This is a genomic window from Streptomyces sp. NPDC023541 (assembly GCF_055559995.1).
The window spans coordinates 448,494-561,624 of the sequence record NZ_JBVHJO010000003.1 but is presented as its reverse complement, the minus strand read 5'-3'; the positions used below and the strand labels follow the sequence as shown (position 1 = coordinate 561,624).

Below are 113,131 nucleotides of genomic sequence, written 5' to 3'. Positions count from 1 at the left end.
GTCCGCCCTCTCGATGCTAGGGGGTGTCCCGCCGCTCGGGCCGGATCAGGGAGCGGTGTGCGGTGCCGTGCATCGCAAGGCGGACGAAGGAGCCGACGCGGAGCGTCGCCGACCGAGGACAACGCGGCGAGGCGCGACGCCGCACACCGCGAGCCCGGCCGGGTCGGCGGGACACGCCCTCAGGGGTGTCCCGCCGATCGGGCCGGATGACGGGGGATCAGGACGTCGGGACCGTCAGGTCGTAGAAGGCGGCTCCGCCGACCGTGGACTCCTTGAACGTGGCCTTGACCCAGTTCTCGATCTCCGAGCTGGTACCGCCGCCCGGGCCTCCGGGACCGCCGCCGCCGCGGCGTCCGCCGTCCTCGCCGGTGCCGGTGCCGGTGCCGCCCTGGCCGATGAACCAGTGGATCTTTCCGTCCCGGACGTACTCCTTGAACTGCTCCAGGGTCGGCGAGGGGTCGCTGCCGTTGAAGCCGCCGACCGGCATGACGGGTACGCCGGAGGCCAGCTGGTAACTGGCCGCGTTCTGCGAGCCGATGGCCGCCGCCGCCCAGGTGTAGCGGTCGGCGTCGGCGGTGAGGGCCGCCTTCGCCTCGGCACTGACCCGGGCGCCGTTGAGCAGACCGCCGGCGCCGCCGCCGAGGGCGCCGCCCGTGGTGCCGCCGGGGAAGCCGCCCGCGCGCTCGGCTCCGCGGCCGTCCGCACCGGGCATGCCGCCCTGGCCCTGGCCCGGCGGTACGGCGCCCTGCGGCAGCGCGCCGCCCGGTCCGCCACCCGGACCACCCTGGCGCAGTTCACCGAAGCCGACCGGGCCGCCCGGGCCGCCCGGGCCGCCCGGGCCGCCCATCATCGCGCCGGGTCCGCCCCGGCCTCCCGCCACCGCCGGCCCGGCGGTCACGATGGACCCGGTGTGCCCGGTGCTCACGGTGGTCAGGCAGTACGCGAGCGGCCCTGCCAGGGCCGCCGCCACCCCGAGCCCCGCCGTGACCCGCAGCACCCGCCGCCCGGCCCGCCCCGCGAACGGCAGCGCGACCGCGGCGAGCAGCCCGCCCACCAGCACTGCCCAGCGCAGCCACGGCAGGTAGCCGGTGGCGCGGCCGAGCAGGACGTACGACCAGACCGCCGTCAGGGCGAGCGTGCCGGACAGGGTGACAGCGGCCGCCGCGCTGCCCCGCTCCTCCCACAGCACGGCGACGCCCATGCCGATCAGCGCGGCCACGAAGGGTGCCAGCGCCACGGTGTAGTACTCGTGGAAGATGCCCTGCATGTAGCTGAAGACCACCGCAGTGATCAGTAGCGAGCCGCCCCAGGCCAGGAAGGCCGCCCGCGCCATGCCGTCCACGGAGTCGGTGGCCCGGCGGGCCCGCCAGGTGATCACCAGCCCTGCCACGAGCAGTACCAGTGCCGCGGGCAGCAGCCACGAGATCTGTCCGCTGATGTTGCCGGAGAACAGCCGGTCGATCCCGCTCTCCCCCCAGCGTCCGCCGCCGCCTCCGCCGCTGGGGCCACCCGCAGCGCCGCCGCCGACACTGCCGGTCTCGTTGCCGTTGATCCGGCCGAGGCCGTTGTACCCGAGGGTCAGCTCCAGGAAGGAGTTGTTCTGCGAGCCGCCGATGTACGGGCGGGAGGAGGCGGGCCACAGTTCGACGACCGCGACCCACCAGCCGCCCGCCACCACCATCGCGCTCCCTGCGAGCAGCAGCTGCCCGAACCGGCGGCGCAGCCCGGTGGGCGCGCAGACGGCGTACAGCACGGCGAGCGGCGGCAGGATCACGAAGGCCTGCAGCGTCTTGGTCAGGAAGGCGCAGCCGACCGCGACGCCGGCCCAGAGCAGCCAGCGGGTCTGCGCCCCTTCGAGGGCCCGCAGCAGGCAGTACACGGTGACGGTCAGCAGCAGGGTCAGCAGCGCGTCGGGGTTGTTGAAGCGGAACATCAGGGCGGCGACGGGCGTCAGCGCGAAGGCGGCGCCGCTCAGCAGCGCGGCTCCCGGACCGAACTGGCGGCGTACGGAGGCGTACAGCACACCGGTGGTCGCCACCCCCATCAGTGCCTGCGGGACGAGGATCTGCCAGGAGCCCAGCCCGAAGAGCCGGACCGACAGCATCATCGGCCACAGGGCGGCCGGGGGCTTGTCGACGGTGATGGAGTTGCCCGCGTCGGAGGAGCCGAAGAAGAAGGCCTTCCAGCTCTCGCTGCCGGCCTGAACGGCGGCCGAGTAGAAGGAGTTGGCGTAGCCGGAGGCCCCCAGGTCCCACAGGAGGAGGGCTGCGGTGGCGATCAGCAGCCCGGCGAGTGCGGGCCGTTCCCAGCGGGGCCGGACGGTACGGGCGCCGGCCACGGCGGCCGGGAAGATCGGGAGTGCTGCCGTGGTCATCGGCCCTCCTTGGAAGTGGATGTGCGGGGATCGGTGCCGCGCCGCTCGGGGAAGACCCAGGCGCGCAGGAGCAGGAAGCGCAGCATGGTGGCTGCGAGATTCGCGGTGATCAGGACGGCCAGCTCGGTGCCGTGTGCGGGGTGGGGCGTGGCCGCTGTGAGGGCGGCGAGGGAGCCGCTGGTGAGGGCCAGGCCGATGCCGAACACCACCAGTCCCTGGGCCTGGTGGCGTACGGCCCGTTCCCTGCCGCGGACGCCGAAGGTGAGCCGGCGGTTGGCCGCCGTGTTGGCCACGGCGGAGAGCAGCAGGGCGACGCCGTTGGCGAGCTGCGGTCCGGCGCCGCCCCGGAAGGCGGAGTACAGCACCAGGTAGAGCAGCGTGGAGAGGGCTCCGACAGTGCAGAAGCCGATGAGCTGGCGCGCCAGTCCGCCGTCCACCCCGGGCACTGCGGTGCGGTCGCGCGGGTCGTCGCCGAAGGGGCGGGCGAGCCGGTCGAGCGGGAGTGCTCCGACGGCCAGCGCCCGGCCCACGCGCCAGACGCCCTTGAGATCCTCGGTGGCGGTCTTGACGATGTGCACGGTGGAGTCGGGGTCGTCGACCCAGTCCACGGGCACTTCGTGGATCCGCAGCCCGGCCCGCTCGGCGAGCACCAGCAGTTCGGTGTCGAAGAACCAGCCCGTGTCCTCCACCAGCGGCAGCAGCCGCTCGGCGACCTCGCGCCGGATGGCCTTGAAGCCGCACTGGGCATCGCTGAACCGGGCGGCGAGGGAGGACCGCAGCAGGAGGTTGTAGGCGCGGGAGACGAACTCCCGCTTTGCTCCCCGCACCACCCGCGAGGACCGGGCCAGGCGGGTGCCGATGGCGAGGTCGGAGTGGCCGGAGATCAGGGGGGCGACCAGCGGCAGCAGCGCATTCAGGTCGGTGGAGAGGTCCACGTCCATGTAGGCGAGGACGGGGGCGTCGGAACCGGACCAGACCGTACGCAGGGCCCTGCCCCGGCCCTTCTCCTCCAGGCGGGCGCTGCGTACGCAGTCCAGCGCCGCGGCGAGCCCGGCCGCGACCTCGGGGGTGCGGTCGGTGCTCGCGTTGTCGGCGACCGTGATCCGGAAGGGATAGGGGAAGGACCGTGTCAGGTGTTCGTGCAGCCGGCGCACGCACGGCCCGAGGTCCTTCTCCTCGTTGAAGACCGGGATCACCACGTCGAGGACGGGCTCGCCGGGTACGGGCGCGAGGGGCGCCCGTACCGGAAGGGCCCCGGGAGAGGTGTCGGTTGGCATCCTCCGACCCTCGTGGAGCCGCCTGTCACCTCAGTGTGCTGCGCCTGTGGCCCGTCTGTGAGTCCGGATCTGCCGTTCCGGGGGCCCCGGCCAGCGGCAGAACGACCTCGAAGCGGGTTCGCCCCGGCTCGCTCTGCACGCCGACGCTCCCGCCGTGGGCGGTGACCACGGCCTGGACGATGGCCAGGCCCAGCCCCGTGGAACCGGCGGCACGGGAACGGGAGGCGTCACCGCGGGCGAAGCGCTCGAAGACGCGGGGGAGCAGTTCGGGCGCGATACCGGGGCCGTCGTCCTCGACGCGCAGCCGGACGGTGGTGGTTTCACGTGAAACATGGGCGGTGATGGTGGTGCCGGGCGGCGTGTGCGTACGGGCGTTGCCGAGCAGGTTGACCAGCACCTGCTGGATGCGGGCCGCGTCGGCACGTACGGGGGCGGGCTCCTCGGGCAGGTTCAGACGCCAGTGGTGCTCGGGCCCGGCGGCGCGGGCGTCACTGACGGCGTCGACCACGAGCGGGGCGAGGTCGGTGTCGGTGTCGGCTGCTGACAGCGGACGGCCGGCGTCGAGCCGGGCCAGCAGGAGCAGGTCCTCGACCAGGCCGGTCATCCTGGTGGCCTCGGATTCGATCCGCCCCAGGGCGTGCCGGGTGTCGGGGCCTGGCTCCTCACGGCCCCGGCGGGTGAGTTCGGCATAGCCGCGGATGGAGGCGAGCGGCGTGCGCAGCTCATGACTGGCGTCGGCGACGAACTGCCGTACCCGCATCTCACTCTGCTGGCGTGCTGTGAGGGCGGAGGAGACATGACCGAGCATCCGGTTGATGGCGGCGCCGACCTGGCCCACCTCGGTGCGGGGGTCGGCCTCGGCGTCCGGGACCCGTTCGTGAAGGGCGGGCTCGCCCTTGTGCAGGGGGAGTTCGGAGACCCGCGTGGCGGTGGCGGCGACCCGGCGCAGCGGGCGCAGGGCGACCCCGACCAGCGCCTGCCCGGCGAGCGAGGCAGCGATCAGCCCGGCGAGGGTCACGCACACCTCGACCCCGACCAGGGTGCGCACCGTGGAGTCGACCTCGTGGAGCGGGAAGGCGAGGACGAGGCCCCGGTCGGGGGACACGCGTACCCGGTAGCTTCCGAGGCCCGGCAGGTCCGCGCCCACCGCCCGCCCGGGCGCGGCCTGTGCGGCCTCCAGGGCGGCCCGGGTGAGGGCCGTGGTCTGGGATCCGGTGAGGGCCGGCGGCACCTGGTCGGGCGACCAGCCCTCGCCGCGGGTGTTGCGGGCGCTCCCGAGGACCGCTCCGCCGGGGTCCAGGCGGATCCCCGCGGCGTCCAGCGGGCTGCCGGGGGGCATCGGGAAGCCCGTGCCGCTCTCCCGGGCCGCTTTCCCACCGGGTACCCGGGCGGCCATCTTCATGGACGTGCCCAGCCGCTCGTCGAGCTGGGTGACCAGGTACGAGCGCAGCGCGAGGGTGGTGACGGTTCCGATGGCCGTACCCACCACGGCGATCAGGGCCACCGCCGAGACGACGAGCCGGGTCCGCAGCGACCAGGGCCGGCGCCCGCCCGGTCGCCGTCGCCCGCGCGGTGTCACTACTCGGCCGGCTTGATCAGGTAGCCGGCGCCGCGCCGTGTGTGGATCATCGACGGCAGGCCGAGGCCGCTCTCCAGCTTGCGGCGCAGGTAGGAGATGTAGAGCTCGACCACGTTGGCCTGGCCGCCGAAGTCGTAGGACCAGACCCGGTCCAGGATCTGCGCCTTGCTCAGCACGCGCCGCGGGTTGCGCATCAGGTAGCGCAGCAGTTCGAACTCGGTGGCGGTGAGGTGGACCTCCCGGCCGTCCCGCACCACCTCGTGGCTGTCCTCGTCGAGGCGCAGGTCCCCGACGGTCAGGACCGAGCCGCCGCGCGCCGCCTGTGCCGCGCCCGAACGCCGTACCAGGCCGCGCAGCCGGGCCACGACCTCCTCCAGGCTGAAGGGCTTGGTGACGTAGTCGTCGCCGCCCGCGGTGAGGCCGGCGATCCGGTCCTCCACGGAGTCCTTGGCGGTCAGGAACAGGACGGGGACCTGCGGGATCTCCCGGCGCAGCTGCCCGAGGACGGCGAGGCCGTCCATGTCGGGGAGCATGACGTCGAGGACCACCACGTCCGGGCGGAAGCGGCGCGCGGCCCGCAACGCCCCGGCCCCGTCGCCGGCGCTGCGGACCTCGCAGCCTTCGTAGCGCAGGGCCATGGACAGCAGCTCGGAGAGCGAGGCCTCGTCGTCGACGACGAGCACCCGGCAGGGCCCGCCGTCGGGCCGTACCAGGGCCGTGTGGTTGCTGGTGGACGTGGACGCATGGGAGGTGGTCGCCGCAGTCATACGGACACGCTCCCCGGTGCCTCTGAGAGCGTTCTTGCCCCAACCTGTGAATTTCCTGAGAAAGGGTCGGTCAGCCGTCGAGGCCGAACAGCCGGGCGCCGTTGTCGTGGCAGACCGCCCTCAGCCAGTCGTCTCCCAGGCCCAGCCGTTCCAGGGCGACCAGTTGGTGCTCGTAGGGGTAGGGGATGTTCGGGAAATCGGTCCCCAGCAGGATCCGGTCGCCGAGGTCCGCGAGCCGTCCGAGGTCACCGGACGGGAATCCGCTCAGCCGTTCGGAGAAGTCGGTGAAGGCCATGGTCGTGTCGAGACGCACCGCGGTGTGGCGGTCGGCGAGGTCGAGGAAGTCCGTGTACTCGGGCATGCCCATGTGGGCGATGATCAACGGCAGCCGCGGATGGCGGGCCAGCAGCCGGGCGATCGGGGCGGGACCGGTGTACTTGCCGGGGGCCGGCCCGGAACCGCAGTGGATCACGGTGGGGACGCCGGCCTCGGCCAGCAGCCCCCAGACGGGGTCGAGCAGGTCGTCGTTCGGGTCGTAGCCGCCGACCTGGAGGTGTGCCTTGAAGATCCGGGCCCCGGAGGTGACGGCCTGAAGGACATACGCGGCCACGCCCTCCTCCGGGTAGAAGGTCGCGGTGTGCAGGCAGTCGGGGGTGCGGGCCGCGAAATCGGCGGACCAGGTATTGAGCCAGGCGGCCATCTCCGCTTTGTGCGGGTAGAGCATGGAGGTGAAGGCCCGGACCCCGAACTCCCGCAGGAGCACGACGCGCTGCTCCTCCTCGTGGCGGTAGGTGATGGGCCACTCGACGCCGGTCAGCGGACCGACCGCGTCGAAGTAGTCCCACACCTTCTCCAGAACACGCTCGGGCATGAAGTGCGTATGGACGTCGACCAGTCCGGGCAGCCCGAGCCGCTCCCGGAAGGCGCGCACCGCATCAGTCGTTGCGGACAAAGCCGTGGCTCCGCTCGACGGTGCCGACGTGCAGGGTGTAGCTCTCGTACCAGTCGGCGCGGCCCTTCTTCATGGCCGCCTGGTGCTCCATGTCCTCACGCCACGCCGTGAGGGCTTCGTGGTCCCGGAAGTAGGCGACGGTGATGCCCAGGCCGCCGGGATTGCGCGCGGACTCGTAGCCGAGGTACCCGGGGATCGCCTGGACGATCTCCTCCATCCGGTCGTTGCGCTCGTCGAACCCGGTGTCGTCCGCAGTGCGGATGCTGGTGAAAACGGCCATGACGTAGGGCGGTTCAAAGGCCGCCACCGGCTGAGTGGTCATGCCCTCCACCCTCGGTGGAGGGCCCCCGGGATGTCCACCCGGATCGGCCCCGGACGGCCAAAGGGATCCAAAGTTTGACCTGGCACACAGGGCACCCGTGATCCCCGTGGACCGTCATGATCCCTCGCGGTCGCCGCCGTCCGCAACGTCAGAACAGCCCGTCCTGTTCGGCGGAAGGGACGGCCGCGGACGGGATCTGCGCCACCGGCACCGAGGTCACCGCCGCCCCCTCGCCCGGAGCGGCCAGCTCCCAGCCGGCCAGCAGCCGGGTGTCGACCACGAGCCCGTCCTCGAAGTGCAGGTCGGGCCCGGCGGCGCCGACCAGCCGCCCCGCGACGGCCCTGTCGGGCGCCATCTCCGCGACCACCCGGTCCGGAGCCGGCAGCCCCGCCCAACCGTCCATCCCGAACACCGCCGCGTGGTCGGTGGCTTCACACCCCAGCCGCTCCAGGGACTCCGGCCACCCGGCCAGCGCCGCCGCCCGGCCATGCACCTCGGCCACCTCCCGCGCCCGCTCCGCCGCATCCGGCAGGTGCGCCCGTACGGCGCGCTTACGGGCGTACGCGATCCGGTCGGGCACCCCGAGCGCCGCCCGCAACAGCTCCTCGGTGCGCCGGGTCGCCATCAGCGGCCCACGCCCCAGCCAGGTCCACGACATCGCCCCCTGCTCCAGCAGCCGGGCGGAGCCGCGCTCCTCGGCGGTGATCCCGACCTTGACCATGCCGGGCCCGAACCAGGCCAGATAGACCCGGTAGGTCCGCGGATCGGCGGCGTTGGTGTCGGCCGCCACGGAGAACGACCGGTCGAGGCGGGCGCACTCGGGGCACTGCGCACTCCCTCCGCGGCCGGGCACGGTGGCGGAGGCGGGGCAGGCCGTCCGCTTCCCGGCCCTCCGGACGCCGAGGCAGTGCCGCTCCCCGCGTGCGACGAAGGCCAGCCGCTGCCCGTACGCCAGTGCGCTGCACCGCTCGCCGCGCCCTTGGCCGTACCACCCGATGACGGGGACGGAGCCCTTCCACCGGATCCCGGTGCACCACCAGGTCACAGCGGCAGCGGCCGCTCGAAGAAGGTGTCCAGGACGACGGTCGCATGGGTACCGCTGACGCCGTTGATGGCGTAGAGACGACGCAGGACGTCCTGTAGCTGCTCGGTCGAGGCCGTGCGCACCTTCACCAGCACCGACGCGCTGCCCGCGATGATGTGCGCCTCCTGGATCTCCGGGATGGCGGCGAAGTCCTCTGCGGACTCGCCCATCCACGCGTTGGAGTCGACCATCACGTAGGCGAGGACCCCGCTGCCGACAGCGGCCGGGTCGACGTCGACGGTGGTCCGCCGGATCACCCCGCGCTCGCGCAGCTTGCGTACGCGCTCGTGGGTGGCCCCGGCCGAAAGCCCGACGGCCGTACCGAGAGCCGCGTAGGACTGCCCGGCATCCTGCTGCAGGCGCAGGACGAGCGCCCGGTCGATGTCGTCCACGCAATCTTCCTCTCATGGGCCTGAGAACCCTTGCGAAGACGGTACCTGATCCTGCAATCTCACCATCGGACCGAACAAAATTCGGTAATCTTCTCTCAGGGGGAATCATGTCTGCCATAGCCGACCTCACCTTGTACGAGATCCTGGATGAGCGCTTCAAGACCGGCCGCTGCGCCAACGGCGACGCCCGGTTGGAGCGGCTCTACGGCGACTGCCGCTGGGCGGAAGGCCCGCTGTACCTGCCGGCCTGGCGGCAACTGGTGTGGAGCGACATCCCCAACGACCGGATGCTCCGCTGGGACGAGGCGACCGGGGCGGTCTCCGTCTTCCGCTCACCCGCCGGCCACTCCAACGGCAACACCCTCGACCGCGAAGGCCGTCTGATCTCCTGTGAACAGGGCAACCGCCGCGTGACCAGGACCGAACCCGACGGCAGCATCACCGTGATCGCCGACCGTTTCGACGGCAAGCGGCTCAACAGCCCGAACGACGCGGTGGTCCGCTCGGACGGCTCCATCTGGTTCTCCGACCCGGACTTCGGCATCACCAACGACTACGAGGGGCACCGCGCGCCCAGCGAGATCGGAGCCTGCAACCTCTACCGGGCCGACCCCTCGACCGGAGACGTGCGCCTGGCCGCCGACGGCTTCCTCGGCCCCAACGGCCTCGTCTTCTCCCCAGACGAGAGCGAGCTGTACGCGGCGGACACCCGGGCGGGCCACATCCGCGCCTTCAAGGTCGCCGACGGCGGCACCCTCGTCGGCGACCGGGTCTTCACGACCTGCCCCGGCGTCGACAACATCCGCTTCGACGACGAGGGCCGGCTCTGGGCGGCCGCGATGGAGAACGGCGTCCAGTGCTACGCCGCGGACGGCACTCTCATCGGCCGCCTGCGCGTCCCCGAGCCCGTCTCGAACATCGCCTTCGGCGGCCCCAAGAACAACCGCCTCTTCATCACCGCCACCACCTCCCTCTACTCACTGGTGATGTCGGTGACCGGCCTCCCCCGCGTCCTCTGAGACCGGCCGGACGTCCGGCTACCGGGCGACGAACTGCGTCAGGATCGCCTGCACCTCGTAGATGTCGACGCCCTTGGTGAAGGTCTTCTCGATCGGCGTCGAGCTGCCGGATATCCAGATCTTCAGCTCGGCGTCGAGATCGAAGTGGCCCGCGGTCTCCACGGAGAAGTGCGTGATGCTCCGGTACGGGACGGAGTGGTACTCCACCTTCTTGCCCGTGATCCCCTGCTTGTCGACGAGCACCAGCCGCCGGTCGGTGAACAGGATCGTGTCCCGGATCAGCAGGAAGGCGGCGTGCACCTGCTCCCCCCGCCCCAGCAGCCGTGCGTAGTCCCGCTGCGCCGACACGGGGTCGACGGTGTGCGCATTCCCGAACAGTCCCATGAGGGCCCCCGTTTTCCAGCGTCGGACGATCTTCAAGAACCGTACCGACGCCGCCGGGTGGCCGGCGTCCCCCGCCAGAGCCATCCCGTCCCTGACATCTTCCGGGGGACCTCTCCCCAACAAGGAGGAGATCCCGCCCGGAACATCCGGGACATACGCCAGAGGCCCCGGACTTTCGTCCGGGGCCTCTGGCTCGCTGTGCACTCGGCAGGATTCGAACCTGCAACCTTCTGATCCGTAGGCGGGTGCTACTCCCACACAAAGTGGCGCCGCCCTCGGCAGGCGCCACGTCCGGAGTTTGATCGAGGTTGCGCAACGTCCGCGAACGTCCGCCGATGTGTGCCGACGTTGATGTCAGCTATTGATGTCACGCGGGAACAAACTCGCTTCACCGGCCCCTGTTGCAGTGTGCGGCGACTGCGCCTCCACCCCCGAAAAGGAGGGTGGCGACTGAGGCAGCGTCTGCGTACGCCCCCACAGCATCATTCGCTGCCGGGTACAGAACCAGAAGGATGACGATCACCGTGATCGCCCATCCGGTAGGAACGGCGTTTGACAAGTCCTGGGGATTGGGGGACACACTCATCATGGAGTCTCCAAGGCTTCAGGCCCACCCGACTGTGCATGCCGCCAAGCCGTGCAGTCGAGGTGGGCTCTCTTCGTGGTGGGAACCATGGTGGCCCTTCCCCGCCCGATTCATGCAACGCGAGCTTGTGCATCTTGGAGAGGTACTTCGCCTTGTTCAACGCTGTGCTTGATGCGGAGAGCACTGCGAGTTCCAGGGCGCGGACCTGCGAAGACACTTCCTCACACCCCCCTCATAGCACACGCTACGGACAACGAAAGCGCTGTGCTGAGCAGATATCTACGCTAAGGCCCATTCGCCCCATTTTCGCATTTACCAGATCTTTCCCAAACAGCGTAGAAAGCCTACGCCGTCTTCAGCAGGCTTGGTCATTTTCTGCAACCTGGTGCAGGAAAACCACACGCTCCCGTCAGGCCATGCGGACCGATGTCGGGGCCGGGGTCATGTCGCTCAAGCCATGGCCCGGGTCGAGTCGGGCTGGACGCTGGGCAAGCCACCCCGAGACGCGCGGTCCGCCGTTCACGGCCCCGCCTTCTGTGACAGTGCGGACGTACTCGAATCCATGGCGCAGGTAGTAGCGCTGTAGCCCCGTGTTCGTCGTCCACGCGTCAAGGCGGAGCCAGGAGGCGCCGGAACGATACGCCCGGTCGCCAGCCCAATCGAGCAGTCGCCCACCAAGGTCCAGTCCCGCATGTGTCCTTGCGACCGTCAGCTTGTTCACGAACATGGATGGCTCGGCAAGTTCCTCCCTCGACCACAAGCCGTCTTCGGCATCGGGCGTCAGCGTTATCGTCGCGGCAGTCTCGTCTCCGTCGCGGACCATGAAGACCGTCCCGGCCTCGATGGCGGCCAGGAGTCGGTCTGCCGGGTACGGGCGGCGCCACTGGTCGGACCCAAGCTCGCTCAGCCAGGCCGCCGCCTCCTCACGGAAGGCGAGCAGCTTGGCCACGTCGGCGGCAGTCGCGCTCTCGATGATCACTTCGGCTCGTTCTCCGGTCGGGCGGACAGGTCACCGATCTCGTAGTTCATCCGGTTGAGGTCACCCCGGAAGGTAGTGATCGTGCATCGGATGGGCCTCTCGTTCGAGTAACCCGTGCGGGTCCAAAGCAGCACAGGGATACCGGCCCCTATGTCCAGGAGGCGGGCTTCATCGGGCGTCGGCATCCGAGTGGCGATCTCATCGAAGTAGCCGATCTGTTCGATGCCAGCGGCTGCGAGGTACCGCGTCGTCCCCTCCGCGATGTCGCCCGGCTCGGCGAGTCGTGGCGCCTCCTTGGCGAGCCAATCGGGGTAGTACGTCGCCTGCGTCGACCACGGCACGTCATCCACGAAACGGTGACAGAAGCGAAGAACCGTGGTTGAGCTGTCGTCAACCTTCAACCGCTCAGCTACGTACTGACTGGCCGGCGTCATCTCCACCCGGAACGTCTGACTCGGTCGCCGTCCGGCGTTGGTGACGTCCGTGCTGTAGGCGTCGCCGTTCTGCTCGAAGGTCAGATTCTCGAAGCGCGACGCGTTCAGCTCGAACACCTCGTGCTTGCGAACCTCGTACCCAAGCCCCTGACTGGACGAGATCAATCCCTCGCTGACCAGTTGATTCAGCCCCGACCGCACGGTGTTCCGCGACGCGTCGAAGCGGACCGAGAGTTCGCTCTCAGAGGGCAGGCGAGATCCCGGCGGGTAAATGCCGCTGTCGATCTCCCGGCGGAGCGCGTCGGCGACCTGCCGGTACTTCGGCTGCTTGTTCATCCGCCCATCATGACGCACTCGCTCAACTTGTTGGTACATGTGGGCCCCAATGGCTTGACGACTCACTGTCCGTGGGTGCAACATCACTGCATCAGCTTGTACCAACAAGTTGAGCAAGCAGTGCAGCAGGATCAAGTATGCCCCTGAACTGCGCTTATCAACACGAATCAACACCAGCCGGAAGAACTGGGCAGGCGACCGCGTCGCTCGCCGACGGGCCGGTGGTCGTTCCTTGAGAACTGAATAGTGATCGTGCGGGGCTGACGCGAGTCGGCGGTCGCGGTAGGTGCCTAGGGCGAGGGTCCGGGGGCAAACCGCCGTGGTGGACGCCTGCTCCCCCTATGCGCTTGGCTGCGCCACCCGGGCTCGGGTGTGGGGATGGACAGCGGGGCCCCAACGCACGTGGCGGCAAGAGTGAGACCGCCCCCGAGACGACCGGGTGATGTCGTCGGCGGCACGCCAACCTGCACCGACTCGTGCAGGCCGCCTGCTGGCGTCAGAGCAGTGACGATGACGCACCCGATCCGTGGGCTCGGGACCGGACTGCCGTGGCAACGGCACGCCGGCGAAGCCCCCACACCCCATCCGACCCGGCATTCGGGAGCTTTCGTGATCCGGTTAAGACCCTTGGCCGTCGCCCTGCTGGACCGGCAAGCCGACGTCGCCCTTCGCGTCTCCCCGATCCGCCGCGTGAGCGCACCGGAAACGCCGGTGATCCGCGGAATCGGGGCCCCTGTGCGGCTGTAGCCGCCGGCTGCCTCCTCTGCCCGTCTGCCGCTTCGGCGTCGTACGGGCGGGGTTGCAGGGAGCCGAGTACGTCCGCTCCATCCACCACGCAGTGCAGCCCCCGGCGTTCCCGCGCCGAGGGCTGCTGAGCCGTACACCTGCTAGGGAGAACACGACTCATGAAGCACATCGCTGCACTTCAGGACGTTGTTACGCCGTGGTCCGACGGTTTGGAGCCGTCGGACGCGGAGCTGGACGCGATCGAGTGGGAGATGCCGCTCATCGAGGCGCGCGTGGAGTTGCTCGACGCGCAGATCACGGTGTTGGACCGTACGCCGTCGGTGCTGGACGAGCGGCGGATCCGCCGGGCCCGCCGCAAGGTGCTCGCCGTCCGGCGGACGCTGACCAACCAGGCCGCGGCCGCTGCGGGCATGCCGGGCGGTGCCGCATGACGAACCCGACGCTGCCGCTGTCGGCCATGGGCGCGCCGCTGATGGCGCTGCGCCTCTTCGCCGACCGCTACCGGCACCTGCCGGCGCCGTGCGTGTCGATCTCCACCGTGTACCCGAACCTGCTGGAGCTGTCCTTCCACGACGACCCCGAGGGGTTCGAGATGTGGCGCCAGGCCCTCGGCATCCGCCGCCGGACGGTGCAGCACAGCGTTCACCGCGACGGGCGCACGGCGGTCATGAAGGCCGAGACGAACTACTCCGGCGGCTTCGTGAAGCTGGTCTGCTTCACCGCGATCGCCGCCCCGTCGGGGGAGCGTTCACGGGCGGAGGCCGGGTTGTGAACCGTGTTCAGATCCGTTCATCCGAGCGTGCCCTGTCGGTCGGTACCTGGCTGATCGTCGGCGGAGCGATGCTCTACTCCGTCCTCACCGTCACCCCGCTCATGGCCGCGCACACGGCGGCCGGATGGCGGTGGACGGCCCCGATCCTGCCCCTCGTGGTCGACGCCGCGGTGGTCATCGTCGTCCGCCTCGACTCCGTCCTGGCCCGTCTGGGCGGGCACGGCGGGCCGTGGCCGGTGGCGCTGCGGTGGATGACCGGCACCATGACCCTCGCCCTGAACATCGGCGTGTCCGCGCTGGCCGGGGACTTGGTCGGCGTTGCCGTGCACGCAGTCGCACCCCTCCTTCTCATCGTCACTGCGGAAGCGGGGCTCGCCTACCGGCGGGCCCTGACCGCCGCCGTCCTGGCGGTGGAGGCCCGCAAGCGCGCCGAGCAGGACGCCCGGGACCGGGCGGCGGCGGAGCGGGAGGAGAACCGGCTCCGTGCCGTACGTGAACAGCGCGAGCACGAGGCCGCCATTGCCCGTGAACAGCGTGAACACGAGGCCGCCCTCGCTCGCGAGGAGGCCGAGCGGCAGGACCGCATCCGGCGCGAGGCAGCCGAGCAGGCGGAGGCTGCGGCCCGGGCGGAGAGGGAAGCGGCTGAACGCCGTGAACAGATCCGTGAACAGCAGCAGGCCGAGCGTGAACGCCTTGAACGCCAGGCCGCTCAGCAGCGCGAGTTGGAGGCGCAGCAGCGGGCCGAGCGTGAACGCCGTGAACAGGCTCGTGAACAGGAGCGCATCGAGCGTGAACGCGCCGCGCTCCTGGCCGCCGGGCCGCCGGCCGAGAAGCTCGGCGAGGACCGCGCACGGCAGGTCGTGCAGGCCGCGTTCGCGGCCGGCCTGCCGGTGCGGGTCGCCGCGGAACTGTCCGGCTGGTCCGTCGGCTGGGCCTCCGCCCGCTACCAGGAACTGCGCGAACTCACCGCCCCCATTCCGCGTCCGGCACTCGAAGGAGCCGCATCGTGAAGCTCTCCCCGCGCACCGCTCCCGCCGAGCCGGACGGCCTGCTGATCCGGATGCACAACCAGGTTGGCGCCGCCGTCGACGTCACGGGCACCGTTAACCGGGCCCGCTGGTCCTGCCACGGGTGCGGCGAGAGTCACGTCGACTACCACCTGAGCATCACTCGTGACGACGCCAACGGACACGCTGCGGCCTGCCGGGCCGCCTACCACCGCCTCCGCTGATGGCCAGCCTGCCCGTCTACTCCTGGCGCCTCGCCCCCGACGGCCTCGCCACCCGCCGACAGCTGCGGGCCCTCGGCCTGCGCCCCGGCGGACAGGACGTCGTCGCCCAGGTCGAGCGGCCCCGCCGACGGCGCGGCCCGCTGGTCGCCTACCTCTACCGGATCGACCTCGCCCGGCCCGTCCGACCAATGACCGCCCGCCGGGCCGTAGCCCTGGCAAAGGCCAATGCCGCTCGCCGCTGGTGCCCGTCCTGCCGCCGTGATGCCGGGTACGTGATCCCGGCCTCGCTCGGCATGTGCACCCCGTGCGCGTACCCGGATGAACAGCGCGTCGCCTGATCAGAACGAGAGCCCGGCCGCCTCGCCTGCACAGCGTCGGCCGGGCTCTCTCTCCCGTGAAGGAGCACGTTCAGCATGACCGAGACCATCACCGAACCGCAGGCTCCCCCCGAAACAGCCACCCCCACCCCGCCCCCTGCCGACACCGGCAGCCCGAAGGCTGGCAAGGATGTGGAGCACACCCCGGGCGGCTTCCCCGTGGTGCCGCTGTCCCTGACGGGGACCAACACCGCCGCCGGGCTGTTCGCGACAGCTGCGATCGCGGGCGGCCCCGTGGCCGCCGTGGTCGCGATGACCGGGGCCGCCGTCCTCGGCACTGCCGCCGCCCACCGCCGCAACAGCAAGGACAGCAAGGACAGCAAGAAGAAGGCCCCGGCCGCGAAGAACACGAGCGGCGGGGGACGCAACACTTCGGGCCGGATCCCCACACAGCCCCGGACCAGCACTCGGCTGGCTGGCGGCGCGGGAGGTGGCAAGTCCGCAGGGGGCCGCACCGGTAGCCGTCCCGGACGCCCCGTCGCTGGTAGCCGTTCCGGCGGGTCGGGCGGCAAGCACAGCAGCAAGTCCGGCAAGCCGTCGCTGCGGCAGCGCGCCGCACACGCCGCGGGCGGCCTGGCCGGTGGCCGGGCAGGTCAGGTTCAGGCGCTGCGCCAGCAGGCCCGCACCCAGACACCCACCCGGGCGGCGGCGCGTACGGCGGCGGTGCAGGCGCGCCGGCAGGTCGCCGACACCCGCCGCGCCGCCAAGGCCGCCGAGCGTACGGCCACCGCCGCCGGTTCCAAGGCCCGTGGTCCTGCTGCCCGCACGCTGGCCAAGGGCATGAGCAAGGCCGCGGCTGTCCGCGACAAGGCCGCCACCGCCACCCGCGGCTCGCGGGACCGGGCCGCCGGGCGGGCCGTCTCGAACGGTCGGGCGGGCGTCCGCGAGGCCGCGCACCGGGCGCGGGTCGCGCAGCTCAAAGCCCCTGCGCAGAAGGCGGCCCGGAAGGCACTGCTGCGTTCCGCGGCCCGCTTCCAGGCTCGTCGGGCCCTGGCCGCCGCGCTCGGCGGTGCGCTCGGACTGCTCGGGATGGTGACCACGCCGCTGGGCCGGAAGCTCGGCTGGGCGTGGCTGCAGCACCCCGGCCGCCGCCTCTACCGCTACCTGATCGGCCGGGCCCGTGCCGAGCGCGAGGACCGGGATGCCGGCATCCGCAACGGGCTGGAGGACGCCGAGCGGGCGGCCGAGGAGCAGGCGGACGCCGAGCTTGAGCAGGACATCGAGGGTGAGCGGCTGGGGGACACGGCCGCTCGTCCGACCACGCACGTTCCCGCAGCACCGACCAGCCAAGGAGTCGCAGTGAGCAACGCTTCCGGGTTCAGGTTCGAGGAACTGGCCGCCGAGATGGAGCAGGCCGCGCAGGCCTACGAGCCGGACAACGCCATGGAGATCCTCGCCATGGTCGAGGGCCTGCCCGAGGCTCTCGGGTCGATCGCGAACATCATGCGGATCCTCGCCGAGCGCTCCGACTCCGAGTTCCCGCTGGAGAAGGAGGTCGCGGACGGGTTCGCCGACATCTACGGCGCCCTCAACAGCGCGACCGCGGTCGCGGAGGACTTGGGGCCGGTGTTCCGGCAGGCTCACGAGGCCGACATCGCCCGCCACGAAGACCCCCGCAACGGCCCCGACGCCGAGAAGGGATGGAACGTCTGATGGCCACCAAAACCAAGACCAAGGCGGTCGAGCACCGGGGCCTGGCCCTGGACTGGGCCGCCGGACATGGCCCCGTCACCGGGGCGCTGTCCGCGACCACCGGCGCGTACGCGGTGGCCACGGTCGGCACGCTGGCCCACATGCCGCCCGGCTGGGCCCTCGCTGTCGGCACCGTCGGTGCGATCGGGCACACCGCGTCGGGGCTGCGGCAGAAACTGGCCGGCCGCACCATCACCTCCCGCGCCGCCTCCTGGCTCCTCGGCTCCGGCTGGACCACCTGGGCGCTCGCCACCGGCCCCCTGGAGTGGACCAAGCTCGGCGCCCTCGCCGTCCTCGGCGTCGGCATGGGCGCCGCCGCCCGCTCCGTCGGCTTCTACGAGGAGGCCCGGGAGCTGGAGGCCATCGCCGCCGCCGAACGGCAGGTCGCCCGCGAACTCTCCGCCGAGCGGCGGGCGATCGCCGCGGAGTGGGTGGACCGGGTGCAGCGGGTCTGCGGGATCACCCTGCATGTCCTGGCGGTGGAGATGTGGCCGACCGGGACAGGGTTCACGATCGACGCCGAACTCCCGGCCGGCGGCATCACCTACGACCGGATCGCCAAGGACAACTCCCGTCTCTCGGCGGATGCCCGGCTGCCGCACGGCTGCACGGCCGCCGCGTCGCCGGGGATCGATCAGGGGCGGGTGCTGATCGACGTCACCACCGTCAACGTCCTCGCCGCCGAGGTCCCCTACCCGGCCGACTACAGCCCCCTGTCGATCCACACAGGGATCCCCTGGGGCTACCGGACCAACGCGGACGAGATCTGCGCCTACCTGCGCGAGCAGTGCGCCCTCGTCGTCGGACCGACCGGATCCGGGAAGACGAACATGGTCCACGTCATTCTGGCCGGGTTCGCCCGCGCCGAGGACATCCTGACCTGGGTCATCGACCTCAACGCCGGATCCGCCGGCCTGCCGTGGCTCCGCCCCGCCATGGAATCCGGCGACGGCCAGCAGGCGGTACGGCCGGGCATCGACTGGCTCGCCGCCTCACACGATGAGGCGATCAAGATGCTCGATGCCGCCCTGCGGATCGGGGACTACCGCAAGCGCGCCTACCAGGACCTCATGGCCAAGGCCAACACCGACAAGCTGCCCATCACTCACGACATCCCGCAGATCATGCTCCTGATCGACGAGGGCGCGGAGATCCTGGTCAGCCGCGACCCGCAGAAGCGGGAGCTGGCGAAGAAGATCCTGGAAGTGATCCGGATGCTCCGCGCGATGGGCATCCGCACCGTCCTCACCGCCCTCGGCGCAACCAGCTCCATCCTGGGCGACCTGATGATCCGTCGCGAGGCCAAGACCCGCGTCGCCCTCACCGGCGGCGCCACCGAGGGCATGGACCTGGCCAAGCTGTTCCCCGGTGCACAAGGCCTGCGGATCGAGCAGGCTCCCTACAAGGGGTCCGGGTTCATGGGCACGCCCGAATCCCCGGCCGCGCTGTTCGGGACGTGGCGGATCCTGCCCGCCCAGATCCGGGACATCGTCCACGCCACGAGCGACCGGCACCCCTACCTCGACAGCGTCTCCGCCAAGGCCGCCGGGCCCGACTACGCCCGCCGCTGGGACGCCGACCGCACCGCATGGATCACCACCCACACACCCTCTGAACCCGCCGACCACACCCCGACGGCAGCCGCCCCGGCAAGCGGGCTGAACCTCAGCGCCCATCGGCAGAGCACCGCAACCGCGTCGGACGAGGACCGGCTGGCCGAAGCGTTCCGCGCACAGATCGACGCCCAGTTCGCCACCACCCCCGACCCCGAACCGGAATCCACCCCGGCACCCAAGACTGTGCCGGGCGGGTTGAACCTGTCCGCCCTGCGGGGAGAGCAGGACAACGCCGCCCGCGAGGCCGCCCTCGCCGCCCTGGAAGCCGCCGGGCCCGAGGGCACCGGAGCGTCCGCGATCGCCCGCGCCCTCGCTGACACCTACGGCACCAACCGGCAGACCATCAGCGGATGGCTCCAGGAATGGGCGGACGAGGGGCTCGCGGTGCGGGTCGGGGCGGGCACGAAGACCCGCTACGTCCACCACGCCCACACCCCCGACGCGTGACCCCTTGTCGCTTGTCGCCTTCCCGTCGACAAGGCCTCTCCCCAGCCCTCTGGAGGGCTTGAAACCGGCTTTGACCTCGGGGGCGACAAGCGACAAGACAAGCGACAAGACAAGGCACGCGACAAGCGGGACGACAAGCCACACGACAAGCACGCGACAAGCCGTACGGGCGCCACACCTCGACGTTTAGGTGTGGTGCCCGTCCCGTTGAAGGGACCGCGTTGTGCCCACCGAACCCCACCAGCCGCTCACCCCCGCCACCCGCTATGGCGACCCCGTCCACCGGCCCCGGCCGGTCGAGCCGCACACCGTCCTGCTGCCGTCCGAGGTCCCGCCGGGCGTGGACTGGGTGACCCTCCCCAACGGGGTCCGCACCCTCGCGTACACCCACCCCAACCCGGCCCCGGCCGCAGAACCGGAACCGGTCCGAGAGTCGATTCCGCGGTGGGCCAGGACGACCGCGCTCCTCGCGCCGACGCTCGGCGGCGGGATCGCCGCGGCCGGGTTCGGGATCTCCTACGCCGCCCCCGGAGTCCTCGCCATGGCCGAAGCCCTCTGGGCCACTGTCGCCCTCATCGCCGCCAGCGCCCTCGCCCCACTCCTCCTCCGCGCCAGCCGCGGCAGGGGCGGCCGGGGTGCGAAGCCGGTGCAGCACATCACCCAGAACATCACCGCGACCGGAGTCTTCGGCCGCGCCACCGGAACCCTCAACAACCGCTGAAAGGACAGCCCGTGAAGCAGCCCCTGCCCGAGCGCGTCGCCGACGCGGCCGCGCTCCTCACCGGCATGCGCACCGTCCGCTGCCCGCACCCCGGCTGCCGAGTCTCGGTTCGCTACCGCCACGTCACCCCCGACGAGACCAAACGGCTGACCGACCTGGCTACCGACCACACCCGCCACTGAACACAACGAGGGCGGCCCCCTCTCGCCAAAGACCGGGCCGCCCTCATCCACAACCCATCAACAGACCTGTGGAGGACTCCAGCATGACCCACCCCGCCCACATCCGGCAGGACCACACCGACGATCGGCCGTTACTCCTGGACCTGTTCTGCTGCGCCGGCGGCGCAGCCATGGGCTACCACCGCGCCGGATTCACGGTCGTAGGTATCGACGTGATCGATAGGTCCGACCACTACCCGTTCGCGTTCCGACAGGGCGACGCCCTGACCCTCCTCGCCGAACTCATCGCCTCCGGTGAGATCCACCGCTACTCGGTGATCCACGCTTCGCCGCCGTGCCAGAAGCGGTGTGCGCTGACCGTGGGCACCAACCGGTCCCGCGGCTGGGGCGGCCGGCACGTCGACCTTGTTGCCCCGACCCGCGAACTCCTCGACGCGTCTGGTCTGCCGTACGTGATCGAGCAGCCCGACGGAAAGGCCGACGTCCGCAAGGACATCACCTTGTGCGGGGAGATGTTCGGACTCGGAGTACTCCGGCACCGCAACTTCGAACTCGGCGGCTGGAGCACACCCAAGCCCAAGCACGTCCGGCACCGCGGCTACGTCCGCGGCTGGCGCCACGGCGAATACCGCGACGGCCCGTACGTCGCCGCCTACGGCAAGGGCGGCGGCAAGGCCACCGTCGCGGAGATGCAGCAGGCGATGGGCATCGACTGGACCGACGTCCACGAGGAACTCACCGAGGCCATCCCGCCGGCCTTCTCGGAGTGGCTCGGCCGGGCCTTCCTCGCCCGCACCCCGGCCGGGGCGGTGGCGGCATGAGGGCTACGACCGGTCACCTGCGTACCGCCCTGTGGCTCGCCGGGATCGCCCTGCCCGTCCTGCCCCTGCGCGCGAGCAAGCTCCCCGTCGGGAACTGTGCCGCCTGCACCAGCAGCAAAGGCGCCGGGCCCTGCCGGTGCGGGGACCGCCCGAACATGAAGTTCGCCGGACCCTGCCAGTGTCCCGCTCCCTGCCACGCCTGGGCCGCCGCCACCACCGCCCCGGCAGTCCTCACCTCCCCGGCATGGGCCCGCGCCTGGCGGCAGGCCGGAGGGGTCGCCTACCACCCCGGCGGAGCCGGGCTCACCGTCGTGGACCTCGACAACGCCGAAGCGGTCGCCTGGGCCCGCCAGGCCCTCCCCGCGACGAAGACCGTGGCTACCACCCGGGGTGAGCACTGGATCTACCGAGGAGCCATGCAGTCCGCCAACGGGGTCCGGCCCGGCGTGGACATCAAGTCTCTGATGTCCTACGCCCGCTGGATCAACACCGGGACCGGCACCATGACCGCCCTGCCGGACGCCGTCCGCGCCCTGGTCGGCAGGGAAGAGTCCACATCCACCCGCTCCCGGGGAGGGTCGGTGGACTCTTCCTCACCGGCCCGCGCCACCTGGGACCGATCCGTCGCCACCGGCTGCCGCCACAACGACACCTTCGTCCGCACCGGCCTGGAGCGCGGGCTGGCAAGGATTACCGCCTGCCGGGAGGAGGGCGCCGGGTCCAAGGCCTACGGCGTTGCCCGGTTCCTCGCCAAGCAGCACACCGCATGCCCCGGCCCCTGCGGTCTGGAGATCCTCGCCCGGCACATCATCGACGCGGCCGTGTCCGTAGACGTCCCCGAGGCCTACGCCGAGCGGGCCGTCACCAACGGATTCGGCGCCGCGCTGGTGAAGGCGCCATGACCGCCCGCCCCAGCCCCGCCCAACCGGCCCCCACTCCGGACGGCAGTAGCGCGCTGAAAGTCGTCGCCGAAGGCGTCCCTACATCTGTTCGCTCTGACCCGCACGCCGACGACGGACGCCGGCCCGTGGCGTGGCTCCACATCGTCGCCCCCGGCCGCGGCATCACCCCCTCCGCCCGGTCCTGGTGCCAGTGCGGGCGGGACCTGTTCGCCGCCGGCCAGACCCGCGTGCTCGCCCTGATTGCCGACCACAAGCAGCACCGCACCGTGTGCCCCCTCCTCGCCTCTTCTGAAGGGAAAGCCGCTGATGAGCGACCCGACCACGCCCGCCGCACCGATCGACGGCGCCGCGCTGCTTGACGAGGTGGAGGCCTTCCACCGCAGGTTCAACATCTTCCCGCGTGAGGCGGCGTACGTGGCCGTGACGTTGTGGGACGCACACGCGCACCTGCTCGACGCCTTCGACGCCACCCCCCGGATCGCGTTCCTCTCGCCCGAGCCCGGGTCCGGCAAGAGCCGTGCCCTGGACGTGATCGAAACCCTGGTGCCGAACTCCATGGCCGCGGTGGACGCCTCGCAGTCCGCGCTGTTCCGGTCCGTGGCCGGAGTCGAAGGAAGCAGGCCCACAATCCTCTTCGACGAGATCGACACCATCTTCGGCCCCAAGGCCGCGGGCGATGAGAACCTGCGCAAGTTCCTCAACGCCGGTCACAGCCGCGGCCGGAAGATGTACCGATGTGTCGGGGACGGCGCCAACCAGACCGTGGAAGGGTTCCCCGCCTTCAGCGCCGTGGCCCTCGCCGGGCTCGGCTCCCTGCCCGACACCGTCTTCACCCGCTCCGTCATCATCCGCATGCGCAAGAAGGCACCCAACGAGAAGTGCGAGCCCTGGCGCGAGCGCATCCACAAGAAGCAGGGCAACGCCCTGCGCGACCGCCTCGCCGCCTGGGCCGAGTCCGTCCGCAAGCGGGTCACCGAGTCCTGGCCGACCATGCCCGACGGAATCACCGACCGGCCGGCGGACGTATGGGAGCCGCTCCTCTCCGTCGCCGAAGCAGCAGGAGGTGACTGGCCGCAGCGGGCCAGCGCCGCCTGCCTGGAACTCGTCGCCGCCGCCAAGGAGAACGACGCCTCCTCGCTCGGCATCCGGCTCCTGACGGATCTTCGTGATCAGGTCTTCCGCGGAGAGGAGCGGATGCCGACCGCGGCCATCCTCGAATGCCTCCTGCGCATGGACGACGCCCCCTGGGCCGACATGGACGGCAAGCCCCTCAGCTCCCGGATGCTGTCGCAGATGCTCGGCCAGTACGTCACCGCCACCAACAAGCCCATCAAGCCCCGCGGGATCCGAGTCGGCTCCGCCACCCCCAAGGGCTACTACGCCGAGGACCTGGCGGACGCCTGGGCCCGCTACTGCCCCCCGCACCCCCAGAAGTCCGCAACATCCGCCACAGCCGCCACACCGCAGGTCAGCGGGGGTGAATCTGTGGCGGAAGCCGCCACAGCCATCCGCCACATGCACGCGGAAACCGCCACACCGCTCTTCCCCGTCGCCGGATAGCCACCCGCGACCCCAGGTGCCGCCACGTCCACGCGTGGCGGCACCGATCCGCCACAAAACCGGGATCCGCCACAAACTCACGCCCCTGACCAGCCCTGTTGCGGCGTGGCGGATGTTGCGGATTCCCCAGAGCGACGAACGAGGCACCGACGACCGGAGGTCGCAGTGAGTTCGACTCTGCCCACCACCCACCAAGCCCTGACAGTCCCCGAGGTCATGGCCGCTCTCCGGCTCAGCCGTTTCACCGTCTACAACCTGATCCGCTCCGGCGCATTGCCCAGCTACACCGAAGGACGCGCCCGCCGCATCCCCGCCGACTCACTGCACACGTACATCCGTAACCGACTTGAGGAGGCTGCCTGATGGCCAAGCGACGCGCCAACGGCGAAGGCACCATCACGAAGCGCAGCGACGGCCGCTATCAGGCTGCGGCCTACGTCTTCCGGCCCGACGGCACCCGCGTTCGGAAGTTCGCCTACGGCAAGACCCGTGACGAGGTCAGCGTCAAGCTCATCGAGATGCAGGACAAGACCCACAAGGGGATCCCTGCCGCCACGTCCACGATGGCCCTTGGCGACTACCTCACGTACTGGCTCGCTGCCGTCGCTCCGAACCGCCTGAAGCCCGCGACCTTGAACAGCTACGAGGGGCTGACCCGCCTATACATCCGGCCGGCGCTCGCGAAGAAGCGTCTCAACCGGCTGTCCCCCGCCGACATCCGACTCTTCCTGACCGACTTCAAGAGCGGGTGCCTCTGCTGCCTGCGAGGAGCGGACGCGGCGCGGGCTGAGGGCGACCGGAACTGCTGCGCCGTGAACCGGTGCTGCAAGCGCAGCCCATCCGCCCGGACCGTCCAGTACGTCCACGCAGTTCTGCGCTCCGCTCTTCAGCAGGCAGTCCGGGAAGAACTCATCGCGCGCAACGTCGCCGGGATCGTGGAGACCCCCACAGTGAAGAGGGAAGAAGTGCACCCGCTGACCGCCGGAGAAACCCGGATGCTCCTCAAGGCTGCTCGCCCGCACCGCCTCTCCGCGCTGTGGCTGCTACTGGTATCCACTGGGCTCCGACGAGGCGAGGCCCTAGCCCTCACCTGGTCTGACATCGACCTGGCCGCCGGGCAGCTCCGGGTGCGGAGGAACCTCCAGAGGATCCGACGTGAGCTGATCTTCGGCACGCCCAAGACCGCCCGGTCCCTGCGAACGATCTCCCTGCCGAAGCGCTGCGTGGAAGCCCTGAAGGCTCACAAGACGGCGCAGGACGAGGAGCGGCTGATCGCGGGCAAGAAGTGGCAGCCGCTCGACCACCAGCCGAGCGGGCTGATCTTCACCACCGCCACGGGGCGCCCGACCGACCCGCGCAGCCTGAATCGCATGCTCACGCTCCTGTGCTCCAAGGCCAAGGTCCGGCGGGTGCGGGTGCACGACCTGCGCCACACCTGCGCCTCACTGCTGCTCGCTCAGGGCGTCGACGCGCGCACGATCATGGAGACGCTCGGCCACAGCACGATCACGATGACGCTCGACACCTACGCCCATGTCATGGAGTCGACCCTGCGCGCTGCCGCCGAGCGGATGGAGGACGCACTCGGGATCGAGGATTCACTCGAAGAGGAGGGTGAGGCTCCCGGCGAGCCGCCGGCCGCCTGATGGAGTTCCGGAGACGTTGATGTCACCCGCTGATGTCAGAAGCCCCCTGGAGAATCTCCAGGGGGCTTCTGGCCTGTGTGCACTCGGCAGGATTCGAACCTGCAACCTTCTGATCCGTAGTCAGATGCTCTATCCGTTAAGCTACGAGTGCTTGGGCTTCCCGGGGTTTTTCGCCCCGTTGGCCTTGCGAGAACAACAATACATGGAGCTCGCCGGGACGCGAAATCCATTACCCGGACCCATCCTGACCTGCGGAAACACTCCGGACGAAGATCGTCCGCAAGGGTTCGCGCAATGGTTGGGCCGAGCCGGAACGCCCTGTCCGCCACGCAAGCCCGGGCCGGCGCGCACGTCCTGGAACGCTCGGAACGCGTCGAAGCCCCGGTCCTGATGGACCGGGGCTTCGATGAACTGCGGAGGCGGAGGGATTTGAACCCTCGATGGGTGGTAAGACCCAAACCGCATTAGCAGTGCGGCGCCATAGACCGGACTAGGCGACGCCTCCAGCACACCCCCGCGTACGAGGGTGCGTGCAGATGATGACACAGGCGCAGGGCCCCTCACCAATCCGCTCCCACGGTACTAGGCGGAACGGGCCGAGGGCAAAGCCTTAAAGGACCGCCGCACGCAACATCGGCGCGCTCGCGTCGTTGGTCAGGCGTATGACGTACGGACGACCTGGAGTGCCCATGCTGCGTCTCGCCGCCTTCGCCGTCACCTCGGCCCTGGCCACCGCGGCCGCCGGGCCGCTGCCCCCTCTGCCCCTGGGACAGCTGCTGGCCCCGCCCGACCGGCTGACCATGACCATGACCGACACCGGCAACCGCCAGCTGGACCGGGAGTACAAGCTCGAATGCGGCCCCGTCGGCGGTGACCACCCCGAGGCGGAGGGCGCCTGCGCGCGGCTCGACCGCTTCGCCGAGGAGGGGCGCAACCCCTTCGCCCCCGTACCCCCGGACCAGATCTGCACCAAGCAGTACGGGGGGCCCGCTACCGCGCGCGTCACCGGAACATGGAACGGACACAAGGTGAACGCCACCTTCCGCAGGACGGACGGATGCGAAATCAAGCGCTGGGACGAGTTGGAACCTCTGCTTCCGAGTGGGCGTTCCTGACCTGGGAGGATGCCCGGAAGGGGAGTCGCCGGCCCCACATCGGCCACCCCGCCGCGAGCCTGTGGCCTTAGACTCCTCCCGTGACTTGCCGGTAGTCGTTGGTCAGGGAGGAAGCTCGTCGTGAGCAGCAGGCCATCCCGAGGCGCTGCTCGCCTCGCAGCAATACTCGACGCCCTTCCGGACGCGCTGTTGCTCGTCAACGCCAACGGCACGGTCGTCAACGCCAATTCGATCGCCCTCGAGGTCATGGAGAGCCCCGGCACCGGGCTCGTCGGCCGGGGCGTGCTCGACCTCCTGCCCGAGTTCGACTCCAAGCTGATCCCCGGCTCCATGCGCCGGCCAGGCGAGGACGAAGGCGGCCGGACCAAGCCCAAGCGGATGGTCGCCCGCCGCACCGACGGGTCGGAGTTCCCCGTCGAGGTCACCAGCGCCCACCTCGACGGCCGCGACGCCTACCGCGAGCCGCAACCCTCATACACCGGTGACGAGCTGCTGATGCTCGTGGTCCGTGACCTCTCGCAGACCGTCGACACCGAGGCCGAGCTGGCCCGCTCCCAGCGGCAGACCGAGATGATCCTGCGCGCCGCCGCCGAGGGCGTCGTGGGCACCGACACCGACGGACGGGTGGTGCTCGTCAACCCGGCGGCCGCCCAGATCCTCGGCTACCGCGCCACCGACCTGGGCAACCGCGAACTCCACGGCCTGGTCCAGCACTCCCGCGCCGACGGCTCGCCCTTCCCCTTCGAGGAGTCCCCGCTCGCCGACACCCTGCGCAGCGGGCGCAAGCACCGCGTACGCGGGCAGGTGCTGTGGAACAAGGCCGGGCAGCCGGTCGCCGTCGACCTGACCACCTCTCCCGTACGGGACGGGGAGCAGCTCGTGGGCGCCGTCATGACCTTCACCGACCGCCGGCCCTACGACGCCCTCGCAGCGCGGCACGCGCAGCTGCTCGCCGTCCTCGGGGACTCGCTTCGCGGCCCGCTGGACGAGCTGCGCGGCGAGCTGGCGACCCTGGCCGCCGACGACGCCGGACAGCTGTGGCCCGAGGCCAACCAGCTGCTGCACCACCTGGCCGCCGGCTACGCGCGGATGACCACCCTGGTGGACAACGTGCTCGGCTTCCAGCGCCTGGACGCCGGCCGCGAGAAGCTCGCCAAGAAAAAGGTCCTGATCAACGGCGTGGTCACGGCCGGCGTCGACGGCGCGGTCGAGCTGATCGGGCCCGGTCGCGCGCAGTTCGCCGTCCACGCGCCGACCATCGAGGCCGAGGTGGACGCCGAGCGGATCTCGACCGCCCTCGCACACCTGGTCGCGGACGTCGCCGGCGTGGACGCCACCGGCAAGACCCGTCAGGGCAGCGGGTACAGCGACTCGACGATCGTGGTGGCCGCCGCGCAGCGAGGCGATGTCGTACGGATCGAGGTGCGCGGCCCCTACGAGGGCGGCAGCCCGGTCCACGAGCCGATCGTCCGGGGCATCGTCGCCGCGCACGGCGGCGTGCTGCAGACGGTGGAGGTCCCGGGCGCGCCCGGCGGCGCCTACGTGCTGGAACTGCCGCTCGGCTCGGGTGCCGGGACGGTGACCCTGCCCGAGTCGGCGCAGGCGCCCCCGGCTGGCACCGGCCCGGACGGCGCCGGGACGGAAGCGGGCGCCGCTCCCGGCAAGGTCTCCGGCGGCCGGCGGGGCCGGCGCGGAGTGGACGCCTTCCTGGAGGACGAGATCGCGGGGCCCGAGGCCGCGCAGGCCGGCCAAGGCGGGGGCGCACTGGCGCTGCCGTCGGGCCGGCGGCGGGCGGGCGAGGCCGGCCCGCCCGCGGGGCCCGAGCTCGCCCAGTCCCCGGTGAACCCGGCGGGCCTCGGAACCGGCCGCAGGCGCGGCCGGGCCGGTGACGACAACGGCGGCGGTGCCGAGGGCCAGGGCGGCGCCGGTCGCCCCGCGCAGCCGCAGGGCACCGCGATGCCCGCGCTCCCGCCCGTGCCCACGGTGCCCCCGGTGCCGGTGGCCGAGCACCCGGCCGGCCGACGGCGGGCGCTGGGTCCGGCCGGTCCGCCGCACCCCGGCGGTCCCGTACCGGCGACGGGGCTCGGTCCGACGCCCGCTCCGGCGCGGCCCATCGCCCCGGAGGGCGGCTTCGCGCTGCCGGCCGGTCCGGCCCCCGCTCCGTCGGCCCCCGCGGGCCCCGCCGCAGCCGTCCCCGCGGGCCCCGGTGCAGCCGCCCCCGCGGGCCCCGGTGCAGCCGCCCCCGCGGGCGAGGCCGGCCCCGACGCCGAGGCACCGGCCGGGCGGCGTGGCCGCCGGGCGCTGGGCGCCCCCGGAGCGGAGCCCGAGGCGCCGGCCGCACCGTCCGACGCACCCGCCGAGAACCCCACCGGGCGGCGGCGCGCGCTGGCCGGCGCCCCCGCGTGGCCGGTTCCGGCTGCCCGCACCTCTTCCGAGGGCGACGGGGCCACCGGCCACGTCGCGGTCCCCGGAGCACGCCAGTCGCAGGACGTGCCCGCGCAGGGGCAGGCCGCACAGCCGATCAGTGTGCGCGCTCTGGGCACCCTCGGCCAGGGCATCGCCGTCGACCCCTCCGCCGCGGCCCCCGCTGCGGCTTCCGGGTCCGGCCGACGCCGCCGACTCGCCGAGCCCAGCCCGCAGGGCCGAGCCTTCGCCATAGGCGCCCCCGAGGCGGGCGCCGACGAGGGTCCCGAGCCGCTGGACGGCCCGGGCGGTGCGGTCGAGGTGGTCAACCGGCCCGTGCCGCAGCCCGTGGACGACGAACTCCCGCCGGAGCCCCTGGACAACCCGCGCCGGCTCCTGGTGTGGCCGGCGCCCGACGTGCAGACGCAGCAGGCGCTCAGCGACCGCGGCTACCGCCCGGTGGTCGTGCACTCCCGCGAGGAAGTGGACGCGCAGATCGCCGCGTTCCCCGCCGCGCTGTTCGTCGACCCGCTGACCGGGCCGATCACCCGGACCGCCCTGCAGTCGCTGCGACAGGCCGCCGTGGCCGCAGAGGTACCCGTACTGGTCACGGCCGGGCTGGGGCACGCCACGCGCGAAGCGGCGTACGGAGCCGATCCGGCCGTGCTGCTCAAGGCGCTGGCTCCGCGCGACAGCGAGCAGCACCCCTCCCGGGTCCTGCTGATCGAGGAGCACGACGAGATCGCGACCGCGCTGACCGCGGCCCTGGAGCGGCGCGGCATGCAGGTCGCCCGGGCCGGTGCGGACACCGACGCGGTGGAGCTGGCGACGCGGATGCGGCCGAACCTGGTGGTCATGGACCTGATGCAGGTGCGCCGCCGGCGAGCCGGGATCGTGGACTGGCTGCGGGCGAACGGGCAGCTGAACCGGACCCCGCTGGTCGTCTACACGGCGACCGGCATCGATCCGGCCGAACTGCCGCGCCTGGCCTCGGGCGAGAGCGTGCTCTTCCTCGCGGAGCGGGCCACCACGACGGACGTCCAGGGCCGCATCGTGGACCTGCTGGCCAAGATCGGCACCAACTAGCGATCCTGGACCGATGGCCATCACCCACACGACCGAGCACACCGTCCCCGCCGACAACGGGGAGGTGAACCTGCTCATCGCGCGACAGGTGGAGCCGGGGCACGAGGAGGCGTTCGAGGCCTGGGCCCACGGGATCCTGGAGACGGCCGCCGGTTTTCCGGACCACCTGGGCTACGGGCTCTTCCGGCCGGCGACGGAGGGCGGTCCGTGGTTCCTGGTCCACCGCTTCCGCAACCAGGCCGCCTTCCAGCGCTGGCAGGACTCCCCGGAGCGGGCGCAGTGGTTCTCCAACTGCCTGGGCCACCACCACACGGAGATAGCCCGGCGGGAACTGCACGGCATGGAGACCTGGTTCGCCCAGCCGGGTACGACCCGTCCCGCGCCGCCGCGGTGGAAGATGGCGATCAGCTCGGGGCTGGCCATCTTCCCGATCTCGCTCGTCGGCAACGCGGTGCTCGGGCCGTACCTGGTGGACCTGCACTTCGTACTGCGGACGGCCGCCTTCGCCGTCGTGTTCAGCACGCTGATGACCTACGTGGCCATGCCCGCCGTCAGCAGGCTGCTGCGGCCATGGCTCACGCGGGGTTAGGCCCCTTCGGGGCCCGGGGCGTCAGGCGAGCTTGGTGACGTCCAGTGCGCCGTCCGCGTACTGCTGGCGGATCACCTTCTTGTCGAACTTGCCGACGCTGGTCTTCGGTACGGCCTCGATGATCGTCCAGCGCTCCGGCAGCTGCCACTTGGCGATCGACTGCGAGAGGAACTCGCGCAGCCCCGTGTAGTCCACGGTCGCGCCCTCCTTGAGGACGACCGTCGCCAGCGGCCGCTCGCCCCACTTCTCGTCGGGTACGGCGACCACCGCGGCCTCGGCGACCTCGGGGTGCGCCATCAGCGCATTCTCCAGCTCGACGCTGGAGATCCACTCGCCGCCGGACTTGATGACGTCCTTGGCGCGGTCGGTGAGGGTGAGGTAGCCGTCGGGGCTGATGACGCCGACGTCCCCGGTCTTGAGCCAGCCGTCGGCGCTGAACTTGTCCTCGGGCTTGAAGGGTTCGCCGGCCGCACCGCCGTAATAGGCGCTCGCGATCCAGTTGCCGCGCACCTCGAGCTCACCGGCCGACGCCCCGTCCCAGGGCAGAAGGTCCCCGCCGGGACCGACGAGACGGGCTTCGACGCCCGCGGGGAAGCGGCCCTGCGTGATCCGGTAGGGCCACTCCTCCTCGGCGCTCAGACCGGCCGGCGGGTGCGCCATCGTGCCCAGCGGGGAGGTCTCCGTCATGCCCCAGGCGTGGCAGACGCGGACCCCGAGCTTGTCGTAGGCCTCCATCAGGGAGGGCGGACAGGCCGCGCCGCCGATGGTGACCTGCTTCATCGATGTCAGGTCACGCGGGTTGGCGGTGACCTCGGCCAGCAGCCCCTGCCAGATGGTCGGGACGGCCGCGGCGTGCGAGGGCTTCTCCCGCTCGATCATCTCGGCGAGCGGGGCGGGCTGGAGGAAGCGGTCCGGCATCAGCATGTTGATGCCGGTCATGAAGGTGGCGTGCGGCAGGCCCCAGGCGTTCACGTGGAACTGCGGAACGACCACGAGAGTGGTGTCCTTGTCGGTCAGCCCCATCGACTCGGCCATATTGACCTGCATGGAGTGCAGGTAGAGCGAGCGGTGGGAGTAGACGACGCCCTTCGGGTCCCCGGTCGTGCCGGAGGTGTAGCACATCGCGGCCGCCTGGCGCTCGTCCAGCTCGGGCCAGTCGTAGCTGTCGGAGCGGCCTTCGAGGAGCTCCTCGTACTCGTGCACGCGCACGTTCAGGCCGTCGAGCACGGAGCGGTCGCCCATACCGGTCACGACGACGTGCTCGATGGTGGGCAGGTGCGGCAGCAGAGGTGCGAGCAGCGGCAGCAGCGTGCCGTTGACCAGGACGACCCGGTCGGCGGCGTGGTTGACGATGAAGACCAGCTGCTCCGGGGGGAGCCGCAGGTTCAGCGTGTGCAGGACGGCGCCCATGGAGGGGATCGCGAAGTACGCCTCGACATGCTCGGCGTTGTTCCACATGAGGGTCGCGACCCGGTCGTCCTGCTGCACTCCGAGCTCGTCGCGCAGGGCGCCGGCGAGGCGGGTGGCCCGGACGCCGATCTCGGCGAAACTCCGGCGGTGCGGCTCTGCCTCCCCGGTCCAGGTCGTGACCTGGGACTTCCCATGGATCGTCATCCCGTGACGGAGTATGCGGGTGACGAGGAGCGGTACGTCCTGCATGGTGCTGAGCAAAGCGTCCTCCCGGTGAGCGCTGCGGCGCTGCGGCGGCTACGGATGCTGCCGATTCTGCGCACGTACCGGTCGGTCTGTCACTACCCGGGGGTAGAACCCGCTCGTGTTTCACGTGAAACATCCCCTTGTTTCACGTGAAACATCGCCTGTCTCAACGGACGGGGGCGAGCTCCGGGTCCTCACGGAGCTTGCCCAGCGCGCGGGAGACGGCACTCTTGACCGTGCCGACCGAGACCCCCAACAGCTCGGCGGTCTGCACCTCGCTCAAGTCCTCGTAGTAGCGCAGGACGACCATGGCACGCTGCCGGTCGGGCAGCCGGGTCACCGCACGCCACATCGCGTCGCGCAGCGCCTGCGCCTCGGCGGGGTCGGAGGAGGGAGCCGGCTCGGTCTCCGGGAGCTCGTCGCACACGAACTCGTCGACCTTGCGCTTGCGCCACTGGGAGGTACGGGTGTTGACCAGGGTCCGCCGGACGTAGCCGTCCAGTGCGCGGTGGTCCTCGATACGGTCCCAAGCCACGTACGTCTTCGCGAGGGCGGTCTGGAGCAGGTCCTCCGCATCACACGGATTGGCGGTGAGGGAGCGCGCGGTGCGCAGTAGGACGGTGCCGCGGGTCCGGACGTACGCCGAGAACGACGGGTACGGCGTCGGGGTCGAGGCGAGCGTGCAAACAGGCGGGGTCATGTCTCCACGCTAGGAGCGCCCGCCACCCCTGGAATCGCCCGTAGGTGCCGATGGGGGATCCATCTCAGGTTGTAGGAGTAGGGCCATCCCCACCCCCTGAAGGTGGAGGGGCGGGGCCGGCACGGACCGGGGTCTCAGCCGTCGGCGCCGAGGATCAGCCCGGACGTCGGCACTCCCGTGCCGGCCGTGACGAGTGCGTGCGAGGCTCCCGCCACCTGGTTGACGGAGGTGCCGCGCAGCTGGCGGACGGCCTCGGCGATGCCGTTCATGCCGTGCAGGTACGCCTCGCCGAGCTGGCCGCCGTGGGTGTTGAGCGCAAGCGCGTCCGCGGCCACGAAGTCGGCGGCCTCGCCCGGCTTGCAGAAGCCGAACGCCTCCAGCTGCATCAGCACGAAGGGGGTGAAGTGGTCGTAGAGGATGCCGACGTCGATGTCGGAGGGTCGCAGCCCGCTGGTGCGCCACAGCTGGCGCGCGACCACGTCCATCTCCGGGAGGCCGGTCAGGTCGTCGCGGTAGAAGGAGGTCATGCCCTCCTGGCGGCGTCCGGCGCCTTGCGCTGCCGCGGTGATCACGGCGGGCGCGTGCCGCAGGGCGCGGGCCCGTTCGGTCGTGGTGACGACGAGGGCCTGGCCACCGTCGGTCTCCTGGCAGCAATCCAGCAGCCGCAGCGGTTCGACGATCCAGCGTGAGGCGGCGTGGTCGGCGAGGGTGACCGGCTTGCCGTGGAAATAGGCGGCCGGGTTGTTCGCGGCGTGCCGCCGGTCGGTGACCGCGACGTGCCCGAAGGCTTCGGGAGTGAGGTGGTAGGTGTGCAGGTAGCGCTGGGCGGCCATGGCCACCCAGGAGGCAGGGGTCAGCAGCCCCCAGGGCAGCGACCAGCCCAGTGCCGCGCCCTCTGCCGATGGCTCGCGCTGCTGGACGCCGGAGCCGAAGCGTCGTCCGGAGCGCTCGTTGAACGCGCGGTAGCAGACCACGACCTCCGCGACCCCGGTGGCGACGGCGAGGGCGGCCTGCTGGACGGTGGCGCAGGCCGCGCCCCCGCCGTAGTGGATGCGGGAGAAGAAGGACAGCTCCCCGATGCCCGCCGCCTGCGCGACGGTGATCTCGGGGCTGGTGTCCATGGTGAAGGTGACCAGGCCGTCGACATCGGCCGGGGTGAGCCCGGCGTCGTCGAGGGCCGCGTGCACGGCTTCGACGGCGAGCTTGAGCTCGCTGCGGCCGGAGTCCTTGGAGAACTCGGTAGCGCCGATGCCGGCGATCGCGGCCCGGCCGCCGAGCTGGTCCCGGGTGCGGACGCTCATTCCGCCACCTCCGCGGTGGCCGTTCCCGACACGTGCTGGCCGATGCCGTTGGTTCCGACGACGCGGATCTCGACGGTGTTGCCGAACACGGCGGTGACGGTGCCCGTGAGGGTCATGGTGTCCCCCGGGTAATTGGGGACGCCGAGGCGGATGGCCACCTTGCGCAACACGGCCCGCGACCCGAGGTGGTCGGTGATGTAGCGGCCGACCAGTCCGTTGGTGGTCAGGATGTTCATGAAGATGTCCGGGGAGCCCTTCTCCCGCGCGAGCGCCGTGTCGTGGTGCACGTCCTGGTAGTCGCGGGAGGCGATCGCGCCCGCGACGATCAGGGTGCGGGTGACCGCGATCTCCAGCGGCGGCAGGGTGTCGCCGACGTTCATGCCTGTTCTCCCTCGGCTATCGAAGCTCCCAGCTCGGCCAGCAGCTCGCTGCCGCAGCCCAGGTAGGCGTCCAGCTGTCGTCCCCACAGGAAGTGCCGGTGCACCGGGTGGTCCAGGTCGGCGCCCATGCCGCCGTGCAGGTGCTGGCCCGCGTGCACGACCCGCTTGCCCGCCTCCGAGGCCCACCAGGCGGCCGTCAGCGCGTGCTCGTGCGCCGCGAGCCCCTGGTCGATGCGCCAGGCGGCCTCGTACGTGGTGACCCGGATCGCCTCGGTGTCCATGTGGGCGTCTGCCGCGCGCAGCATGACCCCCTGGTTGGTGGAGAGCGGCCGGCCGAACTGCTCGCGGGTGGAGGTGTACTCCACGGCGCGGGCGAGCGAGCCCGCGCAGACGCCCGCCTGGAGCCCGGCGAAGGCGGTGCGCGCGGCGGCGAGGGTGTGCTCGTAGGCGTCGTCGGACCCGATGGGTTCGGCCTCGGCCCCGCTCAGGACCAGCCGGCCGGCCGACCAGGGGGCGGTGGTCTCGACGGGGGACGTCCGTACGCCGGGCGCGTCGGTTCGTACGAGCCACAGCGCCCGCTCGGCATCCGGGACCAGTACGTGCGTGGCGTCGCGCAGCCAGGGGACGGTGGGGGCGGTGCCGGTGAGCCGGCCGCCCTCGGCGGTGATCCGGCCGCGGGCCGGGAAGGCTCCGGTGGCCACCGCGTCCCCGCTGCCGAGTGCGGGCAGCAGGCGGGCGCGTTGCTCCGCACTGCCGTGGGCGGCCACGGGGAGGATCCCGTACGCGCACGTGGCGGCGTAGGGAACCTGTGCGGTGGTGCGGCCCTGTTCCTCCAGCAGCAGGACCAGTCCGAGCAGGCCGATCTCCTCGACGGCCGCGGTCAGTCCGGCGGCGGTGAGGGCCTTCCACAGTTCGGCGTCACTGCCGGTGCCGGCGGCGGCGAGGCGCTCGTGGGTGGCGAGGTCCGAGAAGATCCGGGCGGCGAGGCCGGCCGCGGCGGCCTGTTCCTCGGTGGGGTGGAAGTCCATCAGCCCTCGCTCCCGCGGAAGACGGGGAGTTCGAGGTCGTCGTCCACGCGCAGGAACTCCAGGTGCACGGGCAGGCCGATGCGCACTTTGTCGTACGGGACACCGGTGATGTTGCTGATCATGCGGACCCCTTCGGCGAGCTCGACGAGCGCGACCGCGTAGGGCGGATCGAAGGCCGGGAACGGCGGGTGGTGCATGACGACGTAGCTGAACACGGTGCCGGTGCCGGAGGCCTCGACCGTGTCCCATCCGGGGCTGGCGCAGGCGTTGCAGCCGGGGAGCCAGGGGAAGCGGAGGGTGGCGCAGGAGGTACAGCGCTGGATCAGCAGTCTGTGGTCCCGGACCCCGTCCCAGAACCCCTGGTTGTCGCGGTTGACCACGGGGCGCGGGCGTCGCGCGGCGGTCTTCGGGCGGGACTCGGGCTCCTTGGCCGGCCTTCCGCCAGGTGCGTACTTGAGGATCCGGAAGCGGTGGGTGCCGGCGGGCTGCCCGCCCGCTCGGACGTCCATCCGGGTCGTCACGAAGTGGCCGGTGCCCAGCTTGGTCGTCTTGCGCGGCGACACGGACTCGATGACGGCGTCGAAGGTGATCGTGTCGCCGGGACGCAGCGGACGGAGGTACTCCTGCTCGCAGTCGGTGGCGACGACGGAGGTGAAGCCGGCACCGTCGAGGAGCCCGAAGAGCTCGTCGTAGGCGGAGGAGCGGTCGGAGTGACCGGAGAGCCCGCCCATGGTCCAGGCCTGGAGCATGGTGGGGGGAGCGATCGCGTCCGGCCCGGAGTAGGCGGGGTTGGTGTCGCCCATCGCCTCGCACCAGTGGCGGATCATCGGTTCGTTGACCGCGTCCTTGCCCCGGCCGGCGGTGGCGGCCGGCTGCCCCTCGAAGGCCGCGAGCAGCGCGTGGAACCGGGCCGCCTCCTCGGCCGTGCCGGGTGCGTCCGCCGTCATCGCTTCCTCCCCTTCATGCCGAGCCGCATCATGGCGACGATCTCCCGCTGGACCTCGCTCACCCCGCCGCCGAAGGTGTTGATCTGCGCGGCCCGGTTCATCCGCTCGAGCTCGCCGCCCGCGAAGGCCGCGGGCCCCCGTACGAGCGCCTCCTCACCCACCACCTCCTGGCACATGCGGTACACCTCGACGGCGGACTCGGTGCCGAGGAACTTCACGCCGCTGGCGTCGCCGGGGGCCAGGCTGCCGCTGCCCACGTCTTGGACGAGGCGCCAGTTGAGGAGGCGTACGGCGGCCAGCCGGGCATGGGCCTCGGCGAGGCGGGACCGTACCCAGGGCAGGTCGGCGGGGCGCTCTCCGGTGACCGGGTCCGCGGTGCGGGCGTGCCGGAGCGCGTGCTCGTAGAAGTCCTCGGCCTGCATGCCGATGGCGGCGAGGGCCACGCGCTCGTGGTTCAGTTGGTTGGTGATCAGTCCCCAGCCGCCGTGCTCGGGGCCGACGAGGTTTCCGGCCGGCACCCGGACGGAGTCGTAGTACGTCGCCGTGGTCGTGAGCCCGCCGACGGTGTCGATCGGGGTCCACGAGAAACCGGGGTCGTCGGTGGGGACGAGGATGATCGAGATGCCCTTGTGCTTCGGGGCCCCGGGGTCGGTCCGGCAGGCCAGCCAGATCCAGTCCGCGTTCTGGGCGTTGGAGGTGAAGATCTTCTGTCCGTCGACCAGCCAGTCGGCTCCGTCGCGGACCGCCCGGGTGCGCAGTGAGGCGAGGTCGGTGCCGGCTTCGGGCTCCGAATAGCCGATGGCGAAGACGATCTCGCCCGCGAGGATCCGGGGGAGGAAGTAGTCCTTCTGCTCCCGCGTCCCGTACTTCATCAGGGTCGGGCCGACCGTGTTGAGCGTGACCATGGACACGGGGGCGCCGGCCCGGTAGGCCTCGTCGAAGAAGACGAACTGCTCGTCTGCGCCGCGGCCCTGCCCGCCGTACTCGACGGGCCAGCCGAGGCCCAGCCGTCCGTCGGCGCCGATGCGGCGCAGAAGTGCGCGCTGGCGGGCCGGATCCTCGGGGACCCCGTCGGGCAGCAGTTCCTTGAAGTACGCGCGCAGTTCGGCACGGAGCCGCGACTGGCCTTCGGACGGGGCGAGGTGCACGGCGCAGGCCTCCCGGCATCGCATCATCGAGGTAACTGACTGTCCGTCAGATTCACCTGTGGTGTCAAGGCCGAGACGGGGAGGGGGAGCCGGGCCTGCGCGAGGGCGCCCGCGCTACCTGACCCCAGCCGGTCCGGCCGCACGGGCGCCTTCAAGATTCGGAGCGACTGATGCCTCTGTTACCAGCAACGGCGGAAGTTGACCGCCACGTTCGAGTTGGACTGGTGGAGCGCCGTGAAGGCCGAGCCGCTGACCTCCGCGGTGTTGTTCTGGTTGGAGGCACCGGAGCCGGTGGCCACCTGCCGCGAGGTGAACGAGTTGCCGTTGTTGTCGCCACCCACGCCGCTGCCGATGATGCGGCCGACAACGGCTCTTTCGCGTTTCCGCTGTGCTGACGAGGGAGCGTTCCACCAAACCGCCGCACCCGGACATGCCGAAAAGGGCCGCGCCGTCCGGGAACCCCACCGTCTCCCGGGCCTGCGGCCCTGCAATGCCAAGCTTCACGCCCCCGGCACGCTCCCCGGCGCACGCCGGGGTGATCCATCCGTGCCCCGCTACGGGGACACCGCGCGGCGCGATCCGCGGTCACGACCGACCGGGCTCCAGCGCCTGCCTGCGCTCCTGCTTCTGCGTGCCGTGCTTCCGTCTGTCTGTGGTCCTGGTCCTGCTGACGTACCTGTGCTGCCGACATGCCTGTGCTGCTGACGTAGCTGTGATCCTGCCTGCCGTCCTGCCTTCGGTCCTGCTTCGTGCGGACTTGCTCGTACGGGACTACGCGGCGAGCGCCAGCGCCTCGCGGGCGGCGGGTTCCGCGGTGGGAGTCAGGACGCGGGCGGCGGGTTCTCCGACAGGGGCCAGGATGCGGGCGGCGGTTCCCGGGGCGGCACCCATGGCTGCGGCGGTGGTCGAGCGGCGGACACCGGGAGTCTTGCCGTGGGCCTCGGCCCGGATGCGCTGCTTCAGCGTCGGCGGGAGCGAACCGCCCCGCATCATCTCCCGCCAGCTCCGCGGGGCCGTGACGACCGGCCGGCGCACGGGGGCGGTGACGGTTGCCGCGGCGGCGCCACCGACGGTGGATGCGGCGGCCGGAGCCGTCTTGCCGCCGAAGCCGAGGGCGGAGAGGACGGCCACGAGGGCGGCGAGGACGGAGGTCCAGATCGACGTGAGGATGGTGCGGTCAGTCATGACGGAGTGCCTCGATTCACGATGTTCCAACGGGCGGATCTGAATACATTCGTCATGATGTGGGGGCAACCGCACTGCGTTCATCACACGCGCCGATCTTCCGACAAACACCACTCGGAAGAACCAATGCGGCTTTTCGCCCACTCCCCCAACCCCTTGCGGCCAGACCTTCGGGGCCGTCTCGCACCAGGCCTGGCCTGCGCCGTTGCCCCGGCACACCGGCAGCCGGCCCGCAATCCGAGATTCCCCCCGCACGCCTTACGGCAGACGGGACGACGCCGCGCCGGCCAAGGAGGGGCAGATGGCGGGGTTCTTCGGCTGCCTGTATTACGCGGCGAGGCGGCTTGCGAGATCGCCGCGCTGCGCAAGGCCGACTGCCGACTGCCGGAGACGGGATGGGGGCGAACTCGTTCTCGGCGGTAGTCACCCCGAGGTCGGCGCCGGGTGGACTGATGGCGGGCAGCCCTGCGACCAGCGCGCCCTGAGCAGTTCAGAGTGGACGCCGTCCGCCGGTCCCCCGGTGTACTGCGAACCCAGAACCGGAACAGGACCGTCAGGTGTGCCCGGCCCGGTGGGCCACGTCCACCGGTCCGACCCCCAAGCCTCCGGCACCGTGTGCCGGACATGGGGGATACGTTGCGCGGTGTCCCCGGCGTGCCTGCCGTGCACGGCTCCGACCAGGTACGCAGGGCCGAGCAGGATGAGTAGGCGTACTCAGGTGGCGGTCCTCGGCAGCTTCGAGACTGGGTGCAGGTCGAACGAAGCGGAACGTGGAATCGGAACGGGGAACGCCATGGTGCGGCGCTGGTCGAAGGCTGAAATGTGGGTGCCTGGCGCGTACCTGGCACTGGTGGTCGCGATGCTGGTCTACGTCGCGGTCGGCAGCCGGATCGGGGACATCGGGTTCTTCGGAGTCTGGCCGATCCTGGCCACGGCGCCGGTCAGCCTCTTGCTGCTGGGCGCCTTCGGACCCGCGGTGGACGCCCTGGACTCGGCCCCGCCCATGGATCCCCATCCCCAGTACGGCTCTGAGCCGCCCACGAAGCTGCCCACGGACTACCCCTCGGAGTCGGACCCGCTCCCCGCAGACTGGGTACCGGACACGTCCGTGGCCGCTGAGCCCTCGATGTGGGACGGACTCGGCTTCTACGTTCCGGTCCTGGTCGGCGCTCTGGTCAACGCCGCGGCGATCTGGGCCCTGCTCCGCTATGTGGCACGGCGGCGCGACGCCAGGAGCGCGCAGGCCTAGCCATGATCCGGGCCCACAGACAGCCCATACTCGCTGGTCAAGTGAGGCCGGGTGAGCGGGGAGGGCGGGCACCCGGATCGGGTGCCCGCCCTGTGACCTGCTACTTCTCTGACCTGGCGGTGGGTGTGGGATTTGAACCCACGGTGACATCGCTGCCACGACGGTTTTCAAGACCGTTCCCTTAGGCCGCTCGGGCAACCCACCTGGCCGGTACAGAGTACCGGCCGGGCGGGGGTGGCGGGCGACTGTGAGGTCAGGAGGCCTGAGCCTTGTCGTAGGCGGCCTTCGCCTCGTTGCCGAGGTACGGGCCGTACATCCGGTTCGGCAGGAAGGTGTAGCCGAAGCTGTTCACCGAGACCTGCGTGCCCAGGCCCGTGGCCTCGTTGAAGTCCTGGAACCAGGGCCCGCCGCTGGAGCCGCCGGTCATGTTGCAGCCCAGGCCGTGGTCCTTGGTGAGCAGGAAGTCCTTGCCGCTGTTGCCGCTGCAGTAGACCAGCTTCGTGCCGTCGTACGGGGCCGCAGCGGGGAAGCCGAAGGAGTACATCTTCTTGTTGTAGCCGCCGTTGAAGAGGACCCCCTGGGCGCCGACGGCCTGGCTGAGGGTCTGGCCGTTCAGCGGGGCGACGACGGCAAGGCCGACGTCCATGTTCATGTCCTCGCTCGCCGCCCACTGGTCGGTGGCGAAGGTCTTGGTGGCCGACCACTGGCCGTAGGGCGCCGACCCGTTGTTGTAGGCGGGCACGAAGACCCAGTTGGTGTGCCAGGCGCCCTGGTACTTCACGCAGTGGCCGGCCGTCATCACCGTGCTGCCGTTGGCACTGGTGATCGAGTTGCCGGAACAGGAGGCGGTGCGGCCGCCCATCGTGAAGAAGACCCGGCCCGACGTCTTCACGACCGCGCCTCCGCCCGTCCAGGCCCCGCCCGCTTGCGGAAACGCCGTGGGTGCTGCGGTAGACACCGCGGCGGTCGGGGCGATGGCGGTGGGTGCGGCGGACGTGGCCACCGGGGTGCGGGCAGCGCCGGGGACCGCCGTCACGTCGAGCGGGGTGGCCTCCCGCATCCGCTCGGCGGTCCAGAAGCCCTGGGTGTGCTGCTGCCGGAAGGATGCCGGGGCGTCCGCCGCGATCGAGGGGGTGGCCGCCGTCAGGACGCCCGCGACCAGGGCGCCTGCCGAGAGCAGGACGGACAAGGCCGTGCGATGACGATTCACGCATGACTCCTTCTGCCGTGCCCGGACCGGTCGGAGCCGGGCAGGGTGGGGGTGAAGAGCGGTCGGTGCGGATCGGCTGTGCGTGGTGCGTCGTACGTGGTGCGGCTTGCCGGGGCAGAGTGGCACGGCCCCGCGTCAAAGTCAGCGGCCAGTCGGAACGTTCGGTCGGATCCGGCCAGGAAATGGCCAACTCCCGGCCGTTGCAGCGTCATACGGTGAGCATCACGCCCACGTACGAGACACCGGCGACGACCACCCACGCGCAGAGCCCCAGCGCCGCCGCCCGCCCTCCGGTCCGCGCCAGCGTCGGCAGGTGGACCGCGCTCCCCAGGCCGAACAGGGCCGCCGCCAACAGGGCCTCCTGCGCGCTGTGCGCCCACTCCAGCGCTACGTCCGGCAGCACGCCGGTGGCGCGCAGCGCGGCCGCGGCCAGGAATCCGGCCACGAACAGCGGCACGGGGGCCGGCCGGCGACCCGAGGGGGTGCGAACACCGCGCCGCCGGGCCCGTACCGAGAGGGCGACCGCCGCCACCAGCGGAGCGAGCAGGGCCACCCGCATCAGCTTGACCAGCACCGCCTCGCCGAGAGCGTCCGGGCCCGCGGTCTGCGCGGTCGCCACCACCTGGCCGACATCGTGGACACCGGCGCCGACCCACCGCCCGAAGGCCGGGTCGGAGAGCGCCAACGGACCCTGGAGGAGAGGGAGTACGGCTATGGCGAGGGTCCCGCACAGAGTGACCAGTGCCACGGAGGCTGCCACGTCCTCCTCGTCGCTGCCCGACACCTCGCTCACCGCGCCGATCGCCGAGGCCCCGCAGATCGAGTATCCGGTGGCGATCAGCAGCGGCTGATCGCCCGGAAGCCCGAGCCGGCGGCCCAGCCAGAGGGTGCCGAAGAAGGTGGCCGCGACCACCCCCACCACCATGGCCACCGTGGTCCAGCCGAGCCGGAGCACCTGGTCCAGCCCCAGGCCGAGGCCCAGCAGGACGATGCCGATCCGCATCAGCCGCCGGCCGGCCAGGGAGAGACCGGGGCGCGCGGCTCCTCGTACGAAGGTCCGCGGCCCCGGGACGTGCGCCACCGCGATGCCCAGCACCACCGACGCGGTCAGCATCGGTACGGCCGGCACGAGGCGGTGGATGCACCAGGCGACCAGGGCTCCGCCCGCCGCCAGCGCCAACCCCGGCCAGGGAGTGGATGTTTCACGTGAAACATGCCGAACCGCCGTGCTCTGGGGGCGGTGGAGGAGGGCCATCAGTCGACGGGGAGCTTGTAGACGCGACGGATGCTGGTGCCCAGCCGGGACACATCGGCGCCGTACACGTGCACGGATATCGCCTTGGTGGAACAGGAGTTACGGACCTTGTGGATGTCTCCGGGCGGCGCGAAACCGCATACCTCACCCTGGGCGTTGACCACGTCCTCCGTCGCCACCAGGCGGGCGGGGCCGGCACCGGGTGCGAGCCGGAAGCGGCGTTCGCTCTCCTCGCCCTGGTGCACCCCGGCCACGCACCACGACACGTGGTCGTGGATACAGGTCTCCTGCCCGGGGAGCCACACCAGTGCCACCACGGAGAAGCTGCCGTCGGACTCCGCGTGCAGGATGTGCTGCCGGTAGCGCTCCGGGTCGCCCTCCTGCTGCGTCGGCGTCAGCAGGTCGGGCGCCCCGAGGTGCGGGGCGAGCCGTTCGCCCACCAGGTAGGCGGTGAGGTCGGGAGCCAGCCCCCGCTCCACAACCGTGCGGATCTCACTGACGAGGGCGGCCATCCTCGTGGTGGTACGGGCCGGTGTGGTGGTGGTCATACGGGCAGCGTGCGGGCGTCGTTCCATCGCGTCCAACGACAGTTGTGACCGTAAAACCCAAGCAGCGTTTATGGATTGCTCAGCAGCCGACCCGGTTCGCGGCCACCTGCTTCAGCGCGTTCAGCACCACGGCCGTCGCAGGGATCCGCAGATGGTCCCTGTAGACGTACGCGGCGATGTGCCGGCGCGCGGCGGGCTGGAGCGCCCTTCCGCAGACCCGGTTCAGCGAGAGCGAGGGCAGGACCAGCGCGGGCATCATCGCCACGCCCAGACCCTGGGCCACCAGGCTCTGCACCACCAGGTTGTCGTCGGTGGCGAAGCGGATGTCGGGCACGAAGCCCAGCTCGGCGCACTCGTGCAGCAGGTTCGCCCGGCAGCGCGGGCAGCCCGCGATCCACCGTTCCTCGGCGAGGTCGGCCAGGTGCACGGCGCGGCGCCGGGCCAGCGGATGCCCGGTCGGCAGCAGCACCGTCAGCTGGTCCTCCAGCAGCCTGACCTCGGCGACCTCCTCCGGTATCTCCTCGTGCAGGCCGGGATAGGTGAAGGCCAGGGTGATGTCGCACTCACCGCGCTCCAGCCGGCGCAGCGACTCCGGAGGCTCTCCCTCCAGCAGTTCCACCTGTACGCCGGGATGGTCCTTGGCCAGGCCGCTCAGGGCTTCCGGGACGAGGGTGACGTTGGCGCTGGGGAAGCCGCACAGCCTGACGCGGCCGGTCCGCAGGCGCGCGTACGCCCGCAGCTGGGCCTCGGCGGCGGAGAGGTTGCCGAGGATGGTCTCGGCGTGCCGGGAAAGGGACTCACCGGCCTCGGTGAGCTGCATCTTGCGTCCCACGCGGGTGAACAACGGGGTGCCGACGGCGCGTTCGAGCGCCTTCATCTGCTGGGTGATGGCGGGCTGGGTGTAGCCCAGCACGCGGGCGGCCGCCGAGTACGAACCGGAGGCGACCACCGTGTGGAACGTCCGTATGTGCCGAGAATCGAACACCAGCGAAGCATAAGCGGACATTGGAGGGGCCGTGGGCGGAATCCCGCCCACGGCCCATCGTCGCCGGGCCACTGGCGTGGCCGGTGGTGCTACTTGTCGCCGACCCGTGAGCCGAGCGTGATGTCGACGGTGTTCGGCTTGCCGTCGCGCAGGTAGGTCAGCTTCACCGTGTCGCCGGGCTTGTACGTCCAGATCATGCTGATCAGGGTCGGGCCGCTGTCCACCGGCTTGCCGCCGAAGTCCGTGATGATGTCGCCCGGCTTGAGGCCCGCCTTGCCGGCCGGACCGTTGGGGTCGACGAGCTCGTTGGCGGCCGCGCCCTGGTCGGAAATCTTCGCGCCCTCGGCCTTGGCCTGGAGGTCCACGGAGACCGAGATCACCGGGTAGACCGGCTTGCCCGTCTTGATCAGCGATTCGGCCACGTTCTTGGCCTGGTTGATCGGGATGGCGAAGCCGAGGCCGATGGAGCCGGCCTGGCCGCCGCCGAAGCCGCCGTTCCCGGCCGACTGGATCGCGGAGTTGATGCCGATGACCGCGCCGCGGCCGTCGAGCAGCGGACCGCCGGAGTTGCCCGGGTTGATCGAAGCGTCCGTCTGCAGCGCGCTCATGTACGAGTTCTTGCTGCCGGTGCCGTCACCGGAGGCGACCGGGCGGTTCTTGGCGCTGACGATGCCGGTGGTGACCGTGTTGGACAGGCCGAACGGTGCGCCGATCGCGATCGTGGCGTCGCCCACCGCGACCTTGTCGGAGTCGCCGAGCGCCAGCGGCTTGAGGCCGGCCGGCGGGTTCTTCAGCTTGAGCACGGCGACGTCGTAGCCCTGGGCGCGGCCCACCACCTCGGCGTCGTACCGCTTGCCGTCGGAGAAGGTCGCGAAGAGCTTGCCGCCGTTCGCGGCGGAGGCCACCACGTGGTTGTTGGTGAGGATGTGGCCCTGCTGGTCGTAGACGAACCCGGTGCCGGTGCCGCCCTCGCCGTCGCCGGCCGAGGCCTCGATGGTGACCACGCTGGGCAGGGCGCCCGCGGCGAGTCCGGCGATGGAGCCGGCGTCGCGCTTGAGGTCCTTCGGGGTGTTGGTCGCGCTGATGGTGGTCGAGCCGCTGCCGTTGCTGCTGCGTTCGGCGGCCCAGTAGCCGACGCTTCCGCCGATGCCACCTGCGACGAGGGCCGCCACGAGCACGGCTGCGATCATGCCGCCCCTGCCCTTGGACTTGGGCCCGGGGGCGCCGTCGGCGGTCGGGTGGGCGCCCCAGACGGGGCCGCCGCCCGCACCGCCGGCGCCGTACGCCGGCACGGTGGGGGGCGGGGGCGGCCAGCCCTCCGCTCCGTACGCGGCCGTGGCGGGGGCCTGGGCATAGGGCTGGCCGTACCCGGGATCCTGGCCGTAGGCGGGCGCCTGGGCCGCGGGCGCGGGCGGGATCTGCTGGGTCGGCTCGGTGCCCGGCGCGGGCGTCGGCGGAAGCTGCTGGGTCACCTGCTCACCGGCGGGCGCCGGAGCGGCGGCGGGTGCCGCAGGCGGGGCGGCCGGGGCGGTGGGGGCAGTCGGGGCGGTGGGGGCAGTCGGGGCGGTGGGGGCAGTCGGGGCGGTGGGGGCAGTCGGGGCGGCGTCCTGCGGGGCGTGGTCCGGCCGCGGAGCGGGCGCGGGGGCCGCCGCCGTCTCGGAGCCCTGAGCAGGGGTTACGGACGGGGCCGCGGGGGGTGTGGGGGCCGCGGTGCCCTCGTTCTCGGTGCTCACAGCTCTCTCTCCTCGTCACACACAGCTGCAGAATCTGGCGATATCGATCCGGCTGAACGTTCGACGTGCCGTACAAGTTCCAGAGCAAAGCCTTTCCCATGCCCCGTCAGAGCACTGTAAGCCGGACCTGTGCATCTCCCCCCATTCTTTATGTCCGGCATTTCGGATGCACTCGCGGGGCCGGACCTGGACCGCCGGGGGGCTGACGGTGGCACCATGACCCGGTGACCCACGCAATGCCGCGCACCATCCAGGTCGTCGCCCACCGCGGCGCTTCGGAAGAAGCCCCCGAGCACACCCTGGCCGCCTACCGCAAGGCCATCGAGGACGGCGCCGACGCCCTCGAATGTGATGTCAGGCTCACCGCCGACGGTCATCTGGTCCTGGTCCACGACCGCCGGGTGAACCGCACCTCGAACGGCCGCGGCGCCGTCTCCGCCCTGGAGCTGGCCGATCTCGCCGCCCTGGACTTCGGCTCCTGGAAGGACCGCGAGGAGTCCCCCGACTGGGACGCGGACCCCGAGCGCACCTCCGTCCTCACCCTGGAACGCCTTCTGGAGCTGGTCGCGGACACCGGACGGCCGGTACAGCTCGCGATCGAGACGAAGCACCCGACCCGCTGGGCCGGACAGGTGGAGGAGCGCCTCCTGTTCCTCCTCAAGCGCTTCGGCCTGGACGCCCCGCCACCCGGCGGACCCCACCCTGTCCGGGTCATGAGCTTCTCCGCGCGCTCCCTACACCGGGTGCGGGCCGCCGCGCCGACGGTCCCGACCGTGTACCTGATGCAGTTCATCTCGCCCCGGATGCGCGACGGGCGGCTCCCGGCCGGGGTGACGATCGCCGGCCCCGGGATGCGGATCGTCCGCAACCATCCCGGCTTCATCCGCAAGCTCCAGGGCGCCGGTCATCCCGTGCATGTATGGACAGTGAACGAGCCGGAAGATGTTCAGCTCTGCGCTGATATGGGCGTGGAAGCGATCATCACGAACAGACCCCGCCAAGTTCTGTCCCAACTGGGGCGCTGACGTCCCCATTTGCGCAGTCGCCACCCCCGCCCCGCCGGTCACAGGGTGTGCTCCGGCGCATCCGCTCCGCATTCGACCGGCGCGAATGCGTCAGAGCGGCCCGCTTCGGCGGTTTCCGGTCCAGGCCAAGGGGGCATCCAGACCATGCGTGGGGCTAAGGAGGTTCCGGGGGTGGCGTTGGTGGTGGCACAAGAAGTGCCCACGTCGTCGTGCATGGACGTACGCCATGGTCCTGCGGGCGTGGGTGAGGCCAGGCACCGGATGCGCGAACAATTGCGTATCAGCGGGGTGGCCGAAACGGTCGTGGACGATGCCGTACTGATCCTTTCCGAACTGCTCAGCAACGCTTGCCGACACGGCAGGCCGCTGGGGGCGCGGGAAGTCGGGGACGGGGAGATACGCGCCGCATGGCGCGTCGACAGGGCGGGGCGGCTGACGGTCGAGGTCACGGACGGGGGTGGGCCGACGCGGCCTGTTCCTTCCACGCCCTCGGTCACCGCACGCGGCGGCCGGGGGCTGAACATCATCAGCGCCCTTGCCCAGGACTGGGGTGTCCGGGACGGAGCGGCAGGTGAGGTCACCGTCTGGGTGGTCGTCGCCTGTGGGCCCCGGCACGACGATTTCGCTACGCGCGTTGCGCCCCCGGCGATCGACTTCAGTACGGCATTCGACGATCTCGATGTCTGAACCCGTGGATCCGCAGCCCAGGACACCCGGGCGCCGGGATCCCTGACCGCACAACAGCTCGACATCAGCACAGCAGTACCGGTCATCCGTACAGGCGGCCGTCCGGGAGCGCACGCCGACCGTGCTCCCGGGCCGCACCCCACCGGTTCCGGCGGTACGAGCGGCTAGGCTCGCGCCCAGACACGACGCCGTACCGCCGCAACCGGGAGACACGCACGATGGCCAAGAAGCGCCCCGCAGCCAAGTCTGCAAAGCCGCAGCTCACCAACGGTGAGATCCCCGTTGTCGGCGCACGCGAGCCCTGCCCCTGCGGATCCGGGCGCCGCTACAAGGCCTGCCACGGCGCAGCCGCCGCGCACGCCGTCACCGAGCACGTCCAGCGCCCCTTCGAGGGCCTCCCGGGCGAGTGCGACTGGGTCGCGCTGCGCGAGCTGGTGCCCGCGGCCACCATCCCGCTGTCGCTGAAGGGCGGTCTGCCCGAGGGCGTCCCCTCCGTCACGCTGGTGACCGTACTGCCCATGGCCTGGCCGGCGCTGCGTCGCGAGGACGGGTCCGTCCTGCTCGGTCTGCAGAACGAGACGTCCACCGGGGACCTGAGCCGCGACATGGCCGACACCCTGGAGCGGGCGCTCGTGGCGGAGCCGGGAACTCCGGTCGCTGCCCGCCGGGTCCCCGCCGAGGGTCCCCGACTTCAGGATCTCCTGGACGCCGACGGCGGTTTCGAGCCGGTTGTTCACACCGGTTTCGAATTCTGGATTCCGGAATCCGAGGGCGGCCCGAACGCGTCCCCGGAGATCGCCGCCTCGCTGGAGCGCGCCAACGCGGCCGCCATCCCCACCGTCAAGCTGACCGGCGTAGACGCCGCCTACTGGTGCGAGACCCCGGACAAGAACCACCTGCGCTGGGTCATGCCGCACCCCGAGGAGAAGCTGCTCGACGCCCTCGCACGACTGCACGCGGCCGGCACGTCCTCGCTCGGCGAGGGCACGAAGCTCGTCGGGTCCTTCCGCGCCCACGGGCTGGTGGTCCCGGTCTGGGACCTGCCGACCGGAGTGACGGCCGACGACGTCGAGAAGCCGGCTGCGGAGTTCGCTGAGCGGCTGGCCAAGGCGCTTGCCGCGGACGCTCCGCTGACCCCGGAGGAGCGCCGGGCGCGCGGCGGTCTCACCAACCGCCAGGTGACCCTCAGCTGACACCCACGCGCATGCGCGGAGCCGGTGACCGGAGTCACAACTCCCGCTAATCGTCTGCAAATCGGTGTCTGAATATCAGAGATCGAATTTGCGAACAGGCGATCTCTTGTTACCGTTCTTGTAGCCCGGTCGCTGGTGCATCCCCCGTCGCCAGCGACCGGGCCCTTCCATTTAGGGCGGTACTCAACCGTCGCCCGGTGCCGGTGAGTTGCTTCCGGACCGCAAGAGCAGCTGCCCTTCATCATCCGGAACTGCAAACTCCGCAACTGCGGAGTAACTCTCCGGTTCTCCGGCCGAGTCCTCCTTGGGTGTCTCGCACAGACCGGGTTCGTCACCGGCACCGACCGCACAGGCGATCCGTACCGTGCGCCCGGCCGGCCCCATCACCGTCAGCACGACATCCAGCGCGCGGCCACTCGTGTTCCGGTAGTAACTCCTGCCCCACGTCCGGCCTTCGGCCACCAGCACGCACGTCTGCGCCTCCACTCCGTGGGGCGAGGACAGCTCGGGGCCGCAATGGGAATCCGTACGCGGCTGCTCCGCCGGGCCGGACCGCTCGGCCGTGGCGGGCGCCGCCGGGCGGGCAGCCGGCGCGGGGGCGGTTCGAGCGGGCTCCGAAAGACCGAGGGTCGTGAACAGACCGCCGCCCTTTCCGTCATCTTGACCGGCGAAATCAGGCCCGGCGATCGCGCCGGCGAGCGGGAGCGACAAGATGATCAGCACACCGGCGCCGATACCGATCAGGCGGAGATTCATTCGCCGAAGATAGCGACGGGGGAAAGGGGCGCGGAGATCCCCGCGCCCAATTCCCTTGGAAACTCGTCCCGCTGGCACCCGTACGAGTGACCCTGCGGGACCTCGCAGGTCAGTACGCGAGCCGACTGCCGCCGCCCGGCGCTCCGCTGCTCGCCTCGACCAACGCGTCCACGACCGCCTCGACGTCGGGCAGCCAGAGTTCGGTCGCCGAGGCCTGCGACGCCCGTGCGCCAGGGGACTTCGGATCCACCGGACGCGGGGGCACCGGACGCGGTTCGCGCTGCCAGCGCACTTGGCCGCCGCTGGAAGCGGCGGACGGCGGCAGCAGCAGGTAGCCGCCCTCGCCGTGGAACCGCAGCGAGGAGGGCACGTGGTCCTTCGCGTACAGGAGCTCCCCGAGCCGCTCCAGCGAGTACGGCGCCACGAGCACCGCCCAGCGGGTGGGCGTGGCGACGACCGGCCCGAGGCGCATGCCCTGCGCGTCGAGTCGTACGAGGGCCCGTGCGGCCGCACCGGCCGGAAGGCTCACCGCACACGGGGCGGATCCGCCGGTCGCCATCAGGACGGGTGCGGTGGGCCGGTTGGTCCACCACCAGGCCACCATCCGGGGGTCGGTGGAGGCTGCGAGCAGACCGGGATCGAAGGGATGTGCGCCGGGGACGGCGCAGTCGGGGTCGGGGCAGGCGCAGCGCGCACCGTCCGTACCGGACCGGCCTACCCCGGGCAGGACGGGCCACTGGAACGTGGTCGCGCAGGTGAGCGCCGCTTCGAGGAGAGAGGAAGTGCTGCCGCTCTGTACCCGGTCGGGGCGTAGGGATTGAAAGCGATCGCGGAGCCGCTGGAGACGCCTTCCGAGGATCTCGCGCATGAGCGCTCGTTCCTTTCCGTTGAACGCCGAGGGCCACATCACACCATGTAACCGGAAACTCACCACACGTACAGGTTTCGCGTCACTGTCCGCCAGAGGCAGGTTCACGCGGTTCGTGCAGTTTCTTACGGGTCCATCAAACGTCCGGCGGGGATGGAGCGCGACCCGCGCCGACTGCCGAGACCAGCTGCCGAGACCGACTGCCGCCGCTTAGGACGACGACCCGCGACCGAGCGGTTCCCGGTACGCCAACTGACCTCGGCCAACACCGAGTACGTACCCGAGCCCCCTGCGGAGCTCGTCCAGTCGACCTCAAAAACCGATCGCTTCCAGCTTTTTCCGGCCAAGTTCTAGCCTTGGCCCGACAGTGAGTTGCCGCCTCACGGACACCAGGATCCCCACCGGGGCAATGCTGGACATGCATCCATGTGTGCGTGTAGATGTGGATTCCTTGATGGCGGCGCAGCACGATCTGGGGGTTTGCGATGCTATTCGGCGAATCGCACCAGGTGGAAAGGCGGACGCCATGAGCGCCCCGCATCTGCCGAAAGTGGCTGGAATCGATCCAGCAGTCACCGCGTCACCGCACACTGCGGCACCCGCGCCCGCCCGGACCGCCCCCGCACCGGCCCCCGCGCCGGCCGCGGGCAGCCTCATCCAGGATCGCCTGGCGGGCATGGTCTCGGACCTCACCACCCTGCACGAGCTCACCGAACGTCTCGCCCGCGCAGGCGACCTCGACACCTCCCTCCACGAGTTCCTGCGCGCCGGAGCCGCACTCGTCGGCGCCCGCCGCGGCCTGATCGTCCTGGAGCCCTCCGACGGGCTCGGCCCCACCACCACGATCGGCCTCGGCCTCGGCCACGCCGAACTGGGCCACATCGAGACCGTGCCGCGCAGCGCGACCTCCTACGGGCGGATCCTCGACGGACTGCCCGACGCACAGGGCGGCTCCGAATTCCTCCCCGAACCGGACGCGCCCCCCGGCACCGGCGGATTCGCCGCCCCGGTGGACCCCCGCCACCGCGAGGTCGCCGCCCGCCTCGGCTACGCCGCCAGCTACGCGCTCCCGCTGACCGCCGAGGCCACCGGCCGGCTCGGCGCCGCAGTATGGCTCTACGACGAGCAGGCCGAGCCGAACGACCGCCAGCGCGAGCTGGCCGGGCTGTACGTGCGGCACGCCGCCGAACACCTGGCCCGGATGCTGGAGGTGGAACGATCCCGCACCCACTTGGCCACCGTCGCGGAGGAACTGCTGCCCAGCAGACTCCCCCGGATCCCCGGGGTGCAGCTCGCGGCCCGCCACCACACTGGACCGCGCGGCGGAGGCGACTGGTACGACGCGCTGCCGCTGCCCGAAGGCGCCCTGGGACTGGCCGTGGGATCCGTCACCGGAGCAGGCCCGAGCGCCGTCGCCGCCATGGGACGCCTGCGCGCGTCACTACGCGCCTACGCCGTCATGGAGGGCGAGGACCCCGTAGCCGTCCTGTCGGACCTGGAACTGCTGCTGCGGCTGACCGAGCCCGCCCGCTGCGCCACCGCGCTCTTCGCCCACTGCGAGCCCGCCGGAGGACCGCAGACCGACGGCCGGGGCAGCAAGATCATCCTGGCGGGGGCCGGACACACCCCGCCGCTCCTCATCGGCGAGCACCGCACGGAGTACGTCGAGACCTCGCTGTCCGCTCCCCTGGGCATGCTGTCCTGCTGGGAGGCGCCGAGCACGGAGATCGAACCCGCGCCCGGAGAAACGGTGCTGCTGTACACCGACGGGCTGCTGCGCCACACCGGCGACCCGACGGACCGGGCGTACGCGCGGCTCCACGCGGCAGCCGCAGGGGTGCCCCGCGCCGCGCGGGAGGACCCGGAGGCCCTGTGCGACCACATCCTGCGGACCGTGCTGCCCGACGGGCGGCCGGCCGACGCCCCTGAGGACATCGTGCTGCTCGCAGCCCGGTTCGAGTGATCCGCCGTGGGTCCCGGACCGTGACAACCCGCACGATCCGGACCACGCCTTCCCCGTACACGCATACGATGGATGAGGTCCACACCCAGGTCCGTACCGTCGTAGCTGAGGAGAAGACGTGGCTGACGAGCTCACCCCGGAGACCCCGGAAGAAGAGCAGCCCAAGAAGACGCACAAGCAGCGCAAGAACGGTCTGTACCCGGGCGTCAGCGACGAACTCGCCGAGAACATGCGCACCGGCTGGGCGGACACCGAGTTGCACGGTCTGGAGCCGATCGCGCAGGCCGCGCACACCGCTGCCCGGCGTGCGGCGCTGTCCGAGCGCTTCCCCGGTGAGCGCCTGGTCGTCCCCGCGGGGCGCCTGAAGACCCGCTCGAACGACACCGAGTACCCCTTCCGCGCCTCGACCGAGTACGCGTACCTCACCGGTGACCAGACCGAGAACGGCGTGCTGGTCCTGGAGCCGGCGGGCCCGACCGGGCACACCGCGACCATCTACCTGCTGCCGCGATCCGACCGGGAGAACGGCGAGTTCTGGCTGTCCGGCCAGGGCGAGCTGTGGGTCGGCCGCCGCCACTCCCTCACCGAGGCCGAGCAGCTCCTGGGCATCCCCGCCAAGGACGTCCGCGAACTCGCCGAGGCCCTCACCGAGGCCGAGGGCCCGGTGCGCAACGTGCGCGGCCACGACTCGGTCATCGAGTCGGCCCTCACCGACAAGGTGACCAAGGAGCGCGACGAGGAGCTGCGCGTCTACCTCTCCGAGGCCCGCGCCGTGAAGGACGAGTTCGAGATCGGCGAGCTGCAGAAGGCCGTCGACTCCACCGTCCGCGGTTTCGAGGACGTCGTGAAGGTCCTCGACAAGGCCGAGGCCACGTCCGAGCGCTACATCGAGGGCACCTTCTTCCTGCGCGCCCGCGTCGAGGGCAACGACGTCGGCTACGGCTCGATCTGCGCCGCCGGCCCGCACGCCTGCACCCTGCACTGGGTCCGCAACGACGGCGACGTCCGCTCCGGCGACCTGCTGCTGCTCGACGCCGGTGTGGAGACCCACTCCCTCTACACCGCCGACGTCACGCGCACGCTGCCGATCAGCGGCACGTACACCGACATCCAGCGCAAGATCTACGACGCGGTCTACGAGTCCCAGGAAGCCGGCATCGCCGCGGTGAAGCCGGGTGCGAAGTTCCGCGACTTCCACGACGCCTCCCAGCACGTGCTGGCCGAGAAGCTCGTCGAATGGGGTCTGCTGGAGGGTCCGGTCGAGCGGGTGCTGGAGCTCGGCCTGCAGCGCCGCTGGACCCTGCACGGCACCGGCCACATGCTCGGCATGGACGTCCACGACTGCGCCGCCGCGCGCACCGAGGCGTACGTGGAGGGGACGCTGGAGCCGGGCATGTGCCTCACCGTCGAGCCGGGTCTCTATTTCCAGGCCGATGACCTGACCGTGCCCGAGGAGTACCGGGGCATCGGCGTCCGGATCGAGGACGACATCCTCGTCACCGAGGACGGCAACCGGAACCTGTCGGCCGGGCTGCCCCGCACCTCGACCGACGTCGAGGCCTGGATGGCGCGCCTGAAGGGCTGACGTCCGCACGACCGGCATCGCCCCGAGGACCGGCGCCGGAGGTGCCGGTGGGCGGGATCCCGAACGGGATCCCGCCCACCGGCGTTCTACGACGCCTTCTGCAGCGCGTCGTCGCGCCACTTCAGCATCTTGTCGAAGCTCACCACGGCGCCGCGGCCCGGCCGGTTGCGGAAACGGACGTGGTCGGACAGCTCGGCGATCAGGTGCAGGCCCCGGCCGTGCTCGGCCAGAGCGGGTCTGCAACGGGCCACCGTGGCGGGCGGGAACCCCGGACCGGAGTCGGTCACCTCGATACGGCAGCAGTCCCCGTCCAGATAGGCCGTGACGTGGTACGCCTCGGTCTCGTCCGGGATGTCGCCGCCCCCGCCGTGCTCGACCGCGTTCGCACAGGCCTCGCTCAGCGCCACCGAGAGATCGAAGGAGATGTCCGGGTCCACCCCCGCGGTCTCCATCGTCCCCAGCAGCAGTCGCCTGGCGAGCGGCACGCTCGCGGCGTCGCGCCTCAAGTGGAGAGACCACCAGATGCTCATACGGGTACCTATTGCCGCCCGCGAGGGCCCGTAAGCGCCCTTGGGCCGTACGGGACCTCATTGCGCCCGTCCGGCGGATGCGGCTCGCCCACAGGGCGGTGTATGCGTCGGCATGCGGCCCGTACCGCGCCGGCGGGAGGGCCGGACCACATCCGCAGCGGGACCGGACCTGTCGGGACCCCCTTCGCAGAGCGGGCTCATGCGGACCTTCCGGACCTGCCGTATGGAGGACATCAGCGCAGTGCGATGATGACCCGGCCATGTCTGACCCCCACGCGACGCACGCCGGAGCCGGCCTCCGGCTGATCCGGGCCGCGGTGTTCACCGCGGTCTGTGTCGTGCTGTCCGCGTCCGGGCACGCCCTGGCCTCCTGCGCCACCGTGCCCTGGTGGTCCCTGTGCATCGGCTTCCTCGCCGTCTTCGCGGTGGCTGCCCCGCTCGCGGGACGCCGCCGGACCCTGCCCGGGCTCGCCGCCGGGCTCGCCGCCGGACAGCTCTCCCTGCACGCGCTGTTCGGTCTCGGCCAGCACAGCACCGCGGCCGCTCAGGGCCCGGGGGGCGCGTCAGACGGCTCGCTCGCGGAACTCGCCGCCCGGTTGGTGTGCGGGGGCAACTCCGTCCCGCTGAGCCCCGCCGACGCCCGCCGGATCCTGGAGGCCGCAGGCCTGGACCCGGCCGCCCTGACAGCACAGGCCGGGCAGGTCGCGGAGCAGGGCCACGGGGCGCACGCCCACGCGGCCCGGGCCGTCACCACCGCACCCGAGACCGGTCTGTTCAGCCCGGCCATGCTGCTGGGGCACCTGCTGGCCGCGCTCGTCGCCGGCTGGTTGCTCGGCCGCGGCGACGCCGCGCTCTTCCGGCTCGTCGAACTGTCCCGGCTCACCACCGAGGCGGCCCGGGTCCGCCCGCTGCGCGCCGCACTGGCCTTCGTCCGGGCCCTCGGCACCGGACTCGGCGCGCCGGCCCGCACCCCGCGGACCGGTCGCCGGACCGAAGACGACCACGCGGCCCTCACGGGCCGGGAGGCACTCCAGCACACGGTGGTCCGCCGTGGGCCGCCCGCGGCGTTCGCCCTCGCAGCCTGACGCGGCACCCGCCTCCCCGGGACACACATCGGGGGCACCGGTGCCGCGCACTCCGCGCGCGCCCGTGCGCGGAGCAACCGCCACCACTGCTTCCGTGGAGTGTTTCTGCCATGAAGACCTCTCGCGTCTCCTTCGCCGCCGCCCTCGCCGCCGGCTCCGTGCTCGTCCTCTCCGGCACCGCCTTCGCGCACGTCGGCGTGCAGCCGGTCGGCGAGGCCGCCAAGGGCGGGTACGCGACGCTCAACTTCAAGGTCCCCAACGAGCGCGACAACGCCTCGACCACTCAGCTCGAGGTCAACTTCCCCGTCGACCAGCCCCTCACGTCCGTCATGCCGCAGGACGTCCCCGGCTGGACCGTGAACGTCGAGAAGACGAAGCTCGACAAGCCGCTGGCCGTGCACGGCAAGCAGGTCAACGAGGTCGTCACCAAGGTGACCTGGTCCGGCGGAAAGATCGGCCCGGGCATGTTCCAGCAGTTCCCGGTCTCCGTCGGCAAGCTCCCCGAGAACGCCGACCAGATGGTCTTCAAGGCGATCCAGACCTACGACAACAACGAGGTCGTGCGCTGGATCGAAGAGGCCAAGGAAGGCGCCGCGGAGCCGCAGACCCCGGCACCGGTGCTGAAGCTGACCGCCGCGAAGGGCGACGACCACCACGCCGGCGCCAAGACCGACGGGGCGAAGAACGCGGAGAAGGATGCGGAGAAGGGCGTCGATGCCGGACACGGCCACGACAAGGCCGCCGACGACCACGGCTCCGACACCACTGCGCGCGCCCTCGGCATCGCGGGCATCGTCATCGGACTCGGCGGTGTCGCCTTCGGCGTCGCATCGCGCCGACGCTCCGTCTGACCTGCCACGCCCCGGGGCGCTGTCGCTCGTACCGCCCAGCATCCCTACATCCCCGATCCCAGGGACATCTCTCCATGCGCACCACACGTACGACGGCTGCCGCGCTCCTCGCCGCGGCCGTACTGACCCTTACCGCCTGCGGCGACGCTGAACCCGTCAAGAGCAGCGGGGTCACCCAGATCGCCGGCGGTCAGAGCGGCGGCAAGGCCGCCACCGTTCTGGACCGCCCCTTCAACAAGCCGGAGCTCGTCCTGACGGACACCACCGGCAAGCCGTGGAACCTCCGCGAGCAGACCAAGGGCAAGCCGACGCTCATTTACTTCGGCTACACCAACTGCCCCGACGTGTGCCCGCTGACGATGAGCAACATCGCCGTCGCCAAGAAGAACCTCCCGAAGGAGGACCAGGACAACCTCCGGGTCGTCTTCGTCACCACGGACCCCGAACGGGACACCCCCGAGTCCCTCGGCTCCTGGCTCAAGGCGCAGGACCCGTCCTTCATCGGACTCACCGGGGACTTCGCGACCATCCAGGCCGCCGCCCGAACCCTCGGCATCGGCATCGATCCCGCCAAGAAGGAGGCCGACGGCGGCGTCGTCTCCATGCACGGCGCGCAGGTCATCGCGTTCTCGCCCAAGACCGACGAGGGCTACGTCCTCTACGGCGAGGGCACGACCGTCGACAACTACGCCAAGGACCTGCCGAAGCTCATCAAGGGGGAGAACCCGTGAACACCCGCACCATCCGCACCCTCGCCGCCGCCCTCTCCCTGACGTCAGCGCTCGCCATATCCGGCTGCTCCGGCGCCAGCGAGCCGCAGATGACCGTCAGCGGCGCCTTCATGCCGCAGCCGGTCAACGACAAGATGGCCGGAGCCTTCATGGTCATCAGCAACCCCACCGAGACCCCCGACAAGCTCACCGGTGCCACCTCCCCGCTCTCCGACGACCTCCAGATCCACGAGACCATGGACCAGAAGATGCAGCAGGTCCAGTCGATGGACGTGCCGGCGGACGGCGAGCTCCGGCTGGAGCGCGGCGGCAACCACATCATGTTCATGGGGCTCAAGAGCACTCCCAAGGTCGGCGACAAGGTCACCGTCGAGCTCCGCTTCGAGAAGGCCGGCTCCGTCAAGGTCGAGCTGGACGTGAAGGAACGCACGTACAACGCGCAGGCCCCGACATCGACGGCCCACAGCGGCCACTGACGGACCGAGGACTGACACGCCATGACGGCCGCCGCCCCCGCCCCCTCCACGGCCCGCGCCCGTGCCACGGCATTGCTGCCACGGCTCGCGCTGGTCCTCGCAGCCCTGCTGGCGACCCTGTTCACCGCGGCCACACCGGCCACGGCGCACGCCGCACTCACCGCGAGCGACCCCACGGACGGGGCGGTGGTCGCCACGGCGCCCGCCCAGGTCACCCTCTCCTTTTCGGAGCAGGTCGCCATGGGCGACGACTCGATCCGCGTCCTTGACCCCCAGGGCAGGCGGGTGGACACCGGTGAGCTCCGCGACATGTGCAGCGGGAACACCGTCCGCTACGGCACCGCCCTGCACTCCGGCCTGCCCAACGGCACTTACACCGTCGCCTGGCAGGCCGTCTCCGCCGACAGCCACCCGATCTCCGGCGCGTTCACCTTCTCCATCGGCGCGCCTTCGGCCACCGAGGTCTCCCTCCCCACCACGACGGCGGGCGGCGGACCGGTCGGGATCGCCTACGGCATCACCCGCTACGCCGCCTACGCCGGCTTCACCGTTCTGGTGGGCGGCGCGGCCTTCATCCTGCTGTGCTGGCGCCGGGGCGCCGCGGAGCGGCCGCTCCAGAAGCTCGTCGTGCGGGCGTGGGTGACCCTGACCGCCGCCACCCTGGCGATGCTGGTGCTCCGGACTCCGTACACAGGGTCCGGCCGGTTCGCCGACGCCTTCGACCTGGACGGGCTCAGGGCGGTCCTGGAGACCAAGACGGGCGCGTCGCTCGTGTCCCGTCTGCTCCTGCTGGGCGCGGCCGCCCTCTTCGTCGCGGTCCTCTTCGGGGTGTACGCACGCCGCCAGCTGAACCCCGGGGGCGCGGAAGAGGACAAGGACACAGGCGACCTCACCTTCGGCCTCGCCATCGGCGGCGCCGTGGTCGCCGGCGGCATCGCTGCCACCTGGGCCCTCTCCGAGCACGCGTCCACCGGTATCCAGCCCGGCCTCGCCATGCCGGCCGACATCCTGCACATGCTGGCCGTCGCCACCTGGCTCGGCGGGCTCTCCGCGCTGCTCGTCGCCCTGCACCAGGTCCCCGGGATCGAGCGCCGGGCGGTGCAGCGGTTCTCCCGGGTCGCCTTCGTCAGCGTCGTGGTCCTGGCCGTCACCGGCGTCTACCAGGCCTGGCGTCAGACCGGCAGCTGGCCCGCCCTCACGGGTACCGAGTACGGGCGGCTGCTGATCCTCAAGGTCGCCCTGGTCGCTGTCCTCCTCGGCGTCGCCCACCTGTCCCGCAAGTGGACCGCCCGGCTCGCGCAGGCTCCGGAGGCCCCAGACGAGGCTGCCTCGGAGGCGGGCGGGCAGGCGGCCGCGGGCGTCGATGTTTCACGTGAAACATCGCCCGTCGCCGCGACCGTCCCCGCGGACCCGGAGCGTGCCGCCCAGCTCGCCCGGCAGCGTGCCGCCCTGGAGAGCGCACGCGAGAAGCGGGCGCGTGACGCGGACCCGGGCCGTGCCGGTCTGCGGCGCTCGGTCCTGGTAGAGGCGGCGATCGCCGTGGTCCTGCTCGTCGTGACCACTGTCCTGACGAGCACCGAGCCCGGGCGCGCCGTCGAGCAGGAGGTGGCCCGCGGCTCCACCGCGGTCCCCGACCGCGCGGTGAAGATCACCCTGCCGTTCGACACCGGCGGCCAGAACGGCAAGGGGTCGGTCCGGCTCGAACTCGATCCGGGCCGGGTCGGCGCCAACACCCTGCACCTCTGGGCGGACAGGGGCGACGGACAGCCCTTCGACCTCCCCGAGATCAAGGTCGCGTTCACCCTGCCGGCCAAGGACATCGGCCCCCTGCCGGTCGTGCCCGACCAGGCCGCCCCCGGGCACTGGACCGCATCCGGCGTGCAACTGCCGCTCGCCGGCGAATGGCGCATCGACGTGACCGTCCGTACGTCCGACATCGACCAGACCACCGTCCAGAAGACCGTGAAGATCGGCTGACCAGCGTGACCGAGAGCAACCCCGACATCGAGATCTCCCGGCGCCGGCTGCTGGGCACCGTCGGCGCCGCGGGCGCCGCCGGACTGGCCCTCGGCGGCGCGAGCGGCGCCCTCGCGCACTCCGCGCTCGCCGGCTCCGGGCGCGGCTCCGCCCCCGGAGCGGCCGGGAACCTCTCCTCCCTCGGAGCCACCCAGGTAGCGTTCCACGGGGACCATCAGGCCGGCATCACCACACCCCTCCAGGCCAAGGGGCACGTCGTCGCCTTCGATCTGGCCCCGGGAGCGGGCCGCACCGAGGCTGCCGCGCTGCTGCGACGCTGGTCCGACACCGCACGGCGGCTCATGGCGGGCGAGACCGCCCCGACCGCCGACAGCGGTATCGCCCTCGACGCCGGGCCGTCCTCCCTCACCGTCACCTTCGGGTTCGGGCACTCCTTCTTCGAGCGCACGGGCCTCAGCGCCCGCCGGCCCACCGCCCTCGACCCGCTGCCCGACTTCTCGTCCGACCGGCTCGACGCCCAGCGCAGCAACGGCGACCTGTGGGTCCAGATCGGCGCGAACGACGGACTCGTCGCCTTCCACGCCCTGCGCGCACTCCAGAAGGACGCCGGGGACGCCGCGCGCGTCCGCTGGCAGATGAACGGTTTCAACCGGTCCCCCGGTGCCACCGGCACGCCGATGACCGCCCGCAACCTCATGGGCCAGGTCGACGGCACCGGCAACCCCAAGCCCTCCGAGCCCGACTTCGACAAGCGGATCTTCGTACCCGCGGCGGGTCCGGGGCCCGCGGAGCACGCCTGGATGGGCGGGGGCTCGTACGCCGTCGTGCGGCGCATCCGGATGCTCCTCGACGACTGGGACAAGCAGTCCCTCGCGCAGCAGGAGCAGGTCATCGGCCGGACGAAGGCCACCGGCGCCCCGCTGACGGGTGGTGGGGAGACCACCGAGATGGCGCTCGACAAGATCGGCGCCGACGGCAAGCCCGTCATCCCGTCCAACGCCCACGCCCGTATCTCGGCCCCTGAGCAGAACGGCGGGGCGGCCATGCTGCGGCGTCCCTTCTCCTTCCATGACGGGATCGGCCCCGACGGCGCTCCCGACGCGGGGCTGCTGTTCATCTGCTGGCAGGCCGACCCGCTGCGCGGGTTCGTGCCCGTACAGCGCAAGCTCGACCGCGGCGACGCGCTGTCGGCGTTCATCCGGCACGAATCGAGCGGGCTGTACGCGGTTCCGCCCGGCCCGCGCAGCGGCGAGTACGTGGGCCAGCGGCTGCTCGAAGGGTGAACAGCACCGCGGTGGCCGGCACCCCGGCATTAGGCTGATCGCATGTCAGCCACCCGCTTCACGTATCTCGGTCCCGAGGGCACCTTCACGGAGGCCGCCCTGCGCACCCTGCCGGAAGCCGCGACCCGGGAACTCGTCCCGATGGTGTCGGTCCCGGCTGCCCTGGACGCCGTGCGGGGCGGCGAGGCAGCGGCCGCGCTCGTCCCGATCGAGAACTCGGTGGAGGGCGGGGTCACGGCCACCCTCGACGAGCTGGCTTCGGGCGAGCCGCTGATGATCTACCGCGAGGTGCTGCTGCCCATCGCGTTCGCCCTGCTCGTACGGCCGGGGACCGCCCTGTCGGACGTGAAGACCGTCACCGGGCACCCGGTCGCCCAGCCCCAGGTACGGAACTGGCTGCGGGCTAACCTGCCCGATGCGGTGTGGGAGTCGGCGGCGTCGAACGCCGACGGTGCCCGGCTGGTCCAGGAGGGGCGTTTCGACGCCGCCTTCGCGGGCGAGTTCGCCGCCGCCACCTACGGCCTGGTCCCGCTGGTCACCGAGATCCACGACGCGGAGAACGCCGAGACGCGGTTCGTGCTGGTGGGGCGCCCCGCGCGGCCGGCCGCACCGACGGGCGCGGACAAGACGTCCGTGGTGCTGTGGCTCGGCGACGACCATCCCGGTGCGCTGCTGGAGCTCCTCCAGGAGTTCGCGGTCCGCGGGGTGAACCTGATGCTGATCCAGTCCCGTCCGACCGGACAGGGCATCGGCAACTACTGCTTCGCCGTCGACGCGGAGGGCCACATCTCGGACCGGCGGGTCAGCGAGGCGCTCATGGGTCTCAAGCGGACCTGTCCGCAGGTCCGCTTCCTCGGCTCCTACCCGCGTGCCGGTGTCGCTCAGAGTGACGTCCGCTCTCCGCGGGCCGGAACCTCCGATGGCGACTTCACGGCCGCCTCCGACTGGTTGGCGCGCTGCCTCGACGGCCGGGCGTAGCACCGTCCCTTGTCCACAGAGTTATCCACAGGCAGAGATGCGGACCTGGGGACAAGTCGACAGAGCGGCGCGACAGGTCGACATATCGGTCTGGGAGTCAGGTTTCACGCGGGGAAGCGGTAGGTGAACGCCGTCACCTCCGCATAGCCGTTCAACTCTTTGGAGCGAGTCATTCCCACCCGAATGAGTGTGTGAGGGTGGTTTGGACCCTGATTCGCCTCGGACATCCGCCGATCAGGAATGATCTATTCCTGTGTCCACAGAGGCAACCCACAGCCTGTGGATAAGCTCCGGACGGTCACAATTCCTGTGGACAAGAACCCTCTCCCGTCCTGCTCAGGGTCCGCCCCGGAGCCGGCAGTGTGCCCCATTTCGGGGAATGGGCCCGCTTTTATTGACACCCCGAGAAGAGTCACTTCCGGTCAGCGATCAAGACTTATCTATTCGTTGCAATTGGGACATAGCGACACGCAGCGTGATATCGGTGTGATCCCAGGAAGCCCAGCCCGGTAGCCTGGTGGGGTGATTGACCTCCGGCTGCTCCGTGAAGACCCTGACCGTGTCCGCGCCTCGCAGCGCGCTCGTGGAGAGGACGTCGAACTCGTCGACGCCCTGCTCTCCGCGGACGAGCGCCGCAGGTCCTCCGGCATGCGCTTCGACGAACTGCGCAATGAGCAGAAGTCGCTCGGCAAGCTCATCCCGAAGGCCTCCCCGGAGGAGCGGGCGGAACTGCTGAAGAAGGCCGAGCAGCTCAAGCAGGACGTCAAGGCCGCCGAGGCCGAGCAGAACGAGGCCGACGAAGCCGCCAAGCGCCTTCTGCTCCAGCTCGGCAACATCGTCCACGAGGACGTGCCGGTCGGCGGCGAGGAGGACTTCACCGTCCTGGAGACGCACGGCACCATCCGCGATTTCGCCGCCGAGGGCTTCGAGCCCAAGGACCACCTGGAACTCGGCGAACTGCTGGGCGCCATCGACGTCGAGCGCGGCGCCAAGGTCTCGGGCTCGCGGTTCTACTACCTGACCGGTGTCGGCGCCCTGCTGGAGCTGGCGCTGGTCAACGCCGCCATCGCCCAGGCCACCGAGGCCGGTTTCATCCCGATGCTGACCCCGGCGCTGGTCCGCCCGCGAGCCATGGAGGGCACCGGCTTCCTCGGCCAGGCCGCCGAGAACGTCTACCACCTGGAGAAGGACGACTACTACCTGGTCGGCACCTCCGAGGTCCCGCTCGCCGCGTACCACATGGACGAGATCATCGAGGGCGACAAGCTGCCGCTGCGGTACGCCGGCTTCTCCCCGTGCTTCCGTCGTGAGGCAGGGACGTACGGCAAGGACACCCGCGGCATCTTCCGCGTTCACCAGTTCGACAAGGTCGAGATGTTCTCGTACGTCGCGCCGGAGGACGCCGAGGCCGAGCACCAGCGGCTCCTGGAATGGGAGAAGCAGTGGCTGACCAGCCTGGAGCTGCCGTTCCAGGTGATCGACGTCGCCACCGGTGACCTGGGCGCCTCCGCCTCGCGCAAGTTCGACTGCGAGGCGTGGATCCCCACCCAGGGCAAGTACCGCGAGCTGACCTCCGCGTCGAATTGCGACAGCTTCCAGGCCCGCCGCCTGTCGATCCGCTACCGCGACGGCAAGAAGACCCAGCCGCTGTCCACGCTGAACGGCACCCTGTGCGCGGTGCCGCGCACGATCGTCGCCATCCTCGAGAACCACCAGCTGGCCGACGGTTCCGTGCGGGTGCCCCAGGCGCTCCGTCCGTACCTCGGCGGTCGCGAGGTCCTGGAGCCGATCAACAAGTGAGCCCGGCCCCGTTCCCGTACAAACTCGTCGCTACCGACCTCGACGGCACGCTGCTGCGTGGCGACGACACCGTCTCGGAACGCACCCGTGAAGCGCTCGCCGCGGCCACCGCGGCGGGCGCGGCCCACATCATCGTCACCGGCCGCGCGGTGCCCTGGACCCGGCACGTACTGGACGATCTCGGCTACAAGGGGATCGCCGTCTGCGGACAAGGGGCCCAGGTCTACGACGCGGGTGCGCACCGGCTGCTGACCTCGGTGACGCTGGACCGGCAGCTGGCCGGGCTGGCGCTCTCGAAGCTGGAGGCAGAGGTCGGTCCGCTGGCCCTCGCCGCCAGCCGGGACGGGGTCGACGGGGAAGTCCTGGCCGGGCCCGGCTACCAGGTGCAGGAGGGCCTTCCGGCCCTCTACCTGGAGGACACCGCCACGGTGTGGACTGCTCCGCTCAACAAGCTCTACATCCAGCACCCGGAGCTGGACGACGACCAGCTCGTCAAGGTGGCCCGGGGGGCCGTGGGCAGCCTGGTCGACGTGGTCATGGCGGGTCCCGGCATAGTCGAGATACTGCCCCTGGGCCTGACGAAGGCCACCGGCCTGTCCCTAGCCGCGCGCCGGCTCGGGGTGAAGGCGGCGGAGACGATCGCCTTCGGCGACATGCCGAACGACATCCCGATGTTCGGCTGGGCCGCTCGCGGAGTGGCCATGGCCAATGCGCATCCGGAGCTCAAGGCGGTGGCCGACGAGGTGACGACCTCCAACGAGGAGGACGGGATCGCGGTCGTGCTGGAGCGTCTGATGGGCGCCGCATAGCGCGCAGGACGTACGAGAGGTCCGGGGCAGCCCGCGCCAGAAGGCGCGCTCGAAGTGGCTGCCCCGGACCTTTTGTTGCTCCCCGCACGACTCACTCTGCCCCGGCCGCATGGCCCCTTACCAGCGAATTTCCGCGCATCAGCCGTGAACCCGGCGGCGCCTCCAGTAGGCGACGGCGAGCACGCCCAGCAACGGCCCCCACAACAGCAGTGGTGCGTAGCTCAGGTTGAAGATCCACAGGGCGAGTCCGGTGGGCGCGTCGGGGTTCGCGGCGTTGACCTCGTTCCACGTCACGGCGCCGAGGCAGGTGATGGCGGTGAGCGCGAGTGCGCCCAGCGCTGCGGGAACCACCGCCACCAGCGGGTGGATCCGGCGGCCGCCCAGCAGGGGGAGCCGGCGGGGCAGCTCCTCGCCCCAGCGCCGGACCAGACCGAGGCTCAACAGGCCCAGGGCTTCCTGCAGGCCGGTGACGAGGACGAGGACCAGGGATTCCCGGCCCGGGTAGTACGAATGGTGCAGATCGCTGCCCGGACCCCAGCCCATGGGGACGCCGGCCGCGATCGCGAGCCGCCACACACAGCTGGGGAGGACGGTCAGCGAGGCGAGCGTGGCCAGCCGGCGCAGCCACGGGGAGACCCCGGGTACGGCGTCCAGTGCCCGTGCGGCGGATGTGGCGGTCGGTGTCATCGTCCAAGTCCTGTCCGGGAGGGTGGGTTTGGCGGCTCCAGCCTCGTCGGCCCCCGCTGCGCGAGCCATCCGCCGATCAGCAGGCCGGGCGGCGCCGCCGGGCGGGGCGGATCTGCCGAACGGCGGATGGCCGGCCATCGGCGTGCGCTCGTAGGGTCGGGCCATGAGCGTCAACCTCCGTGCCATATGGGCCCCGTTGCTGGCTTCGGCCGCGCTCGCAGGCATCACCGCCACCGTCCTTGGCGTGCCCGCGACGTGGCTGCTCGTCTGGGCGGGCTTGCTGCTCCTGCTGCTCGCCCTGGCGGCCCGCTGGTCACCGGTGCGTTCGGGGGCCATCGCGGGAGGGCTGGGCGTGGTCGCGGTCTCGGTGTGGCCGGTGCCGCTGGTGTGGGAGACCGGTTCGTGGCTGGATCTCTGCGGCGTGGCCGGCTTCTGGGCCGTCCCTGCGCTCGGAGCCGCACTGGCCGGCGGTTACCTGCGCCGCCAGGCGACCCGGATGGAGCAGGCCGTACGGGATGCCCGGCGCGACCAGCAGCTGGAACTGGCCCGGGACCTGCACGACTTCGTGGCGCATGACGTGAGCGCCATCGTGGTGCAGGCGCAGGCCGCGAGGTTCGTGGCCGAGCAGGACCCCGGGCAGGCGGTCCGCGCGCTGGAGCGGATCGAGGCGGCGGGGCTGAGCGCGCTGGCGTCGATGGACCGCACCGTGCACGCGCTGCAGGAGGCCGCGGGCGGACCGACGGCTCCCGTTCCGGGGCTGGCACAGCTGCCGGAGCTGGTGGCGCGGTTCGAGGGCGGAGCCCTGGACGCCGACCCCGTCGCGATGAGGGAGCTGTCGAGGGAGGCGGACACCACCGCCTACCGGGTGGCCGTCGAGGCGCTGACGAACGTACGCCGGCACGCGCCCGGAGCGGCCGTGGTCCGGGTCGCCGTACGCCGGGCCGGCGCGGGCACCGAGCTGAGCGTGACCAACTCCGCGGCTGCCCGCGGCGGGGTCGTGTTGATGGCCCGCCGCCGGCGGGGCGGTACCGGGCTGGCCGGTCTGCGCGCGCGGGTGGAGGCGGCGGGCGGAACCCTGAGGGCCGGAGCGGACGAGAACGGCGGGTGGCGGGTTTGCGCCGTCTTCCCGGCGCAGGAGAACACCCCCGGGTGATCATGGCGGCGTGACCACACGCATCCTGATAGCCGACGACCAAGAGGACATCCGCAGCGGCTTCCGGCTGATCCTCGACTCGCAGCCGGACATGACCGTCGTGGGGGAGGCGGCGGACGGCGAGAGCGCGGTGGCGCTGGCCCGCCAGCTGCGGCCCGACGTGGTGCTCGCCGACATCCGGATGCCGCGGCTCGACGGGCTGGAGGTGACCCGTCTGCTAACGCCCGAGACGCGGGTGGTGGTCGTGACCACCTTCGACCTCGACGAGTACGTGCACACCGCGCTGCGCAACGGGGCCTGCGGCTTCCTGCTGAAGCGGTCCGGACCGGCGCTGCTGATCGAGGGCGTACGGGCCGCTATGGCGGGGGACACCCTGATCAGTCCACAAATCACGGTGCGACTGCTGAGTCGGCTGACGCAGCCCGCTCCGGCCGCACGGCCGAGGGCCCATCCGCTGACGGAGCGGGAGCTGGACATCGTACGGCTGGTGGCGCGGGGGCTCACCAATGCCGAAATCGGCGCGGAACTGTTCATCACCGCGGGCACCGCCAAAACCCACATCGCGAACGTCCAGGCAAAGACCGGGGCTCGGAACCGGGTGGGGATCGCCGCATGGGCATGGGAGCACGGCGTCGTGAAAGCGGAGGCCCACTAGTCACGTTTCACGTGAAACGGGGCCTTGTTTCGTGAAACGGGGCCTTGTTTCACGTGAAACAACGTGGCGGGTGAGAGGCCAGGACAGCAGTCCGACGGCGAGCGCGATGGCGTGGCCGAGGTCGGTGAAGGTACCGCCGGTGGCGAGGGGAATCCCGAAGAAGGCGATCGCGCCGACCAGGTAGATCCATCTCCAGGGGCTGGGGAGCCGGTAGGTGAGGACACCGATGGAGGCCGCGAGTCCATAGCTGACGCCGATGTCGACGACATGGGTCATGCTGCGCGGGGCGCGGTGGTCCTGGATGGCCGTCAGAAGGACCTTCTGACTGATCAGCGTGGCGACGACATGGGCGGTGACCACGATCACGAACCAGCGCAGGGTTCCGATCCAGCGTTCGACGGAAGCGTGGAACACCTCGAAGAGCACGGCGTAGAGAGCCAGTGAGGCAGGGTTCACGATCCAGAACGCGCTGCTGATGAGTGCTCGAACGGGATGCTGGACGAGCTGGTGGATGTTGCTGCTGTTGCGATGGAGCAGGACGCGATCCACCTGGTCGGGGGCTATCGCCACGATGACGCTGGTCACGGCGATGATCAGAAGCCAGATGTGCGTTCCGGGCGAGGAACGTATCCAGGACCGCAGGGGCCGGGAAGGCTCCGGGTCGGTTCTCTCGCTCATGCACCGATGATGACCCGCAAAGCGGTGCCCCGCCTGGCCGATGGGCCGGGCGGGGCACGGTTGCGCGAGTGAAGCGGCTGGGCCTACTCCTCGCCGGCCAGCGTGAGGCGGCGCAGCTTCTGGCCCGCGTAGACCGTGGCTCCGACGGTGACCACGACGAGCAGCACCGAGGCGGTGGGCAGGCCCACCGTGGCGTCGACGTAGCCCTGTCCGGCCACCTTTTCGGCCAGGGCCAGGGCCCACTGCTGAACGCTGAGGGTCTTGGCGCCCGAGACGAGGCTGCCGAAGAGCGACTCCCAGATCAGGGCGTAGACCAGGCCGAAGACGACCGCGTGCCGGCTGACCGTGCCCAGCAGCAGGAACAGCGCGCTGTAGGCGATCGAGGCCACGAGCGCGGCGATCGTGTAGGCGACGGCGATCTGCTGGCCGTTGCCGTTCAGGATGAATCCGGCGATCAGGGTGGGGATCGCGGAGAAGGCCATGGTGACGGCGATGGCCACGATCAGCTTGGTCATGATGATCGTCGGCCGCTTCACCGGCTTCGCCAGCAGGTAGACGATGGAGCCGTCGTCGATCTCGGGACCGATGGCGCCGGTGCCGGCGATTACACCGATCAGCGGGACCATGGTGGCGAGGGCGAAGCCTCCGAGCAGGTCCGCCGCGACCTTGTCGTCCACCCCCGTGAAGGCGCGGACGGCGATGGCGATGACGATCAGCAGGGCGGGGAGCGCGAAGAGGATCAGTGCGCGGCGCCGGCCGAGCAGGGCCCGGTAGGTGAGCCGGGCGACGGTGGGGTTGTACATGGGTGCCAGCTCCTTTCAGGCCGTGACGAGGTAGGAGAAGACCGACTCGAGGGACTCGTCGGAGGGCGAGACCGTCAGCAGCCGAATGTCGTGCTGTCGGGCCACCACGGGCAGCAGTTCCGTGAAGCGGCCGAAGTCGACGGCCTGGATGCGCAGGGCGCCCTCCTTCAGGTCGACCTCGATGCCGGCCGTGGAGGGGTCGGCGATCAGGGCCGCTGCGAGGGCCCGGTCGTCGGAGGAGCGGACGAGGTAGCGGTGCGGGCGGTCCGTCATCAGGCGGCGGATCTTGCGGAAGTCGCCGGAGGCGGCGTGCCGTCCGGCCACGACCACCTCGATGTGCGAGGCGAGCTGCTCGACCTCCTCCAGGATGTGGGAGGAGAACAGGACGGTGCGTCCTTCGGCCCCCATGCGGCGCAGCAGGTCCATCAGCTGCATCCGCTGCCGGGGGTCCATTCCGTTGAACGGCTCGTCCAGGAGCAGCACGGACGGGTCGTGGACGAGGGCGGACGCCATCTTCACGCGCTGGCGCATGCCCTTGGAGTAGGTGGAGATCTTGCGGTCCTGCGCGTACTCCATTTCGACGGTGGCCAGTGCGCGCTGCGCGGCCGCGTCGTCGAGGCCGTGGAGCTCGGCGTTGGCGACGACGAACTCACGGCCGGTGAGGAAGTCGTACATCGCCTCGCGCTCGGGCACGACGCCCACGTGCTTGTAGATCTGCTCGTTGCGCCAGATCGGAGCGCCGTCGAGGGTGACGGTGCCCGTGGAGGGGGCGAGGAAGCCGCCCATCATGTTGATGAGCGTGGACTTGCCCGCGCCGTTGGGGCCCAGCAGTCCCGTGACGCCGGGGCCGATGCGCATGGTCACGTCGTTGACGGCGACGACGTTCCCGAACCAGCGGGAGGTGTGGTCGATGTCGATGGTGGTCACAGCCCGGCCTTCCGGTAGCGGGCCATCAGGGCGGCGTAGGAGCCGGCGATCAGGCCGAGGGCGACGAGCAGGTAGACGAAGCCGATGCCGGCCGAGGGGCCCTCACCGCCGGGGAAGGCGGAGGTGGCGCCGAGGAACGCGGTCTGAACACCGTCGATCAGGGTGATCGGGGAGAACAGGCCCAGCCAGTCGATGGCTCCCGTGTTTCCGGTGCTGTAGGCGATGCCCTGTACCGCGGTGACCGCCCCGTACGGGATCAGGAGCACCGCGATGATCGCCGCGACGCCGAACCCGCGCCGCGGGGTCAGCGCGGCCATCACCAGGCCGATCCCGGAGAAGAGCAGCGACAGCAGCACAACCGACACCAGTCCTTGCCCGAATCCCTTGGTCTGGTCGGCGAAGTCGAACTTCGCCAGGAGCGCGCCGATCCACATGATCAGCAGCGGGGTCGCGGTGAGGATGAACATCGCCGTGGCCATGGCCGCGTACTTGGCGACGACATAGTCGACGCGCTCGATGGGCCGCGAGAAGTAGAGCGGTACCGTCTTGAAGCGCAGGTCACGCGAGACGGACTGCGGGGCCTGGGAGGCGAGGTAGAGGCCGATGACCACCTGGGTGGTCAGGGCGTACGTCGTGTACTTGATCGGCAGGTCCGTGGAGCCGGGCACCGCGATGGCCACCGCGACGATGATCAGCGCCGGAACGCACATCACCGCGAAGAGCAGCATCGGGAGGACCTTGGACTTGGCGGACCGGCCGAGCCCGTAGGCGCCGCGCAGAGACTGCGAGAACAGCGACTTGCGGGCGTAGGCACGGCCGAGCCGCGGTCCGTCGTAGGACCGGTAGCCGATGTTGTGGATCTGTGTCGACGTCTCAGGCGCCATCGGAACCGGCTCCCTTCTGCTGAGCGGTGTACGCGGGCTGGTCGTTGTCGCGGAAGACCTCCGCGATGTGGTGGCGGCGCTGTTCCATGCGGACCAGGCCGATGCCCAGCTCGGCGACGGTGTCGCGGATGGTGTCGTAGGTGTGCTCGCCGGTGGCCTCGACGAGGAGGATGTGGCCGGCTCCGGGCAGGCCCTGCTCCGCGCCGACGTGCAGGGCGATGCCCGCCTCGGCGAGTGCCTTGCGCAGGGCGGCGGTGCCGTCCGGGTGGGCGTCGGAGTCGGTGACCTCGACCGCGAGGGTCGTGGTGGTCTGGGTGAAGTCGCTGGTGGAGCTGGAGCGCAGCAGCTTGCCGCCGTCGACGACCACGACGTGGTCGCAGGTCCGCTCGAGCTCGCCGAGGAGGTGCGAGGTGACCAGGACGGAGATGCCGAAGTCGGTGTAGACGCGGCGGATCAGGCCGAGCATCTCGTCGCGCCCGACCGGGTCCAGGCCGTTGGTCGGCTCGTCGAGGAGGACCAGCTGGGGGTCGTGGACGAGTGCCTGGGCGAGCTTGACGCGCTGCTTCATGCCCGTGGAGTAGCCGCCGATGGGGCGGTAGCGCTCCTCGTACAGCCCGACGTGGCGCAGGGTGTCGGCGGTGCGCTCGCGGGCCGCGGTCGGCGGCAGCCCGGACATGCGCGCCATGTGGACGACGAACTCGGTGGCCGAGACGTCGGGTGGCAGACAGTCGTGCTCGGGCATGTACCCGACGCGTTCACGGATGGCGCTGCCATGCGTATTGACGTCGAGGCCGAGCACGGCGGCGCTGCCCTCGGTGGCGGGGGACAGTCCCAGCAGAATCTTGATCAGCGTGGACTTGCCGGCTCCGTTGGCGCCCACGAGCCCGGTCACGCCGGGTCCGATGTCCAGGGAGAGCCGGTCGAGGGCGGTCACTCGGGGGTACCGCTTGCTCAGGCTTTCAGTCGCGATGACAGTCACGGCTCAGACGTTAGTGGCATGGCTCTTGCCAGGCGTCAGACCTGGAGCTGGATCCCGTCTCCGCCTTCCGGCGTACATACCCGTACTGGAGGCTGATGTGGACCGGACAACTTTGTCCACAGGTCCGTGCATGACCCTTGACGTGATCTCCGCTCATTGTCACATTCATCAGTGTCAACTTACGGGCGCGTACGGCTCTACGGATGGACGGCTGACATGGCTGGGGACACCAGGCAACGCACCGCGCGACACCCGGGACGGCAATCCGGGCGGCCCTCCGCCGAGCTGAGCGGGTTCAGAGAGGTGCAGCGCCTCTCGTACGAGTGCGCCGAGGCGGTCGCGGCCCAGCTGCGGCCCGGGGTGACCGAGCGCGAGGCCGCGCGCATGCAGCGGGAGTGGCTGCGCGACCGCGGGGTCCGGGACTGGTTCCACCTGCCGTTCGCCTGGTTCGGGGACCGCACCGCCTTCGCGAACTTCCGCATCCCGCTGCAGTTCTTCCCGACGAACCGGCGGCTGGAGCCGGGGATGCCGTTCATCCTGGACATGGCGCCGGTCTACAAGGGCTTCTCGGCGGACATCGGCTACTCGGGCAGCCTCGGCCTGAATCCGGTACAGGACCGGCTCATGTCCGATCTTCGGGAGCACCGGACACTGATCCTGGAGCAGGTGCGGGAGCGCCGCTCCCTGCGCGAGATCTACGAGGACGTCGAGCGGCTGATGAACCGGCAGGGGTACGCCAACCGGCACCGCGCCTACCCCTTCGGCGTGATCGCCCACAAGATCGACCGGGTCAAGGAGCGGCGCTGGTCGCCGACGGCGTTCGGTTTCGGCACGCAGTCCCTCAAGGGGCTGGCCAGTGACGCCCTGCACGGGCACCGTGAGGGCTGGTCCCCGCTGTGGAGCCCCTACCAGTTCTCCGACCACCCGCCGCAGCCCGGCCTGTGGGCGGTGGAGCCGCACCTGGGCTTCCGGGGCACCGGCGCGAAGTTCGAGGAGATCCTCGTGGTCACCGACTCCCGGGACCCCGAGGAGAGCGCCTTCTGGCTGGACGACGATCTGCCGCACGTGCGGCGCTGGGCCGAGGAGGAGAAGGCAGCATGAGCGGCGTGAGCGGAGCAGGAGCGGCGGAACTCGCGGGTGCGCGGGAGCACTGGGTGCGCACCGGCGGGATCGAGTTGTGCGTGGTCGAGCTCGGCGAGAGGGGCCGCCCGACCGTACTGCTGGTGCACGGCTACCCCGACAGCAAGGAAGTCTGGACGGAGGTCGCCGAGCGGCTCGCGTCGCGCTTCCACGTGGTGCTCTATGACGTGCGCGGCCACGGGCGCTCCACCGCGCCGCAGCCGTTGCGCGGCGGCTTCACCCTGGAGAAGCTGACCGACGACTTCCTGGCGGTGGCGGACGCGGTCAGTCCGGACCGTCCGGTGCACCTGGTGGGCCACGACTGGGGGTCCGTACAGGGCTGGGAGTTCGCGACGGTCGGCCGTACGGAGGGGCGGATCGCGTCCTTCACCTCGATGTCGGGGCCCTCGCTGGACCACCTCGGGCACTGGATCAAGAAGCGCATGTCGCGGCCGACCCCGCGGGCGGCGGCGCAGCTCCTCGCCCAGGGCGCCAAGTCCTGGTACGTCTACATGCTGCACACCCCCGTGCTGCCGGAGCTCGCCTGGCGCGGGCCTCTCGGCAAGCGGTGGCCCAAGGTGCTGCAACGCGTCGAGAAGGTGCCGGCCGGCTCCTACCCGACGGCCTCGCTTCCCTCGGACGCGGCGCACGGCGCCTGGCTCTACCGCGACAATGTGCGGCCGCGGCTGCGCCGGCCGCGCTCCGACGCCTACGCCCACGTACCGGTGCAGCTGATCACTCCGACCGGGGACGCGTTCCTGTCCGAGCGGCTCTACGACGGTCTGGAGCGGTGGGCCCCGGACCTGCTGCGGCGGACCCTGCCGGCCAAGCACTGGATCCCCCGGACCCGGCCCGACCAGCTGGCCTCCTGGATCGCGGAATTCGTCATGTCCCGTCAGGAGCCGGCCGCCCGGGCACCTCAGCAGAAGGCCCCGGCCAAGTATGCCGACCGCTTCGGCGGCCAGCTGGTCCTGGTCACCGGCGCGGCCAGCGGCATCGGCCGGGCCACCGCCTTCGCCTTCGCCGAGGCGGGAGCACGGGTGGTGGCCGTGGACCGCGACGCGGAGGGCGCGGCGCGCACGGCCGACATGGCCCGACTCGTCGGCGCCTCCGAGGCGTGGGCCGAGTGCGTCGACGTCAGCGACGAGCAGGCGATGGAGAAACTGGCGGCGAAGGTCGCCGCCGAGTACGGAATCGTCGACGTCCTGGTCAACAACGCCGGCATCGGTCTGTCCGGCGCCTTCCTCGACACCACCGCCGAGGACTGGAGGAAGGTCTTGGACGTCAATCTGTGGGGTGTCATCCACGGCTGCCGGATCTTCGGGAAGCTGATGGCGGAGCGCGGCCAGGGCGGGCACATCGTCAACACGGCGTCCGCCGCGGCCTATCTGCCCTCCCGCACCCTGCCCGCCTACAGCACCTCGAAGGCCGCGGTGCTGATGCTGTCGCAGTGCCTGCGCGCGGAGCTCGCCTCGAAGTCCATCGGGGTCTCCGCGATCTGCCCCGGCATCGTCAACACCAACATCACCGCCACCTCGCGCTTCGCCGGTGTGGACGAGGCGGAGGAGAAGCGCCGCCAGGAACGCTCCTCACGGCTCTATGGCCTGCGCAACTTCCCGCCGGAGAAGGTGGCCGACGCGATCCTGCGCGCCGTGGTCCGCAACGAGGCGGTCGTACCGGTCACGCCCGAGTCCAAGGGCGCCCTGTGGATGTCCCGTTTCGCGCCGCGCGCCCTGCGGCGCATCGCACGAGTGGAGCCCAAGTTGTGAGCGGGGGCCCGTATCCGGCCTCGCCCACGTGGAGAGAGCCCGGCACGGCCATATCCCGCTACTTCCGGCGGTCGTACCATCCCTCGCAGGAGGGCTCGCTGCGCAGGGCGGTCGAGTACCTTGCGGCTTCACCTGCCGCCCGGGCCGCAGCCGGCGCGGTCGGCCGAGCCGCCATGTCGTAGGGAGCCGGGATTGTCCGATCAGGCGGTAGCCGAGTACCGGATCGAGGATCTGGCGCACCACAGCGGAGCGACGGTGCGCACGATCCGCGCGTACCAGGACCGCGGGCTGCTGCCCAAGCCGGAGCGGCGGGGCCGCTCCAACGTCTACCGGGACACGCATCTGGCGCGGCTGCGGCAGATCGCCGACCTGCTGGACCGGGGCTACACCCTGGCCTCCATCAAGGAGCTGCTGGAGGCCTGGGACGCGGGGCGCGGCCTGGGCGGCGTACTGGGGCTGGTCGCCGAGGTGCACGGGCCGTGGACCGACGAGGAGGCGGCCCGGATCAGCCGGGACGAGCTGAACGAACGGTTCGGCGGCCTGCCGGACGACGACGCGGTGGGCGAAGCCTGCGAGCTGGGCGTGCTGGAGCGGATCCCGGGGCGCCCGGACCAGTTCCTGGTGCCGTCCCCGCAGGAGCTGGCGGTAGCCGCCGAGCTGTACGCGGCCGGGGTGCCGCTCGCGGCGATCACCGGTCACCTGCGGGAACTGCGCGGCCAAGTGGAGCACATCGCCTCGCGGTTCCTGGAGTTCACCACCGAGCACGTCTTCGCGCGCTACCTCGGGCAGGTGCCGCCCACGGACGCCGACGCAGCGGAGGCGGCGACGATGGTGCGGCGGCTGCGGCCGCTTGCGCAGCAGACCGTGGACGCGGAGCTGGCGCGGGCGATGCGGCTCTTCGCCACCCGGCACCTCCAGCGGCACCTCGGAGCGGCCGCCACCCCGCAGCCGACGGGGGCCTCGCCGGTCGCGCTGCCGGCCGGGACGGTACGGGCGGTGCAGGAACTGGTCGGCGCCGAACACGTGGCGGAGTTCGTACGGGCCGCGACGGAGCGGGAGCTCCAGGCCCGGACGATGAACGACCTGGCGAGCCGGGCGGGCCGGTAGCGCCTGAACGGAATTGGTCCACAGGTTCCACAGGGCGGATCACGCGTTTGCCGTCAAAACCCGCCCAAACGGCTGTGGACAAGTGCCCTTTTCCTGTGGGTAACTGAGACGGCGTCTCAGCCTACGGTCCGGTACGCGGCCCTGCTGGGACCCTCGCCGTCCGCCGCGGCGACCCCGGGGAGCGCGGCCGGCACGGCCGCTGCGCCCGGCTTCGGCTCGGCCTCAGGGCCTTCGCCGCCGTCCCCCCGGCCGCCCGCGCCGTCCTTCACCCCGGTCCCGTAGAGGAGGGCGGCCAGGGCCAGACCGAGGATCCCGCCGGTCAGCTGGGCGGCGACGAAGCCGGGCAGCGACCCGGGCGCTATGCCGGTGAAGGAGTCGCTGAAGCTGCGCCCGATGGTGCCGGCCGGGTTGGCGAAGGAACCCGAGGAGGTGAACCAGATCGCGGCCGCGATGTAGGCCGCCACCGCCGCCGGTATCAGCCCGCCGCGCCCGATGCGCCCCAGCCCCTGGATCACGAGGACAAGACCGGCGGTGGCGATCACCTCACCGACGAGCAGGTGGCCCCCGTCGCGCACCTGGGTGGCGAAGGTTCCGGGGGTCCGGCCGAACATGGCTTCCGCGAGGACGGCGCCGCCGATGGCACCGGCCGTCTGGGCGACGACGTAGACGGACACCTCACGGCCGCCGAGTCCCGTACCGCCGGTGCGGCGGGCCCACCAAGAGGTGAGGGTCACCACCGGGTTGAGGTGGGCGCCGGACAGCGGCCCGAAGAGCGTGATGATCAGCCCGAGGCCGATCGCCGACACGAACGAGTTGGCGATGAGGGCGACACCGGTGTCGGTGCTGAGCTCCGCGGCCTTGAGCCCGGAGCCGATGACGACCACGAGCAGGCCGGCCGTCCCGATCAGCTCGGCAGCCGCACGGCGTGGCAGAGAGGTATGGGCTGTCATGGGTTCTCCCCCTGGGTGAGTGTTAGTGGAAAATATATTCCGCATCTTGGAATGTCGACAGGGGGTGTCCAGTGCTGCGCGGCCGTCGAAAATCGCTGCCGCGGGGCCTGCAGAGCGGGCACGCTGGGATTCATGGATGAAAGACGCACCGTAAAGGTGTCGAAGTACGTCTCGAAACACCTGCGGCACCAGCCGGAACGGATCGGACTGGTGCTCGATCCCCACGGCTGGGTGGAGATCGACGACCTGCTGCGCGCCGCCGCCGCGCACGGTTTCCACTTCAGCCGCGCCGAACTCGACCATGTCGTTGCCGCCAACGACAAGCAGCGGTTCGCCGTCGACGGCACGCGCATCCGCGCCAGCCAGGGGCACACCGTGGCCGTGGACCTGGACCTGCCGGAGGCCGAACCGCCGGCGTACCTCTACCACGGCACCGTAGCCGCCGCCCTCGACTCGATCCGCGCCGAGGGCCTACGCCCGATGGCCCGCCACCACGTGCACCTGTCCCCCGACCGGGAGACCGCGACCCGGGTCGGCGCGCGCCGCGGCCGGCCCGTCGTGCTCAGCGTGGACGCCGGGGCGATGCGTGCGGCCGGGCACGTCTTCCGGATCAGCGCCAACGGGGTGTGGCTGGTGGACACCGTGCCCCCGCAGTTCCTGCGCTTCCAGTAGCCCGGACGGCGGCCCTTCCCCTGACTGGCCTGGCGGCCGAGCGCGACGACATTCTGGCGGGGCGAATCTGATGTGCGCCGGGTAGCCGCACCGCATGCCCGCCTCCTCGCTGCTGCCACTGCCACTGCCGCTGCTGCTGCGGCCCGGCCGGACCGACGAGGCGCGGTCGCACCACCTGCGCGGCTACCGCATGGCCTGCGGCAACGAGAGCCTGCTGCCCTGGGTCGGCAAGCGCATCGGGTTCTGCGTGCTCACCGGCAACACCTCGCGCGGCTTGGGGATCCTGGCCGAACACGTCGCCCGCGTGGCGCCGCTCGCGAACCTCGACGACCGGCCCGGCCTTCCACGGGCGACATCCTCATCCTGCTGCACCGCCTGCGGGAACTGGCCCACGGGGACCTCCCGGCCGCCTCCGAGCTGTATGAGGTGCTCCACCCCGGCTGCCTCGACACCGCCCGGGTCTCGCAGCGGTTCCTGCTGGGGCGGCCGTGCGCCGCCGGCGGCGGACCTGCCGCTGGGGTGCGCGGTGCCGGGCTGCCCCGGCACGCCTCCGGCACCGCCGACGCCGCCTCCGGGCCGGGAGCACTCGGACCTGAGCCATCCCAGCCCGACGGGCGCGCTGCGCCGGGGCTGCGGACTGGCTCCTGTCCTCCGCCGAGCGGCTGCTGGAGCAGTTGAAGGGCCGGGGGGCCGGGTAACGGTCGGTGGATCAGCTGTCGAGCTGTGCCAGGGCCTCGGTGGCGATCTTCTCGAAGACGGCCTCGTCGGCGGCGAAGTCGGAGTCCGGGATCGGTGCGTGGATGACCAGCTCCGTGAAGCCCAGGTCGCGGTGCCGGCCCGCGAAGTCGACGAACGCGTCCACGGACTCCAGCACGGTGTTGGCCTCGGGCGTGAAGCCGGTCAGCAGGATCTTCTCCATGGGCTCGGGAGCCCGGCCGATCTCCACGAAGGCCTTGTCGAGCCGTTCGAGCTGCGCTCGCAGGGCCTCCAGCGACTGCTCGGGCGTGCCGCTCTCGAAGAGCTTGGGGTCACCCGTGGTCACCCACGCCTGCCCGTACCGGGCGGCGAGCCGCAGACCGCGCGGGCCGGTCGCGGCCACCGCGAACGGCAGCCGCGGCCCCTGCACGCAGCCGGGGATGTTGCGGGCCTCCTCCGCCGAGTAGAAGGTGCCTTCATGGCTCACGGAACCTTCGGTCAGCAGCCGGTCCAGCAACGGCACGAACTCGGCGAAGCGGTCGGCGCGCTCACGCGGGGACCAGGCCTCCTGGCCCAGCGCCGTCGCGTCGAACCCGTTGCCGCCGGCGCCGATGCCGAGGGTGATACGGCCGCCCGAGATGTCGTCCAAGGTCATGAGCTCCTTGGCCAAGGTCACCGGATGACGGAAGTTCGGCGAGGTGACGAGCGTGCCCAGGCGCAGCCGCTCGGTGGCGGCGGCCGCCGCGGTGAGGGTAGGCACCGCACCGAACCAGGGGCCGTCGCGGAAGGTGCGCCACGACAAGTGGTCGTAGGTGTAGGCCGTGTGGAACCCGAGCTGCTCGGCTCGCAGCCACTGGTCTCGACCCCCCTCGTGCCATCGACGTACCGGAAGGATCACCGTGCTCAGACGCAGACTCATGCGTCGAGCCTACGGCGGGCCGATGTTTCACGTGAAACATTGCGTTTCACGTGAAACATCGGCCCGACCCCAGCCTGGCTTGATCATGGTCCGGTCCTCCGCTCACATGGGCGAAGATGGAGCCGTGACCTCGGCTCCTCAGCGCCCGGACGGGCCAATCCCCATGCCCCGGCTCATCGCCACCGACCTCGACGGCACCCTGCTGCATGACGACAAGTCCGTCTCGCCGCGTACCGTCGCCGCACTGGCCGCTGCCGAGGAGGCCGGGATCGAGGTCTTCTTCGTCACCGGCCGCCCCGCCCGGTGGATGGATGTGGTCGCCGACCATGTCCACGGACACGGCCTCGCGATCTGCGCCAATGGCGCGGCGGTCGTCGACCTGCACGCCGGGCGAGAGTTCGTACAGGTCAGGGCCCTCCCCAGGGAGGCCGCACTCTCCGTCGTCGAAGCCCTGCGCGCGGCGGCGCCCGGCACGTCCTTCGCAGTCGAGCTGACCACCGGCATCAACTACGAGCCGGAGTACCCGCCCTTCTTCAAGGACCCGGGCGCCAAGCTCGCGACCGCCGAGGAGCTGCTCCACGAGGAGGCGAACGAGAGCGTCGCGCCCGTGCTCAAGCTGCTGGCGCACCACTCGGAGATCACCCCGGACGAGTTCCTCGCACTGGCCCGCACCGCCGCGGGCGAGTACGCATCGATCACCCGGTCCAGCCCCACCTCCCTGCTGGAGATCAGTGGACACGGCGTGTCGAAGGCGAGCACTCTGGCGCTGTGCTGCGCCGAACGGGGCATCGTCCCCGAGGAGGTCGTCGCGTTCGGGGACATGCCGAACGATGTGGAGATGCTCAGCTGGGCCGGCACCTCTTACGCGATGGGCAATGCCCACCCCGATGTGATCACGGCCGCGTCCGGCCGGACCGTCGCCAACAACGAGGACGGGGTCGCCCTCGTCATCGAGCGCATCCTGGCCGAACGCCTCGCACGCCACCAGGCGTAGGCCGCAGCCCTACTGGAGTGGGGCCTCCCACACCAGGGTGGTCCCGCCGCCGTCGTCCCCGATGCCGGGACCGTAGGAACTGGTGCCGCCGAGCGACTCCGCCCTCCGCCGCAGGTTGCGCAGGCCGCTGCGCCGACCGCTCTCGGGGATGCCCACTCCATCGTCGGCGACTTCCAGCCGGACTCCGGCCCTGCCGCCGGGCAGCGTGACGGTGCAGTCCAGCACCACCTCGATCCGGGACGCCTCGGCGTGCCGGAAGGCGTTGGACAGCGCCTCGCGCAGCGCGGCGATCAGGTTCTTGCCCGCCAGCTCTCCGACGACCGTGTCAATCGGTCCGAGGAAGCGGTGGGCGGGTTTGAAGCCCAGCGGGACCGCTGCCATGTTGATCTCCCGCAGGACACGGGTACGCAGCCCGGACGGGGCTTCCGCGGGCCCCTGCTGGAGGGCGAAGATCGCCGTGCGGATCTCCTGGATCGTCACGTCCAGTTCGTCCACGGCCTTGCCCACGCCGTCGCGCACCTCGGGGACGATCGACCGGCGCTGGGCGCCCTCCAGCATCATTCCGGTGGCGAACAGTCGCTGGATGACGAGGTCGTGCAGGTCACGGGCGATCCGGTCACGGTCCTCGAAGACCGCCAGCCGCTCCCGGTCGCGTTGCGCTTCGGCCATCATCAGCGCGAGCGCCGCCTGTGAGGCGAACTGGGTGGCCAGGGTCCGCTCGGCTTCGGTGAAGGGCCGCTTGTCGCGGGCGCGCGGGGTGACCAGCGCTCCCAGCACCCGCCCCCCGCTGTGCAGGGGCAGCATCATGCAGGGGCCGTACGGGCTGGTGAGCCGGCTGATCATGCGGGGGTCCGACGAGGCGTCGTCGGTGAAGACCGGCTCCCCCCGCAGCAGGTGGTCGACCACCGGGCTCTCGGCCGGTATCACCACGCCGAGCGACGTGGCGGGGTTCTCCGCCGATACCGCGACGATCTCCATCCCGCCCTCTTCGGCGGGCAGCAGGACGATCCCGGCGGCGGAGTCGGCCAGTCGGCGGGCCTGCTCGGCCACCACCGAGAGGGCGTCGTCGGCGTCCCCGCCGGACAGCAGGGCGGTGGTGACGGCGACCGACCCGTCGATCCAGCGCTCGCGCTGGGTGGCGGCCTCGTACAGGCGGGCGTTGCCGATGGCGATACCCGCCTCGGTGGCCAGGACCCGGACCATGTGGAGGTCATAGTCGTTGAACTCGACGCCGCCGTTCTTCTCGGCCAGGTACAGGTTGCCGAAGATCTCCCCCTGCACCCGGATCGGGACGCCGAGGAACGTCTTCATGGGCGGATGGTGCGCCGGGAAGCCCGCCGAGCGCGGATCCTTCGTCAGGTCGGCGAGCCGCACGGTGTCGGAGTGCGAGATCAACGCTCCGAGCAGGCCCCGCTTCCCGTCCGGACGGTGTCCGATCTTCCGGGCCAGTTCGGGGCTGATCCCGTGGGTGACGAAGTCCGAGAGCCCGCGGCCCTCCGTGTCGACGACACCGATCGCCGCGTAGTGGGCGTCCGCCAGCTCGGCCGCAGTCTCGCAGATGCGGTCGAGCGTGGAATGGAGCTCAAGGCCGGTACCGACCGACCGCATGGCCTCCAGCAGCTGCGGCACCCGGGCCGTGAGCTCGGTGGACAGGCCGTGCAGGCTCTTGGTTGCCTGGGTGGCTGCCACCAAGGGGTCCGGTGTTCCCTGCGATGGATCCGACAGCGGATCCGGTGATTCGTGCGGTGGCTGCGCTGACATGATCCTGAGCCTAGTTAGTCCCCATTAGAGGGGAAAATTGGCCAAACCTCCCGTCAGTTTCCCGTTCGCGCTCCAGCATCCGGCGCAGCGGCCCCTCGACGGCGGCCAACTCCGCGTACCCGCCGCGCTGCACGACCTCGCCGCGGTCCAGCACGAGCACCTCGTCGACCGCCTCCAGGCCCGCCAGCCGGTGCGTGATCAGCACGGTGGTCCGGCCCTCCGTCGCGGCCAGCAGGTCCGCGGTCAGGGCGTCCGCCGTGGCCAGGTCCAGATGTTCGGCCGGCTCGTCCAGGACCAGTACGGGGAAGTCCGCCAGCAGCGCCCGGGCCAAGGCCAGGCGCTGGCGCTGGCCGCCCGAGATCCGCTCGCCGTGCTCACCGACGAGCGTGTCCAGCCCGTCCGGCAGGCCGTCCGCCCAGTCCAACAGCCGGGCCGCGGCCAAGGCGTCCCGCAGCTGCTCCTCGCTCGCCCCGGTCCGGGCCAGCCGGAGGTTCTCCCGGACCGAACTGTCGAAGAGGTGCGCGTCCTGGGCGCACAGGCCCACGAGCGCGCGTACGTCGTCACCGTCGAGCGTGCGCGCGTCGGCGCCGCCCAGACCGTAGGAGCCTTCGGCCGGGTCCAGGAAGCGGAGCATGACCTGGGCCAGCGTGGTCTTGCCGGAGCCCGAGGGGCCGACGACGGCGATACGGCGGCCCGCTTCCAGGGTGAGGTCCAGCCCGCGCAACGCGTCCCGCTCCTGGCCCGCGTGGCGGGCAGTGAGCCCGATCAGCCTGAGCGGGAAGGGGGAGGCGGGAGATGCGGCGGGCTCCTCCGGCTCGGCGACGGGCACCGGGGCGTCGATGACCTCGTAGACCCGTTCGGCGCTACGGCGTACCCGCTGGCGGTACTGGACGGCGAGGGGGAGTCCGCTCACCGCTTCGAAGGCGGCGAGGGGCGTCAGGACCGCGACGGCCATGGCGACCCCGGACAGCCGTCCGTCGTGGACCGCGTTCGCGCCGACGGCCGCGGCGGCCACGACCGTGAGCCCGCAGACGAGGGCGGACAGCCCGCCGCCCAGCCCTCCCGCGGCGGCGCCCCGGGCGGCGATGCGCGTCAGGACGCCGTCGCTCTCCCGGGCCCGACCCTTGCGGTCCTCCAGCGCGCCGGCCACGGTCAGCTCCGCGGTGCCGGTCAGCAGGTCGGCCACCCGGGTGGCGAGCTCGCCCCGGGCGGGCGCGAGCCGGCGCTCCGCACGGCGGGCGCAGGCACCGCTGACCAGCGGCACCCCGACACCCGCGGCGAGGAGGCCGACGGCGAGCACCGCTCCGGCCTCGGGCAGCAGCCAGGTGGTGAAGGCCACGGAACCCGTTCCGACGAGCACCGCGGTGCCGACGGGCAGCAGCCAGCGCAGCCAGTAGTCCTGCAGGGCATCGGCGTCGGCGACCAGGCGGGCGAGCAGGTCCCCGCGGCGGTGCTCGCGCAGCCCGGCGGGCGCGATGCGCTCCAGCCGCCGGTACACCGACACGCGCAGGTCGGCGAGCATCCGCAGGACGGCGTCGTGCGAGACGAGCCGCTCCGCGTACCGGAAGACGGCGCGGCCCAGTCCGAAGGCCCGGGTCGCGGTGACGGCCACCATCAGATAGAGGACGGGGGGCTGTTCGGAGGCCCTGGAGATCAGCCAGCCCGACACGGCCATCAGGCCGACGCTGCAGCCGACGGCCAGTGCCCCGAGCAGCAGGCCCAGCCTGAACCGTCCCTGCCATGCGCTGGCCACCGCCCGCACCCGGCGCAGCGGATCGGCCCCGCCCGCGTCGGAGGTGCCGCCGGGCCTCACCCGCTCGGGGGCGGCCCCGAGGATCCACTCTCCGGCGTCCGCGTCGAGACCACCGGGGGAGGGCTCCTCGGCCACGGCCCCGGACACTCCGGGGCGGGGGAGCGGCCCGGCGGGCAGGGCGGTTCCGGGGCGGGCAACCTCGGGGACGGGACCGGCCGTCATCCGGACCACCCGGTCCGCGACGGCGAGCAGGGCCGGCCGGTGCACGACCAGGAGCACCGTCCGCCCTGCGGAGAGCCGCCGGACCGCGTCCACGATCCCCGCCTCGGTCTCGCCGTCCAGCGCCGCCGTCGGCTCGTCCAGCAGCAGCACCGGCCGGTCCGCCAGGAAGGCCCGGGCCAGCGCCAGGCGCTGCCGCTGCCCGGCGGAGAGTCCCACACCGCCTTCGCCCAGCAGGGTCTCGGCCCCGCGCGGCAGCGCGGACACGAAGTCCCAGGCCCCGGCGTCCTTCAGCGCGGTGGCCACCTCGCCGTCACGGGCTTCCGGGCGGGCCAGCCGTACGTTCTCGGCGACGGTCCCGGCGAAGAGGTGCGGCCGCTGCGGCACCCACGCGATCTGCTCCCGCCAGTGCTCCGGAGACAGTTCGTCCAGGTCCGTACCCGCGATCCGTACCCGCCCGGCGGTCGGCCGCACGAATCCCAGCAGCACCTGGAGCAAGGTGGACTTGCCGGCTCCGCTCGGGCCGGTGAGGGCCACGCACTCCCCCGGTCCGACGGTCAGCGAGACGGGACGGGGCGAGTCCTCGTCGCGGCCCTCGTAGCGCACGGCGACGCCGTCGATCTCGATCCGCAGGGGGGCGCCGCCCGGCAGGTGCGCCGTACCGGCCGGGCCGGCCGTGGGGGCCTCCAGGACCTCGAAGATCTCCTCGGCGGCCGCCAGCCCTTCCGCGGCCGCGTGGTACTGCGCTCCCACCTGCCGCAGCGGCAGATAGGCCTCGGGGGCGAGGATCAGGATGACCAGGCCGGTGTACAGGTCCAGTTCGCCGTGGACCAGCCGCATGCCGATGGTCACGGCCACCAGTGCGACCGACAGGGTCGCCAGCAGTTCCAGGGCGAAGGACGACAGGAACGCAATGCGCAGCGTCCGCATCGTCGCCCGCCGATAGTCGTCGGTGATCTTGCGGATCGACTCGGCCTGCGCCTTCGCCCGGCCGAAGACCTTCAGCGTGGGAAGACCGGCCACCACGTCGAGGAAGTGCCCCGACAGCCGCGAGAGGAGCCGCCACTGGCGGTCCATCCGGGACTGGGTGGCCATCCCGATGAGGACCATGAACGCCGGGATCAGGGGGAGCGTGACCACGATGATGGCCGCCGACACCCAGTCCTCGGTGACGATGCGGGCGAGCACGGCCACCGGCACCACGACCGCGAGCCCCAACTGGGGCAGGTAGCGGGAGAAGTAGTCGTCGAGCGCGTCCACGCCCCGGGTGGCCAGCGACACCAGCGACCCGGTCCGCTGTCCGCCCGGACGCCCCGGCCCGAGCTCCGCGGCCCGGTCCAGCAGCCGCCGCCGCAGCTCCGACTTGACCGCCGCGCCGGCACGGTGCGCGGCCAGCTCCGTCAGCCACGCGATCAGCGCCCGGCCGAGCGCCACCGCCGCGAGGAGCAACAACGGCGTACGGAGCGCCGCGCCGTCGAGACCCGCCTCGAAGGCGCCGACGACGATCTCGGCGACGAGCATCGCCTGCCCGACGACCAGCCCCGCCCCGGCAAGCCCCAGGGCCACCACCGCCCCCAGGAAGAGGCGGGTGGAACGGGCGTACCGGAGCAGGCGCGGGTCGATCGGTTTCACGTGAAACATCCCTCCAGGGTCAGTGGGCGTCGACGATGTGCTGCGTCCCGATCCGCTTGCGGAACACCCAGTACGTCCAGCCCTGGTAGAGCAGCACGAGCGGGGTGGCCACCGCGGCCAGCCAGGTCATGATCTTCAGGGTGTACGGGCTGGACGAGGCGTTGGTGACCGTGAGGTTCCAGGCCGCGTCGAGCGAGGAGGGCATCACATTCGGGAAGAGCGTCAGGAACAGCATTGCCACGGCCGCCGCGATGGTGATCCCGGACAGTGCGAACGACCAGCCCTCGCGGCCCGCCAGGTTGAAGCCGAGCGCCCCGAGCAGGGCCAGCACCGCCACGGCCATCGCGACCAGGCTCTTGCCGTCGCCGCGCGAGACCTGGGTCCAGATCAGGAAGACCAGTGCCAGCACGGCGGCGACGAGGCCCAGCACGGTCGCCGTCCCCCGCGCGCGGTCCCGGATGTCACCGACGGTCTTGAGCGAGGCGAAGACCGCGCCGTGGAAGGTGAACAGGGTGAGGGTGACCAGCCCGCCGAGGAGCGAGTAGACGTTGAGCAGGTCGAGGAGACTGCCGACGTATTCCTTGTTCTGGTCGATCTTCACTCCGCGCACGATGTTGGCGAAGACCACGCCCCACAGGAAGGCGGGGACCAGCGAGGTCCAGAAGATCGCGTGTTCCCAGTTGGCCTGCCAGCTGTCCTCGGGGCGCTTGTGGCGGTACTCGAAGGCCACGCCGCGGATGATCAGGCAGATCAGGATGAGCAGCAGCGGCAGGTAGAAGCCTGAGAAGAGGGTGGCGTACCACTCGGGGAAGGCAGCGAAGGTCGCACCGCCGGCCGTGAGCAGCCACACTTCGTTGCCGTCCCACACGGGCCCGATCGTGTTGATCAGGACGCGCTTCTCCACACGGTCGCGGGCGAGCAGCTTGGTCAGTACCCCGATGCCGAAGTCGAAGCCCTCCAGGAAGAAGTAGCCGATCCACAGGACGGCGATCAGCACGAACCAGACGTCGTGGAGCTCCATGGTGCGTTCTCCTCAGCCTCAGTACGAGAAGGCCATCGGCCGGTCGGGGTTCTTGTCGTCCCCGCCGATCTTGGTGGGCGGGTTGAGGTCGGCCTCGGTGAGCTCCGGCGGGCCGAGCTTGACGTACTTGACCAGGAGCCTGACCTCGATCACGGCCAGCACGGCGTAGAGCAGGGTGAAGCCGATCATCGAGGTGAGCACCTCACCCTGGGAGACGTGCGGCGAGACCGCGTCCCGGGTGCGCAGGACTCCGTAGACCACCCACGGCTGGCGGCCCATCTCGGTGAAGATCCAGCCCCAGGAGTTGGCGATGAGCGGGAAGCCCATGGTCCAGAGGGCGACGATCCAGTAGAGGTTGCCGAACTTGGGGCTCAGCGCCTTCTTGAAGAGCACCAGGTTCGGGACCTCGTCCTCCCCTGTGCGCAGCCCCGGCGGGAGCAGGAACTTCCGGCGGGTGAGCCAGAGCCCCAGCATGCCCACCCCGAGCGAGGCCATGCCGAAGCCGATCATCCAGCGGAAGCCCCAGTAGGCGACCGGGATGTTGGGCCGGTAGTCGCCCGGCCCGAACCTCTCCTGCTCGGCCTTGTTGACGTCGTTGATGCCCGGGACGAAGGAGGTGAAGTCGTCGTTGGCGAGGAAGGACAGCAGGCCAGGGATCTCGATGGCCACCTTGTTGTGGCCCTTCTCGACGTCTCCGTAGGCGAAGACGGAGAAGGGCGCGGGCGCCTCGCCGTCCCAGAGGGCCTCGGCGGCGGCCATCTTCATGGGCTGCTGCTTGAACATGACCTTGCCGAGGAGGTCACCGCTGATCGCCGTGCCCATGCCAGCGATGATCAGGACGACGAGGCCCAGGCGCAGCGAGCTGCGCATCACGGGGACGTGCTTCTTGCGCGCCAGGTGGTAGGCGGAGACGCCGGCCATGAACGCACCGCCGACGAGGAAGGCGGCCGTGATGGTGTGGAAGAACTGGGTGAGCGCGGTGTTCTGGGTGAGCACCAGCCAGAAGTCGGTGAGCTCCGCCCGGCCGCGCTCCTCGTTGATCCGGTACCCGACCGGGTGCTGCATCCAGGAGTTGGCCGCCAGGATGAAGTAGGCGGACAGGATGGTGCCCATGGACACCATCCATATGCAGGCCAGGTGGATCTTCTTGGGCAGCTTGTCCCAGCCGAAGATCCACAGCCCGATGAAGGTGGACTCGAAGAAGAAGGCGATCAGCGCTTCGAAGGCGAGAGGGGCACCGAAGATGTCACCCACGAACCGCGAGTAGTCGGACCAGTTCATGCCGAACTGAAACTCCTGGACGATGCCGGTGACGACACCCATCGCGATATTGATCAAGAAAAGCTTGCCCCAGAACTTGGTGGCCCTGAGGTACTTCTCCTTCTGTGTGCGCACCCAAGCGGTCTGCAGGCCGGCCGTGAGCGCGGCGAGCGAGATCGTGAGGGGCACGAAGAGGAAGTGATAGACGGTGGTGATGCCGAACTGCCATCGCGCCAGGGTTTCTGGCGCCAGAGCCAGGTCCACGTCTCGTCTCCTTCGTGTCGCCGCGATCACAAGGAAGTCCGCCTCCCAAACGCACTCAAGCCAGGAGGAAGCAGACGCGCTTGTGAACGCGTTCACATTCACAAGCATTATGGCGCACGGCTTTTTGCGACCTTCACGCGGGGTACCCCTCTAGCCAATCCATTCAACAGATTGTTGAATGCGGCTCATGCAGATTCGAATCTCCTGGCCTTCGGGCCAGCTCACCGCAACCCTGGACGAGACCCCGACCAGCAAGGTGCTGGCCGAGGCCCTTCCCATCTCCGCCTCCGCCCATACCTGGGGCGAGGAGGTCTACTTCGACACCGGCGTCTCCGCTGCCCTGGAGGACGACGCCCGCCAGGTCGTCGAGCCCGGCACCGTCGCGTTCTGGACCGAGGGCGACGCACTCGCGCTGCCCTACGGCCCGACGCCCATCTCGCGCGGAGGCGAGAGCCGCCTGGCGAGCCCGTGCAACGTGCTCGGCTCGTTCGACGGCGACCCCCGCCTGCTTTCCACCGTTCGCGACGGCGATCCCGTCCGCGTGGAACTGGCCTGAGCCTCCCCGGCCCGGCCGTCCGCGCCCGCGGACCCCAGAGCTGCCGTCCGCGCCCGCGGCCGTAGAGCTGCCGTCCGCGCCCGCGGACCCTAGAGCTCCTTGAAGAACGCCTCCGCCGTGTGCAGGAAGAGGTCGTTCGCCTCGGGCTCACCGATCGTGACCCGAAGGCCCTCGCCCGCGAAGGGCCGGACCACCACACCGGCCTTCTCGCAGGCGGCCGCGAACTCCACGGTCCGCTCGCCGAGGCGCAGCCACACGAAGTTCGCCTGGGTGTCCGGCACGGTCCAGCCCTGCGCCAGCAGCGTCTCGTGGACCCGCGCGCGCTCGCCCACCAGCGCCCCGACCCGGCCCATCAGCTCGTCCTCGGCCCGCAGCGAGGCCACCGCCGCGTCCTGCGCGAGCTGGCTGACACCGAAGGGCACCGCCGTCTTGCGCAGCGCCGCCGCCACCCGCTCGTGCGCGACCGCGAAGCCGACCCGCAGGCCGGCGAGCCCGTACGCCTTGGAGAACGTACGCAGCACGGCGACGTTGGGGCGGTCGCGGTACAGCTCTATGCCGTCCGGGATGTCCGTGTCGCGCACGAACTCGCGGTACGCCTCGTCCAGGACCACCAGGACGTCCGAGGGCACCCGGTCCAGGAAGCGCTCCAGCTCGGCCCGGCGCACGGCGGTGCCGGTCGGGTTGTTCGGGTTGCAGACGAAGATCAGCCGGGTCCGCTCGGTGATCGCCTCGGCCATGGCGTCCAGGTCGTGCACGTCCCCCTCGGTCAGCGGGACCTGCACCGGGGTCGCGCCCGAGATCTGCGTGATGATCGGGTACGCCTCGAAGGAGCGCCAGGCGTACATGACCTCGTCGCCCGGCCCGGCCGTGGACTGGATCAGCGACTGGGCCACGCCCACCGAGCCGGTGCCCGTGGCCACGTGCTCGACCGGCACGCCGAACCGCTCGGCGATCTCGTTCACCAGGCCGGTGCAGGCCATGTCGGGGTAGCGGTTGAAGGTCCCCGCCGCCGTGACGGCGCTCTCCAGCACCCCCGGCAGCGGCGGGTACGGGTTTTCGTTGGAGGACAGCTTGTACGCGACGGGCCCGCCCGCGGCAGCCGGTTTGCCAGGCTTGTATGTCGGAATGCCGTCCAGCTCGGCGCGCAGCTTCGGGCTGTTCTCGCTCACCGCAGGTCCTCCTCGACCGTCCCGTACGACGTCGCCGTCGACTCAATACTGCTCACCTTATGAGGATTCCGCCCTTCCGAGAATGGGGGCGCCTGGAATGCGGGGGAGCGCACGCATATATGCGCGCGCCGGTGGCCTGCGCCGTGGCGCGCATCCCTCGTGCAGGTGAGTTGCGACCGACCCGAGACCGCGCCGTTTTGGCATGCCCGGTCCCGCCGACAAGCGCCACCCTCAGCCTGCGCGCTTAGAAGCCTTTATTTCCAAGGTCATTGGGGGTGGCGAACCATGCAGAAACGTGCCTGTCAACGCGTGCATATGCACTCGGACCGCCCACCCCGCCGAGCCCTACTATCGGCTCGCCATGACAGCAGCAGGGAAGCATCAGGTGAGCCGGACCGAGACCACCCGGCGGGCCGCCGGCCGACAGGGCCGGGCCGGCATCAGGGACGTGGCCGCCGCGGCGGGCGTCTCCATCACGACCGTCTCCGACGCGCTCAATGGCAAGGGACGGCTGCCCGACGCCACCCGCCGCCACGTTCGCGAGGTCGCCGACCGGCTCGGCTACCGCCCGTCGGCCGCCGCCCGCACGCTCCGTACCGGCAAGTCCGGCCTCATCGGCCTGACCGTGACCACGTACGGGGATGAACCTTTCACCTTCACCGAATTCGCCTACTTCGCCGAGATGGCCAGGGCCGCCACCTCCGCCGCGCTCGCCCGCGGCTACGCCCTCGTCATCCTCCCCGCCACCTCACGCCACGACGTGTGGTCCAACGTCGCCCTCGACGGCACCGTCGTGATCGACCCCTCCGACCACGATCCCGTCGTCACCGAGCTGGTCCGCCAGGGCCTGCCCGTGGTCTCCGACGGCCGGCCCGCCGGCTCCCTCCCGGTCACCGCCTGGGTCGACAACGACCACGAGGCCGCCGTGCTCGGCCTCCTCGACCACCTCGCCGCCGCCGGCGCCCGCCGGATCGGGCTGCTGACCGGCACCACCACCGACACCTACACCCGCCTGTCCACGACCGCGTACCTCAACTGGTGCGAACGCGTCGGCCAGGACCCCGTCTACGAGTCCTACCCCGCCCACGACCCGTGCGCGGGCGCCGTGGCCGCCGACCGGCTCCTCGCCCGCCCCGACCGCCCCGACGCCGTCTACGGGCTCTTCGACCCCAACGGCACCGACCTGCTCGCCGCCGCCCGCCGTTACGGCCTGCGCGTCCCCGAGGACCTGCTGCTCGTCTGCTGCAGCGAGTCCACCGTCTACGCCAACACCGAGCCGCCCATCACCACCCTGTCCCTCAAACCGCGCCGCATCGGCACCGCCGTCGTGCAGCTGCTCATCGACGCGATCGAGGGCGTGGACACGGGACGCCCGGTCGAACAGGTCGTCCCGACCGAGCTGATCGTCCGCACCTCGTCGCAGCGCAGGCAGCCCCGCACGACCGTCAGCTCGCCCCGATCTCCGGCCCAGGACTGACCGCCAGACCGTCCGGTCGGCCTGATCGGCGGTCGGTCAAGGATTTCAGCAACGCCAATATCGGGCAAAAACGGTAGGAACGATACGCTCCGCAAAGGATTCACCACCCCTGGTGCGTCACACAGTGCGAGCCGCATTCCTATGATGGGCGCACGACATCACGGACCCTCCTCCCCGGAGGTCAGGAGGGTCCGCAGGTGTACGGCAGCGCGACGGTGGTGGAGGGGTCGATGACTCAGGGGGCCGGTCAGGGACCCGCGGTGCGGACGGAAACGCTGCGGGACTTCCGGGTGCCAGTCACCGAACCCGCCGCACCGTACGCCGTATCCACCGGTATGCCCGACGAGGCCCCCGTGTACGGCGAGTACCCCGCGTACTACGAGGACGGCGCACCGGCCGCCGTGCCGCGGCATCCCGGCTACGCGCCGCAGCCGCCCGCGCCGCCCGCGCCGCCGGTCCCGCACCACGATCCGCGCCAGGATCCGCGTCAGGCCCCCCGGCACGACCCGCGCCGGGAAGAGCACCTGCAGGCGCCTTCCCAGGGCCACCCGCACCCGCACCCCCAGACGCACGCCGACACCGACGCCGACGCCGAGCCGGTGCACGCGATGAGCCGGATGAGCCAGGGCCCCGACGAGGACGAACCCGACGGCTACACCCCGACCTACCGGGACCTCCCCGTCATCGGCTCCGGCGCGCTCGGCGGTCCCGGCGACACCGTCCAGGTCCAGTACGTCCCGCAGGACGTCGCCGGGCCCGGCCCGCTGTACGTCGTCGGCGACGTCCACGGCTACCTCGACGAGCTCGTCACCGAACTGCACGCCCAGGGTCTGATCGACTCGGAGGGCCGCTGGTCCGCGGGCAACGCCCGGCTCTGGTTCCTCGGCGACTTCACCGACCGCGGCCCCGACGGCATCGGCGTCATCGACCTCGTCATGCGGCTGTCCGCCGAGGCGGCAGCCGCCGGCGGCTACTGCAAGGCCCTGATGGGCAACCACGAACTGCTGCTCATCGGCGCCAAGCGGTTCGGCGACACCCCCGTCGTCTCCGGTGCCGGCACCGCCACCTTCCAGGCCGCCTGGCTGCTCAACGGCGGACAGCGCACCGACATGGAGCGCCTGCAGGACGTGCACCTCCAGTGGATGTCACGGCTGGACGCGGCCGTCCTGGAGGAGGGCCACCTGCTGCTGCACTCCGACACGACGGCCTACCTCGACTACGGCGACTCCATCGAGGACGTCAACGACACCATCCACGAGCTCCTCAACCGGGGCGACGTCGACATCACCTGGGACCTCTTCCGGAAGTTCACCAAGCGGTTCGCCTTCCGCGACGAGGAGACCGGCCCCCAAGCCGTCCGCGAACTCCTCGACACCTACGGCGGCAGCCGCGTCGTGCACGGCCACAGCCCCATCCCGTACCTGCTCGGCGAAGTGGGCACCGAGGACGGCGACGACTCGCGCGGACCGGAGGCCGTGGACGGCCCGCACGTCTACGCGGACGGTCTCGCCATCGCGATGGACGGCGGCGTGACGATGGCGGGCAAACTGCTCGTCGTTCGACTTCCACTGAGCGACTGAGAGCTCACGCAGAGAGGTATTTCCAGAAAGCCCCTGTCACGGCGTGGTGTGGGCGCTCTACCATCGCTCTATCCGTAGCAGGCTCTCCTCCGTTTCAGCCGGCACCCGGGTCTACGCGCGGCAAACCGGCTTCTACGGAGCATCGGGGGATGCACATGACCAGCGCTCCGCACCTGCTGACCGAAGACCGACCGGAGTTCGAGCGGCTCATCGACGAGGCACTGCGCGCCGCGAGCGAACGGCCCGAACTCGCCACTCTGGGCGAACGGCTGAACGCCGAACAGCTGCGCACGATGGCCCAGGGCGCCAGCGCCCTGCTGGCGGCCGCGGCCGCCGCCGAGTACGTCCACTACGTGAAGGTCCGCGAGGAACGACGCGACGAGGTCCTCTCCGCTCCCGCTGCGACGGGGGACGAGGACGGCGACCGGGGCAGCGGCGGCGGCGCGGGCGTCAGCGCCGTGGTCGCGGTCCTCGCACCGGTCCTGGCCGGCACCGCCATGCTGATCTTCCTGCTCGTCGGCTACATCCTGAAGATGATCGAGCCCGAACCCGCCTTCGCGCAGACCATGCTGACGACGGGTTGGCTCTTCGGGGCGCTCACCGCGGCCGCCCTGCTCTTCGCCGTGATCGGCCTGCTGGTCACGGCCGTCCGCAACAGCGCGACCGAGGTGGTGGCGGACGAGACCGAGTCGGTACCCGACGAGGTGGCGCGGGCCCGCGAGGCCTGGCGCCACGCCCTGCTGGAGCGCGGCATCATCCCGTTCCTGCGGGACGCGCTGGCCGATCCGAGCGCGGGCCCGGGCTTTCCGACCCCCCGCACGCCAGGGGCCGGGCGCATCCCCAGTCTGGGGTACACCCGGCCCGACTTCACCAGTCCGGGAGCCCCTGCGCAGGGCTCCCCTCCCGGCTACACACCACCGGACTTCACCAGCCCGGACTTCGGCGGCCCGGACCACCGGCCGGAGTAGGGGCTCCGGCCGGCGACGGGACCTACTTCAGGGTCTTCGGCAGGTGGTTGGGGTCCATGGGGCGGATCGGCTGGGTGTGGGTACGCAGCGGTGCCGGCGGGTCGCCCGGGTTGGGCTGGGGTACCGTTTCGTTCCACACCCCGTTACAGGTGAGCGTGTCGGGAGTACCCGTGGTCACGTCGCAGAACGTCTCCCAGATCTCGCCAGCCGTGGTGATCACTTCGATGGCGAGCCGGTTGGCCTGGTGGTCGATGGAAACCCCACAGGCGCCGGCCGGATAGTCGCCGTCCTCGTTGGTGGTGAGGTCGTACCAGGTCCAGGGGCCCACCGTGGTGTTCTGGATCTCGCGAACGCCGGCGTAGGTGATGCCGTCAGGCGTGAGTGCCGCCTTGAACTCACGGTCGTTGTTGTCCCGGACGGCGTCGACGTCCACGCAGGCGCCCGCGCCGGTGGCACCGGTCGCACCCGTGGCGCCCGTCGCACCCGTGGCACCGGTCGCGCCGTCCTGGCCGTCCTCACCCGGCTCGCCCTGCGGGCCACGCGGACCCGTGGGGCCCGTCGGACCCCGCTGGCCCTCACACTCGTCGCCGCCGCGGGGGCCCGCCTGGGCGCCCACAGCTCGCGGGTTCCAGCTCGAATCCTCCTTCGACTCGCAGTCGCCGCCGGTCGGGCTCGCCGACCGGACCGTCCCGGTCGCCTGGATGCTCTGCGCGGTGGCGAACGCCGGGCTGGCGATTCCCACCACCACCAGGGCGAGGGAGGCCAGCGCACCTCCCTTCACCACAGCACTCCGCCGGCGGGTTACCGGGCCAAGGGGTGACCTGGTCCTGTTCACGGGGCTCATGTACGCCGCTCCTTCTCGAAACCGGATCGAACGATGTGCGATCGGCCCGGGCGGGCCGCCTCGGCAATAGTGGGGAAATCGGGTTGGAAACACCGGACGCCTCGCTCGGCAGTCATCTCATCGGCCCAGCAACAAGGCCCCAATGGCGGCTCTCACCGTGGCTTCCTTGCACCCCATTGGCCGGATCCCTACGGTCGCCTCACGATCGTCTTCACCACCACCGTGGACGGGATCCTTGAAAGCAAAAATCTGTCTGAACATGATCGTGAAGAACGAGGCCGCGGTGATCAGGCGCTGTCTCGAATCCGTACGTCCTCTGATCGACACCTGGGTGATCGTGGACACCGGGTCGACGGACGGCACCCAGGAGATCATCCGGGAATTCTTCGACGATCTCCCCGGTGTCCTGCACGAACGCCCCTGGAAGGGATTCGACGGCAGCCGCAGCGAGGCGATCGACCTGGCCCGCTCCAGCGCCGACTACCTGCTGTTCCTCGACGCGGACGACGTGATCGAGGTGGACCCCGGATTCCGGATGCCGGAGCTCACTTTCGATTCGTACGGCGTCGCGGTGCACCACCGGCCCGTCATCCACTGGCGGCCCGCGCTCGTCTCCACCCGATTGCCCTGGAAATACGTCGGCGTTCTGCACGAGTACCTCGATTGCGACGCGCCGTTCACCCGGGGGGTCGTCGAAGGCTTCCACATCCGCATCGTCGGCGGCGGAGCCCGCCAGGGCGAAGGGGGCAACCGGGAGAAGTACCTCCGGGATGCCGCGATCCTCGAAAAAGGCCTGCGCGACGAACCCGGCAATGCGCGCTACGCCTTTTATCTCGCCCAGAGCTGGCGCGACGCGGGCGAGCCGGAGAAGTCCCTGGCCGCCTACGACCACCGGGCCACCATGGGCGGCTTCGCCGAGGAGGCCTTCTGCGCCCAGCTCTACGCGGCGCGACTCGCGGCGGGACTCAAGCGCCCGCCGGCCGAGGTGATGGACCGCTACCTCCGCGCCCACGAGAACCGCCCCGGGCGGGCGGAGGCGCTGGGCGATCTGGCGCGCCTGTGCCGGCTCGAAGGCCGCTTCCAGCTGGCGTACCTGTTCGCCCGCCAGGCGGCGCGGATCCCGCGCCCCGACGACATCCTGTTCGTCGAGTTCGACTGGTACGAGTGGCGCGCGCTCGACGAGCTCGCGGTGGCCGCCTACTGGGTCGGCGCGTACGAGGAGTCGCTGGAGTGCTGCGACCGCCTCCTTCGGGAGGGCGGGCTTCCGGAGAGCCAGCGCGAACGGGTCGGTGAGAACCGCGCCTTCGCGCTGTCCAAGCTGGGGCCGGAGTACCAGGTGGTGGCCTGAGGCCCCGCCGCCGTCGAACGGCCGAGGGGCCGGACGCATCCGCGACGATCCGGGATGCGTCCGGCCCCTCTGCGCGAGCCTTCCTAGCTCAGGCGGTTCAAGGGAGCTCCACGCAGCGTGTCCCCCTTGAAGGACTTGCCGCGGAGGACTCCGGTCGGGCCGGGGGTCAGTTCGAACCACCCCTCGTCCCATACGAAGTTGTCCAGGTTGGTGTCACCGTGTGTCTGGTAGACCCGGTTGTCCGTGGTCAGGACCTGGATGTAGGCATTGTTGCCCTGGTCGATGATCGAGATTCCGCAGGCCCGGCCGAACGGGAATCCCGGGTTGTCCTCGTCCGTGAGGTTTTGCCAGACCGGCACACCTCCGGTCGTGGTCGCGCGACCGGCGTAGGCGATGCCGTTCGTGAGGGCGGCACTGAACGACTCGGTGCTCGAAGGCGCGAAGCTGTCGATGTCGCTGCAGGGACCGGTGGCACCCGTGGCGCCGGTCGCACCCGTAGCACCGGTCACACCGGCCGTCCCGGTCGCACCGGTCGCACCGGTCGCACCGTCCTCGCCGTTCACCCCGGAGGCACCGGTGCTGCCCGTGGCGCCGGTGGCACCGGTGGCACCGGTCGCACCCGTAGCACCGGTCGCGCCGGTCGCACCGGTCGCGCCGGTCGCGCCGGTCGCACCCGTAGCACCGTCAGCGCCGGTCGCACCCGTCGCGCCGGTGGCACCGGTCGCACCGTCAGCACCCGTCGCTCCTGTGGCGCCGGTGGCACCCGTAGCACCGTCAGCACCCGTGGCACCCGTGGCACCTGTGGCACCTGTGGCACCCGTGGCACCCGTGGCACCGTCAGCACCCGTGGCACCGGTGGCACCCGTGGCACCGTCCGCGCCATCGGCGCCGTCCGCACCCGTCGCGCCGGTGGCGCCTGTCGCGCCCGTCGGTCCTGTCGGGCCGGGCCTCCCCGGCTCGCACCTGTCGTCGCCGTCGGGGCCGGCCATGAGGTCCGCCGCCCACGGGCCGTCGTCCGGGCCGTGGTCCGGGTTGAAGTCCGGGCCCTGGTCGGAACGGTCGTCCGGACGGTGCTGATGCCCATCGGGCGGGCAGTGGGGGCTGGCCGCGCTGACCTGCTCGGCTGCCTGAACGCTCTGAGCCACGGCGACGGCGGGGCTGGCCACGCCCAGCATCACCAGGGCGAGCGATGCGAGCGTGCCGCCCTTGCGCCAGCTGCTCCTCGGCAGCGGGCCAAGGGTCGACCTGGTCCTGTTCTCGGGACGCATACCACTCCTTCTCGAAACCGATCGAACGGTGGTGGCCTCTCCGGCCACATCGGTAGCGTGGTGATCGCAGCCTTCAACAGAGGGACACCTCGCAGGCAAGTCCACTTATCGGACTATCGATCCGCCACCAATGGGCGCCGTGACGACACGGAACGGCCCCATCTCCCGACGGCACGAAAAACGGGCGGGCCCGCGACTCCCCCCATGGGTCGCGGGTCCGCCCGTCAGCCGGGTCCTGCCCTGCCGGTCGGCGTCAGTCGGCCAGCGGCAGGTAGACGCGGTTGCCCGAAGCCGCGAACTCGGCGGACTTCTCCGCCATGCCGGCCTCGATCTCGTCCGCCTTCAGGTCGCCACCGTGTTCACGGCGGATGTCCTGCGAGATCTTCATCGAGCAGAACTTCGGACCGCACATGGAGCAGAAGTGCGCGGTCTTGGCCGGCTCGGCGGGAAGGGTCTCGTCGTGGAACTCACGCGCCGTGTCCGGGTCGAGGGCCAGGTTGAACTGGTCCTCCCAGCGGAACTCGAACCGCGCGTCGGACAGTGCGTCGTCCCACTCCTGAGCGCCGGGGTGTCCCTTGGCCAGGTCCGCCGCGTGCGCCGAGATCTTGTACGTGATGACGCCGGTCTTGACGTCGTCCCGGTTGGGCAGCCCCAGGTGCTCCTTGGGCGTGACGTAGCAGAGCATCGCCGTGCCCCACCAGGCGATCATCGCCGCGCCGATGCCCGAGGTGATGTGGTCGTACGCGGGCGCGACGTCCGTGGTCAGCGGCCCGAGCGTGTAGAACGGCGCCTCCTCGCAGATCTCCTGCTGGAGGTCGATGTTCTCCTTGATCTTGTGCATCGGGACGTGGCCCGGGCCCTCGATCATCGTCTGGACGTTGTGGCGCTTGGCGATGGTGTTGAGCTCGCCCAGCGTCTTCAGCTCGGCGAACTGGGCCGCGTCGTTGGCGTCCGCGATGGAACCGGGCCGCAGACCGTCACCCAGCGAGTACGTGACGTCGTACGTCGCCAGGATCTCGCAGAGCTCCTCGAAGTTCGTGTAGAGGAAGTTCTCCTTGTGGTGCGCGAGGCACCAAGCGGCCATGATCGAGCCGCCGCGCGAGACGATGCCGGTCTTGCGGCGGGCGGTCAGCGGCACGTACGGCAGCAGCACACCGGCGTGGACCGTCATGTAGTCGACGCCCTGCTCGGCCTGCTCGATGACCGTGTCCTTGTAGATCTCCCAGGTCAGGTCCTCGGCGCGGCCGTCGACCTTCTCCAGCGCCTGGTAGAGCGGCACGGTGCCGATCGGCACGGGCGAGTTGCGCAGCACCCACTCGCGGGTGGTGTGGATGTTGCGGCCCGTCGAGAGGTCCATGACCGTGTCCGCGCCCCAGCGGGTCGCCCAGGTCATCTTCTCCACCTCCTCCTCGATGGAGGAGGTGACGGCGGAGTTGCCGATGTTGGCGTTGACCTTCACCAGGAACTTCTTGCCGATGATCATCGGCTCGATCTCGGGGTGGTTCACGTTCGCCGGGAGCACCGCGCGACCTGCGGCGATCTCCTCGCGGACGACCTCGGGGGAGACGTTCTCGCGGATCGCGACGTACTCCATCTCCGGGGTGATCTCGCCCCGGCGGGCGTACGCGAGCTGCGTGACGGCGGCTCCGTCACGGCCCCGGCGGGGCTGGCGGGGGCGGCCCGGGAAGACCGCGTCGAGGTTCTTGAGGCCACCGCGCGGCGAGGTGTGCTTGATGCCGTCGTCCTCGGGCCGGACCGGGCGGCCGGCGTACTCCTCGGTGTCACCGCGGCCGATGATCCAGTTCTCGCGCAGCGGCGCGAGGCCCCGTCGCACATCGGTCTCGACCTGCGGGTCGGTGTACGGACCGGACGTGTCGTACAGCGTCACGTCCTTGCCGTTGGTGAGGTGGACCTGGCGGACCGGCACCCGGATGTCGGGGCGGGAGCCCGCCACGTAGCCCTTGTGCCAGCCCGGCTTGCGCTCGGTCGAGCCGTCGGCGTCCTGGCTGACGGCAGGCGTGCGTGCGTCCTGAATGGTCATGAGACCTATCTCCCTACGCCGGCATTACCCGGTAACAGGTTCGGCGGTCGACGCAGCCTCCTCCCGTACGCATCTGTGATGCGCGTACGGTGATCAGCGTCCTCTCAGCCCGGTGCTCCGAGCTCCCGCGTTGTGCAAAGTAGCCCCCACGCTAGCGTCATCCATGGCGTGCTGAACAGTGGGCCCCCTCATCTCTTGCGATGATCTGCTGGTGACGTCCTCGCCGCAGCCCCCCACCGAGCCCACTGAGCCCCATGGCCACTCCGGCCACACGCACGCCGGACACGGGCCCTCCTCCGGCCACTCCCACAGCCACAGTCACGGACCAGCGGCCCCCGTCTCGAAGCACCTGCGCAAGGTCATCGCGGCGGTACTGATCCCCTTCGCCGTCGCCGTCTTCGTCGGCATGGCGGTCCTCTGGCCGGGCGGCACGCCGGACCACGAGCGGACCGGGGTGGGCTTCGACCGGCAGACCCAGCAGGCCAAGGTCGTGTCACTGGAGCTCGTCGACTGCAAATCCGTGAACGCCGCGCAGGTTCCGGCGGCCGGCGGGGCCTCCACCCCGTCGGGCGGCGGGGCCCGGAGCGCGCAGACCGGCGATTGCAAGAAGGCCACCGTCGAGATCGGGAGCGGCCCGGACAAGGGACGCACCTTCGTGGAGATCGTCCAGCCGGGCGCTCCACGGCAGTTGGCGGACGGCCAGGAGGTGGTGGTGGCGTACGCCCCGGACGCGCCCCGCGACCTGCAGTACTCGGTGATCGACGTGAACCGCAAGCTGCCGCTTGCGGTGCTGGCCGGCATCTTCGCGCTGTCGGTCGTGCTCGTCGGGCGGATGCGCGGGCTGTTCGCGCTGATCGCGCTGATCGTCAGCTTCGGCGTGCTGACGCTCTTCATCCTCCCCGCCATCCTCCAGGGGTCGAACCCTCTGGTGGTCGCGGTGGTGGGCGCGAGCGCGATCATGCTGATCGCGCTCTACATGTGCCACGGCCTGACCGCCCGTACGTCGGTGGCCGTCCTCGGCACGCTCGTGTCGCTGCTGCTGATCGGCCTGTTGGGCTCGGTGTTCATCGACTGGGCGTTCCTCAGCGGCAACACCGACGACAACACCGGGCTGATCCACGGGCTCTACCCCGACATCGACATGAGCGGCCTGCTGCTCGCCGGCATCATCATCGGATCGCTGGGTGTGCTCGACGACGTGACGGTCACCCAGACCTCGGCGGTCTGGGAACTCCACCAGGCCGACCCGTCGATGGGGCCGCGGTCGCTGTACCGGGCCGCCATCAGGATCGGCCGCGACCACATCGCATCGGTGGTCAACACCCTGGTCCTGGCCTACGCGGGCGCCGCGCTCCCGCTGCTCCTGCTGTTCTCGATCGCCAACAGCAGCATGGGGTCGGTGGCGAACAGCGAGCTGGTCGCGGTGGAGATCGTCCGGACCCTCGTGGGCTCGATCGGGCTGGTGGCCTCGGTGCCCGTGACGACGGCACTGGCCGCACTGGTGGTTTCGGCCGACCGGCCGGAATCCCCGGCCGTCGCACCGGGCTCGGGACCGGTACGCGGCGGCCGGGGCCGGCGGCGCAAGCGCTGAACGGCGGTACAGCGTGAGCGGTGGTTCGGCGTGAGCGGTGGTTCGGCCTGAACGGCGGTGCAGCGTGAGCGGCGATCGAGTCCGAACCGCGGTTCAGCCGGCGTTCTGCTCGTTCTGCTTCGCCTCGGCCAGGATTCTGACGAGGGCCGCGTCCAGGTGTTCCTCGAAGTCGCCCGTGTTCCGCTCTTGTCCGAGCGGAACGAGCCGGTCGGTGCGGTCGAGGAACGCGACGAGCGGCGCCGCGCCGGCACGGAACAGGGCCCGGTCACCGCCGACCTGGAGCCGGATGTGGACGTCGGACAACTCCTCGGGGCTGGTGGGGGCGATGTGCACATCGCCGTCACCGCACGGCTTGTTGATGCCGTCGAGGAGGAGCTCCCGGCCGAACGCCCAGGTCACGGGCGCGTCTCCGGGAAGGTGAAAGGTCAGGCGGACTGCGTAGGGATCACGGGCGTCGTACCGGAGTTCCACCGGGATCCGGAACGAGAGCTCCTCGGAAACGAGGAAGCTCATCATGACCTCTGCCTGTACCGACTCGCGCATTGACTACCCCGCTGTAGTGGAAGTGGCCAGGAATGATCCCCCAGGGCCCTCTTGACAAGAGTGGTGGAAGCGCTAGCAGATCACAAGGAGTGAGTTTTCAGATACTGATAGAGAAGGAGAGGGTGCTCAACAGCGCGCCTACTTCACTCCGTAGTCGATCGACTACATACAGCAATCGTTCCTCCTGGTGCAGGGGCAGAGAAATGGCCATAGTTGCGGCCGCATCCCCGGCAGTGATGGGGATGGCGGCACAGACAGTGCCGAGGGCATATTCCTGACGCTCGATTACAGGCTGCATTCGCCCGAGGGCTTCGATCCGCTTCTCCAAGGAGTGCAGATCGCGCACGGTATAAGGGGTGATGGCCTCTACCGGATGACGGTCGTAATAGTCCTTGCGCGCGCCCTCGTCGAGCTGGCCGAGCAGGCACTGCCCGATGGCGTGCGCGTATCCCGTCTCACGGAAGTCGGCCCACTCCTCGCACGCCGGGCTGCCGGGGGTGTCCGAGACGCCCACGACTTCGATTTCACCCTCGCGGTAGACCGCGAAGTAGACGGGAGCCCCGACCGCGTCGCGGAAGTGGGCGAGCGAGTCGAGGATCATGCTGCGACGTTTCTGCTGGAGTCCCGCGCGGGCCAGCCTGCCGGCCGCGTCGCCGAGTACGAAGACTCCGCACTCTCTGCGCAGATAGCCCTCGTGCGTCAGGGTGCGCAGCAGGTGGTAAGCGGTGGGAAGCGGGAGCCCGGCCTCACGCGCCAGCTGCTTCGCCGGGGCTCCCCCGCTGTGGGATCCCGCGGCTTCCAGCAGTCTCAGCGCCCTCTGCACCGAACCGATCAGTGTCGGCACCCCTGCATTGTGGACCGGAGACACAGCTCACCCCCAGGCGTGGCGGCGGGCCTTCAGGGGTGACCCGCTCGGCGGGGGCCACCCCCGCGCATGCCGGATCCTGGGGTCGCGCTCGGCGGGTCGTCGGCACCACCACAGGTCAGGGGGCGATGTCGGCTCTCGGTGCCCAGGGAACGGCACAGATCGCGACTCTATCGACCGGTTCCGGGGCCGCGAGCGGTTCACGGCGTCTCGTTCCCTCAGCTGGGTTAATCCCGCAGCCGCCCCCGCCCGTCACTACCACTCGCCGGACGAGGACTTCGAAGTGCCGCCGCCGACCTTCTTCACGACGAAGATCAGACCGCCGACGAGGCCGACGAAGAGGAGCAGCTTGAAGGCGAACGAGATCAGTGCTCCCAGGATGCTGGTGATGACACCGCCGAAGACGAACAGGGCCAGCAGCGGGACGGCGACCCACTTAACCCACCAGGGCATGCCTGCGAATATCTCTCGGATGCCGTTCATGTCCTCGACCTCTTCCTGGTCTTCCCGTCTGTGACTTCCTGCTCTCGATGCTAGGAGCCCGCGGGCGCCGATCGGGGCCCGCGAGCCCCCGGAGTCCCCTGATCCGCCCCTTAGGGGGATCAGGGCGGCGACCCTCACCGGCGGGACCGGCTCAGCCCTCGGGCGGGGAGAACACCACCATCACCTTCAGGTCCTCGGTGATGTGGTGGAACTTGTGCGGGACGCCCGCCGGGACGTAGACGACGCTGCCGCGCGCCACGGTGGTGGTCTCCTCCCCGACCGTGATCGAGGCCCTCCCGCTGACGACGAAGTACACCTCGTCCTGACCGTGCGGCCGCTGCGGATCGGTCTGGCCGGCGTCGAGCGCGTACAGCCCGACCGACATGTTCCGCTCGCGCAGGAACTGCAGATAGGCGCCGTCGTTGGCGGCCCGTTCCGCTTCGAGCTCGTCAAGCCGGAAGGCTTTCATCGTGGTTGTGCCCCTTGTACTCGATCGTTCCCTCGCATCCGCTGATCTGCGGATGTCCCACCGGGATCTTCTCTGCCACGATCAGACACATGACGAATTTCGTAGTCAAGACGCTCGCCAACGCCGCGGCCCTGGCCGTCGCCGTGTGGCTGCTTGCCGGCATCACCCTCGACGACGGCAGCAGTCTCGGCCGCCGGACACTCACCCTGATCCTGGTCGCCCTGGTCTTCGGCCTGGTCAACTTGATCGTCAAGCCGCTCGTGAAGCTGCTTTCGCTGCCGCTCTTCGTCCTCACCCTGGGGCTGTTCACACTGGTCGTGAACGCCCTGATGCTGCTCCTGACCTCATGGCTGGCCACGCAGCTCGACCTCAGCTTCCATGTCGACGGGTTCTGGACCGCACTCCTGGGCGGCCTGATCATCTCGGTCGTCTCCTGGGCCGTGAACTTGGTCCTTCCCGACAAGGACTGAGCGGGCCGCACGTGTACCGGGTCTGCTTCGTCTGCACGGGCAACATATGCCGCTCCCCCATGGCCGAATCCGTCTTCCGCGCCCATGTCGAACGGGCCGGACTCCACGCCCTCGTCGAGGTGGACAGCGCCGGGACCGGCGGCTGGCACGAGGGCGACGGCGCGGACCCGCGCACGATCTCCGTCCTGGAGGCCGCAGGCTACGCACAGGACCACCGCGCCCGGCAGTTCCACCCGTCCTGGTTCTCCCGCCTCGACCTCGTCATCGCGCTCGACGCCGGACACCTGCGGGACCTGCGGGCACTCGCACCCACTGCACGGGACGCCGCCAAGGTCCGGCTGCTGCGGTCCTACGATCCAGCGGCCACGGCCGGACCGTACGACGTACCGGACCCCTACTACGGGCCGATCGGCGGGTTCGAGGATTGCCTGGATCTCATCGAGGCCGCCGGCCCCGGTCTGCTGGACGCCGTACGCGAGGCGATGAAGGAGCACACCGCGTGAACGAGTACTCCCCCGAACGAACCGGCGAGACGATCGGTGACGGCACCCGCGCCGTGCGCGCCGGTCTGCCCGAGGCCGTCAAGAACGCACCGCCCCTGCCGGGGCCGGTCTTCGCCGCCCACTTCCACCTCCCCGGGGACGTCGAAGGCCCCTACGCCTACGGGCGCGACACCAACCCGACCTGGACCCTGCTGGAACGGGCGATCGGGGAGCTGGAAGCCCCCGGCCAGGACGTGCACACCGTCGTCTTCGCCTCCGGCATGGCGGCGGTCTCCGCCGTTCTCCTCTCCCAGACGCGCACGGGCGACATCGTCGTCCTGCCCGATGACGGCTACCAGGCGCTGCCGCTGCTGCGGGAGCAGTTGGAGGCGTACGGGATCCACGTGCGTACCGCCCCCACCGGCTCGGACGCCCAGCTCGAGGTCCTCGACGGCGCACGGATGCTGTGGATCGAGACGCCGTCCAATCCCGGGCTCGACGTGTGCGACGTACGACGCCTCGCGGGAGCCGCGCACGCCGGCGGGACCCTGGTCGCCGTCGACAACACCCTCGCCACCCCTCTGGGGCAGCGCCCACTGGAGCTCGGCGCCGACTTCTCCGTGGCGAGCGGCACCAAGGGCCTGACCGGCCACGGGGACCTGCTGCTCGGGTACGTCGTGTGCCGCGACCCGGAACTCGCGGCCCGTGTCCGGGGGTGGCGCAAGATCATCGGCGCGATCCCCGGCCCCATGGAGGCCTGGCTCGCCCACCGCTCGCTGGCCACGATCCAGCTGCGCGCGCAGCGCCAGTGGTCCAACGCACTGGCCGTCGCGGAGGCGCTGAGCGAGCGCCGCGACGTGAACGGCGTGCGCTACCCGGGGCTGACCACGGACCCCTCGCACAAGACGGCCGCCCGCCAGATGCGGGGCTTCGGCTCGGTGGTCTCCTTCACTCTGCCCGACCGGGCGCACGCGGAACGGTTCATGGCCGCCCTGCACCTGGTCGAGGACGCCACGAGTTTCGGCGGCGTGCGGTCCACCGCCGAGCGGCGCGGACGGTGGGGCGGCGACGCCGTGTCCGAGGGCTTCATCCGTTTCTCCGCCGGAGCCGAGGACACCGATGACCTGGTCGCGGACGTCCTGCGGGCCCTCGACCGGGCCCTCGACCCGGCCGGTCACGATCGCTGAACAGCAGTGGAAAGGGCGGTCCGAGCCTCCCCCCTAGTGGCTCGGACCGCCCCGGGTTCCGCGCGCGAAGAACCACGCGTCAAGGCTAATTGACTCTGCGTCAGAGTCCAATCACGGTAGCGACAGGGGCCTATCTGCATATTTATAGTTGTAGACCCCCACCGAGAGGTGTCGCGATGGATCTGGCCCTGCTGCGCACCTTCGTCGCGGTCCACCGGGCGGGCTCGTTCACGCGGGCCGCAGCCCTCCTCGGACTGTCCCAGCCCGCCGTGACCTCCCAGATCCGCACCCTGGAGCGGCAGTTGGGACGACCGCTCTTCCACCGCCGGGCCCGCGGTGTCACCCCCACCGCCGTCGGCGACGAACTCGCCCACAAGGCCGCTCCGCACCTCGACGCCCTGCTCCGGATCACCGAGGCCGAGCGGGAGGACGCGGGCGGGCTGCGCGCCCTCCACGTCGCCGGGCCACCCGAGTTCCTCTCCCTGCGCGTGCTCCCCGCCCTGGCACCCCTGGTCGGCCAGGGCCACACCCTGCGCGCCACCCTGCAGAGCGACTCCGGAACCGTCCTCGACGGGCTCGCAGCCGGCCACCACGACCTCGTCGTCACCACCGCCCACCCACGCGGCGGACCCTTCACCGCCACCGCACTGTGCGACGAGGAGCACGTCCTGGTCGCCGCCCCCTACTGGGCCGCACTCGTCGACACGGACCGGCTGCGGGACGACGGTCCCGGGGCTCTGGAAGGCATCCCGCTCGTCGAGGTCCACGAAACCCTGCCGCTCGTCACCCGGTACTGGAGCGCCGTCTTCGACGTCCTGCCGGCCGCCAGGTCCCTGGCCGCCACCGTGGTCGTACCCGACCTGCGCGCCGTCCTGGAATGCGTCCTCGCCGGCGCGGGGCTCGCGGTGCTGCCCCGGTACCTGTGCCAGGACGCGCTCGACAGCGGCCGGATCACGACCGTGGCGGAGCCTCCCGTACCACCGCTGCGCACCTGGTTCCTGGTCCTACGGGCCGGGAGCCCCGCTCTCGCCCACCTCGCCCGGGCCCGCGAGCGACTGCTGGACGCCGCCGTGCACTGGTGAGCCCCCTGTTTCCGGCCCGTGGCGCGTTTCAGAAGCGGAGTGGTGGGCCACTCTTCTCCCATGACCGAACGTCCCGTGGTCAAACGCACCGCCCGCGCGATCCTGCTCGACGGTGACGACCTGATCCTCATCAAACGCACCAAGCCCGGCGTCGACCCGTACTGGGTCACCCCCGGCGGGGGAGTGGAGTCCTCGGACGCCACCGTCGTCGATGCCCTCCACCGAGAGGTCCATGAAGAACTCGGCGCGAAGATCACCGATGTCGTGCCCTGTTTCGTCGACACCGTCGAGCACATCGCCGATGGCGGGGTGACCGGCGTGAAGGTGCAGCACTTCTTCGTCTGCCGCCTCGAATCGATGGACCCGAGCCTGCGGCACGGCCCCGAGGTCGACGAGCCCGCGGGCGAGTACGAGATCGTCCGCGTGCCCTTCAGCCGGGTGGGCATCGCAGCGGTCCATCTCGTCCCGTTGTCCCTACGTCACTATCTGGACGGCAACATCGAGGGCGTGCGCGCCATGCACGCGCCCGACCTGGGCTGAGGCCGTTCCGGGGCCGGCGGGCTGCCGCCGGTCCCGGACCGGCCGTACCCGCCGGTCTCACCCGGCGATGCCCACCAGTTCCTCGACCGCGTCGTGCCTGATCCGCTCGCCGGGAATGCCGATCCGCAGGAGCTCGTCCACCCCGCTGCGGATCATCGCGGGCGGTCCCGAGACGAATGCGTCGTACGAGCTCCACGGCCCGTGCTCCCCCACGGCGTGCGGCAGCTGTCCCGCCAACCCGTCGCCGACCACCGGCCGCACCGACAGCCACGGGTGCGAGCGCTGGAGCCCCAGCAGCGTGTCCTTGTCGTACAGGTCGCTGTCGCTGCGCGCCCCGAAGAACACCTCCACCGGCCGCCGCTCCCCGTGTCCGGCCACGTCCTCGATCAGCGCCTTGATCGGGGCGATGCCGGTCCCGCCCCCCAGGCACAGCATCCCGTTGTCCGTGGTGTGGTCGACCACCATCGACCCGGCCGGCGGCCCCAGACGCAGCACGTCCCCGGGGCGGGCATGGCGCACCAGCGCGTTGGAGACCCAGCCCGCGGGGACGGCCTTGACGTGGAAGGAGAGCAGTCCGTCCGCCCGGGGCGCCGAGGCGAAGGAGTAGTGCCGCCAGACCCGCGGCCACCACGGGGTCTCCACACTGGCGTACTGGCCGGCCAGGAAGGCGTAGGGCTGGTCGGGGCGGACGGTCAACACCGCGATGTCCGGGGTGCGCAGGTCGTGGGAGACCACCTCCGCGTGCCACCATGCGGGGGTCTTCATCTCGTCCGCGGCCGCCGCGTCGATCATGATCTGGGAGATCGCGGTGTACGCCCGAACCCACGCTGCCTGGGTCTCCGACCCCCAGCTCTGTGTCGCGAAGCGGGCCAGCGCCCCGACGAGGGCCTCCCCGATCACGGGGTAGTGGCCGGCCATGGTGCCGTACTTGCGGTGCGCGGTGCCCAGGCGGCAGAGGTAGGGGGCGAGTACTGCGGGATCGTCGATGTGCTCGGCGGCGGTCAGCAGTGCCTTCAGCAGTCGGTCCCGCTGCGTGTCCATGGCCGCCGGGAACATGTTTCGCACTTCCGGGTGCCCGGTGAAGACCAGGGCGTAGAAGTACGAGGTCACCTTGTCGGCGACCGGGGCGATCTCCGCGAGGGTCCGGCGGATGAGGACGGCATCCGGTGAAGGCTCGGCCGCACCGCCCTCGGCGGGTATCCGGGCCGCTTCGCGTCTGGCCGATCTGGTGGGCGGAGCGTCCATGCGGTGCCTCGCTTCGAGCATCTCGGTCGGTCTGCACACGCCACGGTCTACGAATCCGTGGTTCCGGGTTTCACAGCGTGCCAGCCGTCCCAGAGGCCTGCGGGGAAACGCGGAAAATCCGCGTTTCGAACCCACTTTCCTCCTAAGATGCGTCAACTCCCGGGCGTGCCACCGCCACGAGCTGGTATACCTCCCGCAGATCCCGCCCCTCGTAGACGTGGCTCGCACGCGCGGCCAGATGCGGTCTAGCGTTGACCGCCACCGAAACGGATACCACCTCGAAGAGGTGGATGTCGGTCGCCGAATCCCCGTACGCCACGCAGTCGGCGCGCGTCACGCCGAACTGCTCGCACAGGCGGTCGGCCACCATGACCTTGGCCTCGGGGGTCAGGATCCCGGCCGCTTCCACGGGTCGGGTGAACGGCACTTCCGGGAAGACCGACCCGTGGGCGGCGTGAGCGCCCCACTCCAGCAGCAGTTCCACGAAGAACGACGGGGACAGGGAGACCACCGCGCAGTACTCCCCGCGCTGCCTGATCTCCTGCCAGACGTCCCGGATTCCTGCGAGCCACGGCGCCCCGTCGAAAGCGGCCCTGACATGCTCAGGCGTCAACCCGGCCCACAAAGCGTGTGCCGCGACCGAGAACTGGTGCGGCCCGATCTCCCGCGCGGCGAAGGACCGCTCCAACTTTGCGATTTCGGCGCTCACCCCGAGCTGGCGGGAGATCTCCACCGGAGCCGCCGAGCCGTACATCAGCGTTCCGTCGAGGTCGAAGAGGTGCAGGCGCGTCATAGCCCCCGAGGCTAGTGGGTTGGTTTCACGTGAAACACCGTGTTTCACGTGAAACATCGCCCGGCGTTTCAACTGGCACGTCGTTCGGTGCGACCGTCCACTCACGCATGTTTCACGTGAAACATGCGTGCCAAATCCTCTGGACGACTCCCGATCCATGATCCAGTCTGGGCCGGTGACACCACCACACATCACCGATCTGCCGATCCGAGCGCTGACCGTGGACGATCTCCACCGCTGCGCCGACCTGTCCGAAGATCGTGGCTGGCTCCGCGAGGACCACAAGTGGGGACTGCTGCTCGCCGCCGGAAACGGCTTCGGCGTGGACGCCCCGGACGGCCGGGGTCTCGCCGCCGCCTGCATCGTCACCCGGTACGGCAGCACCTCCGCCGGCCCCGGACTCGCCGCCATCGGCATGGTTCTCGTGGCCGACCGCTACGCCCGACAGGGCATGGGACGCGCCTTGATGACACACGTCTGCAATGACGTGCTCAAGGGCATTCCCCTCACCCTGCACGCCACGCCCTATGGGCGCCCGCTCTACGAGGAGCTCGGGTTCAAGACCACGGGCCGCGCCGAGATGCTGGTGGGCGCCTTCCACGAGGACGGCACCTACGACGCTCACGGCACCACTCGGGTGCGGCCGGCGGTCGCCGATGACCTCCCCCGCATCCTGCGCCTGGACGTCGAGGTCTTCGGAGCCGACCGGACGCACATGATCACGCGGCTGCCGGCCTTCGCCGACCAGCTGCTCGTCTCCGAGGAGTACGGCGGAGACGGCACGCTCACGGGATACGCCGCAACCTGGCCCAATATGCACACCCAGGTCATCGGCCCACTCATCGCGCGCGACACCGACACCGCCAAGTCCTTGATCACCGCTCTCGCCAGGGGCACGGACCGTGTCCTGCGCACCGATGTCGACGTACGACACGAAGGACTGCTGGCGTGGCTCAAGGAACGAGGCCTGGAGTCCGTGGCCTTCAACGCCGTGATGGCCCGGGACATCCCCGACCTTCCCGGTGACTGGACCCGCCGCTGGGCGCCGCTGACCGTGGCCGCGGGCTGAGAGGAGCTCCCGTCGTGACCGACACTTCCGAACTGGCGATCCGGCCCGCCACCGAGGCCGATCTGCCCGCCATTGTCGCCATGCTGGCCGATGACCCGCTCGGCGCCACCCGCGAATCCCCGATGGACCTGACCCCGTACCGCACGGCGCTGGAGCGTCTCGTCGGTGATCCGAACCAGCACGTGGTCGTCGCGGTGCGGTCCGGCCGGGTCGTGGGCACCCTCCAGCTGACGATCATCCCCGGCCTCTCCCGCAAGGGCGCCACACGCTCCATCATCGAGGGCGTCCGCGTCCACGCGGACGAGCGCGGCAGCGGACTGGGCACCCGGTTCATCGAGTGGGCGATCGAGAAGTCCCGTGCCGAGAACTGCACGCTCGTCCAGCTGACGTCGGACATGACCCGGACCGACGCCCACCGCTTCTACGAACGGCTCGGGTTCACCGCGTCGCACGTCGGATTCAAGCTCCAGCTCTGACCTGCCACGTGGGCCGGGCCTGGCCGCTGTGTCGGCGGCCCGGCCTACGATCGGGAGGATGAGCGCCAGTCTCCCCCTCATCAGCACCACCGAGCGCCGCAGCCGGCTCGGCCGACGCCACCGGCTCGCTCCATCAGCCCGCGCCACGACGGTCGCGGAGGCGGCGGACTCCGTCGTCGCCCTGCACGCCACCGACGCCGCGACCGTCTTCCTCTCCGCGCGGGCCCGGCTCGCCGAGGGCGGCCCCGAGATGGTCGAGCAGGCGCTCTACGACGACGTCCGGGTCGTGCGGCTGCTCAGCATGCGCAACACCCTCTTCGCGGTGTCGACGCAACTCGCCCCCTGTGTCGACGCGTCGACCGCCCGTGCCATCGCCGTCAAGGAGCGCCGTACCTTCCTCAAGCACCTGGGCGGCCGCGGCGTCGGCCGTTCCCCGACGCCCGGCGCGAGGACGGGCAGGGACTCGACGCCGCGTGGCTGGCCCGGGCAGAGGCGGCCGCGCTGGACACCCTCGACACCCGCGGTCCCCTCACCGGCAGTCAGCTGTCCGCCGCCGTACCCGCCCTGCGCCAGAAGATCACCCTCAGCCGGGGCAAGAAGTACGAGACGGAGCAGGGGGTCGCCACCCGGGTCATCCGCCTGCTGGCCGCCGACGGCAGGATCCGCCGGGACCGGCCGCGGGGATCGTGGACCTCCAGCCAGTTCCGCTGGGTACACACCGCGCCCTGGCCCGCCGTACCGGCCGCCGAGGCCCGCGCGGAGATCGCCCGACTGTGGCTGCACGCGTACGGCCCGGCCACCGAGGCCGATCTCAAGTGGTGGACCGGCTGGACCCTCACGGACGTCCGCAAGGCCCTGACAGCCGTCGGCCCCGACCGGGTACGCCTCGACGACGGCAGCACGGCTCTCGTCAGCCCCGGAGACACCGCGCCCGAGCCGGCCCCCGAGCCCTGGGCGGCGCTACTGCCCGCGCTCGACCCCACCGGTATGGGCTGGGCCGACCGGGGGTTCCACCTCGATGCCGCCCACCGGTCCGCCCTCTTCGACTACGCGGGCAACATCGGGCCCACCGTGTGGTGGAACGGCGAGATCGTCGGCGGCTGGGCCCAGCGTCCGGACGGCGAGATCGTCTGGCGGCTGCTGTGCGCCCCCGGCCGCACCGCCGAGAAGGCGATCACCGCCGAGGCCTCCCGCCTGTCCGCCTGGGTGGGCGACGCCCGCGTCACCCCGCGCTTCCGCACGCCGCTGGAGCGTGAGCTCGTCGCCTGAGGCCGGCCCTGGCCGTCAGCCGATGCCCCGCCAGCCCTGCGGGTCGACCCCGCCTGGGATCGGGGCGCCGGCGTCGTACGGCTCCCTCGTGAACACGAAGGACGCCAGATCGAGGTGGCTCACCGAGCCGTCCTCACGGCGCACCGCCCGGAGCGTCTCGCCGGCGTAGTACCCGGACAGCCCGGTCCAGCTGCCGTCGGCCTCGGCCCGGAACCGGGCCGCACGGCCGGTCCCGCCGACCGGCGCCAGCTCGAGCGAGCCGTCCGCGATCAGCCGAACCACCTGGGCCGAAGTCCCCCAGTACCAAGGGCCGCACACGTCGAGAGGCACCTGATCCGCTTCCTGGAACGGCCGCCACGGCCGCGGGAACGGGGGCTCGGCATCCGCAACGATTCCGACGAGATCGGCGGCTACGCCCGCCGCCGGCAGACCCGAGGTGCAATTGGCCAGGACCACCGCTGCCACGTCGTCCGTCTCGCTCAACCACAGCCCCGCGACGAACCCGGGCAGCGAGCCGCTGTGGCCCACCAACCGGCGCCCGCCGTGGGCCATCGACTGCATCCCCAAGCCGTAGCCGAGGTCGGCAGATCCGGGCTCGGGCGGCGCGGTCGGCCGCCGCATCTCCCGTACGGACTCCGCACTCAGGACCCGCTCGTCACCGCGCAGCAGGAAGTCGGCGAACCGTGCGAGGTCCCGGGTCGTGGACCACAGCTGACCGGCCGCGGCCATCAGCCCCAGGTCTTCCAGCGGCTCGGGCATCATCACGTCGGCCCACGGATGGACCGCCCAGCCACCCGCGTGCGGGGCCTGCGGCAGTCCGCTCGTACGGTCCAGGCCCAGGGGTTCCAGCACCTCGGCCCGCAGGGCCTCCTCCCAGGGCCGTCCGCGCAGCGCCTCCACCAGCGAACCCAGCAGGGTGTACCCGGGGTTGGAGTAGTGGTGCCTACTGCCCGGCGTGAACCTGAAGGGCTCCTCACCCAGCACGTCGGAGAGTTCGGGCCGCTGCGCGCCGGGGGTGCGCTCCCACCACTCGCCGGGGGTCTCCGCGGCCAGCCCGCCGGTGTGGGCGAGCAGTTGGGCGATGGTCACCTGGCCGGCGGCGGTACCCGGGAGGTGCTTCTCCAGCGGGTCCTCGAGCCTCAGCAGCCCTTCGTCCCGCAGGCGCATGACGAGGACGGCGGTGAAGGTCTTGCTGATCGACCCGATCCGGTACTGGACGTTCCCGTCCGGGCCGTGCCCCTCGACGGAGGTCCGGGATCCCTCCCAGACCACCTCCCCGCCGCGGAGTACGGCGGCCACGACCGACGGCGCTCGGCCCGTGCTCTGCGCGACGGCGATCCGGTGTCTCAGCGCGCGCCGGGTGGCGGGCAGCAGTTCGAAGTCCTCGGCAAGCTCATCCATGATCGGATGCTATGTGTTGGCCATGTCCACGAAGCGCGAATAGTGGCCCTGGAAGGCCACGGTGATCGTCGCGGTGGGGCCGTTACGGTGCTTGGCCACGATCAGGTCGGCCTCACCGGCGCGAGGGGACTCCTTCTCATAGGCGTCCTCGCGGTGCAGCAGGATCACCATGTCGGCGTCCTGCTCGATCGAGCCGGACTCACGCAGGTCGGAGACCATCGGCTTCTTGTCGGTCCGCTGCTCCGGACCACGGTTCAGCTGCGAGAGCGCGATCACCGGGACTTCGAGCTCCTTCGCCAGCAGCTTGAGGTTTCGGGACATGTCCGAGACCTCCTGCTGACGGCTCTCGGGACGGCGCGAGCCGCCCGACTGCATCAGCTGGAGGTAGTCGATGACCACGAGCGAGAGGTCGTTGCGCTGCTTGAGCCGGCGGCACTTGGCCCGGATCTCCATCATCGACAGGTTGGGGGAATCGTCGATGTAGAGGGGGGCGGCGGAGACGTCCGGCATCCGACGGGCCAGCCGGGTCCAGTCGTCGTCAGTCATCGTGCCCGAACGCATGTGGTGCAGCGCCACCCTGGCCTCCGCCGACAACAGGCGCATGGCGATCTCGTTGCGACCCATTTCGAGGGAGAAGATCACGCTGGGCAGGTTGCTCTTGATGGAACAGGCTCGGGCGAAGTCCAGCGCGAGCGTGGA

Annotated in this window: 104 protein-coding genes, 3 tRNA genes and 3 pseudogenes (1 of these 110 running past the window's edge); 55 read left to right on the top strand and 55 right to left on the bottom strand. The window is 71.0% G+C overall.

Features of this window, described 5'->3' with window-relative positions; all coding sequences use genetic code 11:
- Positions 1-217: 217 nt before the first annotated feature.
- From ACZ3X1_RS10145 to ACZ3X1_RS10110, 8 genes are all read right to left on the bottom strand, one after another.
- Complete coding sequence (locus tag ACZ3X1_RS10145) at positions 218-2,374, bottom strand: glycosyltransferase family 39 protein (protein WP_467278416.1); 2,157 nt, start codon at positions 2,372-2,374, stop codon at positions 218-220.
- Complete coding sequence (locus tag ACZ3X1_RS10140; protein ID WP_467278412.1) at positions 2,371-3,651, bottom strand: bifunctional glycosyltransferase family 2/GtrA family protein; 1,281 nt, start codon at positions 3,649-3,651, stop codon at positions 2,371-2,373. The genes ACZ3X1_RS10145 and ACZ3X1_RS10140 overlap by 4 nt, the downstream gene beginning before the upstream one ends.
- A gap of 25 nt (positions 3,652-3,676) precedes the next feature.
- Positions 3,677-5,230, bottom strand: coding sequence for a sensor histidine kinase (locus ACZ3X1_RS10135; protein WP_467278409.1), 1,554 nt, complete (start codon positions 5,228-5,230; stop codon positions 3,677-3,679).
- Positions 5,230-5,997, bottom strand: coding sequence for a response regulator transcription factor (locus tag ACZ3X1_RS10130; protein WP_356811053.1), 768 nt, complete (start codon positions 5,995-5,997; stop codon positions 5,230-5,232). Before ACZ3X1_RS10130 ends, ACZ3X1_RS10135 begins: the two co-directional genes overlap by 1 nt.
- Positions 5,998-6,067: 70 nt before the next feature.
- Positions 6,068-6,949, bottom strand: a complete 882-nt coding sequence (locus tag ACZ3X1_RS10125) for an amidohydrolase family protein (RefSeq protein ID WP_467278404.1) — start codon at positions 6,947-6,949, stop codon at positions 6,068-6,070.
- On the bottom strand, positions 6,933-7,271 hold the full coding sequence (locus tag ACZ3X1_RS10120) for an antibiotic biosynthesis monooxygenase family protein (protein WP_356811055.1): 339 nt from the start codon (positions 7,269-7,271) through the stop codon (positions 6,933-6,935). The genes ACZ3X1_RS10125 and ACZ3X1_RS10120 overlap by 17 nt, the downstream gene beginning before the upstream one ends.
- Before the next feature lie 148 nt (positions 7,272-7,419).
- Entirely contained in the window at positions 7,420-8,316 is an 897-nt protein-coding gene (locus ACZ3X1_RS10115) for a DUF2797 domain-containing protein (protein WP_467278399.1), read from the bottom strand.
- Complete coding sequence (locus ACZ3X1_RS10110; RefSeq protein WP_356811057.1) at positions 8,313-8,747, bottom strand: Lrp/AsnC family transcriptional regulator; 435 nt, start codon at positions 8,745-8,747, stop codon at positions 8,313-8,315. Before ACZ3X1_RS10110 ends, ACZ3X1_RS10115 begins: the two co-directional genes overlap by 4 nt.
- A 107-nt stretch (positions 8,748-8,854) precedes the next feature.
- On the opposite strand from ACZ3X1_RS10110, the gene ACZ3X1_RS10105 reads away from it, so the two are divergent.
- Positions 8,855-9,766 (top strand): SMP-30/gluconolactonase/LRE family protein, encoded by a 912-nt coding sequence (locus tag ACZ3X1_RS10105; RefSeq protein WP_467278393.1) that lies wholly within the window; start codon positions 8,855-8,857, stop codon positions 9,764-9,766.
- An 18-nt stretch (positions 9,767-9,784) separates the two neighbouring features.
- On the opposite strand, the gene ACZ3X1_RS10100 is transcribed toward ACZ3X1_RS10105, so the two are convergent.
- The 3 genes from ACZ3X1_RS10100 to ACZ3X1_RS10090 form a co-directional block, all read right to left on the bottom strand.
- Positions 9,785-10,150, bottom strand: coding sequence for a PH domain-containing protein (locus ACZ3X1_RS10100; RefSeq protein ID WP_053611621.1), 366 nt, complete (start codon positions 10,148-10,150; stop codon positions 9,785-9,787).
- Positions 10,151-11,145: 995 nt separating this feature from the next.
- Positions 11,146-11,715, bottom strand: coding sequence for a GNAT family N-acetyltransferase (locus ACZ3X1_RS10095; RefSeq protein WP_467278388.1), 570 nt, complete (start codon positions 11,713-11,715; stop codon positions 11,146-11,148).
- Positions 11,712-12,485 carry a GntR family transcriptional regulator gene (locus ACZ3X1_RS10090; protein WP_467278385.1) on the bottom strand — a complete coding sequence of 258 codons (774 nt, stop codon included), beginning with the start codon at positions 12,483-12,485 and terminating at the stop codon, positions 11,712-11,714. The genes ACZ3X1_RS10095 and ACZ3X1_RS10090 overlap by 4 nt, the downstream gene beginning before the upstream one ends.
- Positions 12,486-13,390: 905 nt before the next feature.
- Here ACZ3X1_RS10090 and ACZ3X1_RS10085 point away from each other — a divergent pair.
- From ACZ3X1_RS10085 to ACZ3X1_RS10020, 14 genes are all read left to right on the top strand, one after another.
- Positions 13,391-13,663, top strand: a complete 273-nt coding sequence (locus ACZ3X1_RS10085; RefSeq protein ID WP_467278383.1) for a DUF6284 family protein — start codon at positions 13,391-13,393, stop codon at positions 13,661-13,663.
- Entirely contained in the window at positions 13,660-14,004 is a 345-nt protein-coding gene (locus tag ACZ3X1_RS10080; RefSeq protein WP_467278381.1) for a hypothetical protein, read from the top strand. Before ACZ3X1_RS10085 ends, ACZ3X1_RS10080 begins: the two co-directional genes overlap by 4 nt.
- Complete coding sequence (locus ACZ3X1_RS10075) at positions 14,001-15,014, top strand: DUF2637 domain-containing protein (RefSeq protein ID WP_467278379.1); 1,014 nt, start codon at positions 14,001-14,003, stop codon at positions 15,012-15,014. The genes ACZ3X1_RS10080 and ACZ3X1_RS10075 overlap by 4 nt, the downstream gene beginning before the upstream one ends.
- On the top strand, positions 15,011-15,235 hold the full coding sequence (locus ACZ3X1_RS10070; RefSeq protein WP_467278377.1) for a hypothetical protein: 225 nt from the start codon (positions 15,011-15,013) through the stop codon (positions 15,233-15,235). The genes ACZ3X1_RS10075 and ACZ3X1_RS10070 overlap by 4 nt, the downstream gene beginning before the upstream one ends.
- On the top strand, positions 15,235-15,573 hold the full coding sequence (locus ACZ3X1_RS10065; protein WP_467278374.1) for an RRQRL motif-containing zinc-binding protein: 339 nt from the start codon (positions 15,235-15,237) through the stop codon (positions 15,571-15,573). The genes ACZ3X1_RS10070 and ACZ3X1_RS10065 overlap by 1 nt, the downstream gene beginning before the upstream one ends.
- 75 nt (positions 15,574-15,648) lie before the next feature.
- Positions 15,649-17,265, top strand: a complete 1,617-nt coding sequence (locus ACZ3X1_RS10060; protein ID WP_467278371.1) for a hypothetical protein — start codon at positions 15,649-15,651, stop codon at positions 17,263-17,265.
- Positions 17,265-19,367 carry a hypothetical protein gene (locus ACZ3X1_RS10055; RefSeq protein WP_467278369.1) on the top strand — a complete coding sequence of 701 codons (2,103 nt, stop codon included), beginning with the start codon at positions 17,265-17,267 and terminating at the stop codon, positions 19,365-19,367. Before ACZ3X1_RS10060 ends, ACZ3X1_RS10055 begins: the two co-directional genes overlap by 1 nt.
- 223 nt (positions 19,368-19,590) lie before the next feature.
- Complete coding sequence (locus ACZ3X1_RS10050; protein WP_467278367.1) at positions 19,591-20,088, top strand: hypothetical protein; 498 nt, start codon at positions 19,591-19,593, stop codon at positions 20,086-20,088.
- 11 nt (positions 20,089-20,099) lie between these two features.
- Positions 20,100-20,270 (top strand): hypothetical protein, encoded by a 171-nt coding sequence (locus ACZ3X1_RS10045; protein ID WP_467278365.1) that lies wholly within the window; start codon positions 20,100-20,102, stop codon positions 20,268-20,270.
- 83 nt (positions 20,271-20,353) lie between these two features.
- Positions 20,354-21,091, top strand: a complete 738-nt coding sequence (locus tag ACZ3X1_RS10040; protein ID WP_467278363.1) for a DNA methylase — start codon at positions 20,354-20,356, stop codon at positions 21,089-21,091.
- On the top strand, positions 21,088-21,993 hold the full coding sequence (locus ACZ3X1_RS10035) for a bifunctional DNA primase/polymerase (RefSeq protein WP_467278361.1): 906 nt from the start codon (positions 21,088-21,090) through the stop codon (positions 21,991-21,993). The genes ACZ3X1_RS10040 and ACZ3X1_RS10035 overlap by 4 nt, the downstream gene beginning before the upstream one ends.
- Before the next feature lie 306 nt (positions 21,994-22,299).
- On the top strand, positions 22,300-23,553 hold the full coding sequence (locus ACZ3X1_RS10030; RefSeq protein WP_467278358.1) for a DUF3631 domain-containing protein: 1,254 nt from the start codon (positions 22,300-22,302) through the stop codon (positions 23,551-23,553).
- 165 nt (positions 23,554-23,718) lie between these two features.
- Positions 23,719-23,916: a helix-turn-helix domain-containing protein gene (locus ACZ3X1_RS10025; RefSeq protein ID WP_350990559.1), complete on the top strand. Its 198-nt coding sequence runs from the start codon at positions 23,719-23,721 to the stop codon at positions 23,914-23,916.
- Positions 23,916-25,199 carry a tyrosine-type recombinase/integrase gene (locus ACZ3X1_RS10020; protein ID WP_467278355.1) on the top strand — a complete coding sequence of 428 codons (1,284 nt, stop codon included), beginning with the start codon at positions 23,916-23,918 and terminating at the stop codon, positions 25,197-25,199. Before ACZ3X1_RS10025 ends, ACZ3X1_RS10020 begins: the two co-directional genes overlap by 1 nt.
- A gap of 78 nt (positions 25,200-25,277) precedes the next feature.
- On the opposite strand, the gene ACZ3X1_RS10015 is transcribed toward ACZ3X1_RS10020, so the two are convergent.
- Positions 25,278-25,350: transfer RNA gene (locus ACZ3X1_RS10015), tRNA-Arg, on the bottom strand.
- A gap of 263 nt (positions 25,351-25,613) precedes the next feature.
- Positions 25,614-25,704 (bottom strand) — tRNA-Ser (locus tag ACZ3X1_RS10010).
- Positions 25,705-25,888: 184 nt separating this feature from the next.
- Between ACZ3X1_RS10010 and ACZ3X1_RS10005 the strand changes: the two genes are divergently transcribed.
- From ACZ3X1_RS10005 to ACZ3X1_RS09995, 3 genes are all read left to right on the top strand, one after another.
- A complete protein-coding gene (locus tag ACZ3X1_RS10005; protein ID WP_391698470.1) occupies positions 25,889-26,314 on the top strand; it encodes an SSI family serine proteinase inhibitor in 426 nt (141 codons plus the stop codon).
- Between the two features lie 120 nt (positions 26,315-26,434).
- A complete protein-coding gene (locus ACZ3X1_RS10000; protein WP_467278352.1) occupies positions 26,435-29,803 on the top strand; it encodes a response regulator in 3,369 nt (1,122 codons plus the stop codon).
- Between the two features lie 13 nt (positions 29,804-29,816).
- Complete coding sequence (locus ACZ3X1_RS09995) at positions 29,817-30,392, top strand: antibiotic biosynthesis monooxygenase (protein WP_356811075.1); 576 nt, start codon at positions 29,817-29,819, stop codon at positions 30,390-30,392.
- Positions 30,393-30,413: 21 nt separating this feature from the next.
- Here ACZ3X1_RS09995 and ACZ3X1_RS09990 read toward each other — a convergent pair whose 3' ends face one another.
- The 9 genes from ACZ3X1_RS09990 to ACZ3X1_RS09950 form a co-directional block, all read right to left on the bottom strand.
- Positions 30,414-32,063, bottom strand: a complete 1,650-nt coding sequence (locus ACZ3X1_RS09990; RefSeq protein WP_467278350.1) for a long-chain fatty acid--CoA ligase — start codon at positions 32,061-32,063, stop codon at positions 30,414-30,416.
- Between the two features lie 151 nt (positions 32,064-32,214).
- On the bottom strand, positions 32,215-32,748 hold the full coding sequence (locus ACZ3X1_RS09985) for a SigE family RNA polymerase sigma factor (protein WP_356811077.1): 534 nt from the start codon (positions 32,746-32,748) through the stop codon (positions 32,215-32,217).
- 134 nt (positions 32,749-32,882) lie between these two features.
- On the bottom strand, positions 32,883-34,049 hold the full coding sequence (locus ACZ3X1_RS09980) for a lipid-transfer protein (RefSeq protein WP_467278347.1): 1,167 nt from the start codon (positions 34,047-34,049) through the stop codon (positions 32,883-32,885).
- Complete coding sequence (locus ACZ3X1_RS09975; RefSeq protein ID WP_356811079.1) at positions 34,046-34,429, bottom strand: MaoC family dehydratase; 384 nt, start codon at positions 34,427-34,429, stop codon at positions 34,046-34,048. Before ACZ3X1_RS09975 ends, ACZ3X1_RS09980 begins: the two co-directional genes overlap by 4 nt.
- The gene (locus ACZ3X1_RS09970; RefSeq protein ID WP_467278345.1) at positions 34,426-35,457 is read right to left on the bottom strand and encodes an acyl-CoA dehydrogenase family protein; all 1,032 of its coding nucleotides are present in this window, start codon (positions 35,455-35,457) and stop codon (positions 34,426-34,428) included. The genes ACZ3X1_RS09975 and ACZ3X1_RS09970 overlap by 4 nt, the downstream gene beginning before the upstream one ends.
- Positions 35,457-36,404 carry a bifunctional MaoC family dehydratase N-terminal/OB-fold nucleic acid binding domain-containing protein gene (locus ACZ3X1_RS09965; protein WP_467278342.1) on the bottom strand — a complete coding sequence of 316 codons (948 nt, stop codon included), beginning with the start codon at positions 36,402-36,404 and terminating at the stop codon, positions 35,457-35,459. The genes ACZ3X1_RS09970 and ACZ3X1_RS09965 overlap by 1 nt, the downstream gene beginning before the upstream one ends.
- Positions 36,401-37,552, bottom strand: coding sequence for an acyl-CoA dehydrogenase family protein (locus ACZ3X1_RS09960; RefSeq protein WP_467278592.1), 1,152 nt, complete (start codon positions 37,550-37,552; stop codon positions 36,401-36,403). The genes ACZ3X1_RS09965 and ACZ3X1_RS09960 overlap by 4 nt, the downstream gene beginning before the upstream one ends.
- 179 nt (positions 37,553-37,731) lie before the next feature.
- Positions 37,732-38,043, bottom strand: a complete 312-nt coding sequence (locus ACZ3X1_RS09955; RefSeq protein ID WP_467278590.1) for a hypothetical protein — start codon at positions 38,041-38,043, stop codon at positions 37,732-37,734.
- Between the two features lie 280 nt (positions 38,044-38,323).
- Entirely contained in the window at positions 38,324-38,737 is a 414-nt protein-coding gene (locus tag ACZ3X1_RS09950; protein WP_356811082.1) for a DUF6344 domain-containing protein, read from the bottom strand.
- A gap of 826 nt (positions 38,738-39,563) precedes the next feature.
- On the opposite strand from ACZ3X1_RS09950, the gene ACZ3X1_RS09945 reads away from it, so the two are divergent.
- Positions 39,564-39,986 carry an SCO4225 family membrane protein gene (locus ACZ3X1_RS09945; RefSeq protein ID WP_356811083.1) on the top strand — a complete coding sequence of 141 codons (423 nt, stop codon included), beginning with the start codon at positions 39,564-39,566 and terminating at the stop codon, positions 39,984-39,986.
- A gap of 114 nt (positions 39,987-40,100) precedes the next feature.
- On the opposite strand, the gene ACZ3X1_RS09940 is transcribed toward ACZ3X1_RS09945, so the two are convergent.
- The 6 genes from ACZ3X1_RS09940 to ACZ3X1_RS09915 form a co-directional block, all read right to left on the bottom strand.
- Positions 40,101-40,190 (bottom strand) — tRNA-Ser (locus ACZ3X1_RS09940).
- 49 nt (positions 40,191-40,239) lie between these two features.
- Entirely contained in the window at positions 40,240-41,196 is a 957-nt protein-coding gene (locus tag ACZ3X1_RS09935; protein ID WP_467278336.1) for a trypsin-like serine peptidase, read from the bottom strand.
- Positions 41,197-41,404: 208 nt separating this feature from the next.
- On the bottom strand, positions 41,405-42,451 hold the full coding sequence (locus ACZ3X1_RS09930) for a YeiH family protein (protein WP_467278334.1): 1,047 nt from the start codon (positions 42,449-42,451) through the stop codon (positions 41,405-41,407).
- Positions 42,451-42,999: a cysteine dioxygenase family protein gene (locus tag ACZ3X1_RS09925; protein WP_030816928.1), complete on the bottom strand. Its 549-nt coding sequence runs from the start codon at positions 42,997-42,999 to the stop codon at positions 42,451-42,453. The genes ACZ3X1_RS09930 and ACZ3X1_RS09925 overlap by 1 nt, the downstream gene beginning before the upstream one ends.
- A 79-nt stretch (positions 43,000-43,078) precedes the next feature.
- On the bottom strand, positions 43,079-43,984 hold the full coding sequence (locus ACZ3X1_RS09920; RefSeq protein ID WP_030647232.1) for a LysR family transcriptional regulator: 906 nt from the start codon (positions 43,982-43,984) through the stop codon (positions 43,079-43,081).
- An 89-nt stretch (positions 43,985-44,073) separates the two neighbouring features.
- Entirely contained in the window at positions 44,074-45,717 is a 1,644-nt protein-coding gene (locus ACZ3X1_RS09915) for a S1C family serine protease (protein ID WP_467278329.1), read from the bottom strand.
- A gap of 236 nt (positions 45,718-45,953) precedes the next feature.
- On the opposite strand from ACZ3X1_RS09915, the gene ACZ3X1_RS09910 reads away from it, so the two are divergent.
- The 3 genes and pseudogenes from ACZ3X1_RS09910 (at position 45,954) to ACZ3X1_RS09900 (ending at position 48,622) form a co-directional block, all read left to right on the top strand.
- A complete protein-coding gene (locus ACZ3X1_RS09910; RefSeq protein ID WP_467278586.1) occupies positions 45,954-46,742 on the top strand; it encodes a glycerophosphodiester phosphodiesterase in 789 nt (262 codons plus the stop codon).
- A gap of 85 nt (positions 46,743-46,827) precedes the next feature.
- Positions 46,828-47,429, top strand: a pseudogene (locus tag ACZ3X1_RS09905) (ATP-binding protein).
- Positions 47,430-47,647: 218 nt separating this feature from the next.
- The gene (locus ACZ3X1_RS09900; RefSeq protein ID WP_356811087.1) at positions 47,648-48,622 is read left to right on the top strand and encodes a DUF5926 family protein; all 975 of its coding nucleotides are present in this window, start codon (positions 47,648-47,650) and stop codon (positions 48,620-48,622) included.
- A gap of 183 nt (positions 48,623-48,805) precedes the next feature.
- On the opposite strand, the gene ACZ3X1_RS09895 is transcribed toward ACZ3X1_RS09900, so the two are convergent.
- Together ACZ3X1_RS09895 and ACZ3X1_RS09890 are read right to left on the bottom strand one after the other, a co-directional pair.
- Positions 48,806-49,378: a hypothetical protein gene (locus ACZ3X1_RS09895; RefSeq protein ID WP_467278326.1), complete on the bottom strand. Its 573-nt coding sequence runs from the start codon at positions 49,376-49,378 to the stop codon at positions 48,806-48,808.
- A 109-nt stretch (positions 49,379-49,487) separates the two neighbouring features.
- On the bottom strand, positions 49,488-50,246 hold the full coding sequence (locus ACZ3X1_RS09890; RefSeq protein WP_467278324.1) for a bifunctional DNA primase/polymerase: 759 nt from the start codon (positions 50,244-50,246) through the stop codon (positions 49,488-49,490).
- Between the two features lie 409 nt (positions 50,247-50,655).
- Here ACZ3X1_RS09890 and ACZ3X1_RS09885 point away from each other — a divergent pair, with 409 nt between their 5' ends.
- Both ACZ3X1_RS09885 and ACZ3X1_RS09880 read left to right on the top strand, forming a co-directional pair.
- Complete coding sequence (locus ACZ3X1_RS09885) at positions 50,656-52,209, top strand: PP2C family protein-serine/threonine phosphatase (RefSeq protein WP_467278322.1); 1,554 nt, start codon at positions 50,656-50,658, stop codon at positions 52,207-52,209.
- 118 nt (positions 52,210-52,327) lie between these two features.
- A complete protein-coding gene (locus ACZ3X1_RS09880; RefSeq protein WP_356811091.1) occupies positions 52,328-53,794 on the top strand; it encodes an aminopeptidase P family protein in 1,467 nt (488 codons plus the stop codon).
- A gap of 86 nt (positions 53,795-53,880) precedes the next feature.
- On the opposite strand, the gene ACZ3X1_RS09875 is transcribed toward ACZ3X1_RS09880, so the two are convergent.
- Positions 53,881-54,324: an ATP-binding protein gene (locus ACZ3X1_RS09875; protein WP_467278319.1), complete on the bottom strand. Its 444-nt coding sequence runs from the start codon at positions 54,322-54,324 to the stop codon at positions 53,881-53,883.
- Between the two features lie 260 nt (positions 54,325-54,584).
- Between ACZ3X1_RS09875 and ACZ3X1_RS09870 the strand changes: the two genes are divergently transcribed.
- The 9 genes from ACZ3X1_RS09870 to ACZ3X1_RS09830 all read left to right on the top strand — a co-directional run bounded on the left by ACZ3X1_RS09870 (position 54,585) and on the right by ACZ3X1_RS09830 (position 64,314).
- On the top strand, positions 54,585-55,409 hold the full coding sequence (locus ACZ3X1_RS09870) for a hypothetical protein (protein WP_467278317.1): 825 nt from the start codon (positions 54,585-54,587) through the stop codon (positions 55,407-55,409).
- Positions 55,410-55,519: 110 nt separating this feature from the next.
- A complete protein-coding gene (locus ACZ3X1_RS09865; protein WP_467278314.1) occupies positions 55,520-56,260 on the top strand; it encodes a YcnI family copper-binding membrane protein in 741 nt (246 codons plus the stop codon).
- Between the two features lie 74 nt (positions 56,261-56,334).
- Positions 56,335-56,991 (top strand): SCO family protein, encoded by a 657-nt coding sequence (locus ACZ3X1_RS09860; protein ID WP_467278312.1) that lies wholly within the window; start codon positions 56,335-56,337, stop codon positions 56,989-56,991.
- Positions 56,988-57,467, top strand: coding sequence for a copper chaperone PCu(A)C (locus ACZ3X1_RS09855; protein ID WP_467278310.1), 480 nt, complete (start codon positions 56,988-56,990; stop codon positions 57,465-57,467). The genes ACZ3X1_RS09860 and ACZ3X1_RS09855 overlap by 4 nt, the downstream gene beginning before the upstream one ends.
- Before the next feature lie 21 nt (positions 57,468-57,488).
- Complete coding sequence (locus tag ACZ3X1_RS09850) at positions 57,489-59,444, top strand: copper resistance CopC/CopD family protein (protein ID WP_467278307.1); 1,956 nt, start codon at positions 57,489-57,491, stop codon at positions 59,442-59,444.
- On the top strand, positions 59,441-60,727 hold the full coding sequence (gene efeB, locus ACZ3X1_RS09845) for an iron uptake transporter deferrochelatase/peroxidase subunit (protein WP_467278582.1): 1,287 nt from the start codon (positions 59,441-59,443) through the stop codon (positions 60,725-60,727). Before ACZ3X1_RS09850 ends, efeB begins: the two co-directional genes overlap by 4 nt.
- Before the next feature lie 42 nt (positions 60,728-60,769).
- Positions 60,770-61,705, top strand: a complete 936-nt coding sequence (gene pheA / locus ACZ3X1_RS09840; protein WP_030026448.1) for a prephenate dehydratase — start codon at positions 60,770-60,772, stop codon at positions 61,703-61,705.
- A gap of 522 nt (positions 61,706-62,227) precedes the next feature.
- Positions 62,228-63,505: a serine--tRNA ligase gene (serS, locus tag ACZ3X1_RS09835; RefSeq protein ID WP_356815349.1), complete on the top strand. Its 1,278-nt coding sequence runs from the start codon at positions 62,228-62,230 to the stop codon at positions 63,503-63,505.
- Positions 63,502-64,314 (top strand): HAD family hydrolase, encoded by an 813-nt coding sequence (locus ACZ3X1_RS09830; protein WP_467278303.1) that lies wholly within the window; start codon positions 63,502-63,504, stop codon positions 64,312-64,314. The genes serS and ACZ3X1_RS09830 overlap by 4 nt, the downstream gene beginning before the upstream one ends.
- A gap of 138 nt (positions 64,315-64,452) precedes the next feature.
- On the opposite strand, the gene ACZ3X1_RS09825 is transcribed toward ACZ3X1_RS09830, so the two are convergent.
- Positions 64,453-65,001: a hypothetical protein gene (locus ACZ3X1_RS09825; protein WP_356815347.1), complete on the bottom strand. Its 549-nt coding sequence runs from the start codon at positions 64,999-65,001 to the stop codon at positions 64,453-64,455.
- 163 nt (positions 65,002-65,164) lie between these two features.
- Here ACZ3X1_RS09825 and ACZ3X1_RS09820 point away from each other — a divergent pair, with 163 nt between their 5' ends.
- Both ACZ3X1_RS09820 and ACZ3X1_RS09815 read left to right on the top strand, forming a co-directional pair.
- On the top strand, positions 65,165-66,154 hold the full coding sequence (locus ACZ3X1_RS09820) for a sensor histidine kinase (RefSeq protein WP_467278299.1): 990 nt from the start codon (positions 65,165-65,167) through the stop codon (positions 66,152-66,154).
- A 10-nt stretch (positions 66,155-66,164) separates the two neighbouring features.
- A complete protein-coding gene (locus ACZ3X1_RS09815) occupies positions 66,165-66,809 on the top strand; it encodes a response regulator transcription factor (RefSeq protein WP_362628631.1) in 645 nt (214 codons plus the stop codon).
- Here the strand turns inward: ACZ3X1_RS09815 and ACZ3X1_RS09810 are convergent, their stop codons facing one another.
- The 5 genes from ACZ3X1_RS09810 to ACZ3X1_RS09790 form a co-directional block, all read right to left on the bottom strand.
- Positions 66,810-67,487, bottom strand: coding sequence for a rhomboid-like protein (locus ACZ3X1_RS09810; protein WP_467278296.1), 678 nt, complete (start codon positions 67,485-67,487; stop codon positions 66,810-66,812).
- An 83-nt stretch (positions 67,488-67,570) separates the two neighbouring features.
- Positions 67,571-68,290, bottom strand: coding sequence for an ABC transporter permease (locus tag ACZ3X1_RS09805; protein WP_356815343.1), 720 nt, complete (start codon positions 68,288-68,290; stop codon positions 67,571-67,573).
- Between the two features lie 15 nt (positions 68,291-68,305).
- Complete coding sequence (locus tag ACZ3X1_RS09800) at positions 68,306-69,217, bottom strand: ABC transporter ATP-binding protein (protein WP_362628637.1); 912 nt, start codon at positions 69,215-69,217, stop codon at positions 68,306-68,308.
- On the bottom strand, positions 69,214-70,101 hold the full coding sequence (locus tag ACZ3X1_RS09795; RefSeq protein WP_467278292.1) for an ABC transporter permease subunit: 888 nt from the start codon (positions 70,099-70,101) through the stop codon (positions 69,214-69,216). The genes ACZ3X1_RS09800 and ACZ3X1_RS09795 overlap by 4 nt, the downstream gene beginning before the upstream one ends.
- Complete coding sequence (locus ACZ3X1_RS09790; protein ID WP_356815340.1) at positions 70,091-71,080, bottom strand: ABC transporter ATP-binding protein; 990 nt, start codon at positions 71,078-71,080, stop codon at positions 70,091-70,093. The genes ACZ3X1_RS09795 and ACZ3X1_RS09790 overlap by 11 nt, the downstream gene beginning before the upstream one ends.
- A 216-nt stretch (positions 71,081-71,296) precedes the next feature.
- Between ACZ3X1_RS09790 and ACZ3X1_RS09785 the strand changes: the two genes are divergently transcribed.
- The 4 genes and pseudogenes from ACZ3X1_RS09785 (at position 71,297) to ACZ3X1_RS09770 (ending at position 75,075) form a co-directional block, all read left to right on the top strand.
- Positions 71,297-72,181, top strand: coding sequence for a M24 family metallopeptidase (locus tag ACZ3X1_RS09785; protein ID WP_467278290.1), 885 nt, complete (start codon positions 71,297-71,299; stop codon positions 72,179-72,181).
- Positions 72,178-73,968 (top strand): SDR family oxidoreductase, encoded by a 1,791-nt coding sequence (locus ACZ3X1_RS09780; RefSeq protein WP_390075308.1) that lies wholly within the window; start codon positions 72,178-72,180, stop codon positions 73,966-73,968. The genes ACZ3X1_RS09785 and ACZ3X1_RS09780 overlap by 4 nt, the downstream gene beginning before the upstream one ends.
- 23 nt (positions 73,969-73,991) lie before the next feature.
- Positions 73,992-74,150 (top strand): annotated as a pseudogene (locus ACZ3X1_RS09775) (metal-dependent hydrolase); the annotation flags it as partial.
- A gap of 10 nt (positions 74,151-74,160) precedes the next feature.
- Positions 74,161-75,075: a MerR family transcriptional regulator gene (locus ACZ3X1_RS09770; RefSeq protein WP_356815337.1), complete on the top strand. Its 915-nt coding sequence runs from the start codon at positions 74,161-74,163 to the stop codon at positions 75,073-75,075.
- Positions 75,076-75,191: 116 nt separating this feature from the next.
- Here the strand turns inward: ACZ3X1_RS09770 and ACZ3X1_RS09765 are convergent, their stop codons facing one another.
- Positions 75,192-76,025, bottom strand: a complete 834-nt coding sequence (locus ACZ3X1_RS09765; protein WP_467278285.1) for an aquaporin — start codon at positions 76,023-76,025, stop codon at positions 75,192-75,194.
- Between the two features lie 132 nt (positions 76,026-76,157).
- Between ACZ3X1_RS09765 and ACZ3X1_RS09760 the strand changes: the two genes are divergently transcribed.
- Positions 76,158-76,697 carry an RNA 2'-phosphotransferase gene (locus ACZ3X1_RS09760; protein ID WP_356815335.1) on the top strand — a complete coding sequence of 180 codons (540 nt, stop codon included), beginning with the start codon at positions 76,158-76,160 and terminating at the stop codon, positions 76,695-76,697.
- Positions 76,698-77,406: 709 nt separating this feature from the next.
- Here the strand turns inward: ACZ3X1_RS09760 and ACZ3X1_RS09755 are convergent.
- Positions 77,407-78,312: an LLM class flavin-dependent oxidoreductase gene (locus ACZ3X1_RS09755; RefSeq protein ID WP_467278280.1), complete on the bottom strand. Its 906-nt coding sequence runs from the start codon at positions 78,310-78,312 to the stop codon at positions 77,407-77,409.
- Positions 78,313-78,418: 106 nt separating this feature from the next.
- Here ACZ3X1_RS09755 and ACZ3X1_RS09750 point away from each other — a divergent pair, with 106 nt between their 5' ends.
- A complete protein-coding gene (locus tag ACZ3X1_RS09750) occupies positions 78,419-79,306 on the top strand; it encodes a Cof-type HAD-IIB family hydrolase (RefSeq protein ID WP_467278278.1) in 888 nt (295 codons plus the stop codon).
- A gap of 9 nt (positions 79,307-79,315) precedes the next feature.
- Here ACZ3X1_RS09750 and ACZ3X1_RS09745 read toward each other — a convergent pair whose 3' ends face one another.
- Genes ACZ3X1_RS09745 through ACZ3X1_RS09730 form a run of 4 tightly spaced genes read right to left on the bottom strand, consistent with a single transcriptional unit; the run spans position 79,316 to position 87,216 of the window.
- Entirely contained in the window at positions 79,316-81,067 is a 1,752-nt protein-coding gene (locus ACZ3X1_RS09745) for a GAF domain-containing sensor histidine kinase (protein ID WP_390075315.1), read from the bottom strand.
- 10 nt (positions 81,068-81,077) lie between these two features.
- Positions 81,078-84,671 (bottom strand): thiol reductant ABC exporter subunit CydD, encoded by a 3,594-nt coding sequence (gene cydD / locus ACZ3X1_RS09740; protein WP_467278579.1) that lies wholly within the window; start codon positions 84,669-84,671, stop codon positions 81,078-81,080.
- A gap of 19 nt (positions 84,672-84,690) precedes the next feature.
- The gene (cydB, locus tag ACZ3X1_RS09735) at positions 84,691-85,692 is read right to left on the bottom strand and encodes a cytochrome d ubiquinol oxidase subunit II (RefSeq protein ID WP_362628660.1); all 1,002 of its coding nucleotides are present in this window, start codon (positions 85,690-85,692) and stop codon (positions 84,691-84,693) included.
- 18 nt (positions 85,693-85,710) lie between these two features.
- Positions 85,711-87,216 (bottom strand): cytochrome ubiquinol oxidase subunit I, encoded by a 1,506-nt coding sequence (locus tag ACZ3X1_RS09730; RefSeq protein ID WP_467278272.1) that lies wholly within the window; start codon positions 87,214-87,216, stop codon positions 85,711-85,713.
- Between the two features lie 187 nt (positions 87,217-87,403).
- On the opposite strand from ACZ3X1_RS09730, the gene ACZ3X1_RS09725 reads away from it, so the two are divergent.
- Positions 87,404-87,772 (top strand): cyclophilin-like fold protein, encoded by a 369-nt coding sequence (locus ACZ3X1_RS09725; RefSeq protein ID WP_467278269.1) that lies wholly within the window; start codon positions 87,404-87,406, stop codon positions 87,770-87,772.
- A gap of 89 nt (positions 87,773-87,861) precedes the next feature.
- On the opposite strand, the gene hisC is transcribed toward ACZ3X1_RS09725, so the two are convergent.
- Positions 87,862-88,941 carry a histidinol-phosphate transaminase gene (gene hisC, locus ACZ3X1_RS09720; RefSeq protein WP_467278265.1) on the bottom strand — a complete coding sequence of 360 codons (1,080 nt, stop codon included), beginning with the start codon at positions 88,939-88,941 and terminating at the stop codon, positions 87,862-87,864.
- A 361-nt stretch (positions 88,942-89,302) separates the two neighbouring features.
- Between hisC and ACZ3X1_RS09715 the strand changes: the two genes are divergently transcribed.
- From ACZ3X1_RS09715 to ACZ3X1_RS09705, 3 genes are all read left to right on the top strand, one after another.
- The gene (locus tag ACZ3X1_RS09715) at positions 89,303-90,418 is read left to right on the top strand and encodes a LacI family DNA-binding transcriptional regulator (RefSeq protein ID WP_356811320.1); all 1,116 of its coding nucleotides are present in this window, start codon (positions 89,303-89,305) and stop codon (positions 90,416-90,418) included.
- A gap of 215 nt (positions 90,419-90,633) precedes the next feature.
- The gene (locus tag ACZ3X1_RS09710; protein ID WP_467278576.1) at positions 90,634-91,998 is read left to right on the top strand and encodes a metallophosphoesterase; all 1,365 of its coding nucleotides are present in this window, start codon (positions 90,634-90,636) and stop codon (positions 91,996-91,998) included.
- A gap of 149 nt (positions 91,999-92,147) precedes the next feature.
- Entirely contained in the window at positions 92,148-92,966 is an 819-nt protein-coding gene (locus ACZ3X1_RS09705) for a hypothetical protein (RefSeq protein ID WP_467278261.1), read from the top strand.
- Positions 92,967-92,988: 22 nt separating this feature from the next.
- Here ACZ3X1_RS09705 and ACZ3X1_RS09700 read toward each other — a convergent pair whose 3' ends face one another.
- A complete protein-coding gene (locus tag ACZ3X1_RS09700) occupies positions 92,989-93,747 on the bottom strand; it encodes a hypothetical protein (protein ID WP_467278259.1) in 759 nt (252 codons plus the stop codon).
- A gap of 322 nt (positions 93,748-94,069) precedes the next feature.
- Here ACZ3X1_RS09700 and ACZ3X1_RS09695 point away from each other — a divergent pair, with 322 nt between their 5' ends.
- On the top strand, positions 94,070-95,158 hold the full coding sequence (locus tag ACZ3X1_RS09695) for a glycosyltransferase (RefSeq protein WP_356811317.1): 1,089 nt from the start codon (positions 94,070-94,072) through the stop codon (positions 95,156-95,158).
- A gap of 83 nt (positions 95,159-95,241) precedes the next feature.
- Here ACZ3X1_RS09695 and ACZ3X1_RS09690 read toward each other — a convergent pair whose 3' ends face one another.
- Positions 95,242-96,426, bottom strand: a complete 1,185-nt coding sequence (locus tag ACZ3X1_RS09690) for a hypothetical protein (RefSeq protein WP_467278256.1) — start codon at positions 96,424-96,426, stop codon at positions 95,242-95,244.
- 253 nt (positions 96,427-96,679) lie between these two features.
- Positions 96,680-98,467 (bottom strand): phosphomethylpyrimidine synthase ThiC, encoded by a 1,788-nt coding sequence (gene thiC, locus ACZ3X1_RS09685; RefSeq protein ID WP_467278253.1) that lies wholly within the window; start codon positions 98,465-98,467, stop codon positions 96,680-96,682.
- 211 nt (positions 98,468-98,678) lie between these two features.
- On the opposite strand from thiC, the gene ACZ3X1_RS09680 reads away from it, so the two are divergent.
- Positions 98,679-100,058 carry a YibE/F family protein gene (locus ACZ3X1_RS09680; protein ID WP_356811314.1) on the top strand — a complete coding sequence of 460 codons (1,380 nt, stop codon included), beginning with the start codon at positions 98,679-98,681 and terminating at the stop codon, positions 100,056-100,058.
- Between the two features lie 93 nt (positions 100,059-100,151).
- On the opposite strand, the gene ACZ3X1_RS09675 is transcribed toward ACZ3X1_RS09680, so the two are convergent.
- The 4 genes from ACZ3X1_RS09675 to ACZ3X1_RS09660 all read right to left on the bottom strand — a co-directional run bounded on the left by ACZ3X1_RS09675 (position 100,152) and on the right by ACZ3X1_RS09660 (position 102,418).
- A complete protein-coding gene (locus ACZ3X1_RS09675) occupies positions 100,152-100,601 on the bottom strand; it encodes an SsgA family sporulation/cell division regulator (RefSeq protein WP_356811313.1) in 450 nt (149 codons plus the stop codon).
- A 97-nt stretch (positions 100,602-100,698) separates the two neighbouring features.
- Complete coding sequence (locus tag ACZ3X1_RS09670; RefSeq protein ID WP_390075570.1) at positions 100,699-101,436, bottom strand: IclR family transcriptional regulator; 738 nt, start codon at positions 101,434-101,436, stop codon at positions 100,699-100,701.
- Between the two features lie 285 nt (positions 101,437-101,721).
- Positions 101,722-101,949: a DUF5326 family protein gene (locus tag ACZ3X1_RS09665; RefSeq protein WP_356811311.1), complete on the bottom strand. Its 228-nt coding sequence runs from the start codon at positions 101,947-101,949 to the stop codon at positions 101,722-101,724.
- 151 nt (positions 101,950-102,100) lie between these two features.
- Positions 102,101-102,418, bottom strand: coding sequence for a cupin domain-containing protein (locus ACZ3X1_RS09660; RefSeq protein WP_030956841.1), 318 nt, complete (start codon positions 102,416-102,418; stop codon positions 102,101-102,103).
- 89 nt (positions 102,419-102,507) lie between these two features.
- On the opposite strand from ACZ3X1_RS09660, the gene ACZ3X1_RS09655 reads away from it, so the two are divergent.
- The 5 genes from ACZ3X1_RS09655 to ACZ3X1_RS09635 all read left to right on the top strand — a co-directional run bounded on the left by ACZ3X1_RS09655 (position 102,508) and on the right by ACZ3X1_RS09635 (position 106,179).
- Positions 102,508-102,888 (top strand): phage holin family protein, encoded by a 381-nt coding sequence (locus ACZ3X1_RS09655; protein ID WP_356811310.1) that lies wholly within the window; start codon positions 102,508-102,510, stop codon positions 102,886-102,888.
- 11 nt (positions 102,889-102,899) lie between these two features.
- On the top strand, positions 102,900-103,391 hold the full coding sequence (locus tag ACZ3X1_RS09650; protein WP_390075326.1) for a low molecular weight protein-tyrosine-phosphatase: 492 nt from the start codon (positions 102,900-102,902) through the stop codon (positions 103,389-103,391).
- Positions 103,388-104,557: a cystathionine gamma-lyase gene (locus ACZ3X1_RS09645; RefSeq protein ID WP_467278247.1), complete on the top strand. Its 1,170-nt coding sequence runs from the start codon at positions 103,388-103,390 to the stop codon at positions 104,555-104,557. The genes ACZ3X1_RS09650 and ACZ3X1_RS09645 overlap by 4 nt, the downstream gene beginning before the upstream one ends.
- A gap of 176 nt (positions 104,558-104,733) precedes the next feature.
- Positions 104,734-105,639: a LysR family transcriptional regulator gene (locus ACZ3X1_RS09640; RefSeq protein WP_356811307.1), complete on the top strand. Its 906-nt coding sequence runs from the start codon at positions 104,734-104,736 to the stop codon at positions 105,637-105,639.
- A gap of 60 nt (positions 105,640-105,699) precedes the next feature.
- Entirely contained in the window at positions 105,700-106,179 is a 480-nt protein-coding gene (locus tag ACZ3X1_RS09635; RefSeq protein ID WP_356811306.1) for an NUDIX hydrolase, read from the top strand.
- Between the two features lie 57 nt (positions 106,180-106,236).
- Here the strand turns inward: ACZ3X1_RS09635 and ACZ3X1_RS09630 are convergent, their stop codons facing one another.
- Positions 106,237-107,652, bottom strand: coding sequence for a globin domain-containing protein (locus tag ACZ3X1_RS09630; RefSeq protein WP_467278244.1), 1,416 nt, complete (start codon positions 107,650-107,652; stop codon positions 106,237-106,239).
- Complete coding sequence (locus tag ACZ3X1_RS09625; RefSeq protein WP_356811304.1) at positions 107,567-108,217, bottom strand: HAD family hydrolase; 651 nt, start codon at positions 108,215-108,217, stop codon at positions 107,567-107,569. The genes ACZ3X1_RS09630 and ACZ3X1_RS09625 overlap by 86 nt, the downstream gene beginning before the upstream one ends.
- A gap of 175 nt (positions 108,218-108,392) precedes the next feature.
- On the opposite strand from ACZ3X1_RS09625, the gene ACZ3X1_RS09620 reads away from it, so the two are divergent.
- From ACZ3X1_RS09620 to ACZ3X1_RS09610, 3 genes and pseudogenes are all read left to right on the top strand, one after another.
- A complete protein-coding gene (locus ACZ3X1_RS09620) occupies positions 108,393-109,286 on the top strand; it encodes a GNAT family N-acetyltransferase (RefSeq protein WP_356811303.1) in 894 nt (297 codons plus the stop codon).
- Positions 109,287-109,300: 14 nt separating this feature from the next.
- Positions 109,301-109,762, top strand: coding sequence for a GNAT family N-acetyltransferase (locus tag ACZ3X1_RS09615; protein ID WP_467278239.1), 462 nt, complete (start codon positions 109,301-109,303; stop codon positions 109,760-109,762).
- 58 nt (positions 109,763-109,820) lie between these two features.
- Positions 109,821-111,031: pseudogene (locus ACZ3X1_RS09610) on the top strand (winged helix DNA-binding domain-containing protein).
- 15 nt (positions 111,032-111,046) lie between these two features.
- Here ACZ3X1_RS09610 and ACZ3X1_RS09605 read toward each other — a convergent pair.
- Both ACZ3X1_RS09605 and dnaB read right to left on the bottom strand, forming a co-directional pair.
- Positions 111,047-112,432: a serine hydrolase domain-containing protein gene (locus ACZ3X1_RS09605; protein WP_467278237.1), complete on the bottom strand. Its 1,386-nt coding sequence runs from the start codon at positions 112,430-112,432 to the stop codon at positions 111,047-111,049.
- Positions 112,433-112,441: 9 nt separating this feature from the next.
- Positions 112,442-113,131 carry the 3' portion of a replicative DNA helicase gene (gene dnaB / locus ACZ3X1_RS09600; RefSeq protein ID WP_356811328.1) on the bottom strand. The gene runs 771 nt beyond the window's last position, so the window shows 690 of its 1,461 coding nt (coding positions 772-1,461); its start codon lies beyond the right edge, outside the window; its stop codon occupies positions 112,442-112,444.

Excerpts from the sequence above, each read along its gene's own strand:
- ACZ3X1_RS10145 (WP_467278416.1), bottom strand. The coding sequence starts at position 2,374 with ATGACCACGGCAGCACTCCCGATCTTCCCGGCCGCCGTGGCCGGCGCC.
- ACZ3X1_RS10140 (WP_467278412.1), bottom strand. The coding sequence starts at position 3,651 with ATGCCAACCGACACCTCTCCCGGGGCCCTTCCGGTACGGGCGCCCCTC.
- ACZ3X1_RS10130 (WP_356811053.1), bottom strand. The coding sequence starts at position 5,997 with ATGACTGCGGCGACCACCTCCCATGCGTCCACGTCCACCAGCAACCAC.
- ACZ3X1_RS10120 (WP_356811055.1), bottom strand. The coding sequence starts at position 7,271 with ATGACCACTCAGCCGGTGGCGGCCTTTGAACCGCCCTACGTCATGGCC.
- ACZ3X1_RS10105 (WP_467278393.1), top strand. The coding sequence starts at position 8,855 with ATGTCTGCCATAGCCGACCTCACCTTGTACGAGATCCTGGATGAGCGC.
- ACZ3X1_RS10100 (WP_053611621.1), bottom strand. The coding sequence starts at position 10,150 with ATGGGACTGTTCGGGAATGCGCACACCGTCGACCCCGTGTCGGCGCAG.
- ACZ3X1_RS10090 (WP_467278385.1), bottom strand. The coding sequence starts at position 12,485 with ATGAACAAGCAGCCGAAGTACCGGCAGGTCGCCGACGCGCTCCGCCGG.
- ACZ3X1_RS10085 (WP_467278383.1), top strand. The coding sequence starts at position 13,391 with ATGAAGCACATCGCTGCACTTCAGGACGTTGTTACGCCGTGGTCCGAC.
- ACZ3X1_RS10080 (WP_467278381.1), top strand. The coding sequence starts at position 13,660 with ATGACGAACCCGACGCTGCCGCTGTCGGCCATGGGCGCGCCGCTGATG.
- ACZ3X1_RS10065 (WP_467278374.1), top strand. The coding sequence starts at position 15,235 with ATGGCCAGCCTGCCCGTCTACTCCTGGCGCCTCGCCCCCGACGGCCTC.
- ACZ3X1_RS10060 (WP_467278371.1), top strand. The coding sequence starts at position 15,649 with ATGACCGAGACCATCACCGAACCGCAGGCTCCCCCCGAAACAGCCACC.
- ACZ3X1_RS10055 (WP_467278369.1), top strand. The coding sequence starts at position 17,265 with ATGGCCACCAAAACCAAGACCAAGGCGGTCGAGCACCGGGGCCTGGCC.
- ACZ3X1_RS10040 (WP_467278363.1), top strand. The coding sequence starts at position 20,354 with ATGACCCACCCCGCCCACATCCGGCAGGACCACACCGACGATCGGCCG.
- ACZ3X1_RS10035 (WP_467278361.1), top strand. The coding sequence starts at position 21,088 with ATGAGGGCTACGACCGGTCACCTGCGTACCGCCCTGTGGCTCGCCGGG.
- ACZ3X1_RS10030 (WP_467278358.1), top strand. The coding sequence starts at position 22,300 with ATGAGCGACCCGACCACGCCCGCCGCACCGATCGACGGCGCCGCGCTG.
- ACZ3X1_RS10020 (WP_467278355.1), top strand. The coding sequence starts at position 23,916 with ATGGCCAAGCGACGCGCCAACGGCGAAGGCACCATCACGAAGCGCAGC.
- ACZ3X1_RS10005 (WP_391698470.1), top strand. The coding sequence starts at position 25,889 with ATGCTGCGTCTCGCCGCCTTCGCCGTCACCTCGGCCCTGGCCACCGCG.
- ACZ3X1_RS09995 (WP_356811075.1), top strand. The coding sequence starts at position 29,817 with ATGGCCATCACCCACACGACCGAGCACACCGTCCCCGCCGACAACGGG.
- ACZ3X1_RS09985 (WP_356811077.1), bottom strand. The coding sequence starts at position 32,748 with ATGACCCCGCCTGTTTGCACGCTCGCCTCGACCCCGACGCCGTACCCG.
- ACZ3X1_RS09980 (WP_467278347.1), bottom strand. The coding sequence starts at position 34,049 with ATGAGCGTCCGCACCCGGGACCAGCTCGGCGGCCGGGCCGCGATCGCC.
- ACZ3X1_RS09975 (WP_356811079.1), bottom strand. The coding sequence starts at position 34,429 with ATGAACGTCGGCGACACCCTGCCGCCGCTGGAGATCGCGGTCACCCGC.
- ACZ3X1_RS09970 (WP_467278345.1), bottom strand. The coding sequence starts at position 35,457 with ATGGACTTCCACCCCACCGAGGAACAGGCCGCCGCGGCCGGCCTCGCC.
- ACZ3X1_RS09965 (WP_467278342.1), bottom strand. The coding sequence starts at position 36,404 with ATGACGGCGGACGCACCCGGCACGGCCGAGGAGGCGGCCCGGTTCCAC.
- ACZ3X1_RS09950 (WP_356811082.1), bottom strand. The coding sequence starts at position 38,737 with ATGACTGACCGCACCATCCTCACGTCGATCTGGACCTCCGTCCTCGCC.
- ACZ3X1_RS09930 (WP_467278334.1), bottom strand. The coding sequence starts at position 42,451 with ATGGCCCTCCTCCACCGCCCCCAGAGCACGGCGGTTCGGCATGTTTCA.
- ACZ3X1_RS09925 (WP_030816928.1), bottom strand. The coding sequence starts at position 42,999 with ATGACCACCACCACACCGGCCCGTACCACCACGAGGATGGCCGCCCTC.
- ACZ3X1_RS09910 (WP_467278586.1), top strand. The coding sequence starts at position 45,954 with ATGCCGCGCACCATCCAGGTCGTCGCCCACCGCGGCGCTTCGGAAGAA.
- ACZ3X1_RS09900 (WP_356811087.1), top strand. The coding sequence starts at position 47,648 with ATGGCCAAGAAGCGCCCCGCAGCCAAGTCTGCAAAGCCGCAGCTCACC.
- ACZ3X1_RS09895 (WP_467278326.1), bottom strand. The coding sequence starts at position 49,378 with ATGAATCTCCGCCTGATCGGTATCGGCGCCGGTGTGCTGATCATCTTG.
- ACZ3X1_RS09890 (WP_467278324.1), bottom strand. The coding sequence starts at position 50,246 with ATGCGCGAGATCCTCGGAAGGCGTCTCCAGCGGCTCCGCGATCGCTTT.
- ACZ3X1_RS09885 (WP_467278322.1), top strand. The coding sequence starts at position 50,656 with ATGCTGGACATGCATCCATGTGTGCGTGTAGATGTGGATTCCTTGATG.
- ACZ3X1_RS09875 (WP_467278319.1), bottom strand. The coding sequence starts at position 54,324 with ATGAGCATCTGGTGGTCTCTCCACTTGAGGCGCGACGCCGCGAGCGTG.
- ACZ3X1_RS09870 (WP_467278317.1), top strand. The coding sequence starts at position 54,585 with ATGTCTGACCCCCACGCGACGCACGCCGGAGCCGGCCTCCGGCTGATC.
- ACZ3X1_RS09865 (WP_467278314.1), top strand. The coding sequence starts at position 55,520 with ATGAAGACCTCTCGCGTCTCCTTCGCCGCCGCCCTCGCCGCCGGCTCC.
- ACZ3X1_RS09860 (WP_467278312.1), top strand. The coding sequence starts at position 56,335 with ATGCGCACCACACGTACGACGGCTGCCGCGCTCCTCGCCGCGGCCGTA.
- ACZ3X1_RS09850 (WP_467278307.1), top strand. The coding sequence starts at position 57,489 with ATGACGGCCGCCGCCCCCGCCCCCTCCACGGCCCGCGCCCGTGCCACG.
- pheA (WP_030026448.1), top strand. The coding sequence starts at position 60,770 with ATGTCAGCCACCCGCTTCACGTATCTCGGTCCCGAGGGCACCTTCACG.
- ACZ3X1_RS09825 (WP_356815347.1), bottom strand. The coding sequence starts at position 65,001 with ATGACACCGACCGCCACATCCGCCGCACGGGCACTGGACGCCGTACCC.
- ACZ3X1_RS09820 (WP_467278299.1), top strand. The coding sequence starts at position 65,165 with ATGAGCGTCAACCTCCGTGCCATATGGGCCCCGTTGCTGGCTTCGGCC.
- ACZ3X1_RS09810 (WP_467278296.1), bottom strand. The coding sequence starts at position 67,487 with ATGAGCGAGAGAACCGACCCGGAGCCTTCCCGGCCCCTGCGGTCCTGG.
- ACZ3X1_RS09805 (WP_356815343.1), bottom strand. The coding sequence starts at position 68,290 with ATGTACAACCCCACCGTCGCCCGGCTCACCTACCGGGCCCTGCTCGGC.
- ACZ3X1_RS09795 (WP_467278292.1), bottom strand. The coding sequence starts at position 70,101 with ATGGCGCCTGAGACGTCGACACAGATCCACAACATCGGCTACCGGTCC.
- ACZ3X1_RS09785 (WP_467278290.1), top strand. The coding sequence starts at position 71,297 with ATGGCTGGGGACACCAGGCAACGCACCGCGCGACACCCGGGACGGCAA.
- ACZ3X1_RS09780 (WP_390075308.1), top strand. The coding sequence starts at position 72,178 with ATGAGCGGCGTGAGCGGAGCAGGAGCGGCGGAACTCGCGGGTGCGCGG.
- ACZ3X1_RS09765 (WP_467278285.1), bottom strand. The coding sequence starts at position 76,025 with ATGACAGCCCATACCTCTCTGCCACGCCGTGCGGCTGCCGAGCTGATC.
- ACZ3X1_RS09760 (WP_356815335.1), top strand. The coding sequence starts at position 76,158 with ATGGATGAAAGACGCACCGTAAAGGTGTCGAAGTACGTCTCGAAACAC.
- ACZ3X1_RS09755 (WP_467278280.1), bottom strand. The coding sequence starts at position 78,312 with ATGAGTCTGCGTCTGAGCACGGTGATCCTTCCGGTACGTCGATGGCAC.
- ACZ3X1_RS09750 (WP_467278278.1), top strand. The coding sequence starts at position 78,419 with ATGGGCGAAGATGGAGCCGTGACCTCGGCTCCTCAGCGCCCGGACGGG.
- ACZ3X1_RS09745 (WP_390075315.1), bottom strand. The coding sequence starts at position 81,067 with ATGTCAGCGCAGCCACCGCACGAATCACCGGATCCGCTGTCGGATCCA.
- cydB (WP_362628660.1), bottom strand. The coding sequence starts at position 85,692 with ATGGAGCTCCACGACGTCTGGTTCGTGCTGATCGCCGTCCTGTGGATC.
- ACZ3X1_RS09725 (WP_467278269.1), top strand. The coding sequence starts at position 87,404 with ATGCAGATTCGAATCTCCTGGCCTTCGGGCCAGCTCACCGCAACCCTG.
- ACZ3X1_RS09715 (WP_356811320.1), top strand. The coding sequence starts at position 89,303 with ATGACAGCAGCAGGGAAGCATCAGGTGAGCCGGACCGAGACCACCCGG.
- ACZ3X1_RS09705 (WP_467278261.1), top strand. The coding sequence starts at position 92,148 with ATGCACATGACCAGCGCTCCGCACCTGCTGACCGAAGACCGACCGGAG.
- ACZ3X1_RS09695 (WP_356811317.1), top strand. The coding sequence starts at position 94,070 with ATGATCGTGAAGAACGAGGCCGCGGTGATCAGGCGCTGTCTCGAATCC.
- ACZ3X1_RS09690 (WP_467278256.1), bottom strand. The coding sequence starts at position 96,426 with ATGCGTCCCGAGAACAGGACCAGGTCGACCCTTGGCCCGCTGCCGAGG.
- thiC (WP_467278253.1), bottom strand. The coding sequence starts at position 98,467 with ATGACCATTCAGGACGCACGCACGCCTGCCGTCAGCCAGGACGCCGAC.
- ACZ3X1_RS09675 (WP_356811313.1), bottom strand. The coding sequence starts at position 100,601 with ATGCGCGAGTCGGTACAGGCAGAGGTCATGATGAGCTTCCTCGTTTCC.
- ACZ3X1_RS09665 (WP_356811311.1), bottom strand. The coding sequence starts at position 101,949 with ATGAACGGCATCCGAGAGATATTCGCAGGCATGCCCTGGTGGGTTAAG.
- ACZ3X1_RS09660 (WP_030956841.1), bottom strand. The coding sequence starts at position 102,418 with ATGAAAGCCTTCCGGCTTGACGAGCTCGAAGCGGAACGGGCCGCCAAC.
- ACZ3X1_RS09655 (WP_356811310.1), top strand. The coding sequence starts at position 102,508 with ATGACGAATTTCGTAGTCAAGACGCTCGCCAACGCCGCGGCCCTGGCC.
- ACZ3X1_RS09640 (WP_356811307.1), top strand. The coding sequence starts at position 104,734 with ATGGATCTGGCCCTGCTGCGCACCTTCGTCGCGGTCCACCGGGCGGGC.
- ACZ3X1_RS09635 (WP_356811306.1), top strand. The coding sequence starts at position 105,700 with ATGACCGAACGTCCCGTGGTCAAACGCACCGCCCGCGCGATCCTGCTC.
- ACZ3X1_RS09625 (WP_356811304.1), bottom strand. The coding sequence starts at position 108,217 with ATGACGCGCCTGCACCTCTTCGACCTCGACGGAACGCTGATGTACGGC.
- ACZ3X1_RS09605 (WP_467278237.1), bottom strand. The coding sequence starts at position 112,432 with ATGGATGAGCTTGCCGAGGACTTCGAACTGCTGCCCGCCACCCGGCGC.